This window comes from Pseudomonas sp. COW5 (assembly GCF_026240005.1).
Classification (GTDB): Bacteria; Pseudomonadota; Gammaproteobacteria; order Pseudomonadales; family Pseudomonadaceae; genus Aquipseudomonas; species Aquipseudomonas kribbensis.
Window position 1 is genome coordinate 4,627,053 of the sequence record NZ_JAPHVP010000001.1, and the last position, 112,464, is coordinate 4,739,516.

Genomic DNA, 112,464 nt, shown 5'->3' on the forward strand with positions numbered 1-112,464 from the left:
GCGATCACGGCAGCGGCAATCCGCGCATCGAGATAGGCCTGCGGGATCGGCCAGAACAGCGACGACGCGGATTTGAAACCCAGTGCGGCAAAGCAGATTGCGACGAAGGCAAAAATCGGCCCGCCAGTGGTGGACATGAACATCCCCGCAGCGGCGATCAACAGCGCCGTGGCGACCCACGCCTGCTGGTGTTTCCATTTCGCCGAGAACGAGGCGAACGCGTACATGCCGATGATCGACAGCAGCCACGGAATCGAGTTGAACAGGCCGACCTGGAAGTCGCTCATCTCGCCCATCTTCTTGATGATGCTCGGCAGCCAGAACGTCGCGGCGTAGATCGTCAATTGGATGAAGAAGTAGATCAGGCAGAACAGGATGATCTGGCGATCCTTGAGCAGTTTGCCCAGCGACGGCCGGATCGGGGTCGCGGCTTCGCGGGCCTTCTGTTCGTCGTCGATGGCTTTGACCAGCGCATCCTGCTCGGCGCGGGTCAGCCATTTGGCGTCGTGGGGTTTGGCGTCGAGCCAGAACCAGACGAACACGCACAGGCCGACCGAGAACATCCCTTCAATGAAATACATCCACTGCCAGCCGTGCAGACCGAGCCCTTCGATCTGCAACAACAGGCCGGACAACGGACCGGAAATCAGCGAGGCCACGGCCGAACCGCTGAGGAAAATCGCAATCGCCTTACCGCGCTCGGCCCCCGGCAACCAGCGGGTGAAGTAGTAGATCACCCCGGGAAAGAACCCGGCCTCGGCCACGCCGAGCAGGAAACGCAGGATGTAAAAGTGAGTTTCGTTCTGGATGAACGCCATGCCGGCGGCCACCAGGCCCCAGGTGAGCATGATGCGGGTCAGCCAGATTCGCGCGCCGACCTTTTGCAGCAACATGTTGGAGGGGACTTCGAACAGCGCGTAACCGATGAAGAACAGCCCGGCACCGAACCCATAGGCAGCGGCACCGATGCCGAGATCATGTTCCATGTGGGTGCGGACGAAGCCGATGTTCACCCGGTCAATGTAATTGACGATGAACATGATGACGAACAGCGGCAGGACGTGGCGTTTGACTTTGGCAATGGCGGAGGACAGCACCGAATCGGCGCCCTCGTTCATCCCGGCAATGGATGATTTCACTTGGTTTTCTCCCACTCGTTATTTTTATGCGGGGTGTGGCTGGGTGCTGCGTGGTTGATAGACATCATACAACTTGATTTTTTTGTCCTACAAGTGGGGGCGCTCAATCAAATTTATCTACGGTGAAGGGTTTTTATGCTTTTCTGGATTTTAAATGCCGTATTTGTTGGGCTTTAAAGGATTATTACGGGTCGAGGTGCAGAGTGCCAGGCCAGCGAATGTGCAGTGCTGGCGTGAAGCTAGTGAAAGTTTTCTAGCGAAAATCACTTGTTGTCATACAAGTTGAACGCCTGAATTCATAGGAGCTCATACAAGTCATCGCCTGCAGTGCTACGATCGGCTTGCCCCGATCACCGGATCCGACCATGCAAGAAGACCTCGACGCTCCCGCCCGTAAACGCGCGCACAACCTGGCCCACGATCTGGTGGAAAAACTCACCCAGAGCATCCTGCTCGGCCAGATGTTGCCCGGTGACAAGTTGCCTTCGGAAAACTCGATCGTTCAGGAGCACGGCGTCAGCCGCACCGTGGTACGCGAGGCGATTTCCAAGTTGCAGGCGTCGGGTTTGGTGGAGACGCGGCACGGCATCGGCACGTTCGTGATCGAGCGCGCGCCGGAGCAGGGGCTGCGGTTGAATGTTGACACCGCACTGGGCGTGCGCAGCATTCTCGAATTGCGCATGGGCCTCGAGACGCAAGCGGCGGCACTGGCCGCGCAACGTCGCAGCGAACAACAACTGGTGCAGATGCGTCAGGCGCTGGACGACTATCAGCGTCTATTGGCCAACAACGACAGTTGCGTCGAAGCCGACCGGCGCTTTCACTTGCTGATTGCCGAAGCCACCGGCAACGTCTGCTTCACCGAAATCATGCAGCACCTGGGCAGCGCGATGATTCCGCGCACCCGGGTCAATGCGGCCGAGCGCGGGGCGGTGGATTTGAGCAAGCTAGGGCAATTGGCGAATCTTGAGCATGAGGCGATTTTCAACGCGATCAGACGCCAGGATCCGGAAGCGGCGCGGGCAGCGATGTGGCTGCACCTGAGTAACAGCCGCGACCGGTTTTCGGCGGGCGGCGCCTGACGCTGCGACTCAAGCCTCGATGGCCCGGATCACCGCCGGCCGCTCCAGATTCAACGCCAGCACGCTGATCAACACCACCGCCGAACCCGCCAGCACCAGCAGTGTCGGTCGTTCGCCCAGGCCCACCGAAGCAATCCCCATCGCGGTCGGCGGAATCAGGTACAGCGTCATCGTCGCCCGGCTCAGGTCCACATGCTTGAGCACGAACGCCCACGCCAGATAGGCGAGGGCGCTGGGAAACACCCCCAGAGAGAGCACCGCCCATTGCACCCGCAGCGGCGCACTGGCCACGCTGTCGGCCAGCCCCGGCAAGTAGATCAACAGCAACAGCGTGCCGGACCACACCGTGTAGCAAACCAGCGTCAGCCCGTCATAGCGTCGGGCTTGGTGTTTTTGCAGGGCGAAGTAAACGCTCCACGAAACGGCGGCCAGCAAAATCAGCAAACCATGAACGTCGATGCTGCCGAGGCCGCGATCGCCGCTGACCACAATCACCACGCCGACGAATCCCGTCAGCACACAACCCCAGCGCCAGACGCTGACCCGATCCTTGAACAGAAACCGCGCCAGCAGCGTGCTGAACAGCGGCGTCGATTGCGCCAGCACACTCGACGCGCCGGCGCTGACGCTTTGCTGGCCGATGTTCAGCACGACGTGATGCAGGCTGACGGCAAAAAAGCCCAACGAAAACAACAGCGGCAAGTCTTGCAGGCGCGGCAGGTGAATGCCCTTGAAGCCTGCAATCACGGCCATGAACAGCGACGCCAACAGAAACCGCAGCAACGCCAGATGACCCGGATCGTAGGCTTGCAGGCCGATGTGAATGCCGGTCGGCGAATAGGCCCAGCAGCCGACGACGAAGGCCATGGCCAAGAGGATTTTCAAAGGTGAAGTGGAAGGCATGAGCAAGGCACCGAGAGGGTTGATGCGCCGAGTATCCGGGCGGCCAATCATTCGCCACAACTGACTTATACTGCGCGAACCGTTCACTCAGAGTGATGATTATGGAGCTGGCGCAAATCCGCATGTTCAAGACCGTGGCCGAGGTCGGCAGCATCGCCAAAGCCGCTGAAAAGCTGTTTTGCGTGCCGTCGAACATCACGGCGCGGATCAAGTCCCTGGAGGCGGAACTGGGGGTGGCGCTGTTTCTGCGAGAAGGGCGCGGGCTGCGGATCAGTCCTGCCGGGCAGACCTTTCTGGCTTACGCGGAGAAGATTCTGGCGCTGACAGCTGAAGCTAAAAGGGCGGTCGATCCCGCCGCCGAACCGTCCGGGCCGTTGCGCATCGGCGCCATCGAGTCTTCGGCCACCGGGCGTCTGCCACGCCTGCTGGCGAAATTTCACAAGCGCTATCCGAACGTGGCACTGGAACTGACCACCGGCACCTGGAGCCAGTTGCTCGACGATACGGTCAATCATCGTCTGGACGGAGCGATTGTCGCGGTGGACGTCGAACGTTCGCAGCTCAAGCGCACGCCGATGTATCGCGAAGAATTGCTGCTGATCGCTTCAACCTCGTTCGGACCGATACGCGGCATCGACGACTTGCAGGACAAGACCGTGTTCATGTGGCCGCAGGGCTGTCCGTATCGCGCCGCGCTGGAGCACTGGCTGTTGCGTCAGGGTCTGGCGTTGCCGATTGTCAGCCTGGCCAGTTACGGGGCGATTGTCGGTTGCGTGAGTGCCGGCGCTGGCGTGGCGCTGGTGCCCAAAGGTGTGTTCGAGCAGTACGCCAAAGGCGCCGGGTGTTCGGGATTCGAATTCCCGGAACTGACGGCCATCGACAACTTGTTCTACTGGCATGAAAACGCCGGGGTACACCCGGCGCGTGAGGCGTTTGTGGCGATGCTGCGCGAGGAGTTTGCCTGAGCCGGATCAGATCCCGCTCACGTCACGCATCAACAAGCCGAAGCGCAGATCCACCGCATCCGGAATCGGCAGGTACACGGTGTGCCCGTCCCCCGGCGCCACGTCGATAGCCTCGCCCTTTAGGCTCTGCAATTCGTGCAGATCAAAATGGAAGTTGCCCTTGGGCGTCATCAGTTCCAGATGATCGCCCAGGGCAAAGCGGTTCTTCACTTTGACTTCGGCCAGACGATCCCGGCGTTCGCCGGTCAGCTCGCCAACGAATTGCTGACGTTCCGACACCGAACTGCCGTTCTGATAGTTCTGGTATTCGTCATGCACGTGACGGCGCAGGAAACCTTCGGTGTAGCCGCGCTGGGCGAGGGATTCCAGATCGGTCATCAGGCTGCGGTCGAATTCGCGGCCGGCCACCGCATCGTCGATGGCCCGGCGGTAGACTTGGGTGGTGCGGGCGCAATAGAAGTGGGATTTGGTCCGGCCTTCGATTTTCAGCGAGTGCACGCCCATGCGGGTCAGGCGCTCGACGTGCTGCACCGCGCGCAGGTCCTTGGCGTTCATGATGTAGGTGCCGTGCTCGTCTTCGAAGGCCGGCATCATCTCGCCGGGACGGTTGGCTTCCTGCAACAGGAACACCTGATCGGTAGGGGCGCCGAGGCCGAGGGTCGGCTGTGGTTCGAAGGTCTGCACGATTTCGCCGAGCTGGTTTTCGGTGGCTTCCTGCGCTGAATATTTCCAGCGGCAGGCGTTGGTGCAGGTGCCCTGATTGGCGTCGCGTCTGTTCATGTAGCCGGAGAGCAGGCAGCGACCGGAGTAGGCCATGCACAGCGCGCCGTGGACGAACACTTCCAGTTCCATGCCCGGCACCTGCTCGCGGATTTCGCCGATTTCTTCCAGTGACAATTCACGGGACAGGATGATCCGGCTCAGCCCCTGTTGCTGCCAGAACTCGACGCTCGCCCAGTTCACCGTGTTGGCCTGCACCGACAGGTGAATCGGCATCTGTGGAAAGTGCCGGCGCACCAGCATGATCAGGCCGGGGTCGGACATGATCAGCGCGTCCGGTGCCATGTCGATCACCGGCGCCAGATCCTTGAGGAAGGTCTTGAGCTTGGCGTTGTGCGGCGCGATGTTGACCACCACGTAGAAACGCTTGCCCTGGGCCTGGGCTTCACGAATGCCGAGGGCGAGGTTGGCGTGGTCGAACTCGTTGTTGCGCACCCGCAGGCTGTATCGCGGCTGGCCGGCGTAGACCGCATCGGCGCCGTAGGCAAAGGCGTAGCGCATGTTTTTCAGGGTGCCGGCAGGGGCGAGCAGTTCCGGGGTGAAGGAGGGCGTCATGGCGGTGTCGGTCGCAAAAGCGCGGGAGGGTAAACGAGGCGCGGCGAGGGTTTATTGATCTGGATCTATGCTCCATGAACAAAGATGGCACTCGCGCGGGCGTGGGCTGACTAAGTTGGGCGGGTGCGCGTGGCGCCTGACTGACATGGACCGGACATGAACCAAAAGAGTCTGCAATTCAAATCCCTCACCGTGCTGTTGCTGCTGGTGACGGTGGCCTTTATCTGGATCCTGCTGCCGTTCTACGGTGCGGTGTTCTGGGCGGTGATTCTCGGCATTGTATTCGCGCCGATGCAGCGCCGGTTGCAGCAGAAGTTCGGCTGGCAACGCAACCTGACTTCACTGTGCACCCTGAGTGTCTGCGTGGTGATCGCGATTCTGCCGGTGATCGTCATCAGCGTGCTGCTGGTGCAGGAAGGGGCGACGCTCTACGACAACATCGAAAGCGGCAAGCTTGATATCGGCGCGTATCTGGCGCAGTTCAAGCACAGCCTGCCGCCGTACTTTCAGCACCTGCTCGACCGTTTCGGCATGGGCGAACTCAATGCCGTGCGCGAGAAGATCGTCAAGGCGGCGATGCAAGGCAGTCAGGTGCTGGCGACCCAGGCGTTCAGTTTCGGCCAGGGCACCTTCGATTTCGTGGTGAGTTTTTTCATCATGCTGTACTTGCTGTTCTTCTTTCTGCGCGATGGCGCCGAACTGGCGCGCAAGGTGCGCACGGCGGTGCCGCTGGAGGAGCACCACAAGCGGCGCTTGCAACTGAAATTCAATCGGGTGGTGCGCGCCACGGTCAAAGGCAACCTGCTGGTGGCCATTACGCAAGGCGCGCTGGGCGGGGCGATTTTCTGGTTTCTCGACATACCCAGTGCGTTGCTCTGGGCGGTGTTGATGGCGTTTCTGTCGCTGTTGCCGGCGGTGGGAGCCGGGATTGTCTGGGCACCGGTGGCGGTTTACTTCCTGCTCAGCGGGATGATCTGGCAGGGCGTGGTGTTGGGGCTGTTCGGCGTCTTTGTGATCGGCCTGGTGGATAACGTGCTGCGTCCGGTGCTGGTGGGCAAGGACACGCGCATGCCGGATTACATGATCCTGATTTCGACGCTGGGCGGGATGGCGGTGTTCGGTCTCAACGGTTTCGTGATCGGGCCGCTGATCGCTGCATTGTTCATGTCGAGCTGGGCGCTGTTCGTCGAAACCAGACCGAAAGTGCAGCTGCCTTAAGCCTTGAACGGGCCGTTGATCAGCTGTTGCGACAGCGCCTGGGCGGCTGGCAAAGAGGTGAGCGGGCCGCTGACCGGCTCGCCGTCGCGCACCAGATACCAGCAGGCGAGCAGTCCCATTTCTCTGAGCGATGCGGGAACCGCGCTGCCGACAACGGACATGATTTGAACCTGAGCCATGAGAAGTACCTCCATCAATCTATGGAGCTACCTTAGGGACTTGGCCGTTTCAGGGACAATCAACGCTTTCGATAGTGGACATTGATGCCGTTGAGGGCCGGGTCAATCGACCACTTGATCGAGCATGTGCACGATCTCGTGCTCGTTGAGCAAGCCCTTGCGCACCAGGTTTTCCGCCAGCAGCGACACAAACTTCGCCGTGCGGTGGCCTTCCAGGTGCTTGAGCTCGGTCAAGGCGTTGTACACCTTGCTCGATGTGCATAAACCGACGATGCGGTGCGGATTCTGTGTTGGCATTCCAGTCGTCCTTGTTTTTATCAACCTGTTGTATGCGGACGGATTCAGATTGCGGTTCCGTCATGACAAATCGATGACCGTTTTGTGTTTCGGCCCGACGGTCGAGTCCATCATGCCGACTTTAACGGGTGAAACTGTCCCCACAGCGACCTTGGCGAGATTTTTTCAGACGTTGGCCGACGGACGGTTGGCTTTCCCGAGGCCAATAAAAAGCCCCGCTGTAAAAGCGGGGCTCTGTCTGTGTGCTTACCAGCGACCACCGTAGTAGTGCGGGTGGCCGTAATAACCACGGGGCGGACCGTAGTAGACCGGGCCTGGAACATAAACCGGTTGTTGTACGTAAACCGGGGCCGGCTGGTAGTAGACCGGTGGTGGCGGTTGTTGCACGTACACCGGCGCCGGTTGAGCGTAAACAGGCTGTTGAACATACACCGGACGATCCTGGTTGATGAGCGCCGAGCCGATGATGGCCGAGCCGACGATCGCACCAAATACCGCCGGACCCTGCCAGCCACCGCCGTGGGCTTCTGCCTGACCCGTGATCGCGAATGCACCAATCAACAAGGCCACGATGGGGAGTTTACGAATCATGATTAATCCTCGGTTCTTCGACCCGGCGTCTAGGCCTGCAACAGGCTCGGGATAGCGCGGGGATACTTCTAAGACAGCAACATTTGGAAAAACAGCACGGCGGCTGGGTAAATTTTGTGTAAGGTCTGTACCGGCTTGCTTACCGGGTTTCAGGCAACGGCTGTGATGCCCGGAACAGACCGCCTTATGATCGTTCAGAACCCGATGGTCTGGCTAATCCCGTCCATCCGAAAGTGCATTCGAAGGAGCCTCCCATGCAGATGAACCCCAACAAAGACACCCAATTGTGCATGTCCCTGTCTGGGCGTCCCGGGAATTTCGGTCTGCGTTTTCATAACCATTTGTACGAACAGCTGGGCCTGAATTTCTACTACAAGGCCTTCAGTAGCCAGGATCTGCCGGGTGCCGTCGGCGGGATCCGCGCGCTGGGCATCCGCGGTTGCGGGGTGTCGATGCCGTTCAAGGAGGCCAGCATTGCCCTGGTCGACGAGCTGGATGCGTCGGCAGCGGCGATCCAGTCGATCAACACCATCGTCAACACCAATGGTCATCTCAAGGCCTACAACACCGACTACATCGCCATCGCCCAGTTGCTGGAAACCCACGCGGTACCGAAAGACTCGACTTTCGCCTTGCGCGGCAGCGGCGGGATGGCCAAGGCTGTGGCCAGCGCCTTGCGCGATGGAGGTTACAAGAATGGTCTGATCGTCGCCCGCAACGAGCGCGCCGGCCGTGCGCTGGCCGATTCCCTGGGCTATCGCTGGCAGGCGGATCTGGGCGACGAGCGCCCGCAGATGCTGATCAACGTGACGCCGGTCGGCATGGACGGTGGTGCGGAAGCGGGGCAGCTGGCGTTTGAAGTGGATGTGATCAAGTCTGCCGACACCGTGTTCGATGTGGTGGCGATCCCCTCGGAAACCCCGCTGATCGTGCGCGGTCGCGCTGAAGGCAAAAAAGTCATCACCGGGCTGGAAGTGATCGCGATCCAGGCGCTGGAGCAGTTTGTGCTGTATACCGGTGTGCGGCCGACGGTTGAGCAGTTTGACGCAGCGGTGGCGTTTGCCCGCAGTTGATTGATCTCGGTGTCGGGGTTGGTCATTGCCTATACTGCCGGTTCAGCAGGCACAGACTTGCCCTACGACAAAAACCGAGGTTTGCATGCACCCGCCCATTCTCAACTTGAATGATGTCGAACTCGAACCGTTGCCCGAAACCCTGGCCCCCGAAGGCGAAACCGCCGGGCGTTATCAGCAGCGGTTCGCCCGAATCGGCCAGCAACTGGGCGCGCAGAAGCTCGGTTATCGGCTGTATGCGCTGCCGCCGGGCATGCGCGGCAGTCCGTTTCACAGTCATCGGGTCAATGAAGAGATGTTCTACGTGGTGGCCGGGGAAGGGGAGGTGCGTCTGGGGGCCGAGCGTTTCCCGATCCGCGCCGGCGACGTGATCGCCTGCCCGCCGGGCGGCCCGGAAAAAGCGCATCAAATCATCAACACCAGCTCGCAGGAGCTGCGCTATCTGGCGGTCAGCACCCAGCAGCAACCGGACATCTGCGAGTACCCGGACTCGAACAAATACGCGGTGATGGATAACTTCAGCATCGATGCCGAGGGCAATGCCTCGGGATTCGTCGCGGTGGCGCGGCAGTCGGACGGGGTGGATTACTGGGACGGCGAGTAACGCCGCCCCATTACGCTTATTCGAGGCGGGCCAGACGCTCTTCCAGCGCTGCAATCCGCGCTTCCAGTTCTTCGATGCGCTCCACTGACACACCGCTGGCAGCGCCGCGATCACTCGGATTCTGTCGCGCCGCGATAATCGCTTCGATGTCCGCCGGATCGCCCAGTGCATGGGTGTAGCGGTCTTCGCGCTGGCCGGCCTGACGCGGAATCAGCACCGCCAGATCCCGGGCGATCAGGCGTTCCAGTTGATGCACCACTTGTTCGGCATCTTCGAATTCATGCATGCGACCGCTGCGGGTCAGCAGTTCGTTGACGGTCTGCGGGCCACGCAGGAACATCAGCCCGGTCAGAATCATTTGTGCCGGCACCAGCTCCAGCGCTTTGTCGACCTTGTGCTCCCAGCGGTCGGCGCGACTGCCCATCACCAGCTTGGCGAAACCGCGACCTTCGAGGGCGCGCAGGCTCTGGCCGACCTGGCCCTGGGTCAGGTTCATCACCGGTTCCCGGCTGGTTTTCTGATTGCAGGCCAGCACCAGCGCGTTGAGGGTCAGCGGATAGGTTTCCGGACTGGTGGCCTGTTTCTCGATCAGCGAACCCAGAATGCGGATTTCCGTGGCGTTGAGCCGTGGTTCGTTGACGTGGGTTTCAAGTTCTGTGGACATCGCGCGTTCCCTCTGCAGTCGAAGGCGCCTAGCCTAATCCTTGCTGGATAAAAGACAAGTCGCGCGGCCCGCGAGCATGGCTATAATCGCCCCACGATTCACCCAGCCACCACGTGAGACTGCCATGACCATTTCCCTGTACGCCGCATCCGTCCCGGTTTTCCAACAAATGCTCAACGCCCTGAGCGATGTGCTGAAAAAGGCCGAAGCCCACGCCACCGCGAAAAACATCGACCCGAACGCCTTCCTGCAAGCGCGTTTGTACCCGGACATGTTCCCGCTGGTGCGTCAGGTGCAGATCGCCGTGGACTTCGCCAAAGGCGTTTCCTCGCGTCTGGCCGAAGTCGAAATCCCGAAATACGACGACACCGAAACCACCTTCGCCGAGCTGCAAGCGCTGATCGCCAAGGTTCTGGCCTTCATCGGCGAGATCAAGCCTGAGCAAATCAACGGCAAGGAAGGCATCGAGATCGTGACCCGTCCGGGCACCCCGAAAGAGAAGCGCTTCAGCGGCCAGGCTTACCTGCTGAGCTACGGTCTGCCGCAGTTCTTCTTCCACGTGACTACTGCTTACGACCTGCTGCGTCACAACGGCGTTGAAATCGGCAAGCGCGATTACATGGGCGCGTTCTAAACACGACGCATAAAAAAGCCCGCCAAGGTTTGCGCCTTGGCGGGCTTTTTGTTGCGCTCGGTTTTTACGCCGGACGCTGGGCTTTTTGTTCTTCGCCCAGGCACGCGGCGGCAGTGAACAGCACGTCGGTGGAGGAGTTCAGCGCCGTCTCGGCCGAATCCTGCAGTACGCCGATGATGAAGCCGACCGCCACCACCTGCATGGCGATTTCGCTCGGGATGCCGAACAGGCTGCACGCCAGCGGGATCAGCAGCAGCGAACCACCGGCCACACCCGAGGCACCGCACGCGCAGATCGCCGCGACGACGCTGAGCAGGATGGCGGTCGGGATGTCGACGGCGATACCCAAGGTGTGCACGGCCGCGAGGGTCAGCACGGTGATGGTGATCGACGCGCCGGCCATGTTGATGGTCGCGCCGAGCGGAATCGAGACTGAATAGGTGTCTTCGTGCAGGCCCAGACGCTTGCTCAGCTCCAGGTTGACCGGAATGTTCGCCGCCGAGCTGCGGGTGAAGAACGCGGTGATGCCGCTTTCACGCAGGCATTTCAACGTCAGCGGGTACGGGTTGCGGCGCAGCTTCCAGAACACGATCAGCGGGTTCATCACCAGCGCCACGAACAGCATGCAGCCGAGCAGCACCGCCAGCAGATGCGCGTAACCGACCAGTGCACCAAAACCAGAGGTCGCCAGGGTCGAAGCCACCAGGCCGAAAATCCCCAGCGGCGCGAAGCGGATCACCACGCGCACGATCAGGGTCACGCCGTTGGACAGGTCGCTGACTACTTCACGGGTGGTGTCGCCTGCGTGGCGGATGGCTACGCCCATGCCGATGGCCCAGGCCAGAATGCCGATGAAGTTGGCGTTCATCAGCGCAGTGATCGGGTTTTCTACCACGCTCAGCAGCAGGCTTTGCAGTACTTCACCGATACCGCCCGGCGCGCTCACGGCAATGTTATCGGTGGACAGCACCAGATGCGACGGGAACATCGTGCTGGCAATCACCGCGACCACGGCAGCGGCGAAAGTGCCCAGCAGGTAAAGGAACAGAATCGGCCGGATATGGGTTTCCTGGCCGTGCTTGTGGTTGGCGATCGAGGCCATGACCAGCACGAACACCAGAATCGGTGCCACGGCTTTCAGCGCCGAGACGAACACCTTGCCGATGAAGGCGGTGCCTTTGGCCGCTTCCGGCGCGAACAGCGCGAGGGCGATGCCGGCAATCAGGCCGATCAGGATCTGCGTGACCAGGCTGAGGCTTTTCAGGCGTTGCAATAGAGAAGGGGATGAAGCGGTCATAACGGCATCTCTGCTTTTTATAGGGTGCAAGGTTGCGTGATCCGGGCGATGAATCGGGGGCAGGCCACAGATACGAACCGAAAGGAATGACGCGACAGCCACGCCGTTAAACGGGCGGCTGAACAGGGTGTACGTTTTTCAGGGCGCGGACTTTATCACAGCGTAGGCCTTATCCTTCAGGCCTGTGACGATCTGCCACCGAAACGTTCGGCAACATAGACAGGTTTGTGCAAGTCACTCGGGAAACACTCTGTTAAGATTGCGCATCCTTATTTTCAAGTTCTGCCGGCGGGCCTTCGGGTCAACGCTGGTGTCGTCGTTTTGCTGGAGTTCCTCATGCTGTTGCCCATCCTTCTGTTGTCTGCCGCCGGATTCACGGTGCTGACCACGGAGTTCGTCATCGTCGGCCTGTTGCCGGCGATTGCCCGCGACCTGGAAGTCACCATCCCGCAAGCCGGGTTGCTGGTGACTCTATTCGCTTTCACCGTGGCCATGTTCGGTCCTTTCTTGACCGCATATTTCGCCCGATTCGAACGGCGCAAACTGTTCATCACCATCCTGATCATGTTCGGTCTGGCCAACACCGTGGCGGCTTTGGCGCCGAACATCTGGGTCATGGCTATTGCGCGGTTGATCCCGGCACTGGGGTTGCCGGTGTTTTGGGCGCTGGCCAGTGAAACGGCCGTGGACATCGTCGGCCCGGACTTCGCCGGTCGCGCCATTGCCAAGATCGGCTTCGGCATCGTCTGCGCCACGGTATTCGGGATCCCGGTGGGCACGCTGATTTCCGACGCATTCGGCTGGCGCAGCGCGTTCGCCATTCTGGCGGTGATCGCGTTCGCTAAGGCCTTGCTGTTGTTTGTCTACCTGCCGAAAACCAGCCTGCACCAGCATCAGGTCAGCTTCGCTTCGCAGTTCAAGATCCTGCGCAGCCCGCTGATGCTCGGCCATGTATTGCTGTCGATCCTGGTGTTCAGCGGCATGTTCACCGCCTACACCTATCTGGCGGACATTCTCGAGCGTCTGGCCGGCTTCAATGGCACCGTGGTCGGTTGGTGCCTGATGGGCTTTGGCGCAGTCGGCCTGATCGGCAACTCGCTGGGCGGTCGCGCGGTGGATCGCCATCCGCTGATGGCCTCGGTGATGTTCTGCGCGTTCATGATCCCCGGGATGGTGGCGCTGGTGCCGAACATCAATTCGTCGCTGGGTCTGGCGGCGGCCATGGGCATCTGGGGCGTGACCCAGGCGGCGCTGTTTCTGGTCAGCCATGTGCGTTTGATGAAGGCTGCGCCTGAAGCGCCGGCCTTCGCCGCGTCGCTGAACATTGCCGGGGCAAACCTAGGGATCGGTCTGGGCGCGATCATTGGCGGTCGAGTGATCGACAGCGCCGGTCTGGGCTTCGTAGGCTTCGCGGCCGCCGCGTTCATCCTGCTGTCGATTTTCCTCGCCATGGTGTTGATGGTGCTCAAGCCGCGCGAAGTCTGCGCACAGGCTTAAAACTCGGTAAACAGCTCGCGTCGGGCACCTTCGGTAATCGCTTTGATGCCGGGGTGCTTGACCTTGCGCTCCACTGAAATCGCGTAAAACGACTCGCTCACCGCATCAGTCTGACCGATCAACTCAACGCCGTACTGGCGCTTCACCTCATCGGCAATCACGCTCGGCCCGATGAAGATCCCGCTCCCGGATTGGCCGAACGCCTGCATCAGGGCGCTGTCATCGAACTCCCCGACAATCCTCGGCTGAATCTGCTGCTCGGCAAACCAGCGCTGCAAACGGCTGCGCACCACGGTCTCCGCGCCGGGAATCAGCAGCGGCGCGCCGTGCAGACTGCGGGGAAAATCCTGACCGTATTGCGCTGCCAGTTCGGCGGTGGCGAAAAAACTGATCCCGCATTCCCCGAGTTTCTGGCTATAGCCCTTAATGTCCAAGTGCGACGGCATCGGGCTGTCGGAGATCACCAGGTCCAGGCGCTGGATGGCCAGGTCCGCTAGTAATCGCTCGAGTTTGTCTTCGCGGCAGGTGATGCGCAGCGGTTCGCTCAATTCCATGGTCGGTGCGATCAGGCGATAGACGATGGATTTGGGCACAACGTCCGCCACACCGACACGGAACAGGATCTGCTGTTCGTTGGGCTGGGCGCGCAGCATCAGTTCCAGTTCGCCGCCGAGCTGGAACATCTGCTCGGCGTAGGGCAGGGCCTGGCGCCCGGCTTCGGTGAGTTCAAGTTGCCGGCCGACCCGTTGAAACAACTCGATGCCGTAGGTCTGTTCCAGCAGGGAAATCTGCCCGCTGATGGTCTGCGGCGTGAGGTTCAGTTGCTCGCAGGCGCGCACGATGCTGCCGGTCTTCGCTACAACCCAGAAGTAATGCAGTTGTCGGTAATTGAGCATGGGTTTGGTCCGTCAAATACAGTTCGTATAAATCGAAGTATAGCCGCTAAAAATACGAATTTTCCTGAAGTGTTTGTCTCCCTAGAATGCCCAGCCATCGACGGGCGGTCTGTGACCCTGTCTGTTCATTCGAAGGAAGCCTTATGAAATACACGATCCCGGCACTTATGTTTACGTCTTTACTGCTTATGGCGGGTTGCGACCAGGCCGAAAAAAGCGCCCAGCAATTGATGGGCAAGGCGGCCGAGAGCGCCAAGCAGGCGATCGACGACACGCACAAAGCCGCCGAGCAGGCGCTCAGCGAAGCCACTGGCGGCCTGATCGAGAAAAAAGAAGCCCCGGAAAAAGATGCGGAAAAATCCGAATCTTCCTCCAAGACCATCTAAATCGTCTTACAAGAGTCAGGACTGACCCATGGAATACCTGTTAGAACTCGCTTCCAGCCCGACGGCCTGGATTGCCTTGGCCACACTGGTGGTGATGGAAATCGTGCTCGGCATCGATAACCTGATCTTCATCTCGATCCTGACCAACAAGCTGCCCGAGCAGTATCGGCAGAAGGCTCGCCGCCTCGGTATCGGCATGGCGCTGATCATGCGTCTGGCGCTGTTGAGCACCATCGCCTTCATCGTGCAGTTGACCGAACCGGTCATCGAGATCCTGGGCCAGGCGTTCTCCTGGAAGGACATGATCCTGATCGCCGGTGGCCTGTTCCTGGTGTGGAAGGCGACGACCGAGATACATCACAGCATGGACCCGGTGCCGGACGATCCGAAGTCGGCGACCTCGACAGTAACCCTGGGCTTTGCCGCCGCCATCGGGCAGATCCTGATGCTGGACATGGTGTTCTCGATCGACAGCATTATTACTGCAGTCGGCATGACCGAACACTTGCCGATCATGGTGATCGCGGTGGTGGTTTCGGTACTGGTGATGCTGTTTGCGGCTGACCCGCTGGCCAAGTTCATCAACGACAACCCGTCGGTGGTGATGCTGGCCCTGGGCTTCCTGATCATGATCGGCATGACGCTGATCGCCGAAGGTTTCGGCGCCCACGTACCGAAAGGTTATGTGTATGCCGCCATGGCGTTCTCGGCTGCGATTGAGGTGTTGAACATGATGTCTCGTCGCGCCAAGCAGAAGAAGCTGGCTGCCCAGGCGTAACCGCTGGAAAAGCGAAGGCCGCGTCACTCGCAAGAGTCACGCGGCCTTTTTCGTTTGAATCGACTGAAAGACGTCAGTGCGCGGTGGCGTGACGGGCGCTGTGTTTTTCGATCTTCTTGATCGGTGCAGGTTGCACAGGTTGGTGATGGCGCCGGGAAATCCGCAGCACGCCCCACAACATGGCGGCGGCCACGGCCAGCCAGCCGGCAATCAACATCACAATGGTCATGGTCAGGCTCATCGGTGCCTCCTCTTTGCCCTGCGTCGGGCGCTCACTCTTTTGCTGTCTTTCGAGTGACAGTCTAGTCGCTGGCGTGTTTCAGGCTATTGACCAAAGGTCGGTGGTGACCAATCACTTCGCTCTATGCAGCCGATGCATCTGCCCCTTTGGGCTATACCGCAGCGTTGCGCCGTCCTATGATCCTCGACCAAGCCGGAACACGATGACCGGTAACTGATCAAGAGAGTGACGATGGTGCAGCTATTTTCCCGGATTCGCATGGCACTGCTGGTGGCCGGTTGCGTGACAGCTTTGGTGGGGTGTGCGGGCAGTGTGGCGCCGGAAGTCCAGCGCCTGCCGGAGCGCGTTGAGCTCAGCGGCACCTTCTATCGCGGCGAAGCCAATCAGAGCGGGCCGCAGGTGTTGGCCAGTCTGCTGTCGCAGCAAGGCATCGTGATCACCCCGGGCCTGCTGGAAAAACCTCTGCACCTGCCGGGCGCCGAGGACAAGCTTCAGCAGAACATGCAGAACCTGGCCCGTGAATACGGCATGGTCGTGTACCCGGTAGATGCCCGTTTGCCAGCGCTGCTGACTCAGGTAGCGGCAGGTTACCCGGTGATGGTGCGCTTCAGCGAAGGATCGGCGTTCTGGGCCGAGCCGCGGTACGCGATCCTTTCCGGTTATGACCGCAAGAAGCAGAAGGTTCTGCTGCGCGCGGGGATGAATCGTCGTGAGCTGATGAGTTTCAGTTCATTCGAGTCGGCGCTCGAAAAATCGGGTGGCTGGGCGGTATTGATTCAGAAGCCTTCGCAGCTCCCGGCAGCGGTCGATCGCCAGCGCTGGCTGAAAGCGGCTGATGAGCTGGCGCAGGCCGGCCAGGAGCGTGAAGCTGCGCAAGCGCGCAAAGCGTTGGCGGGGCAGTGAGGTTCCGTCCGTCTCCTGACGGGCACCCTGGCGCGCAGCTACGCTCTTAAGGGTAACGCCCGGTTTTTTCGGGTGATTACCCGGACGAGAGGTGCGTATGAGTACCGATTCGAGCTTCGACGACCATAAACCGGACAGCGTGCCGACCACGCCGGAGCCGGACGTTAATCCAGTGCTGGATCCGGACAGTCCACTACGCGATCCATTGGCTCGCCCGGCCGTGGTGACTCCGGAACATCACCGCGACCCCAGTGCCGGCGACGGCGTTCCCGATGATGACCAGATGCCGCTGCCCAACGATTGAACCGGCAGACGAAAAAAAGCCCCGAATGTTCGGGGCTTTTTCTTGTGTCGCGATTTACTTCGAAGCTTCGACCACGCCGCTCTGGCGACCCTTGAGGTTTTTCTCGGCCTTGTATTGCTGGGCCACCGCCGGAACGTTGGTGCTCCGGCCGGTTTCCATCCAGCTGCGGATGCGACTGGCATCGGCGAAGTGGGTGTACTTGCCGAATGCATCGAGAATCACCAGGGCGACCGGGCGATTGCTCATCCGGGTCACCAGCACCAGACAATGCCCGGCCGGATTGGTGAAGCCGGTCTTGGTGATCTTGATGTCCCAGTCGGCCTTGTTCACCAGGTGGTCGGTATTACGGAAACCCAGGGTGTAGTTGGGTTTGCGGAACGAGACGGTTTTTTCCTTGGTGGTGGTGAGTTCGGTCAGGATCGGATGCTTTTGCGCAGCCATCAGCAACTTGCTCAGGTCGCGCGCGGTGGAAACGTTGCGCTCCGACAGGCCGGTCGGTTCCACAAAGTGGGTGCTGGTCATGCCCAGCGCCTTGGCCTTGGCGTTCATCGCCGCGATGAAGGCTGCATATCCGCCCGGATAGTGATGGGCGAGACTGGCGGCGGCGCGGTTTTCCGAGGACATCAAAGCGATCAGCAGCATCTCCCGGCGCGGCAGTTCACTGCGCAGTTTGACCCGGGAAAACACGCCTTTCATTTCCGGGGTGTGGCTGATGTCGACGTCAATCCATTCGTCCATGTTCTGGTGGGCTTCAACCACGACCAGGCCGGTCATCAACTTGCTGACGGAAGCGATCGGCACGATCACGTCCGGATTGCTGGAGTAGATGACTTTGTTGGTCTGCAGATCCATCAGCAGGGCGCTGCCGGAGGCAATCTTCAACTGTGAAGCGTCTCGTGGGGCAGCGGTGGTTTCGGCGGCGTTGACCGTTGGCGTGAGGAGCGTGCCTGAAAATGCAAAAACCAGGCTCAGGATGGACAGACGAATATTCACGCGGGCGAACTCATGAAGGTTGGAAATGCCGTTTTTTGTAACGGACTGTGTCGTAAAACGACGCATTCTAGGAGTATGGCTGAAGATCTGTCGATGGTTGTTTGAGGGGCATGAAAAAGTCGTGAAAAGCCCTGTAAAAATAGGGGTTTCCGGCGAACGGTAAAGGTTTTTTCGAGGATACGAAAAACCCCGCACAAGGCGGGGTTCTTCTGGAGCGGAAAAAGCGCTTTAAGCGTGCAGGGTTTCTGCCGCGTAGAGGGTGTTTTCCAGCAGGCAGGCACGGGTCATCGGGCCGACGCCGCCCGGTACTGGTGTGATCCAGCCGGCACGGGGCAGGGCGGTTTCGTACACGACGTCACCGACCAGTTTGCCGTCGTCCTGACGGTTGATGCCGACGTCGATCACGATCGCGCCTTCCTTGATCCACTCGCCCTTGACCAGGCCCGGCTTGCCGGCGGCAACCACCACCAGATCGGCGCGGCCGACGTGGCCGGCCAGGTCCTTGGTGAAGCGGTGGGTCACGGTCACGGTGCAGCCGGCCAGCAGCAGCTCCATGGCCATCGGACGACCGACGATGTTGGAAGCGCCGACGACCACTGCATCCATTCCGTACAGATCGACACCGGTGCTTTCCAGCAGGGTCATGATGCCTTTCGGCGTGCACGGACGCAGCAGCGGAATGCGCTGGGCCAGGCGACCGACGTTATAAGGATGGAAACCGTCGACGTCCTTGTCCGGGCGGATGCGTTCCAGCAGTTTGGACGCGTCCAGGTGCTCAGGCAGAGGAAGTTGAAGCAGAACGCCGTCGATTGCCGGGTCGTCGTTCAGTCGATCGATCAGATCGGTCAGTGCTTCCTGAGTGGTTTCGGAAGGCAGGTCGTAGGCTTGGGAGAGGAAGCCGACCTCTTCACAGTCTTTACGCTTGTGCGAGACATAAACCTGAGAGGCAGGATCGCTGCCGACCAGGATCACCGCGAGGCCGGGAGTGCGCAAGCCTTGCTCGCGACGTTCGGCTACCCGTTGGGCGATCTGCTGGCGCAGGCTGGCGGCGATTGATTTGCCGTCGATTAGTTGTGCAGTCATTGCGCGTGATTAACCATCGAGAGGGGAAAAAAAGAGAACGCATTCTCGCATGTCAAACGGTGAGGGCAAAGGCGCTTGGTCAGCAAATTCCCCTAAGCCCTTTAATTAAATGAATTTTTTTCAAAAAGGATTTGACGACCTGCAGGTCGCTCTATACTATTCGTCGCACTTGTCGGGCACAGCCTAGCACTGGTTAAGAAGGTCGAGCGAAATCAAGGTTTTGCGAGACTGGAAAGCACTTAGTTTGTAGTCCTCCAAGGGTACAGCTAACAAGGCGCCCGTAGCTCAGCTGGATAGAGCATCCGCCTTCTAAGCGGATGGTCGCAGGTTCGAGTCCTGCCGGGTGCGCCATTAGGCAGCTTTGGCACAAGTAACGCGATATGGTGGGCGTAGCTCAGTTGGTAGAGCACGGGATTGTGACTCCCGTTGTCGTGGGTTCGATCCCCATCGTCCACCCCATATTTCGAAAGGCGCCAGACTTAACAGTCTGGCGCCTTTTTTGTTTTACGGTTTCGGTTTTTCGGCGACTGCCGGTTTCGGGTCGCAGGGCAGGGTGCTTCGTCGTATCAATGTTACTCGATGATGCTGCGCTGCCCGCCGTCCTTGCTTGCGAGGTCGGCTGTCAGGGAGATGATTCAATCGCCTCTATATATAGAAGAGGTTGGTGCAGGGCCCTGGCTTGATTGGCTGTATTTGCTAACAGGGCGAGGCGCAACCGTTTGTCCCCGCCCTCAATTTGCCTGCTGTTTTTTTACCCGTTTTCAGTAGGGTGACTTCTTGAGTTTGACCTACTAGAATGCTTGCCCTTGATTCTTGGGTCGGAAACGGCCGGCTAACGTCTGTGCAACGAGGAATATCCATGCAAGTTTCTGTTGAAAATACTACTGCTCTTGAGCGCCGCATGAGCATCACCGTGCCGGCTGAGCGCATCGAGACTCAGGTCAACAAGCGTCTGCAGCAGACTGCCCAGAAGGCCAAGATTGCTGGCTTCCGTCCAGGCAAAGTGCCTATGAGCGAAATCAAGCGCCGTTTTGGTGCTGATGCGCGCCAGGAAGCGATCGGCGACGTGATCCAGTCCTCTTTCTACGAAGCTGTGGTTGAGCAGAAGCTGAACCCGGCCGGTTCGCCGTCGATCGAGCCTAAGTCGCTCGAAGCTGGCAAGGACCTGGAATACGTAGCCGTATTCGAAGTGTTCCCTGAGTTCACCGTTGCCGGTTTCGAAGGCATCACCGTCGAGCGTCTGAGCGCTGAAGTGGCTGACGCCGATCTGGACAAGATGCTGGACATCCTGCGCAAGCAGAACACCCGTTTCGAAGTGGCCGATCGCGCTGCCCAGAACGAAGACCAGCTGAACATCGATTTCGTTGGCAAGGTTGACGGCGAAGTGTTCGCCGGCGGTTCCGCCAAGGGTACTCAGCTGGTGCTGGGTTCCGGCCGCATGATCCCTGGCTTCGAAGAAGGCCTGGTTGGCGCCAAAGCGGGTGAAGAGCGCGTTCTGAACCTGACCTTCCCTGAGGACTATCAGAACCTGGACCTGGCTGGCAAAACCGCCGAGTTCACCGTGACCGTCAACACCGTTTCCGAGCCAAAACTGCCTGAGCTGAACGAAGAATTCTTCGCCCAGTTCGGCATCAAGGAAAGCGGCATCGACGGTTTCCGCACCGAAGTTCGCAAGAACATGGAGCGTGAACTGCGTCAGGCGATCAAATCCAAGGTCAAGAATCAGGTAATGGACGGTCTGCTGGCCACCAACCCGATCGAAGTGCCAAAGGCTCTGCTGTCCAACGAAGTTGACCGTCTGCGCGTGCAGGCTGTTCAGCAGTTCGGCGGCAACATCAAGCCTGACCAACTGCCGGCCGAGCTGTTCGAAGAACAAGCCAAGCGCCGCGTTGTCCTGGGTCTGATCGTGGCTGAAGTGGTCAAGCAATTCGACCTGAAGCCAGACGAAGCCCGCGTTCGCGAAATGATTCAGGAAATGGCTTCGGCTTACCAAGAGCCTGAGCAGGTCGTGTCCTGGTACTACAAGAACGAGCAGCAACTGAACGAAGTCCGTTCGGTTGTGCTGGAAGAACAAGTTGTGGATACTGTTCTGCAGAAAGCTAGCGTGACCGACAAATCGGTCTCTTACGAAGAAGCGGTCAAGCCGGTAGAAGCTCCAAAAGCCGACTGATTGTTTCTGCGTTAGAAGCACACACCATAAGCCAGCCTTCGAGCTGGCTTATGCGTATTCAAGACATGACTATTTGGGAGTGACTGCAGAGCATGTTCCGTAATTCCTATATTCAGCAGAACTCTGATATCCAGGCCGCCGGCGGCCTGGTCCCGATGGTTGTCGAGCAATCTGCTCGTGGCGAGCGCGCCTATGACATCTACTCGCGTCTTCTCAAGGAGCGAGTGATCTTTCTGGTGGGTCCGGTAGAGGACTACATGGCCAACCTGATCTGCGCGCAATTGCTGTTCCTTGAAGCGGAAAACCCGGACAAGGACATCCATCTTTACATCAACTCCCCGGGCGGCTCGGTCACTGCAGGCATGTCGATCTACGACACCATGCAGTTCATCAAGCCAAACGTGTCGACCACCTGCATCGGTCAGGCCTGCAGCATGGGTGCATTCCTGCTGACCGCAGGTGCACCGGGCAAGCGTTATTGCCTGCCGAACTCGCGAGTGATGATTCACCAGCCACTGGGCGGTTTCCAGGGCCAGGCGTCGGATATCGAAATCCACGCCAAGGAAATCCTCTTCATCCGTGAGCGTCTGAACACGCTGATGGCCAAGCACAGCGGTCGCACTCTGGAAGAAATCGAGCGCGATACCAACCGCGACAACTTCATGAGTGCAGAAGCTGCGAAGGAATATGGCTTGATCGACGAAGTGATCAACCAGCGTCCAGCTTAAAATAAGCAGCTCAAAACAGGCCTGATCGGCTGGTCCGATCAGTGGCGGGCTTGAAAAAGCCCGCAATAGCCTTCATCTTGTGTTGCAAGCCTATCGGATTTGGATCGAACGAATGACTGACACCCGCAACGGCGAGGACAACGGCAAGCTGCTCTATTGCTCCTTCTGTGGCAAAAGCCAGCATGAAGTGCGCAAATTGATTGCCGGCCCCTCGGTCTTTATCTGCGACGAGTGCGTCGACCTGTGCAACGACATCATCCGCGAGGAGGTGCAGGAAGCACAGGCCGAAAGCAGCGCGCATAAATTGCCTTCGCCTAAAGAAATCAGCGGCATCCTTGACCAGTACGTCATTGGTCAGGAGCGTGCGAAGAAGGTTCTCGCGGTAGCGGTGTACAACCACTACAAGCGTCTGAACCAGCGTGACAAAAAGGCTGACGACGTCGAACTCGGCAAGAGCAACATCCTGCTGATCGGCCCGACAGGCTCCGGTAAAACCCTGCTGGCCGAAACCCTGGCCCGCTTGCTGAACGTTCCGTTCACAATCGCCGACGCAACCACCCTCACCGAGGCGGGTTACGTGGGTGAAGACGTCGAGAACATCATTCAGAAGCTGCTGCAGAAGTGCGATTACGACGTGGAAAAGGCCCAGATGGGCATTGTCTACATCGATGAAATCGACAAGATTTCGCGCAAGTCCGACAACCCGTCGATCACCCGTGACGTTTCCGGTGAAGGCGTGCAGCAGGCCTTGCTCAAGTTGATCGAAGGCACGGTCGCTTCCGTTCCGCCGCAAGGTGGCCGCAAGCATCCGCAGCAGGAATTCCTGCAGGTCGACACCCGTAACATCCTGTTCATCTGCGGTGGTGCGTTCTCCGGTCTGGAGAAAGTGATTCAGAACCGTTCCACCAAGGGTGGCATCGGTTTCAACGCAGAAGTGCGCAGCAAGGAAGAAGGCAAGAAAGTCGGTGAATCCCTGCGTGAAGTCGAGCCTGACGATCTGGTCAAGTTCGGTCTGATCCCGGAATTCGTCGGTCGTCTGCCGGTCCTCGCGACGCTGGACGAGCTGGATGAGGCTGCATTGATGCAGATTCTCACCGAGCCGAAAAATGCCCTGACCAAACAGTACGCCAAGCTGTTCGAGATGGAAGGCGTGGATCTGGAATTCCGTTCCGACGCGCTGAAATCGGTCGCCAAACGTGCCCTGGAGCGTAAAACCGGTGCCCGTGGCCTGCGTTCGATTCTCGAAGGTGTGCTGCTCGACACGATGTATGAAATCCCCTCGCAGTCCGAGGTGAGCAAAGTCGTGATCGATGAAAGCGTGATCGAAGGCAAGTCCAAGCCACTGTATATCTACGAAAACAGTGAGCCGACGGCCAAGGCAGCGCCGGACGCGTAAGTGTCCACCCTGCCGGAACAAAGAAGGGGCCTTCGGGCCTCTTTTTTTTTATGTCGTTTTTTACATCCGCTTTGCGCTTGTTTTTTTTCAAGGCAGCCCCCATCTTGGTTTCAAGCTTAATTCCATCTGATTACGGCCATATGGCCGCCGTAGAGGCGAAATCATGAAGACCACCATCGAATTGCCTCTCCTGCCATTGCGTGATGTCGTTGTGTATCCGCACATGGTTATCCCGCTGTTCGTGGGGCGCGAGAAATCCATCGAAGCCCTCGAGGCCGCGATGACGGGCGACAAGCAGATCCTGCTGCTGGCCCAGAGAAACCCGGCTGACGACGATCCTGGCGAAGACGCTCTGTATCGCGTCGGTACCATTGCCACCGTTCTGCAACTGCTCAAGCTGCCTGACGGCACCGTCAAGGTTCTGGTCGAAGGCGAGCAGCGGGGTACTGTCGAACGTTTCAGCGAGGTCGATGGCCACTGCCGTGCCGAAGTCTCCCTGATCGACGAAGTCGACGCCGCCGAGCGCGAGTCCGAAGTCTTCGTGCGCACGCTGCTGTCGCAGTTCGAACAATATGTTCAGTTGGGCAAGAAAGTCCCGGCTGAAGTCCTGTCGTCGCTCAACAGCATCGATGAGCCGGGCCGTCTGGTCGACACCATGGCCGCGCACATGGCGCTGAAGATCGAGCAGAAGCAGGAAATCCTCGAAATCATCGACCTGGCTGCCCGGGTCGAGCACGTTCTGGCTCTGCTGGACGCCGAAATCGACCTGCTGCAGGTCGAAAAGCGCATCCGCGGCCGCGTCAAAAAGCAAATGGAGCGCAGTCAGCGCGAGTACTACCTGAATGAGCAGATGAAGGCCATTCAGAAGGAGCTCGGCGACAGCGACGAAGGCCACAACGAAATCGAAGACCTGAAAAAGCGCATCGACGCTGCCGGTCTGCCGAAAGACGCACTGGCCAAGGCCACCGCCGAGCTGAACAAGCTCAAGCAGATGTCGCCGATGTCGGCCGAAGCCACCGTCGTGCGTTCCTACATCGACTGGCTGGTGCAGGTGCCGTGGAAGGCCCAGAGCAAGGTGCGTCTGGATCTGGCCCGTGCCGAAGACATTCTCGACGCCGATCACTACGGCCTGGAAGAGGTCAAGGAACGCATCCTTGAGTACCTCGCCGTGCAGAAGCGCGTGAAGAAGATTCGTGGCCCGGTGTTGTGCCTGGTCGGTCCTCCGGGCGTGGGTAAAACCTCGCTGGCGGAGTCGATTGCCCACGCCACCAACCGTAAATTCGTGCGCATGGCCCTCGGTGGCGTGCGTGACGAAGCGGAAATCCGTGGTCACCGTCGGACTTACATCGGTTCGATGCCAGGAAGATTGATTCAAAAGATGACAAAGGTGGGCGTCCGCAACCCGCTGTTCCTGCTCGATGAAATCGACAAGATGGGCAGCGACATGCGTGGCGATCCGGCGTCGGCGTTGCTGGAAGTGCTCGATCCGGAGCAGAACCACAACTTCAACGATCACTATCTGGAAGTCGATTACGACCTGTCGGATGTGATGTTCCTCTGCACCTCGAACTCGATGAACATTCCGCCGGCGCTGCTGGACCGGATGGAAGTGATCCGTCTGCCGGGCTACACCGAAGACGAAAAGATCAACATCGCCGTCAAGTACCTGTCGCCAAAGCAGATTGCCGCCAACGGCCTGAAGAAAGGCGAGCTGGAGTTCGACGAAGAAGCGATCCGCGACATCATCCGTTACTACACCCGCGAAGCCGGTGTGCGTGGCCTCGAGCGGCAAATTGCCAAGGTCTGCCGCAAGGCAGTCAAAGAGCATGCGCTGGAAAAACGTTTCTCGGTGAAAGTGACAGCTGATCTGCTGGAGCACTTCCTTGGCGTGCGCAAATTCCGCTACGGTCTCGCCGAGCAGCAGGATCAGATCGGTCAGGTGACCGGCCTGGCCTGGACTCAGGTCGGTGGTGAATTGCTCACCATCGAAGCGGCCGTCGTGCCGGGCAAAGGCCAACTGATCAAGACCGGTTCGCTGGGCGACGTAATGGTCGAATCGATCACTGCGGCCCTGACCGTTGTGCGCAGCCGTGCCAAGAGCCTGGGCATTCCCCTGGACTTCCACGAGAAGCGCGACACCCATATTCACATGCCGGAAGGTGCTACGCCGAAAGACGGTCCGAGTGCCGGTGTAGGCATGTGCACCGCGCTGGTGTCGGCTTTGACGGGTATTCCTGTGCGCGCCGATGTCGCCATGACCGGCGAGATCACCCTGCGTGGTCAAGTCCTTGCCATTGGTGGCCTGAAGGAAAAACTCCTCGCCGCACACCGTGGTGGAATCAAGGTCGTGATTATTCCGGAAGAGAACGTGCGTGATCTGAAGGAGATTCCTGACAATATCAAGCAGGATCTGCAGATTAAACCGGTTAAATGGATTGACGAGGTCCTGCAAATTGCGCTGCAATACGCGCCGGAGCCCTTGCCGGATGTGGCTCCGGAGATTGTCGCGAAGGATGAAAAACGCGAGTCCGATTCCAAGGAAAGAATTAGCACGCATTAATACGTCTTTGGCTGGGGGGCTTGTTGACAGTTTTTTAGAGCCCTTGTTATAAAGCGGCTCTTAAGTGTCTGTAGGCCATTCAGCACTCGTTTTTGCTTTCACCAAAAAACTTAGAATCATCTCAAAATAGATATAAGGGGACTTAGAGTGAACAAGTCGGAACTGATTGATGCTATCGCTGCATCCGCTGATATCCCGAAAGCTGCTGCTGGCCGTGCGCTGGACGCTGTAATCGAATCCGTCACTGGCGCTCTGAAGGCTGGCGACTCCGTAGTTCTGGTAGGTTTCGGTACTTTCTCGGTAACCGATCGTCCAGCTCGCATCGGTCGTAACCCACAGACCGGCAAGACTCTGGAAATCGCGGCAGCCAAGAAGCCAGGTTTCAAAGCCGGTAAAGCCCTGAAAGAAGCCGTCAACTAAGTTTGATTCAGGTTTTTACCCATCCGGGTCGGGGTCATGCCTGACTTGGCAGCGGAGCGGTAGAGTAGGCAGTCTGGAATAATTGCCTGCTACACCGGGATCGAGGGTTCGAGCCCTGTCCGCTCCGCCAGTTACGAGAAGGCGCATCCTCGGATGCGCCTTTCTTCTATCCGGATTCTACCCACGCTCCACGGTTGCCTAATTTTTGAAGTTCAACCGTTTCTGGGGGACGCATGCTGCAGAATATCAGGGACAATTCACAAGGCTGGATTGCCAAGACCATTATCGGGGTCATCGTTGCACTGATGGCCCTGACCGGTTTCGATGCCATTTTCAAGGCCACGACTCACACCAACGAGGCGGCCAAGGTCAATGGTGAAGAAATCAGCCAGAACGAGCTGAGCCAGGCCGTTGACATGCAACGCCGTCAGCTGATGCAACAGCTGGGCAAGGACTTCGATGCTTCCTTGCTCGACGAAAAAATGCTGCGCGAATCGGCCCTCAAGGGTCTGATCGATCGCAAGCTGCTGCTGCAAGGCGCAGAAAAATCGAAGTTCGCCTTCTCCGACGCGGCGCTGGATCAGGTGATCCTGCAAACGCCTGAATTCCAGGTTGATGGCAAGTTCAGCTCCGACCGTTTCGACCAGGTGATCCGTCAGCTGGGCTACAGCCGTATGCAATTCCGCCAGATGCTGGCTCAGGAAATGCTGATCGGTCAGCTGCGCGCTGGCGTAGCCGGCAGCGGTTTCGTGACTGACGCTCAAGTGCTGGCCTTCGCCCGTCTGGAAAAGCAGACCCGTGATTTCGCCTCGCTGAACATCAAGGCTGACCCGGCCGCCGTGAAGCTGACCGACGATGAGGTCAAGGCTTACTACGACGAGCACGCCAAGGAATTCATGACCCCGGATCAGGTGGTCATCGATTACCTCGAGCTGAAGAAGGCTTCGTTCTTCGATCAGGTCGCAGTCAAGGACGAAGACCTGCAGGCGGCGTATCAGAAAGAGATCGCCAACCTGTCGGAACAGCGTCGTGCGGCGCACATTCTGATCGAAGTGAACGACAAGACCACCGAGGCCCAGGCCAAGGTGAAGATCGAAGAGGTCCAGGCACGTCTGGCCAAGGGCGAGAAGTTCGAAGCGCTGGCCAAGGAGTTCTCGCAGGATCCGGGCTCGGCCAACAACGGCGGTGACCTGGGTTATGCCGGTCCTGGCGTCTACGACCCGGCCTTCGAGAAAGCCCTGTATTCGTTGAACAAGGATCAAGTGTCCGAGCCGGTTCGCACCGATTTCGGTTTCCACCTGATCAAGCTGCTGGGCGTCGAAGCGCCGGAAGTGCCGACCTTCGCCAGCCTGAAAGACAAGCTGACCCACGAGCTGAAAGCCCAGCAGGTCGAGCAGCGTTTCGTCGAGGCGACCAAGCAGCTGGAAGACTCCTCGTTCGAAGCGTCTGACCTGGCGCAGCCGGCACAGGATCTGAAACTGACCGTGCACACCTCCAAGCCGTTCGGCCGTGAGGGTGGCGAAGGTGTTGCGGCCAACCGCGCCGTGGTCACTGCCGCGTTCAGCAACGAAGTGCTGGATGATGGTGCCAACAGCACCGCCATCGAGCTGGATCCGGATACCGTGATCGTGTTGCGTGCCAAGGAACACCTCAAGCCTGCGCAACTGCCGCTGGAAGCCGTGGCCACCGCCATTCGCACCCAGTTGGCTAAAGAGCACGCCAGCGCGGCTGCCAAGACCAAGGCGGAGCAGCTGATCGCTGGTCTGCGTGACGGCAAGACCCCGCTGGACAAGGCCATCGACGGTCAGAGCTGGAAAGTCACCCAGGCCGCCACCCGTGCTCAGGAAGGTGTTGATCCAGCGGTGCTGCAAGCGCTGTTCCGCATGCCGAAACCGGCAGGCAAGGACAAGCCGACTTTCAGCAGCGTGACATTGCCTGATGGCAGCCTGACCATCGTGCGCCTGAACGCTGTGAACGAAGCCGCTGCGCCAACCGATGAAGAGAAAGCGCAATACCGTCGCTTCCTCGCTTCGCGTGAAGGCCAGCAGGACTTCGCGGCGTACCGCAAGCAGCTGGAAAGCGAAGCGGACATCAAGCGTTTCTGATGCCTGACTGAGCGATAAAAGAAGCCCCGGATGAAAGTCCGGGGCTTTTTTTTGTCCGCTATTCAGCGCGTGGGAATCCATGTTGTCGGGCATTTACGGTCGCCCAGAGGGTCAGAATCAAAAAGCCCGCAACGATCCAGGGAAAGGCACTGACGCCCGGATTCGCCAGCAACAGGCCACCCGCCAGTCCGCCACCGGCAATGCCGACATTCCACAGGGTCACCAGCATCGATTGTGCGGTGTCGGCGGCGTCCTTCGCGGTTTTCGCCGAGGCCGTCTGCAGCAATGAAGGCATTGCGCCGAAGGCCAGTCCCCATACCGCCGTGGCGGCGTAGACCACGCCGGGTATTTCCCGCCACAGGGCCAGAGCAATCGCGGAAAGCATGAACAATGCGGTGCCGATCAGTACCAGCTCCCGCAGCCAGCGATCAATCAGGCTGCCGACGATCCACAGGCTCAACACTGACGCCAGGCCGAACACCAGTAACACGCGATCGATTTCGGCACCGAGCCCGGAGGGTTCGAGGAACGGCGCGATGTAGGTGTACAGAAGGTTGTGAGCGACCACGTAGGACAGCGTCACGAACAGCACGGATCGCACGCCCGGCAGGGTAAACACCTGACGCAGTGGCAAGCGTTTTCCGGCGCGCTCACCGGCAAAGTCCGGTACCTGCCAGCGTACCCAGATCACCAGCAGCACGGTCATTGCGCTCATGATCGCGAAGCTCAGCCGCCAACCGACCACAGTTCCCAGCAGCGTGCCCGCCGGTATGCCCAACGAAAGCGCGAGAGGGGCGCCGAGCATGGCCACGGTGATGGCGCGGCCCTGCAGATGCGGGGCCACCATGCGGCTCGCATACCCTGCCAGCAACGCCCAGAGCAACCCGGCAAACACGCCGGCAATAAAGCGTGCAATCAATGTCAGCCAGTACCACTCCGACATCGCGGTAATGCTGTTGGCGATGGCAAAACCGCCAATGGCCGATAACAGCAGTGGTCGGCGACGCCAGCCTCGGGTGGCGATGGTCAGCGGAATGGCCGCCAGCATCGATCCGATGGCGTACAGCGTGACCAGTTGCCCGATCAGTGCCTGAGAGACGTCGAGACTCGCGCTCATCTGCGGTAACAGGCCAGCGGGCATGGCTTCGGTCAGCACGGTAATGAATCCGGCGGTGGCCAGTGCGAGCAGGGCACCCAACGGTAATCGCTCTGCAGGTTCGACCGGGTTGGCAAGCGTTGCAGAAGTGAGTTGTGCATCGTTCATGAGCCAGCATCCATTTTGCCGAGGGAGATGAAGGCCACAGGGTAGGGCGCTGCACATTCGGGAAAAACAGGTTAGGGTTCCGAACATCTCGGACAGGAATGTCGTGAATCAGAGGGGAAGAATGGACAGTCTGGGCAGTATTTCGGTGTTCGTGCAGGTGGCGGAAACCCGCAGTTTTACCGAGGCGGGCCGCTTGCAAGGCGTGTCATCTTCGGCGGTGGGCAAGAGCATCGCGCGGCTGGAGGCGCGGCTTGGGGTCAGGTTGTTCCATCGCACCACCCGCAGCATCACGCTCACCAGTGAAGGCGCGCTGTTTCTCGAACGCTGCCGCAAGATTCTCGCCGAGGTCGAGGCGGCTGAATTCGAGTTGTGCGATGCCGCATCGGCGCCTCACGGCAAGTTACGGGTCAGCTTACCCCAGGTACATGAACTGGTGATGCCGGTCATGAATGAATTCATGGCGCTGTACCCGCAGATCGAGCTGGATCTGGACCTCACCGATCGCATGGTCGATGTCGTCGAGGAAGGCTTCGATGCCGTCATCCGCACAGGAAAACCTCGGGATTCGCGACTCATGGCCCGGCCCTTGGGGAAATTTCACATGGTGCTGGTGGCCAGCCCCGGGTATTTGCGCGAACACGGTGTGCCGCTGATCCCCACCGATCTGGCGCAGCACGCTTGCTTGCGCCATACGTTTCACGCCACGGGCAAACTGGAACCCTGGCCGCTGAAGCGCGAGGAGGGCGTTCCCGAGCCGGGCTTGCCGACACGTCTGGTCAGCACATCAATTGAAGCGGTCAGCCATGCGGCACTGGCTGGCCTGGGCATCGCCTGCCTGCCGGACTTCATGACTCATGAGGCGCAAAGGCAGGGGCGCCTGCAGCGAGTGCTGGATGAGCATCTGGAGCATGTCGGACAGTTCTGGGTGCTATGGCCATCAAGTCGCCATGCAACCGCCAAATTGCGGGTGTTCATTGATCATTTGTCGGCGCGACTTTTTCCGGTCGCCGAGGGTCAGTAGAGTTGTAACTGTTTTAAGACACTAATCCGTACGCCGCGGGGCAGCGATCTGTTGCACAATACGCCCCGGACCGTTTTCCTCAGGATGTTTAATGTTGAATTCTATTCCCGTGCGTTTTTTCGGGTTGGCGTTGTTGCTGACCGCCGCTGCCGGCTGCTCCAAGGACAAGCCTATCTACGAGCATGAGAACTTCGACGACTCCGGCACCTTTTCGCGCAACTATCCGGTCACCGATGCCGCCAGCTGCGAAGCGGCGCGCCGTGCGTTGCTCAGCCAGGGCTACATCATTACCAGCAGCGACCCGAAACTGGTCAGCGGGCACAAGAGCTTCCAGCAGACCGGTGAAACCCACATGGAGATCAGCTTCAACGTGGTGTGCACCGATGACGGCAGCTCCGCGCACCACGCGACCGTGTTCGCCAACGCCCTTCAGGACCGCTACGCACTGAAGAAGACCAACAACTCGGCCAGCCTCGGGGTTGGCGTGTTGGGCTCGGTGTCGATGCCGATCGGCTCCTCTGACGACTCGATGGTCAAGGTGGCCAGCGAAACCGTGTCCTCGCAGAAGTTCTACGAGCGCTTCTTCACCCTGGTCGAGCTGTTCCTGCCGGCCGAAGCGAAGAAAGCCGCCCACATCACCGAGAAACCGAAGGCCGATCTGGGCGTACCGGAACCCAAGGCTGCGCCGGCCGCGCTGGCCCCGACGCCAGCGGCCGAGCCGGCTCCAGCGCCGGCCGCCGAACCTGCCGCGACCCCGGCGCCTGCCCCTGCAGAGGCTAGTCCGGTCAGTTCGGAAACGGTCGTTCCACCTGCCGAGGCGGCGCCGATCACCCCGGCCCCGGGTTCGGAGCTGGTTCCGACATCAGCGCCGGCACCGGAAGTCATCACGCCACCGGCCAATCCGACTGACTTGCCGCCGCCATCAGAGCCGATCCCGGCGATGCCAAGCGGGCATTGACCGGTTGCGGGAGCGATGCAACGTCGCTCCCGCTTCGTTTCCTGTGTGAGCTGAAATGTCGGTTCACACCTTCTGAAAAAATCCCCGCGATAAATCCCTGACCGCCTGCTACGTTTATTTCATGAAGGCCGTGTTTCATTTTTCCTTCATACGGGCACTTTATGCTCGAGGCACTGGTCATTTGCTCCAGGCCATTTCAGCAAAGCAGTGAGGGGGATTACACGATGGATGACTATCAAGAAGAACTGCTTGAATTCCAGGCTTACGAACTGGATTCGCCGGAGCCTGCGGAAGACGCCACCGAGCTCTGAGACTTCAGCCCGTCTTGCGGTGACTGCGGCGAAACTCGCCCGGTGTCTGGCCGTTCCAGCGCTTGAAGGCGCGCTGGAAAGCTTCGGCCGAGGCAAAACCCAGCAGGTAGGCGATTTCGCCGAACGCCAGTTCAGTGTCGCGGATGTAGGTCATCGCCAGATCGCGGCGGGTGTCGTTGAGGATCGCGCGAAACTGCGTGCCTTCTTCGGCCAGTTTGCGCCGTAACGTCCAGGTTGGCAGCTTCAGGCGTGCCGCCACTTCTTCCAGGTCGGGTTCCCGGCCGCCATTGAGCAACGGCCCGAGCAATTGCGTGATGCGTTCACGCAGACTGCGGGTTCGCGTCAGTTGTTCCAGTTCCCGTTCACACAGTTGCAGCAGATGTTTCCAGGTGCTGGGGCAATGCTCCGGGTTGCGTGCGGCCAGGCTGGCGAGGCTCAGGCGCAATTGATTGTGTTCGGCGCCGAACTGGATCGGGCACTCGCCGAGCACGGCGTAGGCGTCGCGGTAGTCCGGGGTGTCGAACTCGATTTCGATTCGTTCCGCGCGCAGCGGTTCGGGGCTGACGCCGGACAACTGATGCAGCCACCCGGCGATGATCGAATCCACCACAAAGCGGTTGTAAGCGTTGTACGGGCTGATCGAGTAGAACCGCAGCCACGCGCCGCTGGCGTCTTCGTGGAAACTCGACTGGCCACGATAATTGGAGCCGTACAACGGCTCGAAGCGCGTCAGGCAGCGGGCGGCCTCGCGCACGGTCGGCGCCTGCGCCGCGGTGACGCCGGCCAATCCCGCCTGGCTCAGACGACTGAGCTGGCCCATGCGCAAACCCAGTGCCGGATCGCCGGTCAACTGAATTGCACCATGACCCAGGCGCATGTAGCGCGGGATCGACAGGCGTGCGCCGGCCTCGGCCAGTCTTGCCGCGTCGAGGCCGTATTGCTCGAGCAACGGCTGCGGATCGGCGTCATGGCTGCGCACGGCATCGGCGAGGCTATGGACGAAGCCCACTGACAGATCCCCGAGACGCATCGGCAGCGGCTTCATGGCCTACAACCAGAGATTGAGCAAACGCGCGCCACGGGCCTCACCGTCGGCGAACTGCTGGCCATTGCTGCTGAGGAAGCTCTGCCCGGAACTCGGCTTGTCCCAGAACTGCCCGCGCAGGAACACGCTCATGCCGGCAATCGCCCGGCTGCCCGGTGGTTGTGCCGTGAGGGTCAGGCGATGCCAGGCCTGGCCTTCGCTGACCTCTCCCGGTTTGAGGCTGACCGAGTCCGGCACGTTCAAGCCCCTGTAACCCTGCCAGGGCTGATCCCACACGCCATGCCCGATGACGAACGCAGGCACTGCTATCAGTTGCGCACCTTGCTCGTCGAGCTTGCGGTAGTTGTCCGGATACCAGCTGTCGTTGCCGATCAGCACGCCGAGGCGTCCGGCGGGGGTGTCGACCACATTGATCTGTGAAGCCTCGCCAGTGCCGGCGGCTTGATCCTGATCGAAGATCGGGTGCATCTGCCGTTGCGGCTGGCCGAGCGGGGCGCCGTCACGTCCGAACACCACGCTGGTGTTGTACAGCGCGCCGCTGCCGGCCTTGAGTCGGCCGTCGATGATGTTCGGCTCGGGCAGCACGATTGAGCCGGCCACCAGAGTGATATGGAATTCCCTGGCCAGCCCGCCGAACAGTAACTGATAGTCCTTGGCCATGTCTCGGGATTTCATCCGCAGGTGGGCGTCATCCAGACGGCTGCTACCCCTGGCGGTGAGCCAGGCGCGAGCGAACTGCAACGGGTTGCTGGCGGCCAGCCAGTTCATCGCCTCTTCGAGGGTGGGGGCCTGGTACAACTCGTCTTTCTCGCCGCTGATCATCAGCCAGGTACCGACATGCTCGGGCAGCACCACGATGGTTTTGTCATTGAGCAGACCCTGATCCTGCGCCTGTTGCAGATAGGCCGCGAGTTTGCGGTGCAGGCGCTCGGAGCTTTGGTAGTCGGTGGGGAACAGTTCCGGCTGAATCCCCAGCAGGTTGCCACGGTCGGCGCGGGTGCCCTGGTCGACCGCCAGTTTGATCCGCAGGTCCGACAGGTAATGACCGGCCGGGCGGTCAGCCGCCCACATGGCGTAGAAGGTGAGCGCGGCGACCAGCGCCATGGAAAAGGTCAGGTACAGAAGTTTGCGCATGAAATCCAACAACAGCCGGGTACAGAGTGTGGGACTAGGGTAGGGCCCATGCCTGCGCTTGCCAAGGGGCGCTGCACATTTGGATCAATAACTTGTCAGTTACGGTCATTGAGTGACAGCGATGCGACTCTTAGGCTGTCGAACATGACTGACGGGGGACGCAGAGCTCCCGCATTTTCCGTGATCGCTCGCTGTGGAGTTACCGATGACCGCCACTTACCCGCACCTGCTGGCCCCGCTGGACCTGGGATTCACCACGTTGCGCAACCGCACCCTGATGGGCTCGATGCACACCGGCCTGGAAGAGAAACCGGGTGGTTTCGAGCGGATGGCGGCGTACTTCGCCGAACGCGCCCGTGGCGGCGTCGGCCTGATGGTGACCGGCGGTATCGGCCCGAACGACGAGGGCGGCGTGTACTCCGGTGCCGCCAAGCTGACCACCGAGGAAGAAGCCCTCAAGCACCGCATCGTCACCCGTGCGGTGCATGAAGCGGGGGGCAAGATCTGCATGCAGATCCTCCACGCCGGCCGTTATGCCTATAGCCCGAAACAGGTCGCCCCGAGCGCAATCCAGGCGCCGATCAACCCGTTCAAGCCCAAAGAGCTGGACGAAGAAGGCATCGAGAAACAGATCAGCGATTTCGTCACCTGCTCGGTACTGGCCCAGACCGCCGAGTACGACGGCGTGGAAATCATGGGTTCCGAAGGCTACTTCATCAACCAGTTCCTCGCGGCCCACACCAACCACCGTACCGACCGTTGGGGCGGCAGCTACGAAAACCGCATGCGCCTGCCGGTGGAAATCGTTCGCCGCGTGCGTGAAGCGGTTGGCCCGAACTTCATCATCATCTTCCGTCTGTCGATGCTCGATCTGGTGGAAGGCGGCAGCACCTGGGAAGAAATCGTCACCCTGGCCAAAGCCATCGAGCAGGCCGGTGCGACCATCATCAACACCGGCATCGGCTGGCACGAAGCACGGATTCCGACCATCGCCACCAAAGTGCCGCGTGCGGCGTTCAGCAAGGTCACGGCCAAGCTGCGCGGTTCGGTGAGCATTCCGCTGATCACCACCAACCGTATCAACACCCCGGAAGTCGCCGAGCAGATCCTGGCCGAAGGCGACGCCGACATGGTCTCGATGGCGCGGCCGTTCCTCGCCGACCCGGATTTCGTCAACAAGGCTGCCGAAGGCCGCGCCGACGAAATCAACACCTGCATCGGCTGCAACCAGGCCTGCCTCGATCACACCTTCGGCGGCAAGCTCACTAGCTGCCTGGTCAACCCGCGTGCCTGCCACGAGACCGAACTCAACTACCTGCCGGTCAAGCAAATCAAGAAGATCGCTGTGGTCGGTGCCGGCCCTGCCGGTCTGTCCGCTGCCACCGTGGCTGCCGAGCGCGGGCATCAGGTGACGCTGTTCGATTCCGCCAGTGAGATCGGCGGCCAGTTCAACGTCGCCAAGCGTGTGCCGGGCAAGGAAGAGTTCTACGAAACCCTGCGTTACTTCAAACGCAAACTGCAGACCACCAACGTCGAGGTGTGCCTGAACACCCGCGTCGATGTGGCAAAACTGGTGGAGGGCGGTTACGACGAAGTCATTCTGGCCACCGGCATTGCACCGAGAGTGCCGGCGATTCCGGGTGTCGAGAACGCCAAGGTGCTGAGCTACCTGGATGTGCTGCTCGAGCGCAAACCGGTGGGCAAGCGTGTGGCCGTGATCGGCGCCGGCGGTATCGGTTTCGACGTGTCGGAGTTCCTCGTCCATGAAGGCGTGGCCACCAGCCAGGACCGTGCTGCGTTCTGGAAAGAGTGGGGCATCGACACCAATCTGGAAGCCCGTGGTGGCGTGGCCGGGATCAAGGCTGCACCGCACGCACCGGCCCGTGACGTGTTCCTGCTGCAACGCAAGAAATCCAAGGTCGGCGACGGCCTGGGCAAGACCACCGGCTGGATTCACCGCACCGGTCTGAAGAACAAGCAGGTGCAGATGCTCAACAGCGTCGAATACCTGAAGATCGACGACGAAGGCCTGCACATCCGCATCGGCGAAACCGGCGAGCCGCAAGTGCTGCCGGTGGACAACATCGTCATCTGCGCCGGCCAGGATCCGCTGCGTGAGCTGCACGACGGTCTGGTGGCTGCCGGGCAGAACGTGCACCTGATCGGTGGCGCCGATGTGGCGGCCGAGCTGGATGCCAAGCGTGCGATCAATCAGGGTTCGCGTCTGGCCGCCGAACTCTGATCCACCCTAGAATGCCGGCTCTTTTTACAGAGCCGGCCTTCATGTTTCTGCCTCCCACCGACTGGCTGGCCCCAGCCCCCCTCGAACCCCTTCATCTGGACTGGCTCAGTGCCGCCGGCATTGAAGTGGCTATCCTGCGCCTCGACCGGATCGACCCGCTGATCAGCGGCAACAAGTGGTTCAAACTCGTCGAACACCTGAAAGCCGCCGACCGTGCGGGTGCCAAAGGCATCATCAGCCTGGGTGGCGCGCACTCCAATCATCTGCATGCACTGGCCGCGGCGGGCAAACGCCTGGGATTCACAACGGTCGGGATGTTGCGCGGACATCCGCAGGACACGCCGACGGTGAGGGATCTGCAGGATTTCGGCATGCAGTTGCACTGGCTCGGTTATGGCGGTTATCGGGCACGGCATGAACCGGGATTCTGGCAGCCGTGGCTGGCGCAGTACCCGACGCTGCATCCGGTGCCCGAAGGTGGCGGCGGGTTGCCCGGTGCGCAGGGTTGCGCATCACTGAAGGATCAAGTGAGTAATCAACTCGGCAAGCTCGGCTGGGACAACCATGACGGCTGGTGGCTGGCCTGTGGCACCGGCACCACTCTTGCGGGACTGGTGCTGGCAGAGGCGGGTGGACACCCGGTGTACGGCGCAATGGCCGTGCCCGATGATCACGGCGTCGCGGCCAATGTCGAGACGATTGTCGGTGATATCGGCGGCTACGAGCTGATCGATGCCAGCCGTGGCGGCTTCGCCAAAGTCGATGCGCCGTTGCTTGAATTCATCGCGCAGACCGAGCGGGCAAGCGGCGTTCCCCTCGAACCGCTGTACACCGGCAAGGCCTTGCTCGCGCTCAAACAACACATCGAGGCGGGCTGTTTCAAGAGCGGTACGCGCTTGATCTTCATCCACACCGGCGGCTTGCAGGGCCGGCGTGGATTCTACGGTCAACCCTGATTGCGCTTGGGCATCATCCGCAGCAGCGTGTTATCGCCCACCACGTAATGGTGATACAGCCCGGCCAGCGCATGCAGGCCGATCAGCCAGTAGCCGATGTTGCCGATCAGTACGTGCCAGTGTTCAACCTGCTTGGCGAAGGCTTTGTCCTCGTGCACCAGCAACGGCAGGTCGAAACCGTAGAACATCACTTGATGCCCCTCGGCACTGGTGATCAGCCAGCCCAGGATCGGCATGGCGATCATGAACAGGTACAGCACCCAGTGCATCAGCCGGGCCAGTGCGGTCTGCCACTGCGGTGAGGCAGGGAAGATCTTCGGCGCCGGGCCGATGCTGCGTGCCACCAGGCGAAACCACACCAGCACGAACACGGTCAGGCCGAGCATGTAATGCACTTCGCGGATCAGCGAGCGGCCGCCACTGCCCTTGGGAAAGATGCCTCGCAATTCCATGCTGGCATACACCAGCACCAACAACACCAGCATCAACCAGTGCAACAGGACTGACACGGTGCTGTAGCGTGATTCGGAACTTGTCCACGGCATACGGTATTTCCTCACGGATCAGGGTCGAAACGTGCCGTTCTTGAGCGACGGCATGCTTTAACTGTAATCCGCTTTGGCCGATTTGCGCGCGTCTAAAAACTCTTTCATTGCGCGAAATCAGGGGTTTGCCCATAAAAAAACGCCAGTGTCTGCCCGACACTGGCGTTTTTGTTTGCTGCAGGTCGCGTTATCAGCTGCTTTGCGGCATCTCACCCTTGGCCAGACGCTTGTTGATGTCGGCGATTACTTCCGGCAGGTCGGTGATGGTGTCGATCATGTAGTGCGGACGCGAGCCTTCGAACAGGGCGTGGATACGCTTGCGTTCACTGGCCAGGGCGTCGCTGCCCAGTGCGCGGTAGCCTTCGTAATCCAGACCCAGCGCGTTGCCGGAGCAGATCAGCGCCACGGTCCACATCCCGGCGCGACGACCTTCGAGAATCCCCGGTACGGTGTCGTCGATCTTCACGCAGGCGGCGACATCGTCGATGCCCAGTGCAATCACGTTGGCCAGGGCCTGGGCCGGCCATGGGCGGCCGTTCGGCACTTCGTCGGTGGCCACCACGTGGTCGGCGATGTAGCCGTTGGTGGCGGCCAGTGCCACGACCTTGTCCATCACTTGCTTCGGATAACCGGAGCAGGAACCGATCTTGATCCCTTGCTGGCGCAGGTTGGCGATGGTCTCCAGTGCGCCGGGAATCAGCGCCGAGTGCTCGGCGATTTTCTCGATCTGCAGCGGCATGAAGCGGTTGTAGATCGCGGTCACGTCATCGTCGGTCGGGGTGCGGCCGAACGCCTTGCGATAACGCTCGGCAACCTGCGGCTGATCGCACAGGGTGCGGATGTGATCCCACTTGCCCATGCCCATCGGGCCACGGGCTTCTTCGATGGAAACCTGGACATCGAATTCGGCGAAGGCTTCGACGAAGATCTGGGTCGGTGCGAAGGAGCCGAAATCGACCACGGTGCCGGCCCAGTCGAGGATGGCGGCTTGCAGTTGGGTTGGGTTGTTGTAGTTCATGCTGGTCAGAATCCTGTGGTGGCAATGCAATTCAAATAAAGGAGCGGGCCGGGTGAATCAGATGTCGAGCACTTCCATTTCGCGCAGCACTTCACCCACCGCCGCGACGGCTTCGCGCATCTGCGCCGGGGTGACGTGGCCGATACAGCCGACGCGGAAAGTCTCGACCTGGGTCAGCTTGCCGGGGTAGAGGATGTAACCCTTGGCCTTGACCCGTTCGTAGAAGTCCTTGAACTGGTAGCGCGGATCTTTCGGTGCATGGAAGGTCGCGATGATCGGCGCCTGAATCGCGGCAGGCAGGAAGCTGCGCAGGCCGAGTTTGCCCATCTCTTCCATCAGCGCCTGGCAGTTGGCGGCGTAGCGCGCATGCCGCGCCGGCAGGCCGCCTTCTTCGTTGTATTGCAGCAGGGCTTCGTGCAGCGCCGCGACCACGTGGGTCGGCGGGGTGAAGCGCCATTGGCCGGTCTTTTTCATGTAGCTGTGCTGGTCGAACAGGTCCATCGCCAGCGAATGCGAGTTACCGGCGGCTGCGGCCAAGGACTCTTTGTGCGCAAACACGAAGCCCATGCCCGGTACGCCTTCGAGGCATTTGCCGGAGGCGGCGATCAGCGCATCGAACGGGACTTGCTGTGCATCCACCGGCAGCGCGCCGAAGGAGCTCATGGCGTCGATGATCAGGCGTTTGCCGTGCTGTTCGACGACCTGGGCGATTTCCGGCAGCGGGTTAAGGATGCCGGTGCTGGTTTCGCAGTGGATCAGCGCGACGTGGGTGATGTCGCTGTCGGCGCGCAGCAGGCGGTCGACGTCGGCGGCGGTGGTCGGCTCGTCTTCAGCGGTTTCAAAGGTGCTGAACGAGCGGCCGAGCACTTCGCAGATTTTCGCCAGACGTTTGCCATAGGCGCCGTTGATCAGCACCAGCACCTTGCCGTCGCGAGGGACGAGGGTGCCGATGGCAGCTTCGACGGCGAAGGTGCCGCTGCCCTGCAAAGGCACGCAGTGGTGGCTGTCGGCGCCGTTGATGATGGCCAGCAGTTGCTCACAGAGGCTGGCGGTCAATTGATTGAAGCGGTCATCCCATGAACCCCAGTCGACCATCATCGCCTGACGGGTGCGGGCCGAGGTAGTCAACGGGCCGGGAGTGAGCAGGATGGGTGCGGCAGTACTCATTCGTGTGTCCTCGCGATAGCGCTGTGGGATGAAGCTACGGGGCATACGTTGCAATTCGGCGGATCATCAATCAAATTGTTTGTTGTTATGCCAGCCATCAGTGAGGGTTATTCATGAACCTGTTCCAGCTCCGCGCCTTCGACGCCGTGGCCCGGGAAGGCAGCTTCACCCGTGCCGCCGCGCGGTTGTTCATCAGCCAGCCGGCGGTTACCGGGCACATCAAGGCGCTGGAGGAGCACTACCAGATCACCCTGTTGCGACGAACGGCGCGCCGGGTCGAGTTGACGGAGGAGGGCATCAAACTGGCGGCGATCACCCGGGCGATGTTCGGCATGGCCGAAGAGGCCCAGGCGTTGCTCGAAGCCAATCGGCAGTTGCTGACCGGACGCCTGGAGGTCGCGGCGGACGGCCCGCACATGGTCATGCCGATGCTCGCCAGCCTGCGGGCGCGCTATCCGGGAATTACCGTGAACCTGCGTTTGGGCAACGCTCAGGAAACCCTGGCGGCGTTGTTGTCCGAGCACGCGGACGTGGCGGTGCTGACCGAAGTCGAGCCGCGCAAGGGCCTGCACCTGCAAGCCCTGAGCGAATCGCGGATCTGCGCACTGGTGCCGGCCGGGCATCCCTGGGCGACACGCAGCGGCGAAGTCAGGCTCAAGGAGCTGGATCAGGTGATCATGGTGTTGCGCGAACCGAGTTCGATTACCCGGCGCACCTTCGATCAGGCCTGTGCGCAGGCGTCGGTCAGTCCACGGGTGTTGCTGGAACTGGACAGTCGTGAGGCGGTGACGGAAGCGGTGGCGGCTGAGTTGGGAGTTGGCGTGGTGTCATCGGTGGAGGTCAGCCATGACCCCCGTGTCGTCGCGATCCCCATCGCGGGAGAAGGGCTGGTGAACCGGCACATGATCGGTTGCGTGGAGCGGCGGCGCGAATTGCGGCTTATTCAGGCGTTTTTCGGTTTGGCGCCGGTCTGAACAAGACTCTCGCGCACCATCTCGAGAAACGTCGCCACCACCCGCCGCGAACTCTGCTCCCGCAGGCACACCAGTGTCTCGGTCAACCGCCGGGTGCAATCGGTGATCGGCAGGGCGCAGACCCGTGAGTCCGCACCAAACTCCGCCGCCGACACCACGCCCACGCCAATCCCGACCACCACCGCTTCCCGCGCGGCTTCCCGGCCTTCGACCTGGATCGCCGGGCGGATGCGGAAACCGGCGCGGGCCATTTCCTCTTCCAGGGTCTGGCGGGTTACCGAGCCGTGTTCGCGCAATACCAGCGGCGTGTCATCGAGGTCGGCCAGGCAGATCGATTCGCGCTCGGCCCACGGATGATGACGCGACACGAACGCCACCATCGGATCGTTGCGCAATGGCACGCACAGCAGGCGTTCATCGCTGACATCGCGCCCGAGCAATGCCAGATCGGCCTGATAGTTGAACAGGCGGAACAGCGACTCATCGGTATTGCCGGTTTCGATCTTTACGCTGATCCCCGGATAGCGCTCGCAGAACCGGGCGATCTGCGGCAGCACGTGCACCGGCGCGTCCACCGCCAGAATCAGGCTGCCGGTCTGCAGGGCCTGAGATTCCTGCAACAACTCCTGGGCTTCGGCCTCGACCACGAACAGGCGCTGGGTGATTGCCAACAAGCGTTCGCCCAGATCCGTCAGGCGCACCGAGCGTTTGTTGCGGTGGAACAGGAGCACACCGAAGCGTTCTTCGAGTTTGCGCACCTGGTCGGAAATCGCCGGTTGCGTCAGATAAAGCCGCTCGGCGGCCTTGGTGAAGCTTCCGTGCACGGCCACGGCGTGAAAGGCTTTGAGCTGGGCGTGGGAAACCGACATCGCTGATTCCTCATTGGCAGATGGCGTTCAGTAACAAGCTGAGCTTATGTGTGAAATACGATAAATCGATTTTATTTATTAAACAGTAATTGCTTTGATCCGCTCACGCCAACGCTGACTGCCCGGTCGGGCAGCGACGCTGGCCATGAGCCTGTGCGTGCAACAGCAGGACTCATCTGACCGGTATCGCCGAAGGGACGGGGTGATATCGCAGTGCTCAACAATAAAAAACACAGGCGTTTACTTAACGATTCTGCCGGCACACTCACACCCTGAGGTCAGAACCACAATGAACAAGCACATCGGCACCATTGCGCGTTGGCGCATGCAGATCTTCGCTGTCACCTGGCTCGCTTACGCCGCGTTCTATTTCACCCGCAAAGCTTTTTCGGTGGCCAAACTGGGCATCGCCGAAGACCCCACCTTCATGCTCGACAAAATGGCCATGGCCAACCTCGACGCGATTTATCTGGCGGCCTACGCCATCGGCCAGTTCACCTGGGGCATGCTCGCCGACCGCTTCGGCCCACGGGTCGTGGTGCTTGGCGGCTTGCTGATTTCCGCCGCTGCGGCATTAGTGATGGGCAGTTTCGCGACCCTCCCAATCTTCGCCACCTGCATGCTGATTCAAGGGCTGGCGCAGTCCACCGGCTGGTCGGGGCTGTGCAAGAACCTCGGCAGTTTCTTCCCCGCCGAACAGCGCGGGCGAGTGCTCGGGTTGTGGAGTTCCTGCTACGCGTTTGGCGGCCTGGTGGCGTCGCCGTTCGCCGGTTGGTGGGCTTACACGCTGATCGGTTCGTGGCACGCGGCGTTCATTTCCAGTGCGGTGGTGGTGGCCGTGGTGGCGCTGTTGTTCTTCATCTTTCAGCGCAACAAACCGGAAGATGTCGGCCTGCCTGCCGTGGAGCCGGAACCGGTCATCAGTGCCGAAGAAGCCGAAGCCAACAGCAAACTCAGCGTCTGGGAACCGCTCAAGGAAATCCTGCGCAACCGTACGGTGCTGGTGCTGGGTCTGGCGTACTTTCTGCTGAAGCCGGCGCGTTACGCGATTCTGTTGTGGGGCCCGGTGATCGTCTTTGAACAGATGCCCACGGTCGGCAAGGTCGGGGCGGCGATCATTCCGACTGCGTTCGAACTGGCCGGGCTGCTCGGGCCGATCATGATCGGCATGGCCTCGGACAAACTGTTCGGTGCCCGTCGCATGCCGGCCTGCGTCCTGAGCCTGCTGGCGCTGACCGTGACCCTCGCGCTGTTCATGGGCGCCTTGCACACCGGCAGCGTGATGCTGGTAGTCGCGCTGTTGTTCGTGATGGGCCTGACCCTGTATGGCCCGGATTCAATGATCAGCGGTGCAGCCGCCATCGATTTCGGCAAGGCCAAGGCTGGCGCCACGGCGGCGGGATTCGTCAACGGCTGCGGCTCGGTGGGTGCGGTGCTCGGTGGTTTGCTGCCGGGGTATTTCGATTCGGTGACGGTGTTCATCGTGTTCGCCGGTTGCGCGCTGTTCTCGGCGCTGGTGCTGATACCACACTGGAACAGCCGCCCGGTCGGCGTCATGGAACCCCGTGCCTCGGTGCCCAATCGGGCGCTGACCATCAAACCCCTGCGTAACTGAAAAACCTGCCTCGCGGCCTGCTGCGGCATTCGCGGCAGGCTGTGCCGTGGCCGACTGACTGGAGAATGTTCATGAGACCGTTTTGGCTGGAGCAGGCCTTGCAGCTCGATTCGTCCGAGCCGTGCCCGCCGCTGCAAGGCGAAGTGCGCACCGACGTTTGCATCGTCGGTGGTGGATACACCGGGTTGTGGACGGCGATCATGCTCAAGCAACAGAACCCCGAACTCGATGTGTTGCTGATCGAGGCCGACATCTGCGGCGCCGGCGCCAGTGGGCGCAACGGCGGTTGTGCGCTGTCGTGGTCGGCGAAGTATTTCACCCTCGAGCGGCTGTTCGGTGTCGAAGAGGCGGTACGGCTGGTCAAGGAGTCCGAGCGCAGCATTCACGCCATCGGCGAGTTCTGCGAGCAGTACGGCGTCGATGCCGATTACCGCCTCGACGGCACGCTTTACACCGCCACCAACCGCGCGCAATGCGGCTCGACCGATGCGGTGATTGCCGCGCTCGAGCGCAACGGCATCAACTCGTTCACCCAGCGTCCCGTTGCCGACGTGCAGCGAATGGCCGGTTCCGACAAGCATCTGGAAGGCTGGTTTTCGCCTGCGGCCGCCAGTGTGCAGCCGGGCAAACTGGTGCGCGGGCTGCGGCGAGTCGCGCTGCAACTCGGCGTCAGGATCCATGAAAACACCGCGATGACCGGGCTTGAGGAGGGCCGTCCGGCGCGCATTCAGACGGCCAGTGGCAGCGTGGTCGCCGACCGTGTGGTGCTGGCGATGAATGCCTGGATGGCCCGGGCTTTTCCGCAGTTCGAACGCAGTGTGGCGATCGTTTCCAGCGACATGCTGATCACCGAACCGCGCCCGGAACTGTTGCAGGAAATCGGCCTGACCAGCGGCGTGACCGTACTCGATTCGCGGATCTTCGTGCACTACTACCACAACACCCCGGACGGCCGGATCATGCTCGGCAAGGGCGGCAACACCTTCGCTTATGGCGGGCGGATGCTGCCGGTATTCGACCAGCCATCGCCATACGCCGGGTTGCTCAAGCGCAGCCTCGACGATTTCTTCCCGGCCTTTGCCGATGTGAAAGTCGACGCAACGTGGAACGGCCCGTCGGATCGCTCGGTCACCGGCCTGCCGTTTTTCGGCCAGATGAGTGCCAGCGGCAATGTGTTCTATGGTTTCGGTTATTCCGGCAGTGGTGTCGGGCCGTGCCACATGGGCGGGCAGATTCTCGCCTCGCTGGTGCAAGGCCTCGACAACCCGTGGACGCGTTCGCCGCTGGTCAACGGACCGCTGGGGTATTTTCCGCCGGAGCCGATCCGTTATCTCGGCTCGCTGATGGTGCGCAACGCCATTCGCCGCAAGGAGCGCGCCGAGGATCACGGGCGGCGACCACGGCATCTCGATGTGCGCCTGGCGAAATTCGCTGCCGCTGCCGGCAAGGCCGACAAGGGTTGAACATCAGGACGAAGGCGGGGCGCGGTTGAGCAGCCAGTCGAGCAGCAGACCGTTATCGGACGGTTCCGGGGTTTTGCGTGCCGGGCGAGGCTGGCTGACGTCCAGGCACAGGATCGGCCGATCCGGGTCACTGTCGAGAAAACTCACCCACACTTCGCTGCCGGCGCGGGGCAGCGCTTCCCTGTTGATCCGGCTACCGCTGCCGACCACGGCAATCGTCAGCCACAAGCCGTCAACGTCGGCATTCTGTGTCAGCGCGGGCCATAACCGCACGGCGAGTCGACCCAGATCATCCAGCTGCGCAGGTTGCCCGGGCGAGCCCAGCACTTGCGCCGGGTGATAACCCGGAATGTTCGGACGTGGCTGTCGCAGCGGCGGGCGAAACTCGGTTGACCAGGGCTGTGCAGTGAAATCGTTGTGATAACGACGGGGCGTGGACATCGGATCGAGAATCGACGGCTGTTGACCCTGATGGCGCAACTCGGTGATCAGCCACTGGTCGTTGAATGCGCCCACCGGATGATCCGTGACCTGCAACAAACGGCCGCTGAGCAGCTGCAGGCAATCACTGCGCCCCTCAATGCAACGGTACTGGCAGCGCTGGCGTTCCAGCTGGCGGCGGCTGCGTTGATCGGCGTAGCGTTGACCGGTCGACGGAAGTCCTCGCAGGGGCATGACGCCTGTCACCGCGTGATTGGCCGCTTCATCATCGTTGCCGGGCTGCCCGCGTTCGCGGACGGTGGGCGACGCCTGCGCAGTGACGGGGTCGTGACGCAGGAACAGCGTACTGAGGGTGGGAGCATGTGCCTCGTTCTCCGGGCTGAAGGGCACGGGTATCGGGGGCTGGGGCAGGCTCAGGCTGTCATCGGCAAACACCACGACATGGCCTTCCGGCCCGTGCTCGAAGTGATAGTGGATGCCGTCTTCTTCACACAATCGATGCAGCAGCGCCAGGTCCGACTCGTCGTACTGGATGCAGAACGGGCGCGGCGGGTAGTACCCCACCGTCAGATCGAAGCGGAAGCCGTGCGCGGGCAGGCGATGTTCTGTCAGCAAGCGTTCGAGAATGTCCGGCACGCTCAATCGGGTGAACACCCGGCGTCTGGGCTGTTGCTCCAGTTTCTGCAGGTCTGGCACCAGCACCAACTGGTAACCGATCCGGTGGGCGCCGCGGTGTTCACAACCGGCGCTGTGAAGGGTGCCGTGGAGGCCATGATCTTCACTCAACTGCAGGAACGCCGGGCGATGCAACAGACTGGCGGGGGCCAGGGCCGGCGCCAGGCCAATGACTTCAATCTCGAATCGGTAGGGTCGGTTCAACGCTTCGTGGCCGCTGAAGCGCAATACCGGCAGGCACAGGCCACCGTCGGTGAGTGTCAGCGTGAAGGGACTTTCCTTGTCATTGAGCATTCGCACGGGCTCTGTCGGGTAATACGGGCCACAGAGGGTACGAAACCGCAGTGCTAAATGGTCATGACAAAGCGGTTTTTCAGAATCGCCCTACAAGGTGTGTAGAAGATGTCGACACGTGACGGAATTTTTGGTCGATTGCCGACTTTAGGCCGTATAAACTTGGCGCCACGCGTCGGCCAATAGATGTCTCGGCGCCACAGATCAAGAGAGTGAGTAATGGGCGCACAGTGGAAGGTTAAACACAAAGAGGCGGCAGCCAACGCCAAGGGCAAGATCTTCGGCAAACTGGTGAAAGAAATCACCATCGCTGCCCGCAACGGTGCCGATACCGCCACCAACGCACACCTGCGTCTGGTGGTCGAACAGGCCAAGAAAGCCTCGATGCCCAAGGAAACCCTGGATCGCGCGATCAAGAAAGGCGCGGGCCTGCTGGGCGAGACCGTTCAGTACCATCGCGTGACTTACGAAGGTTTCGCTCCGCACCAGGTTCCGTTGATCGTCGAGTGCGTCACCGACAACATCAACCGCACCGTGGCGGAAATCCGCGTGGCGTTCCGCAAGGGCCAACTGGGCGCTTCCGGTTCTGTAGCGTGGGACTTCAACCACGTCGGCATGATCGAAGCCTCGCCGGACTCCCCGGATGCCGATCCGGAAATGGCCGCGATCGAAGCCGGTGCCCAGGATTTCGAGCCGGGCGAAGAGGGTGCGACCCTGTTCCTGACCGATCCGACCGACCTCGACGCCGTGCAGAAAGCCCTGCCGGAGCAAGGTTTCACCGTGCTGTCGGCCAAGCTGGGCTATCAGCCGAAGAACCCGGTCAGCGGCCTGAGCGACGAGCAGATGGCAGAAGTCGAAGCGTTCCTCGAAGGCCTCGACAACCACGACGACGTGCAGGAAATGTTCGTCGGCCTGGCCGGCTGATCCGCTGCGTCATAAATGCTGCCATCGCGAGCCTGGCTCGCGATGGCGGTGTAGCGTTTACAACGCTTCCAGCTGTTGCACGACCTCGTTGAAACCCGGTCGCGCCAGCACATCCGGCTGACAGCAGCGCTGTTCCAGCGCCTCCAGTCGCACACGCCGATCCGCACTCAGCCCCGAGTCGATTCGCGCCAGCAATTCCCCCAGCAAAATCCCGAACGCTCGCACTTCGATGCGTTGCAGCGCGCGGGTTTCCGGGTTGTCGGTGGTGGCATGGAACGATGCCGCGCCAAAATCCCCCAGCAGACAGTCGCCCTGATCGTTCAACAAGATGTTGTGCCCATAAAGGTCACCATGGGTGATGCCTTGTTCATGCAGGTGTTCGGCGACCGACGCAATCCCTTTGGCGATGCGCAAGGCGACATCGGCACTGAACCGGCAGTCATCGGTGTAGATATCCCGCGAACAGGAGGCCAGGCTCGGCAACGCGGCGAGGTTGCGATAGCTCGGGTCGATCAGTTGCATCACCAGCCCTTGCTGGCCATCGGGGTGATTGCCGATGCGCCCCTCGACCCGGATCAGGTTCGGGTGCAGCCCGGCGGTGATGCAGGCGTTCATCTCGTGCAACGGTGAGCCGTCGCTGGTCATCTCGCCCTTGTAGAGCTTTACCGCCACCGAACGCTCAGGCTGGCCGACCGGCTGCCACGACGCACGGGAAATGACCCCGGACGCGCCTTCGCCCAGCCGCTGTTCGAGACGCAGGCTCGACCAGTCGATCAACGGCGTGGCTTCCAGCGCGGCGGCATCGGCCTCGGTTTCCAGCGGATTGCCGGCGTAGGCCAGCCAGGTCAGGCTCGGCAGGGTCAGCAGCCACTGCGGCAGTTCCGTCAACTGGTTGGCGGCGATGCGGATCAGCTCCAGGCGATGGCACTGGCTCAAGGATGGCGGCAACGCACTCAGACGATTACCGGCGAGCATGAGTTTTTGCAGGAGCGGGCGCTCGCCCAGTTCGGCGGGCAGGGTTTCGATGAGGTTGTCGGTCAGGATCAGCCAGCGCAGCTTCGGTGGCAGGGCGGTGCCGGACACCCGGACGATCCCGTTGGCCTTGAAGCCGATCATGCTCAGGGCCTGGCACTGACCGAGGCACTCGGGCAACTCGGTGAACCGGTTGTCGGAACAGAACAGCACCCGCAGACGGGACAAACGATGCAAATCGTCCGGCAGGCTGCTCAGTTTGTTGCCGCTGAGGTTAAGTATCTCCAGCGTGTCGGCCAGGTCGAAGATCTCTTGTGGGAACTCGGTCAAGCCTTCGACCAGGTCCAGCCGGGTGATGCCCGACAGTTCGCCGGCGCGCAATTGAGCAAGGGTGTGCATGTAAATAAGGTCGCTATCGAGAGGGCGCCGTGACGCCGGGAATGGCCGGCATGATAACGGTAAATCAGGCCGGTTCGCGCACTTCCGCCAATTGCCCCAGCCGGCTGCGGGTGCGGGCCAGGTCGATGGTGTTGCCGGCGAGGCTTTCATGCAGAGGCTGGCGCCCGAGCAGCGTCAGGTGTTTGTCCTGGTCGTAGAGCACGTCGATCAGGTTGATGAAGCGCTGCTGGACGGCGATCGAGCATTCGTCCAGCTCCGGCAGTTCATCGATGATCCAGTGGTCGAAGCGCCGGCACAATTCCAGATAATCCATCACGGCCGTGGGCTGTTCGCACAGGTCATTGAAGGTGAAACCGACGCGGCGACCTTCGCACAGACGCGCCTGCAAGACCCGGTTGCCAACCGTTATCGGTTGCGGCGCGGCCTCCCGTGGCGGTAAATCCAGCGCCAGCCGTTGTGCCGGTGTGGCCGGCCAGACGTAATGGCCCTGAGTGAACAACTGATGCGCGTGATTGCGCGCCTGGCTGCGGTAATCGTGGGGGCCGCCGACCTCCATGACCTGCATGCGCGCGTTGATCAGGTCGATCACCGGTTTGAACCGCGCGTGATACAGCGGATTGGGCAACAGGCCTTCCGGCGGATAGTTGGAGGTCACCAGCAACAAGATCCCACGCTGGAACAAGGCCTTGTACAACCGGGTGATGAGCATCGCGTCGCCGATGTCATGCACATGGAATTCGTCGAAGCACAGTACCCGGCAGTCCTGCAGCAGTTCGTCGAGCGTGGCAGCGAGGGCGTCTTGCTGCTCGCGATGCCGGAACATGCCCTGATGCAGGCGGGCGAAGAATTCATGGAAGTGCAGGCGTTGTTTCTGCTGGATCGGCAAGGCTTGAAAAAAACCGTCGAGCAACCAGCTCTTGCCGCGCCCGACGGCACCGTAGAGATAAAGACTGGGCGGGGTTTGCGCCGAAGGGCCGAACAACAGGCCGGCTTGCTGTGCCATACAGTCGATCACCCGCTGCTGGCTGTGGCTGAGGGTATAACCCTGGCCATGGGCCTTGAGCCGGAAGTAATCGCGGATTGACTGGGCGCTGGCGCAATGGCTAGCACTGGCCAGGTTTCGCTGGCCGAACAAACGGCGCAACCCTGAAAGGCGCTGGGACAGACGCGAACGTTCGGGCGGTCGGGCGGGCACGGTGAGGTCACTCCGTCATCGTCGGGCCGGCTCCCCCCGAGCGCGGCGGCGTAGTGTAACCAGATGGGTAGTTTGCCTTCCACTGCGCTTTATCGGCCAACGGCCTTTCTGGACAGTAATCTGCGGCGCGTACAGGTTTTTTCAGTGCCATGGGGTAACGGATCGACAACTTTTCGAAACATATCCCGCACGTTCAGTGGATCCAATCGACTGGCGCAATCGGCGTCCGTTGCTAACCTGAAACACTGTAACGACACAGGTGCTGTCGCCGACAAGGAACGGGCAGTGAATGCAGGGATGGTCTGGGCATTGCTGGGCGGGCTCGCAATACCGGTGCAGGCGGCCGACCTGCAGGTCGAAGTGCGGGTCGACGTACAGCGCGGTTGCCAGTTGATCGGTCAGCAGCGCGGAGCCGGTATCGAGCAACTGGGCGTGCTCGACTTCGGCAGCACTGCGCGCCTTGACGACCCGGCCGGGCCACTCGGGGCGGCGCTGTTGAATGCGCGATTGCCGCGTCTGGAGTGCAATCCCGACACGCCGTATCAACTGCGCGTCGATGGCGGGCTGCATGGCGGGACCGGAGAAGTGCGCTACATGACGGGGGAGGCGGGTGGCAAAGCCATTCCTTACCGTTTGTATCAGGACGCCGCACGGCGGGTGCCGCTGGTTGTGGACGTGCCGGTCAGCGGGCGGGTGCCCGACAGTGGTTCGGTGGACCTGCCGCTGTACGGCCGGATCGAGCGGATGGCCGAGGTGCCGAGAGCCGGTCGGTATTCGGATCTGGTCAAGGTGACGGTGACCTGGTGATCGACCGGGAGCGTGTGCGGCAGGAGCGTTCAATGACGAACGCGGTCAGGGATCGGAAGGAGTAGGGATGCAATGACAGGCAAGCACTGGCTGGTCATCACCGCAGGCGCATTGCTGTTGCTCACCGAAGATGCCCGGGCGGCCATCAACGGGCAGATTCACGCCCGTCTGACCCTGATCGCCGGATGCGAAGTGACCAATACATCCACCCCCGCCAGCCCGGTGGGCGATTTCGGCAAACTCGATTTCGGCCAGCAGGGCCCGACCTGGAACGCCCCCATCAAGGCCAGCCTGGCCAATGACAGCAGCGGCAGGCTCAACGTGGCCTGCAACCCTTCGGTGACCGGTTTCACCGTGAGCATCGACGGCGGCACTCATGGTGACGGCAATACCCGTCGCCTGAGCAATGGTCGCCAGACCATTCCCTATCAGCTGTTTCTCGATGCCTCGGGCAGTCAGAGCTACAGCATCGGCCAACAACACAATTTCGCTGTCACCAGCGGCGCGCAAATACCCATCCCGGTATTTGGCTCGGTGGTGGCGAACACCCGTGCGGTACCGGCCGGTGTCTATACCGACACCCTGACGGTGACGCTCGATTGGTAAACCGTAGAGGAAGGACACCATGGGTACGATTGCATCAAGGATAGGTTTGTCGTTGCTCGGCATGACGCTGGCCACCAGCGTCAACGCCGCTACCACGGTCACCGGTCAGATCACTTCCAGCCTGATCCTGATCAGCAGTTGCCAGGTCAACGGTTCCGGCGGTTCCACAGGCCTGAACTTCGGTGCCTTGAACTTCGGCACCGCCAACAGCCTGTTTACCACCGCGACCGGCCAGGTGCTGGGCGGCGGTGGCGGGGCGTTGTCGATTCTCTGCTCGGCCGGCACCACGCCGTCGGTCAAGGTGCGGGCCGGTGCCCATGACGGGTTGTCGCCCGGTGGAACCCGTGCGCTTTACGACGGTGTTGCCAACTACGTGCCCTACGACCTGTACACCGATGCCGGGCACTCGCAACTGCTGGCCATCGACGGCGTGATCAACCTCGCCGCCAGTACCGGCGTGGCGCAGACCGTGAACCTCTACGGTCAGGCGGTGGGCAAGGCCGGCCTGCCGGCGGGCACTTACACCGACACGATTTCCGTTGAACTGACGTTCTAGTGCCATGAACCGGCATGGCTGTGCGGCGCTGCTTCTGTTGTGCGCGGGGGCTGTGCCGTTGCCGCTGGCGGCGGTGACCAGCCAGAGCTTTCAGGTCAGCGCGACGATCACACCGGGCTGCCTGGTGGTGGGAGGCGTGTCGAACTATGGCGGACTGAATTTCGGTTCGAGTTCGGCCCTGGCCACCGGCACGGTGCAAGTGGCATTGACCGGCGGCGTGCAGTTGCAATGCACGCCGGGGGTGACGCTGAACATGACGGTCGATGGCGGCCAGTACAACAGCGGCGGGCGCCGCATGCAGATCAGTGGCGGCAGCGCGAAGGTGGCGTATGCGTTGTTTCGCGATGCGGCCTACAGCCAGAGTCTGGGCATCGGACAGAGCGTGGCGGTGGCTTATAGCGACGCAAATAACATCAGCCTGCCGATCTACGGTCAGGTGCAATTGCCGGGCAATCAGCCTGGGGGGACGTACAGCGACGTGTTGCAGGTGCAGCTGTCGTGGTGATGAATGGCACAAGGAGCGGGTTTATGGGGGTTGTCTCGTCGCGGCTGTTGCGGGCGGGTTGCACAATGCTGGTGTTGGCTTCACTCGGCGCGATCAAGGCGCAGGCGGCCAGTTCGGTGCTGATCTGGCCCATCGATCCGGTGCTCGAAGCCGATCAGCAGGCCAGCGCGTTATGGCTGGAAAATCGTGGCAGTGAAACCGCGAATCTGCAGATCCGCGTGTTTGGCTGGAGTCAGAACGGCTTCCAGGAGCAATACCAGAACCAGCGTGACGTGATCGGCAGTCCGCCTGTGGCGAAGATCGAGCCGGGGCAGAAACAACTGGTGCGCCTGACCCGGACCAAAGACGTGCCGCCCGGCCAGGAACTGGCCTACCGGATCATCATCGACGAAATTCCCTCGGCGCAGCCACCTGTCGCCGATGCAGGAAAGACGGCTGCGGCGATCCGCTTCCAGATGCGCTATTCGGTGCCCCTGTTTGCTTACGGTGCCGGCCTGTGGAGCAAGGAAGACACGACCCGGCAGCGTGATCCCAAGGGCATCGGCCTGCCGCAATTGAGCTGGCGCACGGTCTCGGTCGACGGCAAACCCTATGTGGAAGTGCGCAACCAGGGCGCGGTGCATGCGCGGTTGACCGATGTCGCGCTCAAGCAGGGCGGGCAGAGCAAGCCGTTGGCGGAGGGGCTGTTGGGTTATGTGTTGCCCGGCGCGGTCATGCGCTGGCCGGCGCCGGGATCAACCACGGGAGAACTGGCGGGCCGGATCAATGGCGCGGCACAGGTGCAGAGCATCGCGCCGGCGAAGTAAGGATTTCGGCCTGCGGGCCGGGTAGTGCGGGGCCGCCGGGCAAGCGATTGGCCGGCGGGCAGCAGCGGTTTCAGGAGGAACCAGTCCATTGACGGACGAAGCACGCTAATGAGTCCGGGATGGACTCGCCGTATTCAGCGTCCGTTGTGGCTTGTCACCGGCGCGTGTTGCCTGATGTTCATTCATCCATCCGGGGCCGGCGAACTGCCGCCGCCTCCCAGCGGCATGGAGGCCGTCAGCGATGCACAGTTGTTTCTGGAACTGGTGGTCAACCAGATGAATACCGGTCGCGTAGTGGCGGTGGAGCAGCGCGGCGGGCGGCTGTTCCTGCCGGCCAGCGTGTTGCGCGACACCGGCATGAAACTGCCCGAGAGTGCCGCTACCGAAGTCGATCTCGACGGTCTGCCGGGGCTGCACAGCGACTACGACAGTGTCGGCCAGCGATTGCTGCTCGATGTGCCGCCGGACTGGCTGCCGGAGCAGTTCATCGGCAATCGTCAGGTCTATCCACGTACCCCGGCGCTGAGCAGTTTCGGCGCGTTGTTCAACTATGACCTGTACCTCAACGACACCGACGACGCGGGGACTTATCTGGCGGCGTGGAACGAGGTGCGGGTGTTCGACAGCTGGGGCACGCTGTCCAACACCGGGCAGTACCGGCGCACCTTGTCGGGGGATTCGGTCAGCACGCTGAACAATGGCTATCTGCGCTACGACACCACGTGGCGTTACTCCGACGACGAGCGGATGCTGACCTACGAGGCGGGGGACGTGGTTAGCGGCGCCTTGCCGTGGAGCAGTTCGGTGCGTCTGGGGGGCGTACAGTTCTCCCGGGATTTTGCGGTGCGCCCGGATCTGGTGACTTATCCGCTGCCGCAGTTCGCCGGTGAAGCGGCGGTGCCGTCCTCGGTGGATCTGTTCATCAACGGCTACAAGTCCAGCAGCACCGATTTGCAACCGGGCCCGTACACCTTGACCAATATTCCGTTCATCAACGGTGCGGGCGAAGCTGTGGTGGTGACCACTGATGCACTGGGTCGGCAGGTATCGACCACCGTGCCGTTCTATGTCACCAGCAGCTTGTTGCAGAAGGGCTTGAGCGATTTCTCGATCAGCGCCGGTACACTGCGCCGGGATTACGGGCTGAAGGATTTCAGCTACGGGCCGGGGGTGACATCGGGCAGCCTGCGTTATGGCATCAGCGACAGCTTCACGCTGGAAAGCCACGTTGAAGCAGCCGACTCACTGACCCTTGGCGGCCTCGGTGGCAATCTGCGGCTGGGCAATTTCGGGGTGCTCAACAGCGCGATCAGCCAGAGTCGTTTCGACGGTGAGGGCGGTCAGCAATACAGTCTCGGTTATCAATACAGCGCCCAGCGTTTCAGCTTCTCCTGGCAACGGTTGCAACGGCGTGACCAGTACGCCGACCTCACGGTGGTCGACAGTCCTTACACCAGCCTCAGCAAGCGCAGCGAACAGGCGACCCTGAGCCTCAACCTTGAGCGTTGGGGCAGTCTGGGTGTCGGTTATTTCGATATCCGGGCGGCGGACGATTCCCGCACGCGGCTGCTCAACCTGAGCTGGAGCAAGCCGTTGTGGCGCAACAGCAGTTTCTACCTGTCGGCCAACCGCGAAATCGGCGACGCCAACTGGGCGGTGCAGGCGCAACTGGTGATCCCCTTTGACCTGCGCGGCAGCCTCGCCATCAGCAGCGAACGCAGCAAGACCGGGCAGACTCAACAACGCGTCAACTACAGCCGAGCCGTACCGCCCGAGGGCGGGGTGGGCTTCAACCTCGGTTATGCCAACGGCGACGGCCCTGATTATCGTCAGGCTGACGTGACGTGGCGACTGCAATCGGTGCAATTGCAGGCCGGTGTCTACGGCACTTCGGACGCCGAAACCCGCTGGGCCGATGCCAGCGGTTCGCTGGTGTGGATGGATCACCAAGTGTTCGCGGCCAATCGCATCGACGATGCATTTGTGGTGGTCAGCACCGACGGTTACGCGGATGTGCCGGTGCGTTATGAGAACCAGCAGGTCGGCCAGACCGACCGCAACGGCCATTTGCTGGTGCCATGGAGCAGCGCCTACTACCGTGGCAAATATGAAATCGATCCTTTGAACCTGCCGGCCAACGTGCGCAGCCCGAATGTCGAACAGCGCATTGCCGTGCGCCGTGGCAGTGGCTATCTGCTGGAGTTTCCACTGAGCCGGGTGATTGCCGCGAGCATCGTGCTGGTGGATTCGCAGCAGCAGGAATTACCGCTGGGCAGCGGTGTGCTCCATGAGGAGAGTGGCACGCGCACGGTGGTGGGCTGGGACGGGCTGGTCTATCTGGAAAACCTGCAGGCGCAGAATTCGCTGCGGGTGACGCTGGCCGATGGCAAGACCTGTCAGGCGCAGTTCAACGTTGACCTGCAACAGGATCAGATCCCGCTGATCGGGCCGCTGGTGTGTCAATGACGTGGGTACGGCTCTGTCTGTGGCTGGCACTGATGCTGCCGGGGGCGGCACAGGCGCTGTGTTCGGTGGTCACCACCACGCCGGCGGCGTTCGGCACGATCAGTTCGATTGCGGTTCGCACCACGTCGCAACCCAGTTCCACACTCAACGGAGGTCTGAGCTGCACGGGCTCGCTCTTGTCACTGTTGGCCAACAATGACCATTTCTGGGCCACGGTGACTTCGACTCAAAGCGGTCTGCTCGGGCCAACCGGTGATGTCATCGGCTACACGATCTACGCCAACAACAGCACCAGTTACCCGCTGACCCGAGGCACGGCCTACGACTTCGCCCGCAACGGTATTATCGATGCGCTGGGATTGCTGGGCGGCACTGTGCCGAAAACCGTGCCGCTGTACTTCGGCACCACGATTGGCAGCAATGTGGCAGCCGGGGTGTACACCGAAACCCTGAGCATTTTCTGGAACTGGAATTACTGTTCGGGCATTGGGGTCGGCGGACTCTGCCTGGGCCGCGACATCAACAGCGGCACCACGACCCTGACGGTCAACCTGACCGTGTCCAACGATTGCACTATCACCGCGCCGAACATCGCTTTCGGCAGCGCACCGGTGATCAGCGCGTTTACCCCGGTGACCGGGCAGACCATCAATCTGGCGTGCACCAAGGGAAGTGCCTACACCGTGGGTCTGGGCGACGGGCAGAACGCGATCAGTGTCGGTGGCCGACGGCGAATGATTTCCGGCAGTAACTATCTGGCCTATGACATTTTCAAAAGCGCCGGCACCACCCGCTGGGGTAGTGTCGGCGCAGCACGTCGAGCCAGCACCGATGCCGAGGTCAATCCCGGCAATGGCCTGGGCACCGGCAGCCAGATCTTCAACTACAACGCGAAGATCTACACCGACCAGACCACGCCGCCCGCCGGTACCTATCTGGACAATGTGGTGCTGGATGTCGGCTTCTGAACCGGTCAGAAGCGCTCGGTGCGCTGGAGCAACGGCGCCGCCGGGGTATCGGTCGGGCTGACCATGGCGTAGTTGTAACCGTCGCCGGACCAATACTCGGCCTGCAGATCCCCATCGCGACGGCTACCCCGTGGCAGGAAGGTGTTTTTCGGCCCCGGCGGGCGCACGTAGAAACTGACCTTGTGCCCGTTTTGATCCTCATACATGACCATCGCTGCCGGGCCTTCATCGGTACTCAGCAAGCGGCCGCTGACCGGTTGAAACCCGGCCGCCGTCAGGTCCGGCAGACGGTTGGCCTGCGTGAAGTAGCGGTCGAGCCAACGCTGCATGTCACCTGCGCCGCTGACCTTGTAGTCCGCCGGCAGAATCCCTTGCTGAGCGATCAGACGGTACGCCTGCAGGGCATCGCTCATCGGCGCTATCGAGCGCACGAGGGTCATTTCCCGGGCCTGCCAGCCACTGACACCGCCGAGGCTGACCGCTATCAGCAACACGGCCGCGCTGGCCCAGCGTCGGTGTGATCGATGCTTGAGCCGCTGGCGGATCAACGCCGGGTCCAGATCCGGGTTGGCCGGTTGTTGCAACGCGCCACCGAGGGCCGCGCGCAGGTGCTGGGCATCCTGTTGCCAGGCGCGGATCAACGCGGCGTCTTCCGGGTGGCTGGCCAGCCAGTTTTCCAGCACACGCCGGTCGGCGTCGCTGAGCTGGTGGTCGATGTAGGCGTGCAAGTCACGCTCGCTGGGGGGCAGGCTGATCATTTGAGTATCCGCAAGGAAGGGCTGCTGATTTCGCCGTCGCTGAGCTGGCGCAAAGCCTGGCGGGCGCGGGACAGGCGCGACATCACGGTGCCGGTGGGGACGTCGAGAATCTCGGCGACCTCCTTATAGGTCAAGCCTTCCACCGACACCATCAGCAGCAGGGCGCGCTGTTCGGTGGGCAGGCGATCGAAGGCTTGCAGGGTCGATCGGGCAATGACGGTGCGTTCCACCGAGGGCTCGACGTCATCACGACCGGTGAAAAATTCGAGCATCTGGGCGTAGCGCCGGGAACGCCGGTGCGCATCGAGGAACTGGCGATACAGGATCGAAAACAGCCACGCGCGCAGATCGCCCTCGGCGCGCTTGTCACCCCAACTGGAGAGGGCACGTTCAAGGCTGGCCTGGACCAGGTCGTCGGCGCTGCTGCTGTTACGCGTCAACGACACGGCAAAGCGCCGCAATCTGGGAATGATTTCTCTCAGTTGTTCGTCGAATTCGCTCATGAAGTTCTGCTAGTCACTACGCTGTGGACTAGGAAGACGCCCGGCATTCGAGGTTATTCCACGTTCGGAAAAATAAATACCGGGCCGTGGAATAAATCCGGATGGCGTGCGTCTTGCTGATTCTTCCTACTTGTGGCCGATGGCCCTGGAGTCATTCATGGTTGATCGCAGCTCACCGCCCGGCGGGCCACAACGCCCGCCTCTAAGTGCCGCGAGCCTGGTGTTGCGTCTCGGCGGTATCGCCGTCGTGGTCGCAGCCGTGGCCGGGGCGTTTGCCTACGTTCACGGCAACTTTGACCCACAACGACTGACGCCCAAGGCGTTGGTCGATGTGCTGGAAAAGAACAACGGCGTGCATCCCGGGTTTCGTCGCAATCACGCCAAGGGTGTTTGCGTCATCGGCCATTTCGAAAGCAGTGGCGAGGCGCGCCCTTACTCTGTCGCGCAAGTGTTCAATGAGCCACGTACTCCGGTAGTCGGGCGATTCGCGCTGCCGGCGGGTAATCCTTATGCACCGGACAGCGCCGTACCGATTCGCAGCCTGGCGCTGCGTTTCACCCAGGCCAACGGCCAGCAATGGCGCACCGGGATGAACAGCATGCCGGTGTTCCCGGTGGGCACCCCGGAAGCGTTCTATCAGTTGCAGCAAGCGCAATCGCCGGATCCGGCGACCGGCAAACCCGATCCGGCCAAGGTCCCGGCATTTTTTGCTGCCCACCCGGAAGCCGTGCCGTTCCTGACCTGGGTGAAGACGGCCAAACCTTCGGCCAGCTACGTGACCGAGACTTACAACAGTATCAACGCGTTTTATCTGGTTGATGCCAGCGGAAAGAAGCAGGCCGTGCGCTGGAGCATGGCGCCATTGGCGCAGGATGCAGCGGGCGCTACGGCTCCGGAAGGTAGCGACTTTCTCGAAAAGGACTTGGTGCAACGTCTGGCCGAGGGGGCGCTGCGCTTTCAGTTGAACATCACGCTGGCCAACGCTGACGATCCGGTGAACGATGCGAGCAAGACTTGGCCTGCCGGTCGCAAAGTACTGAACGCCGGCACCCTTGTGCTGGAAAAGACCCAGCCGCAACTCAGCGGCGAATGCCGCGATATCAACTACGACCCACTGGTCCTGCCTGCCGGGATTGAAGGTTCCGACGACCCGTTGCTCGCCGCTCGTTCAGCCGGCTACGCCGATTCCTACCTGCGTCGCACCAGCGAAGTCAGTCAATTGCCCACTGGCAAACAGGAGGCACGCCCATGAGAACGCCACCGACGCATTTCAATCCGCTGGCGCGGCTGCTGCACTGGCTGATGGCAGTCATGATCATTGCCATGTTGTTCATCGGTGCCGGCATGGTCACTTCGGTGTCGGCGCGGCATGAATGGCTGATCAACCTGCACAAGCCGCTGGGTATCGCGATCCTGTTGCTGGTGATCGTGCGCATTCTGGTGCGACTGGGCACGCGTCAGCCGCCGCTGCCGGAGGATCTGCCGGGCTGGCAGGTGATGGCGGCCAAGGCGTCGCACCTGTTGCTGTACGCATTGATGCTGGTGTTGCCGCTGCTGGGCTGGGCGATGATCAGTGCTGCGGGCGATCCGGTGATGCTTGGCCATTCGTTGCAATTGCCGTCGATTCTGCCGGCTGATGCCCAGGTGTTTGCGCTGTTGCGCAAGGCGCACGGTTATCTGGCCTATCTGCTGTTTCTGACTGTGTTGCTGCACCTGGCGGCGGCGCTGTTCCATGGTTGGGTTCGCCGCGACGAGGTGCTCGACAGCATGCTGCGGGGACGCAATCGCGGTTGATAGTGTGTCAGTCCGACGTGGCGAGGGCGCAATCAGCCTCGCCACGTTTCTGTGTGGCCAGTGTGCGCCACCAATAAAGCAACGCGACCATGTTGATTCCGGCACCCAGCCAGCAGACACCCGTCCATCCTGCCCAGGCGTACATGGCCGTCGAGGCGATGGAGCCCAGGGCGCTGCCAATCGAGTAAAACAGCATGTAGCCGGCGGTCAGTCGGCTCTGTGCCTCTGGGCGGACGCTGTAAATCATGCTCTGGCTGGTGACATGCACAGCCTGCAAACCCAGATCCAGGGTGATCACGCCGAGCAACAGTGCCCACAATGAGGACTCGGTGAATGCAATCGGCAGCCACGAACCGAGCATCAGCAGCAAGGACAGGCCGCTGACCCATTGCCCGAATCCGCGATCCGCCAAGTGTCCGGCTCTTGCGGCGGCCAATGCCCCAGCCGCGCCGGCCAGACCGAACAATCCGATTTCGCTGTGGGAAAGTGAAAGCGGCGGGGCGGCCAACGGCAAAACCATCGGCGTCCACAGGACCATGGCACTGGCGAAGGTCAGCAGGGCCAGAATCGCCCGTTGCCGCAGCACTGGCTCCTCTCGAAACAGGCTGAATACCGAGGTAATCAAAGCAGCGTAGGAGGTTGCCGGTTGCGGGCTCTCGTCCTTGGGCAGCACACGAAACAGCAGCATTGCCATGACCAGCGTCAGCCCCGCCGACAACAGATAAATCGCCCGCCAACCGGCCAGATCCGCCATCCCGCCAGCCACGGTGCGTGCGAGCAAGATGCCGACCACGATGCCGCTGGTGATCACGCCGACGACACGACCGCGTTGCGCCGGGATGGCCATTGTGGCGGCATAGGCCACCAGCACTTGAGTGACGACGGCGAGCAGGCCGGTCAGGGTCATGCCGATCAGCAGCCAGGTGCTGTTCGTTGCCAGTGCGATTATCAGTAATGCTGAGGCCGACAGCAGGGTTTGCGTGACAATCAAGCCTCGACGGTTGAGCAGATCGCCGAGCGGTACGAGCAAAACCAGCCCGACGGCATAGCCGACCTGGGTCAACGTGATGACGATGCCGATGCTCGCGGGCGACAGGTTGAAGGCGTCGGCCATGGCGTCCAGCAACGGTTGCGCGTAATACACGTTGCCCACGGCCAGGCCGCAGGCAATGGCGAACAGCAGTACGACGCCACTGCCGAGATTTTGCGCGTTCATGTCCTGATTCCTTTTCTGGTTTCAAATGGAAACTGGAGTGACGGTAGATAATCTGGTTTTGTTTTGCAACCTGATTGGTTGAAAGTGCAGCGCAAAAAAAAGATCGCAGACAGGGCTGCGATCTTTCATGTGGCGAAAAACAGGGGGGGATCAGCGCAAGGTGTCGACCATGTCGGCGATGGTGGTCAACACGTCTTTGCCCAATTGCTTCGAGCGCTGGCCCGACCAGCCGGTGAGCGGGTTCGGCGCATCGTCGTGATCCTTGAACGGCATCTCCAGCGTCAGCGACAGGCAGTCGAATTTCTGACCGACGCTGTTGCAGGCCAGGGTCATGTTGGCCTGACCCGGTTCGTCGCGGTTGTAGCCGTACTTGGTCTGGAAGTCTTTGGTGGTGTGTTTCAGATGGCTGCGGAAGTGCTCCTCGAGTTTCTCGATCCGTGGCGTATAGCCCGGATTGCCTTCGCAACCGGCGGTGAATACGTGGGGAATTTCTTCGTCGCCATGTACGTCGAGGAACAGATCGACGCCGTACTTTTCCATCTGCTGCTGTACGAAAAGGACTTCCGGGCTGACTTCCTGACTGGCGTTCTGCCAGGCGCGGTTCAGGTCCTGACCCATGGCGTTGGTGCGCAAGTGGCCGTGGAAGGCACCGTCCGGGTTCATGTTCGGTACCAGGTACAGATCGGCACTTTCCAACAGTTTGTTCAGCACTGGATCGTTGTGATGTTCCAGACGCTCGATCACGCCTTCCATGAACCACTCGGCCATGTGCTCGCCCGGGTGCTGCTGGGCGATGATCCAGATCTTGCGTCGGCCTTCGGCGCCGGTGCCTTTGCGCAGCAACTGGATGTCGCGGCCTTCGACGCTTTTGCCAGTGGCCAACAGTTCGGTGCCGGCCTTGGTCAGCGCTTGCTCGATCAGCCAGTCATGGCGACCGCGGCTGTAAGGTTCGAAGTAGGCGAACCAGGCGTGGGTCTGCTCGGCTTCAAGGCAGAAGCGCAGGCTGTCGCCTTCGAATTGGGTTGGAATGCGGAACCAGTTGACGTGGTCGTAGGAAGCGACGGCCTGATAGCCGGTCCAGGCTTTGTTGTAGGAAGACTGGCTGGCGTTGACCAGGCGGAACCAGTGTTCCTGATGAACATGCAGGCCGCTGGCCTTGAAATGGAACCACTGGAAATGGGCGCTGCGGGTATCTGGCCGAATTGCCAGAACCGGGTTGAGCGGGTTGCTGATGTCGATGACTTGGATGTTGCCGCTGTCGAAGTTGGCGCTGATGTCGAACGAAGATTTGGCCACGGTCATAATCGGTTCCTGAATATGATTTTTATGGCGGCTACTTTACACGCAAGACAGGGGTGAAACCGAGGGAAATTGCGGGGTGTGGCGGGGGGCGTCTTCCATGACGCGGGTGCAGCTTAGTAGCTGTGCGATTGATTCTCAAGTGCTAATTGGCATTACTTTTCCCCAATGCGGACGGGGTTCCCTTGCCAAGCGATATTCTTTTGATATTATCCGCGCCACCGAATTTGCAGCACCCAAAGACTTCATTAGCCTGAAGCCAAAAGCCAGAAAACTGGCAAAAAAAAGACCCGGCAAAAAGCCGGGTCAAAAACCGTGATTAGCCTGATGAGGAGATAGTCCAGAAGACCGACCTAAGGTCTCTGGTCCATCGACTGATCTCGCGACCAGTTGCTTGCAATAATAATCATTATCATTTGCAAGTCAAACGTTTTTATCTGCGCGATTGGAAAATTCTTTCCTGTCCGTCTTCAGCGAACACCGCCATCGAGCGAGTGATCGACCATCGCCCGTGCCATGTCCACCATGTGCACGACCGAAAACGCCAGATCCCGACTGACGCCTTGCAAGCCGTCTGCAGCCTTGAACGCAGTGGCCGCTGCACATCGCAGCAAATCCGAGGCGTGGACCAGAGATTCTTCGCCACTCAAATTGCTGTTCACGCCGAAAAAACGTTCTTCCACTTCCTGTTCTGACACAGCCGGTTTCAAGTAATAGTCCAGTGCCCGCTGTGCGGCAGCGCAACCCTGTGGAGACTTGAAAGTGGTATCCATTTGAAGGTCGGGCAGGTCGTTGCTGGTGATATTCATGGTGAAAGGTCACTCCTTGGTCGATTCAAATCCGTGACTCAAGAATAGTACCTAGAGTATTTGTGACCAGAATTTAAATACTACAATATGTGTTTTGCCGGCCGAAGGCGGGCACGTATGGTGCCGCACATGGATAAATGGATTGAGTTGGTCAAGGCCAAAATGAGTGAACTCAACGTCACTCAAGTCGAGCTCGGCGAGCGCGTCGGTATGTCTCAGGGCGGTATCGGCCATTGGCTGAACAAACGCCGTGAGCCCGGCATCACGCAGATGAACCGCGTGCTGAAAGCGCTGGGCATGGAGTATCTCGAAGTCGCGGTGGTGATCCGCGAACCGCAAGTCGACAAGGACGACGAAATGCCGCTGGCGCAGAAGTACAACCCTTACTTCCGCTACCCGGTCAGCGATTGGAAGACGCCCATCGAGGCCCGTGAAGCCCAACCGGCCTATTCGAGCGGCAAGGACAAGCGACGTTTCGAACTGACGGATTACCACGCCCGTGGCCCGGCGTTCTGGCTCACAGTGGTGGGCAACTCGATGACTGCGCCTACCGGGCAGAGCATCGGCGAGGGGATGATGATCCTGGTGGACCCGGCGCTGGAAGCCGAGCCCGGCAAACTGGTGATCGCCCAGTGGCCGGACAGCGACGAGGCGATTTTCCGCAAGCTGATCGAAGAGGGCGGCCAGCGTTACCTGGTACCGCTCAATCCGACCTGGCCGAAGGCCTTGTTTACCGACGAGTGCCGAATTATCGGTGTCGTGGTTCAGGCATCGGCCAAGTACTAGTCAGATCGATCCTCGCCAGGCGTAGGATCGATCCACCTCTCAAGCTTCTTCCAACTCGACCAGTGCGCTGCCTTCGCTGACCATTTCGCCTTCCTGGCAGTACAGAGCCTTGATCACGCCAGCATGGGGCGCGCGAATGCTGTGTTCCATCTTCATCGCTTCCAGCACCACCAGTTGTGCACCGGCTTCAACCGATTGTCCGGTCTCAACCAGCACGCGCACGATGCTGCCGTTCATCGGTGCAGTCAGACCGCCCTGATGACTGTGACTGGCTTCGACAGCGCTGATCGGGTCGTACGCTTCAATACGCCGCAATTCGCCGTCCCATTGCAGATACAGAACCTCTCCACGACGAATCGCACGCAACTGACGACGCAATCCATCGTGCTCGATCACCAGTTGCTCGCCGATCAGTTTTGCACTGCCGCCAGCACCGAGCGTCAACGCCCGATCCTGCCCCTCGCAGCTCAAATGTAGAGTGATTTCTCGTGGCAGACCTGCGCGCATACCACTGTGAATTGCCCAAGGCGAAGCCGGATCATCCACCCGAGCCGTCCCCGGCAAGCTCTGCGCAAAAGCCTGCGCCGCCGCATCCCAAAACTCATCGCTCAGCGCAGCAGGCGCTGGCAGCAACTGCTCCTGATAGCGCGGAATGAACCCGGTATCCAGCTCCGCCGCCGCAAACGCCGGATGACCGATAATCCGCCGCAGGAAGTTGATGTTGGTCTTCAACCCACCAATCGCGAACTCATCGAGCATGCTCAGCAGCCGCAAACGCGCCTGCTCACGATCCTCGCCCCAGGCAATCAGCTTGCCGAGCATCGGGTCGTAGAAAGGCGAAACCTCATCGCCTTCCTCAACGCCCGCGTCTACGCGCCGTCCCGGCCCTGCTGCGGATTCGCGATACAGCTCCAGACGCCCGGTGGCCGGCAAAAAGTCATTCGACGGATCTTCCGCATACAACCGCACTTCAATCGCATGCCCGTTCAGTGGCACCTGATCCTGAGTGATCGGCAACGCCTCACCACGGGCGACGCGAATCTGCCACGCCACCAAATCAAGCCCGGTAATGGCCTCGGTGACCGGGTGCTCGACCTGCAACCGCGTGTTCATCTCCATGAAGAAAAACTCGCCGCGCGCGTCCAGCAGAAACTCCACCGTACCGGCACCGACATAACCGATGGCCTGCGCCGAACGCACTGCCGCTTCGCCCATGGCCCGGCGTAATTCCTGACTCAGACCCGGCGCCGGAGCTTCTTCGACCACTTTCTGGTGCCGACGCTGAATCGAGCAGTCGCGCTCATTCAGATACAGGCAATTACCATGCTGATCGGCGAACACCTGGATTTCCACGTGACGCGGCTTGAGCAGGTATTTCTCCACCAGCATCCGCGAATCGCCGAACGACGACTGCGCTTCACGCTGGGCCGAGGCTAACGCTTCAGCCAATTGACTGACGTCTTCAACGACCTTCATGCCTTTACCGCCACCGCCGGCAGTGGCCTTCAGCAGCACCGGATAGCCGATACGCTCGCAAGCATCGCGGAAGGTGTCCAGATCCTGGGCCTCACCGTGATAGCCCGGCACCAGCGGCACACCGGCAGTTTCCATCAACGCTTTTGCGGCGGATTTGCTGCCCATCGCGTCGATGGCCGAGGCGGGCGGGCCGAGGAAAATCAGGCCGGCGGCTTCGATGGCGCGGGCAAAACCGGCGTTCTCTGACAGAAAACCATAACCCGGATGAATCGCCTGCGCGCCGCTGGCCTTGGCCGCCGCGATCAGTTTGTCGATCTGCAGATAACTGTCAGCCGCTTTGCTGCCGCCCAGATCGACGCGGATATCCGCTTCACGGCTGTGCCGCGCTTCGCGGTCGGTGGCGCTGTGCACGGCGACGGTGGTCAGGCCCAGCGCCTTGGCGGTGCGCATAACCCGGCAAGCGATTTCGCCACGGTTGGCCACCAGCAGGGTGGTGAGAACAGGTGCGCTCATCAACGCGGCTCCTTGGTGGTGGTTGCGGCTTGCCAGCTCGGTGGACGTTTCTGTAGAAAGGCCCGCAGACCTTCCTGGCCTTCCGGGCTGACGCGGATGCGGGCGATGGCGTTTTCGGTATAGCGGCGCAGGGCTGGAGTCAGCGCGCCGTTGCCGACCTCACGCAGCAGATCCTTGCTGGCGCGCATGGCGGCGGGGCTGTTGAGCAGCAGGTTGTCGATCCATTGCTCGACTTTCTGTTCAAGCTCGGTCGCTGGATAACTCTCGGACAACAAACCGATTTCCCGCGCCCGCTGCCCGCCGAAGCGTTCGGCCGTCAGCGCATAACGCCGCGCCGCGCGCTCGCCGATGGCTTGCACCACGAACGGACTGATCACCGCCGGCGCCAGGCCAATGCGCACTTCCGACAGACAGAACTGCGCGTCATCGGCGCCAATCGCCATGTCGCAGCAACTGATCAGACCCAGCGCGCCGCCGAACGCCGCGCCTTGCACCACGGCCACGGTCGGGATTTTCAGTTTGGCGAGGTTGTACATCAGCTCCGCCAGTTCCCGGGCGTCGTCCAGGTTGGTGTGGTAATCGAGTTCGGCCGATTGCTGCATCCAGGCCAGGTCCGCGCCGGCGCTGAAGTGTTTGCCGCGTCCGCGTACCAGCAGGAAGCGCAGGCTGGCGTCGCTGGCGACCTTGTCCAGCGCCAGGATCAGTTCGCGGATCATCTCGGCGTTGAACGCGTTGTTCTTTTCTTCGCGGCTGAGCCACAGGGTTGCGAAACCCCGTGGATCGCTCTGCAATTCGAGGGTGTTGAAATCGCTCATGAGGTTCTCCCGATCACATCCGGAACACGCCGAAGCGGCTCGGTTCGATAGGCGCGTTCAACGACGCGGACAAGGCCAGGGCCAGTACATCGCGGGTCTGCGCCGGGTCGATGACGCCGTCGTCCCACAGTCGCGCGCTGGAATAGTAGGGGTGACCCTGCTCTTCGTACTGGTCGAGAATCGGTTGCTTGATCTCGCTTTCCTGCTCGGCGCTGAACGCCTGGCCGCTGCGTTCGGCCTGCTCGCGCTTGACCTGGACCAGCACGCCGGCCGCCTGTTCGGCGCCCATCACGCCGATCCGCGCGTTCGGCCACATCCACAGGAAACGCGGATCGTAGGCCCGCCCGCACATGCCGTAGTTACCGGCGCCAAAGCTGCCGCCGATGATCACGGTGAATTTCGGCACCTTGGCGCACGCCACGGCGGTCACCAGTTTCGCGCCGTGTTTGGCGATGCCGCCGGCCTCGTATTTCTGGCCGACCATGAAGCCTGTGATGTTCTGCAGGAACAGCAACGGGATGCCGCGTTGGCAGGCCAGTTCGATGAAGTGCGCGCCTTTCTGCGCGGCTTCGGCGAACAGGATGCCGTTGTTGGCGAGGATCGCGATCGGGTAGCCGTGCAGATGGGCGAAGCCGCACACCAACGTGGTGCCGAACAAGGCTTTGAATTCATCGAACACCGAACCGTCGACCAGTCGCGCAATCACTTCGCGTACATCGAACGGCTGCTTGGCGTCCGCCGACACCACACCGTACAACTCGTCGCTGGCGTACAGCGGCGCAATCGGCGTGCGCTGCTGCAATTCGCCGAGCTTGCGCCAGTTGAGGTTGGCAACGCTGCGGCGGGCGAGGGCGAGAGCGTGCTCGTCGCTTTCGGCGTAGTGGTCGGCGACCCCGGAAGTCTTGCAATGCACATCGGCCCCGCCGAGGTCTTCGGCGCTGACCACTTCACCGGTCGCAGCTTTCACCAAGGGCGGGCCGGCGAGGAAAATCGTCGCCTGATTGCGCACCATGATTGCTTCGTCGGCCATCGCCGGCACATACGCGCCGCCCGCAGTGCACGAGCCCATGACCACAGCGATCTGCGGGATGCCCATGGCACTCATGTTGGCCTGGTTGAAGAAGATCCGCCCGAAGTGCTCGCGATCCGGGAACACTTCGTCCTGACGCGGCAGGTTGGCGCCACCGGAGTCCACCAGATAGATGCACGGCAGGCGGTTTTGCTGGGCGATGGTCTGGGCGCGCAGGTGTTTCTTCACGGTCAGTGGATAGTACGAGCCGCCTTTCACGGTCGCGTCGTTGGCGACGATCATGCATTCGATGCCTTCCACGCGACCGATCCCGGCAATCACGCCAGCGGCCGGCACGTCCTCGCCATAAACGGCGTGGGCGGCCAACTGGCTGATTTCCAGAAACGGCGAGCCCGGGTCGAGCAAGCGGTTGATCCGCTCACGCGGCAGCAGTTTGCCCCGCGAGGTGTGCCGTTCCTGAGCTTTCGCGCCACCGCCCTGTGCCACTTGGGCGAGCAGGGTGTGCAGGGCGTCGACCTGTTCGAGCATCGCCGCGCTGTTGGCAGCGAACTCCGCTGAACGGGGGTTGAGCTGGGTATGCAGGATAGCCATGGACAGCTCCGTTTAGCGGGTTTCGTTGAACAGTTCGCGACCGATCAGCATGCGACGGATCTCACTGGTGCCGGCGCCGATTTCGTACAGCTTGGCGTCACGCAGCAGACGGCCGGCCGGGAATTCGTTGATGTAACCGTTGCCGCCAAGAATCTGGATCGCATCCAGAGCCATTTGCGTGGCGCGTTCGGCGGTGTAGAGGATCACGCCGGCGGCGTCCTTGCGGGTGGTTTCGTTGCGCTCGCAGGCCTGGGCCACGGCGTAGAGGTAGGCACGGCTGGCGTTGAGCTGGGTGTACATGTCGGCGACTTTGCCCTGGATCAGCTGGAATTCGCCGATGCTCTGGCCGAACTGTTTGCGGTCGTGGATGTACGGCACGATCAGGTCCATGCACGACTGCATGATCCCGGTCGGGCCACCGGACAGCACGACGCGCTCGTAATCGAGGCCGCTCATCAGCACTTTCACGCCGCCGTTGAGCGCGCCGAGGATGTTTTCCTCCGGCACTTCGACGTCATCGAAGAACAGCTCGCAGGTATTGGAACCGCGCATGCCGAGCTTGTCGAACTTGTTGCTGCGGCTGAAGCCTTTCCAGTCGCGCTCGACGATGAACGCGGTGATGCCGTGGGGGCCTTTTTCCAGGTCGGTCTTGGCGTAGATCACGTAGGTGTTGGCGTCGGGGCCGTTGGTGATCCACGTCTTGCTGCCGTTGAGTACAAAACGGTCGCCGCGTTTATCGGCGCGCAGTTTCATCGAGACCACGTCGGAACCGGCGTTCGGCTCGCTCATCGCCAGAGCACCGACGTGTTCGCCGCTGATCAGCTTCGGCAGGTATTTGGATTTCTGTTCGTGGTTGCCGTTGCGGTTGATCTGGTTCACGCAGAGGTTGGAGTGGGCGCCGTAGGACAACGCCACGGAAGCCGAGCCACGGCTGATTTCTTCCATCGCCACGACGTGCGCCAGGTAACCCAGGCCAGCACCGCCGTACTCTTCCGGAACGGTGATACCGAGCAGGCCCATGTCACCGAACTTGCGCCACAGATCGGCCGGGAACAGGTTGTCGCTGTCGATCTGCGCGGCACGCGGGGCGATCTCTTTGGCGACAAAGGACTGAACCTGATCGCGCAGCATGTCGATGGTTTCGCCGAGGGCAAAGTTCAGGGATGGGTAGCTCATGGGTCACCTTTTGGCTTTTTTGTAGGGCGGGGAGGGCGGCGGTTTGGCTCTCACCTTTACGTTAACGTAAGCCTGTGACGAATGGCTGTCAATCACCCTTTACGTTAACGTCAACTTGAGCGAGAGTAGGGCCAGTTCTGAACGGTCGGAGCTGATATGGCTCCGGTCCAACACCCACTAATAAAGACAATAGGGGTCGTCATGGATCAACCCAGTGCAAACCCGCAGCGCAGCTATACCCGTGGTTCCCAGGACAAAGCCTTGCTGGCGATGACCATCGGGCAGAAGTTCGACGAGACCGTCGCGCAGTACCCGGACGGCGAGGCGCTGGTGGTGCGCCATCAACAGCTGCGTTACACCTGGCGGCAACTGGCCGACGCGGTGGACGTGCATGCCAGAGCCCTGCTGGCGTTGGGTTTGCAGGCCGGCGACCGGCTCGGCATCTGGGCACCGAACTGCGCGCAGTGGTGCATCACGCAGTTCGCCACCGCGAAGATCGGTGTGATCCTGGTCAACATCAACCCGGCCTACCGCAGCTCCGAACTGGAATACGTGCTTAAGCAGTCCGGTTGCCAATGGCTGGTCTGTGCCGGTGCCTTCAAATCTTCGAACTACCACGGCATGCTGCAAGGCTTGCTCCCGGAACTGGCCGAGCAATCCATCGGCGAACTGCGCAGCGAGCGCTTGCCGGAACTGCGCGGGTTGATCAGCCTCGATCCGCAGCCGCCTTCGGGTTTTCTCCCGTGGTCGCAACTGGCAGATCTGGCCGCCAGTGTCTCTCCAGAACAATTGCGTGAACGCAGCGACAGCCTGCACTTCGATCAACCGGTCAACATCCAGTACACCTCCGGCACCACCGGTTTCCCCAAGGGCGCGACCCTCAGTCACTACAACATCCTCAACAACGGTTACATGGTCGGCGAAAGCCTCGGCCTGACCGCCGCCGATCGCCTGGTGATCCCGGTGCCGCTGTATCACTGCTTCGGCATGGTCATGGGCAACCTCGGCTGTATCACCCACGGCAGCACCATGATTTATCCCAACGATGCCTTCGATCCGCTGCTGACCCTGAACACCGTCGCTGAAGAAAAGGCCACAGGGCTGTACGGCGTACCAACCATGTTCATCGCCATGCTCGATCAGCCGCAACGTGCCGAGTTCGACCTGTCGACCCTGCGCACCGGCATCATGGCCGGCGCCACCTGCCCGATCGAGGTGATGCGCCGGGTCATCAGCGAAATGCACATGAGCGAAGTGCAGATCGCCTACGGCATGACCGAAACCAGCCCCGTGTCCCTGCAGACCGGGCCATCCGACGAACTGGAACTGCGCGTCACCACCGTCGGTCGCACCCAGCCACAACTCGAAAGCAAAATCATCGACGAGGCTGGCAACCCGGTGCCACGCGGCACCATCGGCGAACTGTGCACCCGTGGCTACAGCGTGATGCTCGGCTACTGGAACAACCCGCAGGCCACCGCCGAAGCCATCGACGCGGCAGGCTGGATGCACACCGGCGACCTGGCGAGCATGAACGACGAGGGTTACGTGTGCATCGCCGGCCGCAACAAGGACATGATCATCCGTGGCGGCGAGAACATTTACCCGCGCGAACTGGAAGAGTTCTTCTTCACCCACCCGGCGGTGGCGGACGTGCAGGTGATCGGCATTCCATGCTCACGCTACGGCGAAGAAATCGTCGCCTGGATCAAATTCCATCCCGGCCACAGCGCCACCGAACAAGAGCTGCAAGCGTGGTGCAAGGAGCGCATCGCCCACTTCAAGACACCACGTCATTTCAAATTCGTCGAAGAGTTTCCGATGACGGTGACGGGCAAGATCCAGAAATTCCGGATGCGCGAGATCAGTATCGAGGAGTTGCGCAGTAACGAGGGCTGACACAGTTTCAACGTTCTATATCGATCAGAGCCTTCGAAGCCAGGGCGCGGACCCTGGCTTCGAAAGCGGCGCTTATTGCTTTACCTCTACATTTCCCAACGCCTGATTCACCGCCAACTCACCCAACATCACCACTTGCGCAATGCCCAGCAGAGTCTTGCGGTTCGGCCCTTCCAGCATCCCGGCGAAATCACCGAGCATGACCGTGGCTGACGCGAGGGACTCGCAGGCGTTGGCCAGCAAGGACTCCGTGTCGGTTTGTGGGTTGACCATGAACATGTCGTTTGGGGTGTAGGGCGTGGCCATGATCCGGGCTGCCGGGGTCAGGTAATAGTCGAGGGCGCGTTCGGCCGCGTCGTGGAGTTTTCTTGAATCGGGAAATTCGTAGGGGGACACCGGGTCTTCTAACGGTGGAATGACGGTCTGAGACATCAGCTGGAACTCCGAAAAAGAGTCGCTTGAGGATTTTTATAGACGGCTGCCTGGCAGTGAGGGGACAAGCCCCTCACCGAGGCGGCAACTACCGCGAGACGTGATGGTTATCCAGCACACGATTGACCAGCAGCTCACTCAGCATGATGACCTGCTGCAGTATCTGCATCGCCTTGCGCTGCGACGGATCGACGGTGTCGCCGATATCACGGGCCATGTCACTGGCCGACGACAGCGTTTCGCACGCTTCGACCAACAGCGTTTCGTCATCCACCGTTGGATTGACCAGATAGATCCTGCCCGGCTTGCGCGATGGCTTGGACGTCTTCTGCGCCCCAGGATCGAGGTAATGATTGATCGCCCGCTCGGTTGCCGATTTTATGTTTTCGGCTTCGAGTGCGGCGTCGTAGGGGATTGAATCGGTTTCTGGTGGGTTTGGTGTGGCTTTGAACATACGTGTAACTCCTATCGCAGACTTCAAGGAGCCATCACCCACGCTACCAAACGATGGGTGGCGGCCATACGCGGGTTGGTAGACCGGCTGCAATAGGAACCCGGCGCTCACGAATGAGCCCCACGCATGACCACCATAAAACAGAGCCCCAAAAAGGGACTGCATACGGTGTTGCCATACAGCTATTACAGACGGGCTACCAAACCCGATCACTGTTTTTCAGTGACAGGGAAACGATATAGCCCACCCCATAGCCGCGTAAGCCGGCGGATTCTGGCGTACGCGTAGGCAACGACGCAAGGTGTTGTAGCCCTTATGGCGTAACGGTTCGTGTACTTTAAACGCCCATGCAGCGCTGTGTTTACACACAGCGAAAGCCGTGAACCCTCCGTGTTTTTGTTGGGGTTACTTGTATGTGGGGAAGCTGGATGTTGAGGCACAAGATCAATTGCCTCACTGAGATCTTGCCGAGTGAGCGCTTGCAGGAAGATCGAGATAGGGGAGAGGAGATCCGTCGCGGACAATTTCAGAACGCCAGACAGCACAAAGGGGAGCCGAAGCTCCCCTTTAATTTTGTCGTCGCGTGCTCTTTTTTATTATTGAGGGTCGGTCTGTTGTTGTTTTTGGCAACCGTGGCCCTTTACCGCTGTTTTTGGCGACCCCCATCCGGGGTCAAGAGCAAACGTATTTTTTTGAGCGCTGATCTGCTTTCTCGTCTAGCGATCCAACCGATTCGGGAGCTACCTGAAGGTAGTTTTATTGTTCTCTGCCCGGTTGCGGGTCATTCCGAGGAACACCCTGAAAAGCACACCTTCTCCAAAAAAATCTGTTAGCTGCGTCTCTGCCGTGTTGTTTTTGTTATGTCAGAGTCGGTACGTCTTATTTTTATTGGTTTGCTGCTTTTTATTCTTGTTATGCCATAGAGATAGCAGAAGCCGTGCCAACTTTTCAAAACCCTTGTAAATCAATGGTTTGAGATTTCTGAAGGATTTTTCCTTCAGTCAAAACCAGACAATTTGTTTCCGTGTTACTCGCTTGTGCCCACGTTTCGCGCTCGGCGGTAACACCATCCCCTCACTGTGCGCTACGGGCCTTGGCCACGCGCGAACCGCTCGGGCGACCCAGTACCGCGCTGATCTGCTGGCCGGCGGCAATCAAGGCGTCGAGGTCGATCCCGGTCTCGATGCCCAGGCCGTTGAGCAGGTACACCACGTCTTCGGTGGCGACGTTACCGCTGGCGCCCTTGGCGTACGGGCAGCCGCCGAGGCCGGCGATGGAGCTGTCGAACACCGCGATGCCTTCCAGCAGACTGGCGTAGATATTGGCCATGGCCTGGCCGTAGGTGTCGTGGAAGTGGCCGGCGAGTTTCTCTCGGGGCACCTGTTTCGAGACCACTTCGAACAGCCGGCGGGTGGCGCCCGCAGTGCCGGTGCCGATGGTGTCACCCAGCGACACTTCGTAGCAGCCCATCGCATACAGCTCGCGGGCGACCATGGCCACTTGTTCCGGGGCGACCTCGCCTTCATAAGGGCAACCCAGCACGCAGGAAACGTAACCGCGCACGGTAACGCCGTGCTGTTTCGCCGATTCCATGATCGGCGCGAACCGCGCCAGGCTTTCGCTGATCGAGCAATTGATGTTGCGCTGCGAGAACGCTTCCGACGCAGCAGCAAACACCGCGACTTCCTTGACCCCCGCCGCCAACGCATCTTCAAAGCCGCGCAGATTCGGCGCCAGTGCGCCGTAGGTCACGCCGGGCTTGCGCTGGATCTGCGCGAACACCTCGGCGGAGCCGGCCATCTGCGGCACCCACTTGGGTGAAACGAAACTGCCGACTTCTATATAGCCGAGGCCAGCGGCGCTCAGCGCGTCGACCAGTTGCACCTTGTCGGCAACGCTGATGGGCTGGGCTTCGTTCTGCAGGCCGTCACGGGGGCCGACTTCGATCAGGCGTACTTGGGAGGGGAGGGACATGGCGTTGACCTGCTCTTTTGAATTCCTGCGGAGACCTTGTGGGAGCGGGCTTGCTCGCGAAAGCGGAGTGTCAGCTGACAAATATGTTTCTGAAACACCGCTTTCGCGAGCAAGCCCGCTCCCACATTGGGATTTATTTGGATTACTGAACTGATTGCTGACTCTTGAGCGTCTGCTCCAGCGCCTGCACGCAGCGTTCTTCGGCGGTGTCGAGTTCCAGCTTCATCTGTTCGATGTCCAGCAGTTGCTGTTCAAGCTGTTCCCGGCGCTCGCTGATTTTCGCCAGCATGCTGTTGAGTTGTTTGGTGTTACCGCTGGAGGGGTCGTAGAGCTCGATCAGCTCGCGGCACTCGGCCAGGGAAAAACCGATGCGCTTGCCCCGCAGGATCAGCTTCAGGCTGACCTTGTCGCGTGGCGAATAGATGCGTTCCTGGCCTCGGCGCTCGGGGCTGAGCAGGCCTTGTTCTTCATAGAAGCGGATCGCCCGGGTGGTGATGTCCAGCTCGCGGGCGAGGTCGGAAATGCTGTAGGTCTGGCTGCTCATGAAAGCGCTCGAAATAAGGTCTTGGCGCTAAGCTAATGGCAGGTTGACGTTTACGTCAAGTAGCGGGCGCCTGCAGCTTGTCGAGCTTCTTCTCGTGCGCCGTCACTTGCTGGCACAGCTCGATCATCTGCTCGCGCATCCAGCGGTTGGCCGGGTCCTGGTCGGTGCTTTCGTGCCAGTACAAATGGGTTTCCACCGGCGGCACATCGTTGACCGGCAGATTGAACGCATGCAGGTCATGGCGACGGGCGAAACGTTCCGGCACAGTCATCACCATATCGGTCTGCTGCAACACCTGGGACGCCATCAGATAGTGCTGCGAGCGCAGGGCGATCTTGCGCTGGATGCCCATTTTACCCAGCGCCAGATCGACATGGCCCAAGCCACTGCGACGGCTGGAAATATGAATGTGGGTCAGCGACAGGTAATCGTCGAGGGTGAATTTTTCCTTGGTCGCCAGTGGATGACCCTTGCGCATCGCGCAGACGTAACGGTCTTCCATCAGCTTGACGTGGCGCACCTGCGGGTCGGTGTTGAGCGGTGCATCCACGGCGAAATCGAGGCGCCCGGCGGCCAGTTCCTTGGTGGTTTCTCGGCGTTTGGACAGGAAGCTTTCGATGATCACCGTCGGCGCCAGGCGACGCAGACGCTGGAACAGTGGCGGCAGAATCACTGCTTCGGTCAGGTCGGTCATGCTGATGCGGTAGGTCTTGACCGCTTGCGAAGGGTTGAAGATGCGGCTTTCCTGAACCGACACCCGCAGCAGCGACAGCGCGTTGCGCACCGGGCCGATGATGTTCTGCGCCATGGGCGTCGGCACCATACCCTGAGCCGTACGTACGAAGAGCGGGTCGTTGAAGGTCTCGCGCAACCGCGCCAGGGCGTTGGACACCGCCGGCTGGGTGATGCCGACAATCTGCCCGGCGCGGGTCAGGTTGGCTTCGGTGTAGATCGCGTCGAAGACGATGAAAAGGTTGAGGTCGACCTTGCTCAGATTCATTACGCGGCTCTCTTTTTATAGGTGGATGGCGCGGGTCAGGGCGGCCAGGAAAATCAACCAATCATATATCGGTGATGAATGTTTATACACGCCGAGAATAGGCTAGGTAAATTATCAGCGCTGTTCTAGCATCGATTGCATGACCTAAACAACCTCTGCCACAGAAGGTAATTGCTCATGGATTTCGCTTATTCGCCCAAGGTTCAGGAACTGCGTGAGCGCGTGACCGCGTTCATGGACACTTACGTTTACCCGGCCGAAGCCGTGTTCGAACGGCAGGTTGCCGAGGGCGACCGCTGGCAGCCGACCGCAATCATGGAAGAGCTCAAGGCCAAGGCCAAGGCAGAAGGGTTGTGGAATTTGTTTCTGCCTGAGTCGGAACTCGGCGCCGGCCTGACCAACCTCGAGTACGCGCCGCTGGCGGAAATCATGGGCCGTTCGCTGCTGGGCCCCGAGCCGTTCAACTGCTCGGCGCCGGACACCGGCAACATGGAAGTGCTGGTGCGTTATGCCAACGAAGAACAGAAACAGCGCTGGCTTGAGCCGCTGCTGCGCGGCGAGATCCGCTCGGCATTCGCCATGACCGAGCCGGACGTTGCTTCCTCCGACGCCACCAACATGGCCGCCCGCGCCGTGCGCGATGGCGACGAGTGGGTCATCAACGGCAAGAAATGGTGGACCTCCGGCGCATGCGATCCGCGCTGCAAGATCCTGATCTTCATGGGCCTGAGCAACCCCGACGCCCCGCGCCACGCCCAGCACTCGATGATCCTGGTGCCTGTCGATACCCCCGGCGTGAAGATCGTCCGCCCGCTGCCGGTGTTCGGTTACGACGACGCGCCTCACGGCCACGCCGAAGTGCTGTTCGACAACGTGCGAGTGCCGTACGAAAACGTCCTGCTCGGTGAAGGACGCGGCTTCGAAATTGCTCAAGGTCGCCTTGGCCCAGGCCGGATTCACCACTGCATGCGTTCGATCGGCATGGCCGAGCGGGCACTGGAACTGATGTGCAAACGCTCGGTGAGCCGCACCGCGTTCGGCAAACCGCTGGCACGTCTGGGCGGTAACGTCGACAAGATCGCCGACTCGCGCATGGAAATCGACATGGCGCGTCTGCTGACCCTGAAAGCGGCGTACATGATGGACACCGTGGGCAACAAGGTCGCCAAGAGCGAGATCGCGCAGATCAAGGTCGTCGCGCCAAACGTCGCGTTGCGGGTGATCGACCGGGCGATCCAGATTCATGGCGGGGCAGGGGTGTCGAACGATTTCCCGCTGGCCTACATGTACGCCATGCAACGCACCCTGCGCCTGGCCGACGGCCCGGACGAAGTGCACCGCGCGGCGATCGGCAAGTTCGAGATCGGCAAGTATGTGCCGAAGGAAATGCTGCGTAGCGAGCGCTGATTCAGCACCTGTTCGGTCCCACGCAAAACGTGGGATCGGACAGCGTCAGCTCAGTAAACCCAAACCTCAACCCGCCGATTCTTGATCCGCCCTTCATCCCCGCTGTTGGTCGCCACCGGCATCAGTGCGCCAAACCCGCGCACCTCGCGCAACACCACGCCGCTCTTCACCAGTTCCCGGCGTACCGCCATCGCCCGCAGCTTCGACAGCAGATCCGCCCGGGCCGGGTCGTCCTTGGCGTCGCCGAATCCCACGAGTGTTACCGCGCGGTCGGTCTTGTCGTGGTGCTTTATATAGTCGAACACCCGGGCCAGATCCTGGCGGGCCTTGTTGTCGAGGCTGGCACTGCCTTCTTCGAACCGGAAATTCACGGTCAGACGCTGGGCATGCCGGCTGAGGGATTGATAACCCTCGGGCATCAGCGCATTCGGCGTGACCGAGATGGCGTGCACGCTCTGGGCGATAAATCCGTTGGCCGCAACAATCGCTTGGCCCTGGCGGCTTTGCGCAAAGTCCACCAAGGCTGCGGCCCATGGATTTTGATTATCGGGTGGCAAATAGAAGAACAGCCGACGGGACAGTGGATAGTCTTCGGTGGCGATCAAACTCGCCAGCGGAAGCATCGCCAGGGATTGCCCGTCGACAATCGCCACGGCTTTGGCCTGGCGCACATAGGGCAGGCCGATGAAACCAATGCCCTGCGGATCGGCGCTGACTGCATCGGACAATTGCTCGCTGGACTCGAAACGTTTCGCCGAACTGTTAAGAGTTTTCCCACGACGACTGAGGACAAGTTCCTTGAACGTGTCGTAGGTCCCGGACTGATCATCCCGCGCATACAGATGAATCGTCCCACCCTTGCCGCCGAGTTCTTCCCACGTCTTGGCCTCGCCGCTGAAGATCCGCGCCAGTTGTTCGGTGTTCAGTTGATTCAGCGGATTGTCGGGGTGAAGGATGATCGCCAGGCCATCGATGGCGATGACCTGCTCGGCGCCTGGACTTTTCAGATCGCCAAGCGAAACAAGGCTGGCGAGCTCGCTGTCCTTGATCGGACGGGAAGAGGCAGCGAGATCGGCACTGTTGTTTTTGAGCGCGGTGAAACCGGTGCTGGAACCATGGGCGGCGATTTCCACCACGACCCGTTTACCTTGAGCCGTGAGACCTACGACCCGTTGCTCGTTAGCGGTGTCCGGCGTTTCGCTATGGACTTTCAAAAGTCCCTGCTCTTTGAGCAGGCCTTCCACCAGCGCCGGGCCGAGGGCTGCGCCGATGGTGTTGGAACCCTGGATGCGCAGGACCGGGCCGTTCTCGGGAATGGGCAATGCCGCGGCCGAAACCTGCAGCCAGGCACTCAGGAGAAAGACGAACAGAACGCGCAGGGTCATGCCGGCACCGAATGCAGCCAAGGGGATTGCCGGGGAGATTAAGTCAGGGACGTTTCTGAAAGATGACAGTGCTCAGGCTGTGGGAGCGAACTCCCACAGCGATGTGCGGCGATTTTGCTATCAGCTCAATTCCAGCCAGATCGGCGCATGATCCGAAGGCTTTTCCATCCCGCGCAGTTCATAGTCGACACCGGCGGCTTTCACCCGTGGCAGCAAGCCGTGGGACGCCAGGATCACGTCGATCCGCAGACCGCGCTTCGGCTCGTCTTCAAAGCCACGGCTGCGGTAGTCGAACCAGCTGAAGGTGTCAGTAACATCCGGGTTCAGGTGACGGAAGCTGTCGGTCAGGCCCCAGTTTTTCAGGCGGGCCATCCACTCGCGTTCCTCCGGCAAGAAGCTGCATTTGCCGGTTTTCAGCCAGCGCTTCATGTTGTCCGGGCCGATGCCGATGTCGCAGTCTTCCGGGGAAATGTTCACGTCGCCCATCACCACCAGCGGCTGTTCGTTGTTGAACTGGCTTTCCAGCAGCGCTTGCAGATCGCTGTAGAAGCGCTGCTTGGCCGGGAACTTGGTTGGGTGGTCACGGCTTTCGCCCTGTGGGAAATAGCCGTTCATGATCGTCACCGGCACGCCGTTGGCGTCGGCGAAAGTGCCCCAGATAAAGCGCCGCTGCGCGTCTTCTTCATCGGTGGCGAAGCCTTTGTGCACGGCAATCGGCTCCTGGCGCGAGAGCAGGGCAACGCCGTAATGGCCTTTCTGGCCGTGGAAATACACGTGATAACCCAGGGCCCGCACTTCTTCCAGCGGGAACTGGTCGTCGTGGACCTTGGTTTCCTGCAGGCCGATGACGTCCGGCTGATGCTTTTCGATCAGCGCCGCCAGCTGATGCGGGCGGGCCCGCAGTCCGTTGATGTTGAAGGAAACGATCTTCATGGTCGGCAGTCCTGGCAAAAGGGCGATGCTAGCTGACATGTAGGATCTGGGCCAGCGTGGCGGTAGTCCATATGCGCTGCTAATGTCTTTCGGGTGTGGGAACGATCCCTTCAGCCCAAGGCTCGTATAACAAGAACGGGGCCTGTTGAGTCCCGTCCAGGGAGAATCACCGTCATGCCTGAAACCTCGACCGCCATCGCCGACATCCACATGCTCGACCGCGGCTATTCCCGTGAAGCGCGATCCTTGCTGTATCAGGCTTACCGTCATGAGCCGACCTTCGCTTATCTGTTCGAGGCCGAACGTCCGGGTTACGAACAACGGGTGCGTGCCACGGTGCGGGAGCTGGTCAAACAGCATTTCCTTCAGGATCTGCCGGCCATCGGTCTGTTGGTCAATGATCGGTTGATCGGCATCGCCCTGATCGCGCCGCCGCAACGGCGTCTGGGCGTTACCGAGAGTTGGGCCTGGCGTTTGCGCATGGTGCTGAGCACCGGTTTCCGCTGCACCCGGCGTTATCTGGAGTATCACGCCGCCGTTGAAGCCTGCGTGCCGACCGACTCGGTGCACATGCTGCCGTTGCTGGGCGTGCATCCACAATTTCAGGGCAAACACTTCGGTGAGCAGCTGCTGCAAGCGGTGCATAACTGGTGTGCGGTGGATGAAAGCTCCCAGGGCGTGATCCTCGATACCGGCAACCCGCGTTACCTGGAATTTTACAAACGTCAGGGTTATGAGGAGATCGGCGAAGTCGCCGTCGGCCCGGTACGTGAGCACGTGTTTTTCCACGCCAATCCACAGGTGTTACAAACTGCAACGGCATAACCATCGAACTTTTTCAGAAAAGTCTGGTTCTATCACGCTCCCAAGCACGTGATAGCATCCGCCCCTATGAAGTTTCCAGGAAGATTTACCAGTGGCGTGCTCATGCTGTTAACCAGCTGCGCGGCGCTGGCGCAAAGTGAATTGGATGTGCGGGTCAAACCGTCCAACGATGAACTCAAGGCCAATATAGAAGGCTATATCGGCAGCCTCGGCGATCGGGACGAAGAAGCCTTGCAGCGCTTCAGTCGCGGTGCCGAAGAGCAGGCGCGCAAGGCCGCCCAGGCTTTGGGCTACTACCAGCCGCAGATCGACAGCGAAGTGAAGGGCGGTGAAAAGCCGCGTCTGGTGCTGAAAATCGATCCTGGCGAGCCGATTCGCCTGCGCAATGTCACCGTGCGGGTTGACGGACCCGCTGCCGCCCTCAAATCCTTTCGTGTACCGAAAAGCGACGTGCTCAAGCCTGGCGCGGTGCTCAACCATGGCCGCTACGAAGACGCCAAGCGCCTGATCCAGAATCAGGCCTCACGCTTCGGTTTCTTCAGTGGCCATTTCACCAGTCAGAAACTGATGGTCGATCCCCGCGCCGGGGTGGCCGATGTCGAATTGATTTATGAGAGTGGCCCGCGTTATGCGCTGGGCAAGGTCAGTTTCGAAGGCGACACGCCGTTCGACGAAGACCTGCTGCAACGCATGGTGCCGTTCAAGCCGGGCGAGCCTTACGACTCCGAGCTGATTGCCGAACTCAATCGCGACCTGCAATCGAGCGGTTACTTCGAAGGCGTGCGGGTCGACGCGGCGCCGACCGCCGCCAAGGACGACGTGATCCCCGTTGCGGTCAAACTCGACACGCGCAAGCCGCGCACCATGGGCCTGGGCCTCGGTTATTCCACCGACGTCGGCCCGCGAATCAAGGCCAACTGGACTCGCCATTGGGTCAACCCGCAAGGCGACAGTTACGGCTGGGAAGCCGAACTCTCGGCGCCACGGCAGAACGTCGGCCTGTTCTATGACATTCCGCTGGATCCGCCGCTGACCGACAAACTGCGTTGGGCCGGCGGTTATCAGTACGAAGACATCGACGGCTCCGACACCCTGAGCAAACTGCTGACCTTCGGCCCGGAATGGCACAGCAAGTTGCCCAGCGGCTGGCAACGGGTGATCTCGCTGAAATGGCAGCGCGAGGAATACCAGCTCGGAGACGATTCGGGTCTGAGTACCTTGCTGATGCCCGGCATCAGTTACTCCTACCTGAAAAGTGACAATCGCATCGACCCGCACAACGGCTATCGCCTGACCTTCGAAAGCAAGGTGGCGAAAGAAGGCCTCGGCTCGGACAACAACTTGTTGTACGGCACGGCGCTGATCAAAGGCCTGACCACGGTGTTCGATAACCACCGATTCCTCGGACGTGTCCAGGTCGGTGGCAGTGCCACCAACGGTTACAGCTCGGTGCCGCCGTCGCTGCGGTTCTTCGCCGGTGGCGACCAGAGTGTGCGCGGTTACGACTATCAGAGCCTGTCCCCGGAAAACTCCAAAGGCGACCGCATCGGCGGGCGCTACATGGTGGCCGGCAGCGTCGAGTACCAATACTCGATCGCCGAAAAATGGCGGGTCGCGACCTTCGTCGACCAGGGCAACTCCTTCAACAAACTCGAACTGCCGAACCTCAAGACCGGGGTCGGTATCGGTGTGCGCTGGGTTTCGCCGGTGGGGCCGATCCGCCTCGACCTGGCCCATGCGCTGGACGACGATGGCGGCATCCGGCTGCACTTTTCCATGGGGCCTGAGCTGTGAAGCGTGGTTTGAAAATTTCGGCGCTGGCGCTGTTGTCGCTGGTGCTGTTGATTGTATTGAGCATTGCCGCTGTGCTCGGCACCCAGGCTGGCAGCCGTTGGGTGCTAGGGATGGTTCCGGGTTTGAGTGTCGATAACTTCCAGGGTCGTCTCGGTGGGCAGTGGAGCGCCGATCATCTGTTGTGGCAGCAGGACAGCAGTCGCGTCGAACTCAACAAGCCGATCTTCGAATGGTCGCCGCTGTGCCTGACACGCATGACGCTGTGCATCGAACAGCTCAAGGCCGATCAGGTCATTCTGCAATTCCCGCCCGGCGAAGAAACCACCGACAGCGGCCCGATCAAACTGCCGGACCTGCAATTGCCGGTGGCCATCGAACTGGGTGACGTGCAAGTCGGCAGCCTGCTGTTCAACGGAAGCGAACAGCTTAAAGGCCTGCAACTGGCGGCGCACTGGACTGCCAAGGGCATGCAGATCGACAGCGTGAAACTGCAACGCGACGATCTGAGCCTGAACCTCTCCGGCCTGTTGCAGCCCACCGGTAACTGGCCGTTGAACATTACCGGTGATCTGACCCTGCCGTCACCGGGCGCCGGCCCGTGGACGCTGGCGCTCAAAGTCGACGGTGATCTGCTCAAGACCCTGAACCTGCACGCCGACAGCCGGGGCTACCTCGACGGCCAGTTGAGCGGCGAGTTGCAACCGCTTGCGGAAAACCTGCCGGCCAAGGTGCGCATCACTTCGGAGGCGTTCAAGCCGAGCGCCGATCTGCCGGACACTTTGCAACTCAATCAACTGGTATTGACCGGCGAAGGCGACCTGAAAAATGGTTACCAATTGCTCGGCAATGCGACGTTGCCTGCGGATAAAGGCCCGGTGGCGCTGTTGCTCAAGGGCAAGGTCGATGCCAAGGGCGCACAGATCGCCGGCCTCGACCTGACCGCCAATGACAAACAAAGCCTCAAACTCACCGGTAATGTCGACTGGAGCAAAGGCCTCAGCGCCCAGGCCAACATCAACTGGCAGGATTTCCCGTGGCATCGGCTCTATTCCGAGATCGACGAACCGCAAGTCGCCTTGCGCACGTTCAACGGCGAAGTCTCCTACACCGACGGCCAATACCTCGGCAATTTCGCCGCCGCGCTGGATGGCCCTGCGGGGGCGTTCAGTCTGAGCAGCCCGTTCAGCGGCAATCTCAAACAGATCTTCCTGCCGCAATTCAAGCTCGAAGCGGGACAGGGCAAGGCCGAAGGGCACGTGAACGTGCAGTTTGCCGACGGCATTGCCTGGGATACGGCGCTGGAGTTGTCTGCACTCAACCCGGCCTACTGGATGGCGGAGCTGCCGGGCACACTGGCCGGGCCGCTGAAAAGCACGGGCGAGATGAAGAATGAACGCCTGAGCCTCAACGCCGACCTCGATCTCAAAGGCAAACTGCGCGGGCAACCGGCGGTGCTGCAGGCCAAGGCTGACGGCGCCGGTGAACAGTGGAATCTGAATGCCCTGCAAATCCGCCTCGGCGACAACAGCATCAACGGCAAGGGCAGCCTGCAACAGAAGCTCGCCGGGCAGATCGATATCAAGCTGCCGCGTCTGGCCCAGCTCTGGCCGCAGTTGCGCGGACAGGTCAACGGTCGGGTCGATGTCGCCGGCACCCTGAAAGCCCCGCAAGGCAAGCTCGACCTGCAAGGCTCGCAGCTGGTGTTCCAGGACAATCGCCTGCAAAGCCTCAACCTCGACGCCACCCTCGACAGCGCGCAGCGGGCGAAAATCGATCTGAAGGGCAGCGGCATCCAGGCGGGCGACACGAACCTGGGTGTGCTGACTGTCAGCGCTCAGGGCGATATCAAAAATCAGAAACTCAATCTCGACCTGCTCGGTCCGAAGCTGAAACTCGCACTGGGGCTGGACGGCAATCTGGACAAAGGCAACTGGCGCGGGCGTCTGGCCAGCGGCGACATTCAGGCCGGCGGTCAGGACTGGAAACTGCAAAACCCGGCCAAGCTTGAACGTCTGGCCGACGGCAAGATCAACTTCGGCGCCCATTGCTGGATGTCCGGCAATGCCAGCCTGTGCGGCGAAGATCAGCGCTTGATGCCGGAGCCGAAGCTGCGTTACCACCTCAAGCAATTCCCGATCGAAAGCCTGGCGCAGTGGCTGCCCAAGGATTTCGCCTGGCAGGGCAAGCTCAATGCCGACCTGCAGTTGGACCTGCCGGCCAGCGGTCCGAACGGCCAGATCAGCGTCGATGCCAGCGGCGGCACCTTGCGCATGAAGGAAAAGGACCAGTGGCTGGACTTCCCGTACCAGACCCTCAAGCTCACCAGCAAACTCACGCCGAAGCGCATCGACACTGATCTCAATTTCGTCGGTGGCAAACTCGGTGAACTGATGGTGCAGGCGCAGCTCAATCCGCTGCCGAAGAACAAACCGCTGAACGGCTCGTTCCGTCTCAGCGGGCTGGATCTGTCGGTGGCCCGGCCGTTTGTGCCGATGGTCGAGAAACTCACCGGACGCCTGAATGGCAGCGGCACGATTTCCGGCGGGCTGCTCGCGCCGCTGGTCAACGGCACCGTGCAACTCAGTGACGGCGAAGTGTCTGGCCCGGAACTGCCGTTGCAGTTGCAGGATCTGCGACTGCAAGCGGTGATCGCCGGCGAATCGGTGCGCCTGGACGGCGGCTGGAAAAGCGGCAAGACCGGGCAGGGCAGCCTCAGCGGCAACGTCGCCTGGGGTCAGGCGCTGATGGTGGATCTGGCGCTCAAGGGTACGCAACTGCCGGTCACCGTCGAACCCTACGCCAAGCTTGAAGTGGCGCCGGACCTGAAGATTTCCATGGCCGGCGACGAGCTGGCGATTGCCGGCAAGGTGCTGGTGCCCCGAGGCGAAATCACCGTGCGCGAGTTGCCGCCATCCACGGTGAAAGTCTCCGATGACACGATCATCGTCGGCGCGCAAACGGAGGAGGGCAAACCACCGATGGCCATGAAGATGGACATCGACGTGGTGGTCGGCGAGGACAAACTGAGTTTCGCTGGATTCGGCCTGACCGCCAATTTGCAAGGCCATGTGCACATCGGCGACAACATGGACACCCGTGGCGAGCTGTGGCTCAACGACGGTCGTTACCGCGCCTACGGCCAGCGCCTGACGGTGCGCCGGGCGCGCCTGTTGTTTGCCGGGCCGATCGATCAGCCGTATCTGGATATCGAAGCGATCCGCCAGACCGACGACGTGATTGCCGGCATCCGCCTGAGCGGCAGCGCCGAGCAACCGACCACGCAGATCTTCTCCGAGCCCGCGATGAGCCAGGAGCAGGCGTTGTCCTATCTGGTGCTGGGGCGTCCACTGAGCAGCAACGGCGAAGACAACAACATGCTCGCGCAAGCGGCGCTGGGTCTGGGCCTGATGGGCAGTTCCGGGGTGACCAGCAACCTGGCCAAAGATCTGGGCATCCAGGATTTCCAGCTCGACACCCAGGGCAGCGGCAACACCACCAGCGTGGTGGCCAGCGGCAATATCTCCGAGAAGCTCAGCCTGCGTTACGGCGTCGGCGTGTTCGAACCGGCCAACACCATTGCCTTGCGCTACAAGCTGAGCAAAAAGGTCTACCTCGAAGCCGCCAGCGGCGTGGCCAGTTCGCTGGACATTTTCTACAAGCGGGACTTCTAGGCCTCGCTCCCACAGAGCCGGATCGTGTCACCACGATCCGGCTTTTTTTCGGATGTATTAGACTGACCTCAGCTTGAAGGCTGCAAAGTGCGGCTGCCCGAAACGCCCCGGGGGCGCCTATGGTCCGTTTGAGTATGGTCTTGCTCGGCAACGACTTTGTCCGCAAGCGCTGGTCTGCACTGGCGCTGACCGGCGTTGTCTGGGGCGCGGCCGGTGTGGCCATCTTCATCGATGCGCTGGACGGCGTTCTGTATTTCCCGCTGCATGTGTTCGGTTATTTGTTGTTGCTCGAAGCCCTGATCATTCTGCTGGTGCCGGCTCCGCAATCCGGCACTGCTGCGGCGTTGCGCAGGGCGCGGGGGCTGGCTTTTCTGCTGTTGGGGCTGCTGATTGTCGACCGGCAACATGCTGCCGGCCTGATTCTCGCGGTGCTGTTCGGTGCGGCTTTTCTGCTCGACGGCGGGTTTCGCCTGGCGGCTGCCGTGGTGGTGCGCTTCGTCGGTTGGCAAATGTCACTGCTGGCAGGGCTGTTCGAGATCGGCTTCGCGCTGTTCATCCTTGAACCGTACCCGACGCTTTACAAGGGGACGGTGCCGTTCTGCATTGGCATGAGCATTTTTCTCTCGGGCTGCGCCTTGTTGCAGCAGGCCTTGCGGTTCAGGAACGGGCATTCGCCGGTGACGACTTCCCCGGTGTACGCCCCGGCAAACGGTGACGCGCTGGTGATCCATGTCTGGACGCCCAGCGGTACGGTTGACGACACCCTGGTGCGCAATCGGTTGCTCAACCGATATATCGCGGCGGTCGATATCAACGGCGTCATTTCCGCCGGCCACGCGGCACTGGAATGTGGGCCGGACCTCTATATCAGCCATTACCCGCTGGACGACATTGATCGTTCGGCGGGGGATTTTGTGCGGTTGCTGCGGGCCACGCCGAACAACGATGTTCCCGGCAGGTTTCTGCAGGACTATGCGAGCGAAGTCGCCGACTGGTGCCCGTCGTCGGTGCAGGTCAGTTTCGTGCATTACGACGCAGCGCGGCTTCGGGCGTTTTGGGCGGATTATCGGCAGAACACCACCTACAACCTCACCAGCCGCAATTGCTCGAGTGCCGTTGCACACAGCCTTGAGGCTGCCCTTGAAGGCGCGATGAACCGCGGCCATTCGAGCATGCTGGATTTTGCCCGGGTCATCATCAGCCCGGAATTCTGGGTCGCGGCCCAGGTGCGCAAACGCGCCGAAGCCATGGCCTGGACGCCGGGGTTGCTGCTTGATTACGTGTGGGCGCTGCATGCTGCCATCGAGCCGACGCCGCCAGGCTGGCACAGCATTTATGCGGTAGCCAAACGCGCCTGTGGTTATGCGGCAACGGCTTTGCGTGGGCGGGAAGTCCATCCACTTCACCCGCCACCGATGAATCATCCCTCCGACAAATCCTGACTGGCTCTACTCCGAGTCGCTGCCATCGCGAGCAGGCTCGCTCCCACATGCATGAGATCACTGTGGGAGCGAGCCTGCTCGCGATGGCGTCTGCACGGTCAACAGAAAAACCCAGTCCGCTGGTCAACTAATTACAAAGCAACCTAACTATTACGTTGACATTCGCTGCCTAGGCAGTAACATCTCGACATACATTCACTGCCTAGGCAGTTATTAGGTGCGCACATGAAGCATTTCACCCCGGACGAATTCAAGCATTGCCATCTCGGCCTGTTGCTCGGCCGTGCAGCCTTGCTCAAGGACAGGATCATCGACACCCATATGGAACCCCACGGCATCACCGCCGCGCAGTTCAAGGTGTTGATCATCATGGCCCAGTACGGCGTCGACACCCCGGCCGAGCTGTGCCGGCACCTGTCGCTGGACAGCGGTTCGATGACCCGCATGCTCGACCGTCTGGAGCAGAAAGACTTCCTGGTGCGCCAGCGCAGCGAAGGCGATCGCCGTCAGGTGCAGTTGAAGCTCACCGGCCAAGGTCAGGCGCTGGCCGATCGTCTGCCGCACATCGGTGCCGACGCCATGAACGAGTTGGCCGGCGGCATTACTCCGGACGAGTTGAAAACCCTGGAATACATCCTCAAGAAAATTTTGCTGGCGGCCGGTGACCCCATCACCATCCAGCGGTTAGGTGAACACAATGAGCGGTAAAACCTTGCGCAGCAGCCTGACACTGGTGCTGTCGGCGATGATCCTCGCCGGTTGCGCCAACTACAGTGGCCTCGATACCCATGGCAAAAACCTTGATGCGAAAGACCTCAAGGTCGGCCAATCCCTCAACGGCGTGACACTGTCCCCGGCCGCGTGGCCGAAGAGCGACTGGTGGACCAGCCTCGGCGATCCGCAGCTCGATGGTCTGATCCGCGAAGCCCTGCACGACAGCCCGGACATGCAGATCGCCGACGCCCGCGCCCATCAGGCCAGCGCCGCCGCGTATGCCGCCGATGCCGAGCGTTATCCGACCCTCGACGCCAGCGCCGGCATTACCCGTTCGCGTCTGGCCAAGGATCAGGACCCGCGAGGGCAGGGCGATGCCTACGCCACCGTGCGCAACATCAGTGCCGGTTTCAATTACAACTTCGACCTCTGGGGCGGTCAGCGTGACGCCTGGGAAGCCGCACTTGGTCAGGCTCGCGCGGCTGAGGTCGACCGTCAGGCTGCACAACTGACCCTCGCCGCCGACGTAGCCCGGGCCTACAGCGATCTGGGTCAGGCCCATATCGTTTATGACCTGGCCAACGAAGACCTCAAGCGCACCAAACAGATGCTCGACCTGAGCCAGCGTCGTTTGAGCTCGGGGATCGACAGCCAGTACCAGTTCCAACAGACCCAAAGTCTGGAAGCCAGCTCCGAAGCCAGCCTGATCGACGCCGAAAAGCGCCTGAACAGCGCGAAAATCGCCCTGGCCGTGTTGCTTGGCAAAGGCCCGGATCGCGGCAACGAAATCGCCCGGCCTAAAGTCCTGCAGGCCAGTGCCGTCGCTGTGCCCACGGTACTGCCGGCGGAATTGTTGGGCCGTCGCCCGGATCTGGTCGCCGCGCGCTGGCGCGTCGAGGCCGCGAGCAAGGACATCGACTCGGCCAAGACCCGTTTCTATCCCAACTTGAACCTGTCGGCCTCCGCTGGTGCCGAATCGTTATTGGGTGATGCGATGTTCGGTTCCGCCAGCCGCTTCTTCAACATCGCCCCGACCCTTTCGCTGCCGATCTTCGATGGTGGACGCCTGCGCGCCAACCTCGATGCTCGCGATGCCGATTACGACCTGGCCGTGGCGCAGTACAACAAAAGTCTGGTGAAAGCCCTGGGCGATGTCGGCGACACCATCAACCAGTTGCGTGACATCGGCCGGCAGATCGGCGCCCAGCAGCACGCGACCGAGATTGCCCAGGATTCTTACAACACCGTGGTCCAGCGTTACGGTTCCGGAATCGGCAACTACCTGGACGTGCTCAGCATCGAGCAGCAATTGCTGCAGGCCCAGCGTCAGCTGGCGACCCTGAATGCCGAGCAGATCGACCTGTCGATTCAACTGATGCAAGCGCTGGGAGGCGGCTTCCAGGGGCAGGCCCTGACTGCCAGCAACGCCAGCCCAGCCACCACGCACAACTAATTCAAGGTATTTGTCATGGCCACTGCCGAAAACACTCAAGCTCAAGACAACACCCCCGACACCGGCAATCCGCGCAAACGCAAAGTGATGCTGCTGGTGCTGGCCGTCGTGGTTGCCCTCGCCGGTGCCGGCGTCTGGGCGTATCACGAATTCATCGGTCGCTGGAACGAAAGCACCGACGACGCCTACGTCAACGGCAACGTCGTGGAAATCACCCCGCTGGTGACCGGCACCGTGGTCAGCATCGGCGCCGACGATGGCGATCTGGTCCACGAAGGTCAGGTACTGGTCAACTTCGACCCGAACGACGCCGAAGTCGGCCTGCAAAGTGCCCAGGCCAAACTGGCGCGCACCGTGCGTCAGGTTCGCGGCTTGTACAGCAACGTTGACGGCATGAAAGCCCAGGTCAACGCGCAACAGGCGAACGTGCAGAAAGCCCAGGACAACTACAACCGCCGGAAAAATCTCGCCGCCGGCGGCGCGATTTCCCAGGAAGAACTGTCCCACGCTCGCGATGACCTGACCTCGGCACAAAACGCCCTGGCCAACGCCCAGCAGCAACTGAAAACCACCAGCGCACTGGTGGATGACACCGTGGTTTCGTCGCACCCGGACGTGATGTCGGCCGCTGCCGACCTGCGTCAGGCCTACCTGACCAACGCTCGCAGCACCCTGATCGCACCGGTGACCGGTTACGTCGCCAAGCGCACCGTTCAACTCGGCCAGCGCGTGCAGCCGGGCACCGCGCTGATGGCGGTGATTCCGCTGGATCAGCTGTGGATCGACGCCAACTTCAAGGAAACCCAGCTGCGCGACATGCGCATCGGCCAACCGGTAGACATCGAATCCGACATCTACGGCAGCGACGTGAAATTCAGCGGCACCGTCGACAGCCTCGGCGCGGGTACCGGCAGCGCGTTCGCCCTGTTGCCGGCGCAGAACGCCACCGGTAACTGGATCAAGATCGTGCAGCGTGTACCGGTGCGGATTCACATCAACGCCGAAGAGCTGGCCAAGCATCCGCTGCGCGTCGGTCTGTCGACCAATGTCGAGGTCAACCTGCACGACCAGAGCGGCCCGGTTCTGGCGCAGCAACCGCCGCAACAGGCCTCGTTCAGCACCAGCGTCTACGACCGTCAACTGGGCGAAGCCGACGCGATGATCGCGCAACTGATCCACGACAACAGCGCGGCGGTCAGCAAGACCGCGCAACGCTGACCTCTTTCCCCCTGTGGGAGCGGGCTTGCTCGCGAATGCTGCCTGACATTCAACATAGATGTTGTCAGACACACCGCTTTCGCGAGCAAGCCCGCTCCCACAAAGGGCGGCTGCGTCTGTAACAGATGCGGCGCCAACCCGGCTTCATAGGATTCGCGATGAGCAATAACGCCTCTTTTTCGCCGCCCAGCCTGTTGCTCAGCACCATCGGCCTGTCGCTGGCGACCTTCATGCAAGTGCTCGACACCACCATCGCCAACGTGGCGCTGCCGACCATCTCCGGTAACCTCGGTGTGAGTTCGGAGCAGGGCACCTGGGTCATCACCTCGTTCGCCGTGAGCAACGCCATCGCGCTGCCGCTCACCGGCTGGTTGAGCCGGCGTTTCGGCGAGGTGAAGCTGTTCCTCTGGGCCACCATGCTGTTCGTGCTGGCCTCGTTCCTCTGCGGTATTTCCACCTCGATGCCCGAGCTGATCGGTTTCCGGGTCCTGCAAGGGCTGGTGGCCGGGCCGTTGTATCCGATGACCCAGACGCTGCTGATCGCGGTCTATCCGCCCGCCAGGCGAGGGATGGCCCTCGCGTTACTGGCGATGGTCACGGTGGTGGCGCCGATTGCCGGCCCGATCCTCGGCGGCTGGATCACCGACAGTTACAGCTGGCCGTGGATTTTCTTTATCAACGTGCCGATTGGCGTGTTTGCGGTGATGGTGGTGCGTTCGCAACTGGCGAAACGTCCGGTGGTCACCAGTCGTCAGCCGATGGACTACGTCGGGTTGATTACGCTGATTATCGGCGTCGGTGCGTTGCAGGTGATCCTCGACAAGGGCAATGACCTGGACTGGTTCGAGTCGAACTTCATCATCATCGGCGCGGCGATTTCGGTGATTGCCCTGGCGGTGTTCGTGATCTGGGAAATGACCGACCAGCATCCGGTGGTCAATCTGCGCCTGTTCGCCCACCGCAACTTCCGCATCGGCACGCTGGTGCTGGTGTTGGGTTACGCCGGGTTCTTCGGCATCAACCTGATCCTGCCGCAATGGTTGCAGACCCAGATGGGTTACACCGCGACATGGGCCGGGCTGGCGGTGGCGCCGATCGGCATTCTGCCGGTGGTACTTTCACCGTTTGTCGGCAAGTACGCGCACAAGTTCGACCTGCGCCTGCTGGCCGGGCTGGCGTTCCTGGCGATCGGCCTGAGCTGCTTCATGCGTGCCGAGTTCACCAACGAGGTGGACTTCCAGCACATCGCGCTGGTGCAACTGTTCATGGGCATTGGCGTGGCGCTGTTCTTCATGCCGACCCTGAGCATCCTGATGTCGGACCTGCCGCCAAGCCAGATTGCCGATGGCGCTGGTCTTGCGACGTTCCTGCGGACACTGGGCGGCAGCTTTGCGGCATCGTTGACCACCTGGATCTGGATTCGCCGGGCGGATCAGCATCATGCGTACATGAGTGAAAGCATCAGCACCTATGAGCCGGCGACCCGTGAGGCGTTGAATCAGTTGGGCGGGGCGGGTAATCCGGCTTATGCGCAGCTGGATCATGTGCTGACCAGTCAGGCGTACATGCTTTCGACCGTGGATTACTTCACGCTGTTGGGGTGGGGGTTCATGGGGTTGATATTGATTGTTTGGCTGGCCAAGCCGCCGTTTGCTGCGAAGGCAGGCCCGGCTGCTTCCGGGCATTAAGATCAAGAGCTTTCCCTCACCCTAACCCTCTCCCGGAGGGAGAGGGGACTGACCGAGGTGGATGTGCGGGTTACACCGACCTGAGATGTCGAGTCGAACTCAGGGCTTGAAGGATCTAGCTTGCGAGCTCGAGTCGAACTCAGGTTTGAACAGCATGAAGATCGGCTCCCTTTCCCCCTCGCCCCTTGGGGGAGAGGGCGGGGGGTGAGGGGGTGGCGATCTTCAGCCGTGCGGCAAAGCCAGCGGCGGCGCGAAGTCAAACGGCGCCAAAGCAAACCCGTTCTCATCCACCTGCAACGCCCAGCCCTGACGATCCCAATCCCCCAGCACAATCCGTTTCGCCGCCTGATCGCCGATCTGCAACTTGTGGATGGCCGGGCGATGGGTATGCCCGTGAATCAGGGTTTTCACCCCGTATTCCTGCATGATCCGCGGGATTTCCTCCGGCGTGACATCGACGATGTCATTGGCCTTCATCCGCGTCTGCGCCCGGCTCTCACTGCGCAGCTTGCGCGCCAGTTTATGCCGGGTGCTCAACGGCAGATGCCGCAGGATGAACAGGGTGACCGGATTGCGCAGGTAGCGACGCAGTTTCATATAGGCTTCGTCGCGGGTGCAGAGGCTGTCGCCGTGCATCAGCAGCACCGGCTCGCCTGCGAGCTGCACGACACTCGGATCCTTCAACAGCGTGCAGCCGGCTACCTTGCAGAAAGCCTTGCCGAGCAGAAAGTCGCGATTGCCGTGCATCAGAAATATGGCCGTGCCGCTGTCGCTGAGTTCGCGCAGGGCCTGGCAGATGGAACGCTGGAAAGGGGTCATGGCATCGTCGCCGATCCACGCCTCGAAAAAGTCGCCCAGAATGTACAGCGCACTCGCCGAGCGGGCGCGTCCGGCGAGCAAATCCAGAAACGCCCGGGTGATGTCCGGGCGCTCCTCTTCCAGATGCAAGTCTGAAATCAGCAATATCACGCTTCGATGATCTCGGCTTTCTCGATGATCACGTCGTCGCTAGGTACGTCCTGGTGGCCAGCCTTGGAGCCGGTCGAGACTTTCTTGATGCTGTCGACCACTTCAGTACCGGCGGTCACTTTACCGAATACGGCGTAGCCCCAGCCTTGAACGTTCTTGCCGCTGTGGTTCAGGAAGCTGTTGTCGGCCACGTTGATGAAGAACTGCGCGGAAGCCGAATGCGGCTCCATGGTGCGGGCCATGGCGATGGTGTACTTGTCGTTGGAAAGACCGTTGTCGGCTTCGTTCTGGATGCTTGGACGCTTGTCTTTCTTTTCCTTCATGCCTGGCTCGAAACCGCCGCCCTGGATCATGAAGTTACCGATGACACGGTGGAAAACGGTGTTTTCGTAGTGACCGGCTTTGACGTACTCGATGAAGTTGGCCACGGTGATCGGGGCTTTTTCAGCGTTCAGTTCGATGACGATGTCACCGTGGTTGGTGGTCAGTTTGACTTGAGTCATGGTCAGTACTCTTTATAAGGAATTCGTGGTCTTGGAGCCTCACGCCCCGCAACCGGTTCAGCCTGCTTAGGCCAAGGTGCGCAGTTTAGCGTGACAGGCGCGAATTTCGAGGCTGTTTTTCAATTGCCGGCGATTAAATGCGCGCCTTTATAAGAGTGTGCTCTGTCAGGCCCTTGACAGCATCGGCTATGATAGCGGCTTTGTTTTGTCTGGCCCCCTTTGCGGCCGCGCACATGTAAGTCAAGGATCCTATGAGCAAGCCCACTGTCGACCCTACCTCGAATGCCAAGTCCGGCCCTGCCGTGCCGGTCAATTTCCTGCGGCCGATCATCCAGGCAGACCTGGACTCGGGCAAGCACACCCAGATCGTCACCCGTTTCCCGCCTGAGCCCAACGGCTACCTGCACATCGGTCACGCCAAGTCGATCTGCGTGAACTTCGGCCTGGCCCAGGAGTTCGGCGGCGTCACGCACCTGCGTTTCGACGACACCAACCCGGCCAAGGAAGACCAGGAATACATCGACGCGATCGAAAGCGACGTCAAATGGCTGGGCTTCGAATGGTCCGGCGAAGTGCGCTACGCCTCGCAATACTTCGACCAGTTGCACGACTGGGCCGTCGAGCTGATCAAGGCCGGCAAGGCCTACGTCGACGACCTGACGCCTGAACAGGCCAAGGAATACCGCGGCAGCCTGACCGAGCCGGGCAAGAACAGCCCGTTCCGCGACCGTTCGGTGGAAGAGAACCTGGACTGGTTCGCCCGCATGCGCGCCGGTGAGTTCCCGGACGGTGCCCGCGTGCTGCGCGCCAAGATCGACATGGCCTCGCCGAACATGAACCTGCGCGACCCGATCATGTACCGCATCCGCCACGCTCATCACCATCAGACCGGTGACAAGTGGTGCATCTACCCGAACTACGACTTCACCCACGGTCAGTCGGACGCCATCGAAGGCATCACCCACTCGATCTGCACCCTGGAGTTCGAGAGCCATCGTCCGCTGTACGAGTGGTTCCTCGACGCACTGCCGGTACCGGCGCACCCGCGTCAGTACGAATTCAGCCGTCTGAACCTGAACTACACCATCACCAGCAAGCGCAAGCTCAAGCAACTGGTCGATGAAAAACACGTCAACGGCTGGGACGATCCGCGCATGTCCACGCTGTCGGGCTTCCGCCGCCGTGGCTACACCCCGGCGTCGATCCGCAGCTTCTGCGACATGATCGGCACCAACCGTTCTGACGGCGTGGTCGACTTCGGCATGCTCGAGTTCAGCATCCGTCAGGACCTGGACGCCAACGCTCCGCGCGCCATGTGCGTGCTGCGTCCGTTGAAAGTCGTGATCACCAACTACCCGGAAGACCAGGTCGAAAACCTCGAACTGCCGCGTCATCCGCAGAAAGAAGAACTCGGCGTGCGCCAACTGCCGTTCGCCCGTGAAATCTACATCGACCGCGATGACTTCATGGAAGAACCGCCAAAAGGCTACAAGCGCCTGGAGCCGAACGGCGAAGTGCGTCTGCGCGGCAGCTACGTGATCCGTGCCGACGAAGCGATCAAGGACGCCGACGGCAACATCGTCGAGCTGCGTTGCTCCTACGATCCGGACACCCTGGGCAAGAACCCTGAAGGCCGCAAGGTCAAGGGCGTGATCCACTGGGTGCCGGCCGCTGCCAGCGTCGAGTGCGAAGTGCGTCTGTATGATCGCCTGTTCCGTTCTCCGAACCCGGAGAAGGCCGAAGACAGCGCGAGTTTCCTGGACAACATCAACCCTGACTCACTGCAAGTGCTGACCGGTTGTCGTGCTGAACCCTCGCTGGGCAATGCACAGCCGGAAGACCGTTTCCAGTTCGAGCGCGAAGGCTACTTCGTTGCGGATATCAAGGACTCGAAACCAGGTCAGCCGGTATTCAACCGTACCGTGACCCTGCGTGATTCGTGGGGCCAGTGATCAAGTCTTAAGGAACCATCGTGCTTTCGATCTACAACACGCTCACCAAGAGCAAAGAAGTCTTCAAGCCGCTGGATGGCAACAAGGTGCGCATGTACGTCTGCGGGATGACCGTGTACGACTACTGCCACCTGGGCCACGGCCGCAGCATGGTCGCGTTCGACCTGGTGACCCGCTGGTTGCGGTTCAGCGGTTATGACCTGACCTACGTGCGCAACATCACCGACATCGACGATAAGATCATCAACCGGGCCAACGAGAACGGCGAGTCGTTCGAAGCGTTGACCGAGCGCATGATCGCCGCGATGCACGAAGACGAAGCGCGTCTGAACATCAAGAAGCCGGACATGGAACCGCGCGCCACGGATCACATCCCTGGCATGCACGCGATGATCCAGACCCTGATCGACAAGGGTTTCGCCTACGCCCCGGGCAATGGCGACGTGTACTACCGCGTCGGCAAGTTCATGGGCTACGGCAAGCTCTCGCGCAAGAAGATCGAAGACCTGCGCATCGGTGCGCGGATCGAGGTCGACGAAGCCAAGGAAGATCCGCTGGACTTCGTGCTGTGGAAAGGCGTCAAGCCGGGCGAGCCGAGCTGGGAATCGCCGTGGGGCGCCGGGCGTCCGGGCTGGCACATCGAGTGCTCGGTGATGTCCACCTGCTGCCTGGGCGAGACCTTCGATATTCATGGCGGCGGCAGCGACCTGGAGTTCCCGCACCACGAAAACGAAATCGCCCAGAGCGAAGCGGCCACCGGCAAGACCTACGCCAACGCGTGGATGCATTGCGGCATGATCCGTATCAATGGCGAGAAGATGTCCAAGTCCTTGAACAACTTCTTCACCATTCGCGACGTGCTCGACAAGTACCACCCGGAAGTCGTGCGTTACCTGCTGGTGTCGAGCCACTACCGCAGCGCGATCAACTACTCGGAAGACAACCTCAAGGACGCCAAGGGCGCACTGGAGCGTTTCTACCACGCGTTGAAAGGTCTGCCGATCGTTGCTCCGGCTGGCGGCGAAGCGTTCGTCGAGCGTTTCACCACGGTGATGAACGACGACTTCGGCACGCCGGAAGCCTGTGCGGTGCTGTTCGAGATGGTGCGTGAGATCAACCGTCTGCGCGAGAGCGATCTCGATGCGGCGGCCGGTCTGGCGGCGCGCCTGAAAGAACTGGCCAGCGTGTTGGGTGTGTTGCAGCTCGAAGCCGATGACTTCCTGCAGGCCGGCGCCGAAGGGCGTGTCGATGCAGCTGAGGTCGAAGCGCTGATCGCTGCGCGTCTGGCGGCTCGTGCCGGCAAGGACTGGGCCGAATCCGACCGCATCCGCGACCAGCTCACCGCCATGGGCGTGGTGCTGGAAGACGGCAAGGGCGGCACGACCTGGCGTCTGGCTGACTGATCCGCTCGGCATGTTTGTTCCCACGCTCAGCCTGGGAACAAACGTAAGTGCTTTAAAAAACAAAACCCGCCAAGTGCGGGTTTTGTTTTTTGTGGCGGACCTTAACTCAAGAGCCCGGTGCTGACCGCGACGATCAGGAAAATCCCCAGCAATGCGCGGTAAATTACGAATGGCCAGGTGGAGAATTTCTCCAGAAACCGCATCAGGCCCCAGATCGCGAAAAACGCCGAGATGCTGGCAATCACCAGACCGAAAATCAGGTGCGCCCAGGCTTGCGCCGGCAGTTGCGCATGGAACAGCACCCACAACTCCTTCAACCCTGCCAGCGCGATGGCCGGCAGCCCGAGCAGGAAGGAGAAGCGTGCCGCTTCCTCACGTTTGAAGTTGAGGAACAGCGCCGCCGTCAGCGTCGAGCCGGAGCGCGAAACGCCGGGAATCAGCGCCCCGATCTGAGCAATGCCCACGATCAGCGCATCGCGCAGACGCATTTCGCCCACTGTGCGGCGATGGCGACAGGTGAGTTCGGCGATGGCCAGTAGCACCGCCATCACCACGCAGGAAATCCCGATCACCATCAAACCGCGCAACGGCGAGTTGCAGGCATTGAGCGTCGAGGACAGGGCGATGCCGGCAATACCGATGGGGATGGTCGCCAGCACGATGGCCACCGCGAGGATGAACCACTGATTGTTGAAATCCCGTTGTCGCACCGCCTCCAGGCTGCCGGTCGCGACCTGTCTCACATCGCGCCAGAAATAACTGACCACCGCCGCCAGTGCGGCCAGTTGCATCGCAGCGGAAAACGCCGAGCCGGGATCCGGCCAGCCGAGCAGGGCCGGAACGATGCGCATGTGGGCGGTGGAGGAAACGGGCAACAACTCGGTGATGCCTTGAATGACGCCGAGGATGCCGATTTGCAGGTAATCCAGCGAGGCGAAGCCGATATCAAGGCCGGTAGAACAGATGTTGGTCAAAGAACTTACCCTGTGAGGATCAGGAAGAGGGGGCGAAAACCTGAAACATTTCGTCACAGTCTAGCCGGTACGGTCAATGGGTGCAGTGAAGGGTTTTTTAGGGTGTTCGGGCTGACGCGTTCGCGAACGGCAGTCAGCCTTCAGCCTGGCGCAAGCGCTTATAAAGGGTATTGCGGCTCACCCCCAACCGTCGCGCCAGATGGGAAATATTGCCCCCGGCCGCCTGCAGTTCCCGATTCAACGCCTCACTGTCATTCAGATCGATCCCCAAAGGCTCTGGTGTTTCCAACGGCTCCATCTCCAGATCGACAAAAAAATCATCCGGCAGATGCTCAGGCCTTACCGGTTGCTCTTCGGCCATGGCCAGCGCGACCTGCATCACGCTGCTGACCTGACGCAGATTGCCGGGCCATGGGTGACGATCGAACAACTCCAGCACTTCGCTGCTCAATCCTGCCCATTGCGTCGGTTCGCGATGCTGTTCCCACAAACGTTTGAACAGCGCTTGCCTGTCACTGCGCTCGCGCAGCGGCGGCAACTCCAGGGTCAGGCCGCCGATGCGGTAGTACAGATCCTCGCGAAAGCGCCCCAGTTGCACCTGCTCGCGCAACGAGCGGTTGGTGGCGGAGATGATCCGCAGATCCACCGGGAACAACTCGCTGCTGCCCACCGGTTGCACGCAACGCTCCTGCAACACCCGCAGCAGGCGGGCCTGGGTCGGCAGCGGCATATCGCCGATTTCGTCGAGGAACAGCGTGCCTTTGTCGGCCTTGCGGATCAGGCCGATGCTGCCTTTCTGGTTGGCGCCGGTGAACGCGCCTTTCTCGTAGCCGAACAGCTCGGACTCCACCAGTTCGGCGGGGATCGCTGCGCAGTTCACGGCGATGAACGCCTGTTTGCTGCGAGAGCTGGCCTGATGCAGGGCTTTGACGAAGACTTCCTTGCCGACCCCGGTTTCTCCGTGAATCAACAGCGGAATGTCTTTTTCCAGCAGCCGCTCGGCCTGACGCACGGCTTTTTCCACGCGGCTGTCGCCGAAGTGCAGGGTGTTGAGGCTGATTGTCGTGGGTGGGACAGGTTTGGGTTCTGCGGCAAACACCCGTGCCTGAACCGGTGCCTGCTTGGGCCGTTTCAACAGGCACTGGAATCGATTGCGCCCCGACGTCTGCAAGGAAAACGGCAAACCGTCCGGCTGATTGAGCAATTCCAGCAACGACACCTTGAACAGGCTCTCGACACTCACCCGCGACAACCGCACGCCCAACAGATTGTCGGCCCGGCGGTTGGCCGACAGCACCTGACCGCTCTCATCGAAAATCAGCAAACCCGCCCATTGGCTGTCGAGGTTGTTCAACCCGGTGTTGAAGGTCAGTTGAAAATGCTGGCCGTGGAACAGGTTGAGGATCAGCCGGTTCTCCACGGTCTGGCTCATCATCTTGACCATGCCGAGGGTATGGGAGGGCGGCAGGTAGCTGTCGCTGGACACATCGAGCACGGCGATGACCTTGCGCTCGGCGTTGAAGATCGGCGCGGCGGAACCGGTCATGAAACGGTTGGCTTTGAGGAAATGCTCGTCGTGCTCGATGTGCACCGCCTGCTCGCAGGCTAGCGCCGTGCCGATGGCATTGGTGCCGCTGGCGTGTTCCATCCAGCTTGCCCCGGCCTGAAAGCCCCGCGCCAGATTTGGTTCGATAAAGCGCTGGGTGCCCCAGGATGTCAGCACCTGGCCCTGATTGTCGGCCAGCATGATCAGGCAATTGGAATTGCTCAGGATGTTCTCGTAGTACGGCAGCACTTCCTGATGGGTGGTCTGCACCAGCGAATGGTGACTGTCGAGCAGCTGCGCGATACCGGCGGCGGGCAACTGGTCGAACGCCGGTGCACTTTGATGCTTGAGACCGAAGGCGCGGCAACGGGACCAGGAGTCCTGGACGATGGCTTCGTGGGAAAGCGGCGGGGCAGGTGCGGACATGGCAGTCAGCCTCTGAAAGCAGCGTTTTTATTATTGTTATGAGGCCCGTCGGGACCTGAAAAGCATCGATAGAGTGTTGTTCACTATTGTTCATTGTCAATCGTTGAACTGTTCAAATGTGTTCAGCAATGAAGGTGTTTTGCCCGCGTTTTCGGTGATTTTCGCGGCGAATCAACGGCTTGGGATTTCTGGCACGAATGTCGCTCTGTTGCACACGTCGCTTGACTCCAATAATAAAAAGGCCGAGCCATGTCACTCACCCTGGAGCACGTCAGCCGTACCGTCGAGGGCCAGACCTGGATCGACGATGCGAGCCTGAAATTCGAACCCGGATCCTTCAACGTCCTGCTCGGGCGCACGCTGTCCGGCAAGACCAGTCTCATGCGCCTGATGGCCGGTCTGGACAAGCCCGACAGCGGCCGCATCCTGATGAACGGCGTCGACGTCACCCAGCGCCCGGTGCGTCTGCGCAACGTGTCGATGGTTTATCAGCAGTTCATCAACTACCCGACCATGACGGTGTTCGAAAACATCGCATCGCCGCTGCGTCAGGCCGGGATCTCCAACGAGCAGATCCAGAGCAAGGTGCAGGACACCGCGAAGATGCTGCGCATCGAGAAGTTTCTGAAGCGCTACCCACTCGAGCTGTCCGGTGGCCAGCAACAGCGCACCGCCATGGCCCGGGCGTTGGTGAAAGATGCGGAGCTGATCCTGTTCGATGAACCGCTGGTCAACCTCGACTACAAACTGCGCGAAGAGCTGCGCCAGGAAATGCGCGAGCTGTTCAAGGCGCGCCACACCATCGCCATCTACGCCACCACCGAACCCAACGAAGCGCTGGCACTGGGTGGCACCACCACCATTCTTCATGAAGGTCGGGTGATCCAGAGCGGTCCGTCGACCGAGGTCTATCACCAGCCGCAAACGGTGCTGGCGGCGGAATTGTTCTCCGAGCCACCGATCAACCTGATGCCGGGACGCATCGCCGGCAACGAAGTGAGTTTCGCCAACTTCGTGCACTTCCCGTTGAACGTCGACCTGCGCCCGGTGGGCGAGGGCGAGTTCCGTTTTGGCGTGCGTCCCAGCCATATCTCGCTGGTGCCGAGCAACGATGACGACCTCGAATTGGCCGTGACCGTCGAGGTGGCGGAGATCAGTGGTTCGGAAACCTTCCTACACGTGCGCAACGAGCATTTCCTGCTGGTGCTGCATCTGCCGGGTGTTCACGAATACGACGTCGATGCGCCGATCCGCATCTATATCCCGACCCATAAACTGTTTGTGTTCGATGCGCAGGGCCGTCTGGTGCAGGCGCCGGGCCGGCGTGTCGCGAGGGTTGCCTGATGGCCGAAATCCGTTTGCAGCACCTTGCCCACAGCTACAGCAAAACCCCGGGCGGACCGGAAGATTACGCGATCCGCGAAATGGACCACATCTGGCAGCAGGGCGGTGCCTATGCCTTGCTCGGGCCGTCGGGTTGCGGCAAGTCGACTTTGCTCAACATCATTTCCGGCCTGCTCAGCCCGTCTCAGGGTCATGTGTTGTTCGACGGCAAAGCGGTCAACGACCTGACCCCGGAGAAGCGAAACATCGCCCAGGTGTTCCAGTTCCCGGTGGTGTACGACACCATGACCGTGTTCGACAACCTGGCCTTCCCGTTGCGCAATCAGGGCCTGGCCGAGGCCAAAGTCCACAGCAAAGTGCAGGAAATCGCCGAAGTCCTCGACCTGCAAAACCTGCTGAGCAAAAAGGCGCGCAACCTCACCGCCGATGAAAAACAGAAAGTCTCCATGGGCCGTGGCCTGGTGCGCGACGACGTTTCGGCAATCCTCTTCGATGAGCCGCTGACGGTGATCGACCCGCATCTGAAGTGGAAACTGCGACGCAAGCTCAAGCAGATCCACGAGCAATTCAACATCACCATGGTCTACGTCACCCACGATCAGTTGGAGGCCTCGACCTTCGCCGACAAGATCGCGGTGATGTACGGCGGCCAGATCGTCCAGTTCGGCACCCCCCGGGAATTGTTCGAGCGCCCGAGCCACACCTTTGTCGGCTACTTCATCGGCAGCCCCGGAATGAACCTGATCGAGGTGCAGCCGCAACCGGGCGGGGTGGGTTTCAACTCGACCCATCTACCGCTTTCCGACGCCTTGCAGCGCCATATCGAACACGGCCAATGGAAAAATCTGAAAGTCGGCATCCGCCCCGAGTTCATTCATGTGTGGGACGAGCCGTTCGATGACGCGATGCAGGCGCGGGTCGTACACGTCGAAGACCTCGGCACCTACAAGATCATGACCCTGGATCTGGACGGCGCACCGCTGAAAGTGCGTCTGGCCGAAGACAAACCGGTGCCCCAGGGCACGGCGTACATCAGTTTTCCGGCGCAGTGGCTGATGGTCTATGCCGATGAATTCCTGCTCGAAGCCAGCGAAGAGGTGCAGCCATGAACAAGGTGCAGAACAACAAGGCCTGGTGGCTGGTGTTGCCGGTGTTCCTGCTGGTGGCCTTCAGTGCGGTGATTCCGATGATGACCGTGGTCAATTACTCGGTGCAGGACATTTTCGATCAGTCCAGCCGCTACTTCGTCGGCGCCGACTGGTACAAGCAGGTGCTGCTCGATCCACGTCTGCACGATTCGTTGCTGCGCCAGTTCATCTATTCGGCGTGCGTGCTGCTGATCGAAATTCCGCTGGGAATCGCCATTGCGCTGACCATGCCGACCAAGGGCCGCTGGTCATCGGTGGTGCTGATCGTGCTGGCCATTCCGCTGCTGATTCCATGGAACGTGGTCGGCACCATCTGGCAGATCTTCGGCCGCGCCGACATTGGCCTGATGGGATCGAGCCTTAATGCAATGGGCATCAGCTACAACTATGCGGCCAACACCATGGACGCCTGGGTCACGGTGCTGGTGATGGACGTGTGGCACTGGACTTCGCTGGTGGCGCTGCTGTGTTTCTCCGGGCTGCGGGCGATTCCCGATGTGTATTACCAGGCGGCGCGGATCGACCGGGCTTCGGCCTGGGCGGTGTTCCGCCACATTCAACTGCCCAAGCTGAAGAGCGTGCTGCTGATCGCGGTGATGCTGCGTTTCATGGACAGCTTCATGATCTACACCGAGCCCTTCGTGCTCACCGGCGGCGGGCCGGGCAATGCCACGACCTTCTTGAGTCAGACCCTGACCCAGATGGCCGTAGGCCAATTCGACCTGGGGCCGGCGGCAGCCTTTTCGCTGGTGTACTTCCTGATCATCCTGCTGGTGTCCTGGCTGTTCTATACCGCCATGACCCACAGCGATGCCAACCGCTGAGGCCCGGTCATGAGCAAAAGAAAGCTTGTTCCGCTGCTGCTCTACATCCTGTTCCTGCTGGTGCCGATCTACTGGCTGCTGAACATGTCGTTCAAGAGCAACACCGAAATCCTTGGCGGCCTGACGCTGTTTCCCCAGGATTTCACGTTGCACAACTACAAGGTGATCTTTACCGATCCAAGCTGGTACACCGGTTATCTCAACTCGCTGTATTACGTGAGCCTGAACACGGTGATTTCCCTGAGCGTGGCATTGCCGGCGGCTTACGCGTTTTCTCGTTACCGCTTTCTCGGTGACAAGCACCTGTTCTTCTGGCTGCTGACCAACCGCATGGCGCCGCCGGCCGTGTTTCTGCTGCCGTTCTTTCAGCTGTATTCGTCGATTGGGCTGTTCGACACCCACATTGCGGTGGCGCTGGCGCACTGTCTGTTCAACGTGCCGCTGGCGGTGTGGATTCTTGAAGGGTTCATGTCCGGCGTGCCCAAGGAAATCGATGAAACCGCCTACATCGACGGCTACAGCTTTCCCAAGTTCTTCGTGAAGATTTTCATCCCGCTGATCGGCTCCGGCATCGGTGTGACAGCGTTTTTCTGCTTCATGTTTTCCTGGGTCGAACTGCTGCTGGCGCGCACGCTGACGTCGGTGAACGCCAAGCCGATCGCGGCGGTGATGACGCGCACGGTGTCGGCGTCCGGTATCGACTGGGGCGTGCTGGCGGCGGCGGGGGTGCTGACCATCCTGCCGGGCATGCTGGTGATCTGGTTTGTTCGCAACCACGTGGCCAAGGGCTTTGCCCTGGGCCGGGTCTGAGGAACTGATGATGGAATGGATGAGCTGGACCGTCCCGACGGCGGCGTTTTTCATCGTGATTGGCTTGATCCTGGTGGGCATGACCACCTGGGAGCTGCGCTCGCCGAGCATCCTGCGGCGAGGGTTTCTGCCGATTGCCACCACCCGTGGCGATCGCTTGTTCATTGGTCTTCTCGGCAGCGCCTACCTGCACCTGCTGGTGATCGGCGTAACCGACTGGAGCATCTGGGTGGCGTCCGCGTTGTCCCTGGTGTGGCTGTTGGCTGTGATGCGTTGGGGCTAGTCGAATCGCTCGGCAATGTTGCTCCAGAACTTAAACAGGAGGTCTCTATGTTCGACAAAAACAATAAGCTGCGACATAGCATTTCATTGGCAGCCATGCTGGCACTCAGCGGTTTGAGCGCATCCGCCTGGGCCGATGCCTACGAGGACGCGGCAAAAAAATGGATCGGCAGCGAGTTCAAGCCGTCGACCCTGACACCCGAGCAGCAACTTGAAGAACTGAAGTGGTTCATCAAGGCCGCCGAGCCGTTTCGCGGGATGGACATCAAGGTCGTCTCGGAAACCCTGACCACCCACGAATATGAATCCAAGGTGCTGGCCAAGGCCTTCAGCGAAATCACCGGGATCAAGCTGACCCACGACCTGCTGCAGGAAGGCGACGTCGTGGAAAAAATGCAGACGGTGATGCAGTCGGACAAGAACATCTACGACGGCTGGGTCAACGACTCGGACCTGATCGGTACGCACTTTCGCTATGGCAAGACCGAGTCGATCACCGACCTGATGGCCAACGAAGGCAAGAACTTCACCTCGCCGACCCTCGACATCAAGGACTTCATCGGCATTTCCTTTACCACTGCGCCGGACGGCAAGATCTATCAATTGCCCGATCAGCAATTCGCCAACCTGTACTGGTTCCGCGCCGACTGGTTCGAACGCGCCGACCTGAAAGCCAGGTTCAAGGAAAAATACGGCTATGACCTCGGCGTGCCGGTGAACTGGTCGGCCTATGAAGACATCGCCAAATTCTTCAGCGAAGACGTCAAGGAAATCGACGGCAAGCGCATCTACGGGCACATGGACTACGGCAAGAAAGACCCGTCGTTGGGCTGGCGTTTCACCGATGCCTGGTTCTCCATGGCCGGTGGCGGCGACAAGGGCCTGCCCAACGGCTTGCCGGTGGACGAGTGGGGCATCCGCGTCGAGGATTGCCACCCGGTGGGATCCAGCGTGACCCGCGGCGGCGACACCAACGGCCCGGCCGCGGTGTTCGCCACGACCAAATATGTGGACTGGCTCAAGGCCTACGCGCCACCGGAAGCAGCGGGCATGACCTTCTCCGAGTCCGGCCCGGTGCCGTCCCAGGGCAACATTGCCCAGCAGATCTTCTGGTACACCGCGTTCACCGCCGACATGACCAAACCGGGCCTGCCCGTGGTCAACGCCGACGGCACGCCGAAATGGCGGATGGCGCCGTCGCCACGCGGACCGTACTGGGAAGAGGGCATGAAACTGGGTTATCAGGACGTGGGTTCCTGGACCTTCATGAAATCCACGCCTGAGAAACAGAAACTCGCGGCCTGGCTGTACGCGCAGTTCGTGACCTCGAAAACCGTGTCGCTGAAGAAAACCATCGTCGGCCTGACGCCGATCCGCGAGTCGGACATCAACTCGCAAGCCATGACCGACCTGGCACCGAAACTCGGTGGTCTGGTCGAGTTCTACCGCAGCCCGGCCCGGGTGCAATGGACGCCGACCGGCACCAACGTGCCGGACTACCCACGTCTGGCACAACTGTGGTGGAGCCACATCGCCGAAGCGGCCAGCGGCGACAAGACCCCGCAACAGGCGCTCGACGGCCTGGCCAAGGATCAGGACGCGATCATGACCCGTCTGGAACGCTCCAAGGCCCAGGCTACCTGTGCCCCGAAAATGAACCCCGAGCGCGATGCGCAATACTGGTTCGACCAACCGGGTGCACCGAAGCCGAAACTGGCCAACGAGAAACCGAAAGGCGAGACCGTGAGCTACAACGAACTGCTCAAGTCGTGGGAGGCGGCGCGCAAGTAAACGTTTTTGCGGGACGGAACGGCACCTTCGGGTGCCGTTTTTTTCAGCCCTCGATTTCACGTTTCACCGCCCGGCGCACGGTTTTGAGGATGGCGCTTTCGAAGGCGTTGTGCCCCGCATGCAGCAGTCGGCAGTGAATGTCCATGCGTTGCCTGAGCCAGCGTACGCTGGCCATGCCGAAGGTATCGCGGATGCCCTGGATCAGCAGGGTGTTGTCGTCGAGGGTCAGCTTCTGGTCCCTTGGCTGGAAGAAATAGCCTTGAAGGTGGTAATGCAATTCCAGACGGATGGCGAGCACCGCTTCCTGATCGACGAAGCTCTCCAGTGTGCCGGGGCAAACCGTCTGGCCCGTGCGGCGCAGAACAGCATTCAGCCATTCGATGGCGGCAACGCGCTGTTGCAACGGGCAGCCTTCACCGAGTATCCGGAAGATGTCCCTGGCGCGATGGCCTGACGCGGTTTGCGGCAGTTGTGCCGGCCCCTCATTGAGTGCCCGGTCGTACGCCCGGACATTGGCTGTAAAAGGTACGAAAACCGAAACCAGCGTGGTTTTCAGCAGGTGCTGCGGATAGCGCTGCTGGTACTGGATTGCCAGCCAACTGCCCCACGAAACGCCGAGCACACTGATCTTTTCGAAGCCGAAATGCTGGCGCAGAGCGTCGATGTCTTCGACACACAGGCCTGTGGTGTTGTCGCGCAATTCGCCGTAAGGCGTCGAGCGCCCGCAACCGCGCTGGTCAAACAGGATGATGTCGAAACGGCGCAGGTCGAAGAATTCCAGGTGATGGCGGCTGATTCGCCCGCCGGGGCCTCCATGCAGGAAAAACACCGGTTCGCCTCCGGTGATCCCATGCCGTTCCCAATAGAGTTGATGACCGTCGTCGGTCGGGTAAAAGCCTCTGCCTTGCAGGGAAAACGTCATGCGGTTGCGACCTTCAGGCGATAGAACTGGAACAGTTCCGTTTGTCCCGGACGTGCCGCGACGCTGGATTCCAGTTGCAGGTTGTGGGCGGAGGCGAGCCAGACGACAGGGATCAGCACCGGGGTGTGACCGAAAACGAGGAGGGTGCCGCCAGGTTTGACGCACCGGATCAGTGATTCGAATGCAGCCCGGGCTTCACGGCGGGTCAAGACCTCGGCGTTGAGGAAACGCAGGATCAGTACATCGCAGTGAATTCCGGCATCAAAGGCGTCGCTCGCATCGAGCAAACGAAACTCGACTGACGTCCTCCCATGAACTTGTCGGGCGTGTTCGATCATCGTGGCTGAGCGGTCACTCCCCAGGCACAGGCAGTCGGGCAGGGCGCGGGCGAGGTGTGCGATGAATTCGCCCGTCGAACAGGCCGGGTCGTAGATCAACGCGCCGGTTTCGGTGATTGCCTGAAGCAGCCCCGCGCACTGTTCGCGCAGGTGTTGTTCATCGTTGTTCAATTGTTCGGCCAGTGATTCGCTGCATTGCCAGAAATCAGCCGGACAGACCGCTTCCCGCCCAGCAGCGTCAACTATCGGAAACGGGAACAGAATCTCGCTGTCAGCCAGACGCAGTGCTCGTTCGAAGGTTTGCGCTTTCTGCTCGGCGGAGGCTGTCCGATAGCCGATCGACAAACCTTCATCCCCCCAGAGTGAGTGGAGAAGCGGACCCAGCAACATGCAGGGTTTGAGCACGCTGCTGGCCCGCCATCGAAAATGCCGGTCACGTTGCAGGCGCTTGCGGCCGACCCAGACCTCGCCATTTACCCGCAGGAAAAAAACATGATGCAGTCCGCTGCCTGGCGGTTCGAGGTAATGGCCGACGCCACCGTTCTCGTTCAGGTGTAGGTCCATGGAGCCGGCCAATGCCAGTTCCCGGGAGCGATCAAGTCGGTTCATGGGGCGGCTCTCTCCAGAGTACGACCCCGGGCCTGCGGGATGACAACGTTGCCGCTGGCGACCACGAAGAACCTCTCCAGTCCGGGAATCACCACGTTGAGCAGGGTTGTGCCGAGCCCGGTTTGCTGCAGGATCGAAGCACCCAGCGTACGGCCGTGGCTTTGCAGGTCTTGAGTCAGCCAGTGGAGTTGATCGTCCACGGACATGTCCTCACTGACGCGGGGCAGCGCCACTTCGTGTTGCGGGCAACGATGCAACAGCGTCTGCGGATCAAATTGCGCGCAGCGCAGCAGGCGCGGGAAGGGCTGCAGATTGCGCAGTGCATTGGTCAGGGTCTGGTGGTATTCGCGTTCGGCGGCACTCAGTTGCAATTGCACCAGTTCACTCAGTGCACGCCTTGCGGCGTGACGCGGGTCGAGTGAACAGCCACTGCCGTAAACCTGTGGATGAAGCCCCGGCTTCGTCGTGAAGGCCAGAAAGCTTCGTGCCTTGAATTCGCTGCTGATATCTGCCAGCACGATTTCTCCACCGATTTCCTGTTCGGCATCGATCCACAGGCGGCCGAGGTCGTCGCCGTCACCGAGGCGGGTAACCCTTCGCAGAGGCGGGTGGTTTTCGTAATAGAAATGGTTGAGCAGAAACAGCGACACGGCATCGCGCTCGATGCATTCGTTGGTGGCGTGCAGCATCGCTTCGCTGTAAGTGGCGCCAATGGCGGTGCCGCTGTTGCTGGCGTAGCGATGCACGGCGCGGCAGTCCGCAGTGCCCAGGGGCGAAGACTGGCGTGAGCCGTTTGGCGAAGTCAGCGCAACCGGATAGGAAAAGCGGTCATGCCACGGCGGACAGACGTAGGTCCTGCAGGGGATGCGCCCGTTTTGCTGACAGGTAAGCCTGTGCAGAAGCGAGTCATCGGCAAAGATCGGCGAGTCTTTGAAATAGTGCTCCGTCTCGTGGTGAACATCGGTCGCAAAGCGTTCATCCGTCCAATAATGTTCGAGGGCTTCATACAGCGCGCCCAGGTGTGCCTGGCCCGCATAACCCTTGCCGCCGCCACGGGCATGACGATTGTCGCTGCCGTGAAGACTCGCCTGAACGGCGACCACCTTGCTGCCGAGTGTGCGGGTTACCGGCGTGAGGCCGAGGCGTGAAAGCTCGGTCTGGATACGTCGCTCTGCCTGATCGGCCGTCAGCTCACGCTCGGCCATCCTTGTCTTGTCCATGAGTACTTTCCTGGAAAGCCCGCGAGGGCTCGCGGCCCTCGCGGGTCTTGTCACTCGGCGTTCAGTTCCGCCTGTTCCTCTTCGGTCAGTTGCAGTGCTTCGATCTGCTCGGCCGAAGGAGTTTCCTGTTCGTCGAGTTCATCGATCTGGTTGGCGTTCCAGCTGCCCATGTAGCCCATGAGGTTTCTCCTTGGTTGTCGTGTGGGTGTGCTGTTGCAAGCACGAGCCAAATCTAAGAGGGCAGTGACGAGGGGGTCAAAAATATCCAGACGTTTCCGTTCGCGGTTTTTACCCGCGCTGAAATACGTACTGATAAATCTTGAATAGACGCGTCAGGATCAACGCAAAGGCTTGTTTTAGAGGCGAGGGAGCTGCGTGCAAGAAGGCGAAGGAAACGATCAGGAACCCGTCGTCTACGAAGTTTTTCCCTGTCCTTGTCAGACGCTTCATCGTGAGACTGACGCAAAATCGCACTAAAGGATTTGCATGCAGGTATGGCGCACTTGTGCGGTGATTTTTCTGACGGAGATTGAGAAAACACCGCACAAATTGTTGGAAGGGTTTAGTGCCTTTCCGCAAAAACGGGGAACACCAGACTGAAAACCGTCATCGCCCCCGGACGGCTCTGCACCTGTGCGGTGCCCGAATGCAGGCTCATGATCGAGCGCACGATGGCCAGCCCCAGCCCGGTGCTGCCCTGCGAGCGGGTGCGGCTGCTGTCGACCCGGTAGAAACGGTCGAACAGATGTGGCAAGTGCTGCGCTTCGATACCCGCGCCGGGATTGCTCACCCGCAGCGCCACCTGTGTCGGTGACTGTTCAATGAACAGCGAAACGGTTTTGCCGGGCGGGCAGTGGCGCAGGGCATTGGACAGCAGGTTCGATATCGCCCGCTGGATCATCAAACGGTCGCCCGACACCCGGGCGCTGCCGACCACCTTCAGATGGATCTGCTTGTCCTGCGCCGACAGGGAAAACAGGTCGGCCACCCTGAACGCCTCATCTTCCAGTGCAATCGGTTCGAACGACGCGTGCGCCATCGGCTGACTGGCCTGGGCCAGAAACAGCATGTCCGAGACAATTCGCGCGACGCGCTCCAGTTCCTCAGTGCACGATACCAACACGTCCTTGTAGTCCTCGACCGAGCGCTCTCGCGAGAGCGTGACCTGCGCCTTGCCCATCAGGTTGTTGATCGGCGTACGCAGTTCGTGGGCCAGATCATCGGAGAACTGCGACAGTTGCTGCACGCCGCTGTCCAGGCGATCGAGCATGACGTTGATGCCCTGCGCCAGTTCACTCAGTTCCTGAGGCATGTTCACCACTGAAAGCCGGTGGTCGAGGTCCTGGGTGGTCACTCTCGCCGCCACCTTGCGAAACTCACGCAGCGGCGCCAGTCCGCGCTGCACCGCGCCCCAGGCGGTCAGGCCGATGAACACCAGCAGCAACGGCAAGGCCATCAGCGTCGAGCGCAAATAGGCGCTGAGCAGGGCCTGATCGTGGGCATTGTCCATCGACAACAGCACCGGCACGTTGCTGCCGTCCTTCAGGCGAATCAGCTTCGAGGCAGTAAGAAATTTCGCGCCTTCGGCATCGGCACTGTCGGTGTAAGTCAGTTGATCGGTCGTCGCCCGCACCGCTTTCAATTCAATCCGTGGGTCCGTCAATCCTGACCCGGACTTGAGCAGTGGCGAGCGCAAATTGCCCCGGTCATAAATCGTCAGCGTGAGGTTGTCATGCCCCATGACCTGATCGAGCAGAATGTGCGGTTTGCCGCTGACTTCATTGGCATCGACGTACAGCGACAGGCTGTGCTCGACCTGCGCCATCTTCTTTTCCAGGCTGTCACGGGACAACGCGTTCAGTTCATGGGTCAGGGCGAAATACGCGAGGATCGCCAGAAACACCACCAGCAGTGCACCGAGAATGCTGACGGTCAGGCCCAGTCGCAGCGACAGGCTGGCCGGCTTCATTCCCGTGCCTCCAGCACATAGCCGACGCCGCGCAGGGTGTGGATCAGCTTGCTGTCGAACGGGTCATCGATCTTCGCTCGCAAACGACGGATCGAGACCTCGACCACGTTGGTGTCGCAGTCGAAATTCATGTCCCACACCAGCGAGATGATCTGGGTGCGGGTCAGCACTTCGCCGGACTGGCGCATCAGCAGATGCAGCAGAGCGAATTCCTTGGTGGTCAGGTCGATGCGCTGCGTGCCGCGAAATGCCCGGTGACGGCCCGGATCGAGTTCCAGATCTGCGACCCTGAGTACCTGCGGCACCGGGATGTTTTCGCTGCGACGCATCAGGGTACGTACTCGCGCCAGCAGTTCCGGAAACTCGAACGGTTTGACCAGATAGTCGTCGGCGCCCAGATCCAGCCCCCGGATCTTGTCCGCCAGGCGACCGCGTGCGGTGAGCATCATCACCCGGGTGGAGTGAGTACGACGCAGCTGTTCAAGCACGCTCCAGCCGTCAAGTTCCGGCAGATTCACATCCAGAATGATCAGGTCATAAACCTGTTGTTGCGCCAGATGCAATCCATCGGCGCCATTAACGGCGTGGTCAACGATATAACCACTTTCGGTCAGTCCCTGATGCAAGTATTCGGCAGCTTTAAGCTCGTCCTCGACGACAAGGATTCGCATGATCTTTCACCACTTTTATTCAATGGATATTTAATTAAGGTGGCCAGGAAAGTTGTTGTTTTTGTAAGGTCTTCCGGACGGTTTCTGTTACTGGATGGCGTGCAAGGTAAAGGCTGTAGTGGCTACAGAGTCAACGTGTAAGCCCTTTAAACCGGCTGTCCGCGACAGCCTGTCGCAGCAACAGAACGTTTTTTTCATGACTTCGAATTCGGCAAGTACTGTTCGGCAGATAACTAACCAGTATTTGTTTCCATGTGTTGCTACAGCGCCATTCGAATCCGGAATCCTAGAGCAAAACAACTTCGATGAACGGTTGATAACGGATTTGTAATTTTCCAGTCACCTTGTCGATAAGTTCAAAACCCTACCGTGGCGCAATCAAAGATTCTTGATTAAAGGAAGTCTTCCATTGCCCGGTTTAATAGAACGGACGGCGCGCTCACGCCTGAAAAAAACCGCCAGCGGCCTCTTGTTGCTGGCCTGTACAGGTCTTGCCAGTGCATCGACCCTGACCCTGGATCAGGCCC

At 60.7% G+C, this 112,464-nt stretch carries 104 protein-coding genes and 2 tRNA genes (2 of these 106 running past the window's edge); 58 read left to right on the forward strand and 48 right to left on the reverse strand.

Annotated features, from left to right (window positions below; translation table 11 throughout):
- On the reverse strand, nt 1-1,139 hold the 5' portion of the coding sequence (locus OQ248_RS21105) for an MFS transporter (protein WP_265813875.1). 208 nt of this gene lie to the left of the window's left edge; only the first 1,139 of its 1,347 coding nucleotides appear in the window; the start codon lies at nt 1,137-1,139; its stop codon lies beyond the left edge, outside the window.
- A 365-nt stretch (nt 1,140-1,504) separates the two neighbouring features.
- Here OQ248_RS21105 and OQ248_RS21110 point away from each other — a divergent pair, with 365 nt between their 5' ends.
- On the forward strand, nt 1,505-2,221 hold the full coding sequence (locus OQ248_RS21110) for a FadR/GntR family transcriptional regulator (protein WP_119427992.1): 717 nt from the start codon (nt 1,505-1,507) through the stop codon (nt 2,219-2,221).
- Nucleotides 2,222-2,230: 9 nt separating this feature from the next.
- Here the strand turns inward: OQ248_RS21110 and OQ248_RS21115 are convergent, their stop codons facing one another.
- Nucleotides 2,231-3,124, reverse strand: a complete 894-nt coding sequence (locus OQ248_RS21115) for a DMT family transporter (protein WP_265813876.1) — start codon at nt 3,122-3,124, stop codon at nt 2,231-2,233.
- A gap of 101 nt (nt 3,125-3,225) precedes the next feature.
- Between OQ248_RS21115 and OQ248_RS21120 the strand changes: the two genes are divergently transcribed.
- A complete protein-coding gene (locus OQ248_RS21120) occupies nt 3,226-4,089 on the forward strand; it encodes a LysR substrate-binding domain-containing protein (protein ID WP_265813877.1) in 864 nt (287 codons plus the stop codon).
- 6 nt (nt 4,090-4,095) lie between these two features.
- Here OQ248_RS21120 and yegQ read toward each other — a convergent pair whose 3' ends face one another.
- Nucleotides 4,096-5,424 (reverse strand): tRNA 5-hydroxyuridine modification protein YegQ, encoded by a 1,329-nt coding sequence (yegQ, locus tag OQ248_RS21125; RefSeq protein WP_265813878.1) that lies wholly within the window; start codon nt 5,422-5,424, stop codon nt 4,096-4,098.
- A gap of 156 nt (nt 5,425-5,580) precedes the next feature.
- Between yegQ and OQ248_RS21130 the strand changes: the two genes are divergently transcribed.
- A complete protein-coding gene (locus OQ248_RS21130) occupies nt 5,581-6,642 on the forward strand; it encodes an AI-2E family transporter (protein ID WP_265813879.1) in 1,062 nt (353 codons plus the stop codon).
- Here the strand turns inward: OQ248_RS21130 and OQ248_RS21135 are convergent.
- From OQ248_RS21135 to OQ248_RS21145, 3 genes are all read right to left on the reverse strand, one after another.
- Nucleotides 6,639-6,821 carry a hypothetical protein gene (locus OQ248_RS21135; RefSeq protein ID WP_265813880.1) on the reverse strand — a complete coding sequence of 61 codons (183 nt, stop codon included), beginning with the start codon at nt 6,819-6,821 and terminating at the stop codon, nt 6,639-6,641. The two genes, OQ248_RS21130 and OQ248_RS21135, sit on opposite strands and share 4 nt — an antisense overlap.
- Nucleotides 6,822-6,923: 102 nt before the next feature.
- Complete coding sequence (locus OQ248_RS21140) at nt 6,924-7,118, reverse strand: hypothetical protein (protein WP_085712486.1); 195 nt, start codon at nt 7,116-7,118, stop codon at nt 6,924-6,926.
- 246 nt (nt 7,119-7,364) lie between these two features.
- On the reverse strand, nt 7,365-7,709 hold the full coding sequence (locus OQ248_RS21145; protein WP_025108898.1) for a hypothetical protein: 345 nt from the start codon (nt 7,707-7,709) through the stop codon (nt 7,365-7,367).
- 254 nt (nt 7,710-7,963) lie between these two features.
- Between OQ248_RS21145 and OQ248_RS21150 the strand changes: the two genes are divergently transcribed.
- Together OQ248_RS21150 and OQ248_RS21155 are read left to right on the forward strand one after the other, a co-directional pair.
- Nucleotides 7,964-8,782 (forward strand): shikimate 5-dehydrogenase, encoded by an 819-nt coding sequence (locus tag OQ248_RS21150; RefSeq protein ID WP_265813882.1) that lies wholly within the window; start codon nt 7,964-7,966, stop codon nt 8,780-8,782.
- Nucleotides 8,783-8,867: 85 nt separating this feature from the next.
- Nucleotides 8,868-9,386 carry a cupin domain-containing protein gene (locus OQ248_RS21155; RefSeq protein WP_265813883.1) on the forward strand — a complete coding sequence of 173 codons (519 nt, stop codon included), beginning with the start codon at nt 8,868-8,870 and terminating at the stop codon, nt 9,384-9,386.
- Nucleotides 9,387-9,402: 16 nt separating this feature from the next.
- On the opposite strand, the gene OQ248_RS21160 is transcribed toward OQ248_RS21155, so the two are convergent.
- Nucleotides 9,403-10,050 (reverse strand): DUF480 domain-containing protein, encoded by a 648-nt coding sequence (locus OQ248_RS21160; protein ID WP_265813884.1) that lies wholly within the window; start codon nt 10,048-10,050, stop codon nt 9,403-9,405.
- Nucleotides 10,051-10,174: 124 nt separating this feature from the next.
- Between OQ248_RS21160 and OQ248_RS21165 the strand changes: the two genes are divergently transcribed.
- Nucleotides 10,175-10,684: a DUF1993 domain-containing protein gene (locus OQ248_RS21165; protein WP_065259353.1), complete on the forward strand. Its 510-nt coding sequence runs from the start codon at nt 10,175-10,177 to the stop codon at nt 10,682-10,684.
- Between the two features lie 64 nt (nt 10,685-10,748).
- Here the strand turns inward: OQ248_RS21165 and sstT are convergent, their stop codons facing one another.
- Nucleotides 10,749-11,981: a serine/threonine transporter SstT gene (sstT, locus tag OQ248_RS21170; RefSeq protein WP_265813885.1), complete on the reverse strand. Its 1,233-nt coding sequence runs from the start codon at nt 11,979-11,981 to the stop codon at nt 10,749-10,751.
- A gap of 336 nt (nt 11,982-12,317) precedes the next feature.
- Here sstT and OQ248_RS21175 point away from each other — a divergent pair, with 336 nt between their 5' ends.
- Complete coding sequence (locus OQ248_RS21175; protein ID WP_119428001.1) at nt 12,318-13,478, forward strand: MFS transporter; 1,161 nt, start codon at nt 12,318-12,320, stop codon at nt 13,476-13,478.
- On the opposite strand, the gene nhaR is transcribed toward OQ248_RS21175, so the two are convergent.
- A complete protein-coding gene (nhaR, locus tag OQ248_RS21180; RefSeq protein WP_248741115.1) occupies nt 13,475-14,374 on the reverse strand; it encodes a transcriptional activator NhaR in 900 nt (299 codons plus the stop codon). The genes OQ248_RS21175 and nhaR overlap by 4 nt on opposite strands.
- Before the next feature lie 143 nt (nt 14,375-14,517).
- On the opposite strand from nhaR, the gene OQ248_RS21185 reads away from it, so the two are divergent.
- Together OQ248_RS21185 and OQ248_RS21190 are read left to right on the forward strand one after the other, a co-directional pair.
- Complete coding sequence (locus tag OQ248_RS21185) at nt 14,518-14,760, forward strand: hypothetical protein (RefSeq protein ID WP_114884147.1); 243 nt, start codon at nt 14,518-14,520, stop codon at nt 14,758-14,760.
- 28 nt (nt 14,761-14,788) lie between these two features.
- Nucleotides 14,789-15,538, forward strand: coding sequence for a TerC family protein (locus OQ248_RS21190; RefSeq protein ID WP_085712478.1), 750 nt, complete (start codon nt 14,789-14,791; stop codon nt 15,536-15,538).
- A gap of 73 nt (nt 15,539-15,611) precedes the next feature.
- On the opposite strand, the gene OQ248_RS21195 is transcribed toward OQ248_RS21190, so the two are convergent.
- Nucleotides 15,612-15,779, reverse strand: a complete 168-nt coding sequence (locus tag OQ248_RS21195; RefSeq protein ID WP_265813887.1) for a hypothetical protein — start codon at nt 15,777-15,779, stop codon at nt 15,612-15,614.
- Between the two features lie 231 nt (nt 15,780-16,010).
- Here OQ248_RS21195 and OQ248_RS21200 point away from each other — a divergent pair, with 231 nt between their 5' ends.
- A complete protein-coding gene (locus OQ248_RS21200) occupies nt 16,011-16,682 on the forward strand; it encodes a peptidase C39 family protein (protein ID WP_265813888.1) in 672 nt (223 codons plus the stop codon).
- Nucleotides 16,683-16,779: 97 nt separating this feature from the next.
- Nucleotides 16,780-16,986 (forward strand): hypothetical protein, encoded by a 207-nt coding sequence (locus OQ248_RS21205; protein WP_265813889.1) that lies wholly within the window; start codon nt 16,780-16,782, stop codon nt 16,984-16,986.
- A gap of 54 nt (nt 16,987-17,040) precedes the next feature.
- Here OQ248_RS21205 and pbpG read toward each other — a convergent pair whose 3' ends face one another.
- Complete coding sequence (gene pbpG / locus OQ248_RS21210) at nt 17,041-17,979, reverse strand: D-alanyl-D-alanine endopeptidase (protein WP_119428003.1); 939 nt, start codon at nt 17,977-17,979, stop codon at nt 17,041-17,043.
- A 228-nt stretch (nt 17,980-18,207) separates the two neighbouring features.
- On the reverse strand, nt 18,208-19,062 hold the full coding sequence (gene folD, locus OQ248_RS21215; RefSeq protein WP_085712473.1) for a bifunctional methylenetetrahydrofolate dehydrogenase/methenyltetrahydrofolate cyclohydrolase FolD: 855 nt from the start codon (nt 19,060-19,062) through the stop codon (nt 18,208-18,210).
- 274 nt (nt 19,063-19,336) lie between these two features.
- On the opposite strand from folD, the gene OQ248_RS21220 reads away from it, so the two are divergent.
- The 8 genes from OQ248_RS21220 to OQ248_RS21255 all read left to right on the forward strand — a co-directional run bounded on the left by OQ248_RS21220 (nt 19,337) and on the right by OQ248_RS21255 (nt 28,441).
- Nucleotides 19,337-19,413 (forward strand) — tRNA-Arg (locus tag OQ248_RS21220).
- Nucleotides 19,414-19,445: 32 nt separating this feature from the next.
- Nucleotides 19,446-19,521 (forward strand) — tRNA-His (locus OQ248_RS21225).
- A gap of 400 nt (nt 19,522-19,921) precedes the next feature.
- Entirely contained in the window at nt 19,922-21,232 is a 1,311-nt protein-coding gene (tig, locus tag OQ248_RS21230; RefSeq protein WP_085712472.1) for a trigger factor, read from the forward strand.
- 92 nt (nt 21,233-21,324) lie between these two features.
- Complete coding sequence (clpP, locus tag OQ248_RS21235; RefSeq protein WP_053161532.1) at nt 21,325-21,960, forward strand: ATP-dependent Clp endopeptidase proteolytic subunit ClpP; 636 nt, start codon at nt 21,325-21,327, stop codon at nt 21,958-21,960.
- Between the two features lie 112 nt (nt 21,961-22,072).
- Nucleotides 22,073-23,356 carry an ATP-dependent Clp protease ATP-binding subunit ClpX gene (gene clpX / locus OQ248_RS21240; RefSeq protein ID WP_016775335.1) on the forward strand — a complete coding sequence of 428 codons (1,284 nt, stop codon included), beginning with the start codon at nt 22,073-22,075 and terminating at the stop codon, nt 23,354-23,356.
- A 163-nt stretch (nt 23,357-23,519) separates the two neighbouring features.
- A complete protein-coding gene (gene lon / locus OQ248_RS21245) occupies nt 23,520-25,916 on the forward strand; it encodes an endopeptidase La (protein WP_085712471.1) in 2,397 nt (798 codons plus the stop codon).
- 147 nt (nt 25,917-26,063) lie between these two features.
- Nucleotides 26,064-26,336 carry an HU family DNA-binding protein gene (locus OQ248_RS21250; RefSeq protein WP_002552737.1) on the forward strand — a complete coding sequence of 91 codons (273 nt, stop codon included), beginning with the start codon at nt 26,064-26,066 and terminating at the stop codon, nt 26,334-26,336.
- A 233-nt stretch (nt 26,337-26,569) separates the two neighbouring features.
- The gene (locus tag OQ248_RS21255; RefSeq protein WP_265813891.1) at nt 26,570-28,441 is read left to right on the forward strand and encodes a SurA N-terminal domain-containing protein; all 1,872 of its coding nucleotides are present in this window, start codon (nt 26,570-26,572) and stop codon (nt 28,439-28,441) included.
- Between the two features lie 58 nt (nt 28,442-28,499).
- On the opposite strand, the gene OQ248_RS21260 is transcribed toward OQ248_RS21255, so the two are convergent.
- A complete protein-coding gene (locus tag OQ248_RS21260; RefSeq protein WP_265813892.1) occupies nt 28,500-29,705 on the reverse strand; it encodes an MFS transporter in 1,206 nt (401 codons plus the stop codon).
- Between the two features lie 121 nt (nt 29,706-29,826).
- Between OQ248_RS21260 and OQ248_RS21265 the strand changes: the two genes are divergently transcribed.
- From OQ248_RS21265 to OQ248_RS21275, 3 genes are all read left to right on the forward strand, one after another.
- Entirely contained in the window at nt 29,827-30,726 is a 900-nt protein-coding gene (locus OQ248_RS21265; protein WP_265813894.1) for a LysR family transcriptional regulator, read from the forward strand.
- Between the two features lie 91 nt (nt 30,727-30,817).
- On the forward strand, nt 30,818-31,684 hold the full coding sequence (locus tag OQ248_RS21270; RefSeq protein WP_265813895.1) for a DUF2242 domain-containing protein: 867 nt from the start codon (nt 30,818-30,820) through the stop codon (nt 31,682-31,684).
- 161 nt (nt 31,685-31,845) lie between these two features.
- Entirely contained in the window at nt 31,846-31,995 is a 150-nt protein-coding gene (locus OQ248_RS21275) for a hypothetical protein (protein ID WP_170929600.1), read from the forward strand.
- Between the two features lie 4 nt (nt 31,996-31,999).
- Here OQ248_RS21275 and OQ248_RS21280 read toward each other — a convergent pair whose 3' ends face one another.
- A complete protein-coding gene (locus tag OQ248_RS21280) occupies nt 32,000-33,040 on the reverse strand; it encodes an AraC family transcriptional regulator (RefSeq protein ID WP_265813897.1) in 1,041 nt (346 codons plus the stop codon).
- Nucleotides 33,041-33,043: 3 nt separating this feature from the next.
- On the reverse strand, nt 33,044-34,174 hold the full coding sequence (locus OQ248_RS21285) for a carbon-nitrogen hydrolase family protein (protein WP_265813898.1): 1,131 nt from the start codon (nt 34,172-34,174) through the stop codon (nt 33,044-33,046).
- Nucleotides 34,175-34,379: 205 nt separating this feature from the next.
- On the opposite strand from OQ248_RS21285, the gene OQ248_RS21290 reads away from it, so the two are divergent.
- Nucleotides 34,380-36,416, forward strand: a complete 2,037-nt coding sequence (locus OQ248_RS21290; RefSeq protein ID WP_265813899.1) for an NADPH-dependent 2,4-dienoyl-CoA reductase — start codon at nt 34,380-34,382, stop codon at nt 36,414-36,416.
- A gap of 41 nt (nt 36,417-36,457) precedes the next feature.
- Nucleotides 36,458-37,372, forward strand: coding sequence for a pyridoxal-phosphate dependent enzyme (locus OQ248_RS21295; protein ID WP_265813900.1), 915 nt, complete (start codon nt 36,458-36,460; stop codon nt 37,370-37,372).
- On the opposite strand, the gene OQ248_RS21300 is transcribed toward OQ248_RS21295, so the two are convergent.
- The 3 genes from OQ248_RS21300 to OQ248_RS21310 all read right to left on the reverse strand — a co-directional run bounded on the left by OQ248_RS21300 (nt 37,363) and on the right by OQ248_RS21310 (nt 40,102).
- Complete coding sequence (locus OQ248_RS21300) at nt 37,363-37,917, reverse strand: cytochrome b (RefSeq protein WP_265813901.1); 555 nt, start codon at nt 37,915-37,917, stop codon at nt 37,363-37,365. The genes OQ248_RS21295 and OQ248_RS21300 overlap by 10 nt on opposite strands.
- 190 nt (nt 37,918-38,107) lie before the next feature.
- The gene (phnX, locus tag OQ248_RS21305) at nt 38,108-38,935 is read right to left on the reverse strand and encodes a phosphonoacetaldehyde hydrolase (protein WP_114884124.1); all 828 of its coding nucleotides are present in this window, start codon (nt 38,933-38,935) and stop codon (nt 38,108-38,110) included.
- Nucleotides 38,936-38,992: 57 nt separating this feature from the next.
- Nucleotides 38,993-40,102, reverse strand: a complete 1,110-nt coding sequence (locus OQ248_RS21310; RefSeq protein ID WP_265813902.1) for a 2-aminoethylphosphonate--pyruvate transaminase — start codon at nt 40,100-40,102, stop codon at nt 38,993-38,995.
- 113 nt (nt 40,103-40,215) lie between these two features.
- Here OQ248_RS21310 and OQ248_RS21315 point away from each other — a divergent pair, with 113 nt between their 5' ends.
- Nucleotides 40,216-41,076 carry a LysR substrate-binding domain-containing protein gene (locus OQ248_RS21315; RefSeq protein WP_265813903.1) on the forward strand — a complete coding sequence of 287 codons (861 nt, stop codon included), beginning with the start codon at nt 40,216-40,218 and terminating at the stop codon, nt 41,074-41,076.
- Here OQ248_RS21315 and OQ248_RS21320 read toward each other — a convergent pair.
- Nucleotides 41,046-41,945, reverse strand: a complete 900-nt coding sequence (locus OQ248_RS21320; RefSeq protein WP_265813904.1) for a LysR family transcriptional regulator — start codon at nt 41,943-41,945, stop codon at nt 41,046-41,048. The two genes, OQ248_RS21315 and OQ248_RS21320, sit on opposite strands and share 31 nt — an antisense overlap.
- 289 nt (nt 41,946-42,234) lie before the next feature.
- Here OQ248_RS21320 and OQ248_RS21325 point away from each other — a divergent pair, with 289 nt between their 5' ends.
- On the forward strand, nt 42,235-43,560 hold the full coding sequence (locus OQ248_RS21325; protein ID WP_265813905.1) for an MFS transporter: 1,326 nt from the start codon (nt 42,235-42,237) through the stop codon (nt 43,558-43,560).
- A gap of 65 nt (nt 43,561-43,625) precedes the next feature.
- Nucleotides 43,626-45,023 (forward strand): FAD-dependent oxidoreductase, encoded by a 1,398-nt coding sequence (locus tag OQ248_RS21330; protein ID WP_265813906.1) that lies wholly within the window; start codon nt 43,626-43,628, stop codon nt 45,021-45,023.
- A gap of 3 nt (nt 45,024-45,026) precedes the next feature.
- Here OQ248_RS21330 and tssI read toward each other — a convergent pair whose 3' ends face one another.
- Nucleotides 45,027-46,433 carry a type VI secretion system tip protein TssI/VgrG gene (tssI, locus tag OQ248_RS21335; protein ID WP_265813907.1) on the reverse strand — a complete coding sequence of 469 codons (1,407 nt, stop codon included), beginning with the start codon at nt 46,431-46,433 and terminating at the stop codon, nt 45,027-45,029.
- Nucleotides 46,434-46,652: 219 nt separating this feature from the next.
- On the opposite strand from tssI, the gene OQ248_RS21340 reads away from it, so the two are divergent.
- Nucleotides 46,653-47,357: a YebC/PmpR family DNA-binding transcriptional regulator gene (locus OQ248_RS21340; RefSeq protein WP_265813908.1), complete on the forward strand. Its 705-nt coding sequence runs from the start codon at nt 46,653-46,655 to the stop codon at nt 47,355-47,357.
- A gap of 57 nt (nt 47,358-47,414) precedes the next feature.
- On the opposite strand, the gene OQ248_RS21345 is transcribed toward OQ248_RS21340, so the two are convergent.
- A complete protein-coding gene (locus tag OQ248_RS21345; protein ID WP_265813909.1) occupies nt 47,415-48,728 on the reverse strand; it encodes a leucine-rich repeat-containing protein kinase family protein in 1,314 nt (437 codons plus the stop codon).
- A gap of 64 nt (nt 48,729-48,792) precedes the next feature.
- Complete coding sequence (zapE, locus tag OQ248_RS21350; RefSeq protein ID WP_265813910.1) at nt 48,793-49,923, reverse strand: cell division protein ZapE; 1,131 nt, start codon at nt 49,921-49,923, stop codon at nt 48,793-48,795.
- Nucleotides 49,924-50,220: 297 nt separating this feature from the next.
- Here zapE and OQ248_RS21355 point away from each other — a divergent pair, with 297 nt between their 5' ends.
- The 7 genes from OQ248_RS21355 (at nt 50,221) to OQ248_RS21385 (ending at nt 56,637) form a co-directional block, all read left to right on the forward strand.
- The gene (locus OQ248_RS21355) at nt 50,221-50,730 is read left to right on the forward strand and encodes a spore coat U domain-containing protein (protein ID WP_265815122.1); all 510 of its coding nucleotides are present in this window, start codon (nt 50,221-50,223) and stop codon (nt 50,728-50,730) included.
- 72 nt (nt 50,731-50,802) lie between these two features.
- On the forward strand, nt 50,803-51,336 hold the full coding sequence (locus OQ248_RS21360; RefSeq protein WP_265813911.1) for a spore coat U domain-containing protein: 534 nt from the start codon (nt 50,803-50,805) through the stop codon (nt 51,334-51,336).
- A 19-nt stretch (nt 51,337-51,355) separates the two neighbouring features.
- On the forward strand, nt 51,356-51,892 hold the full coding sequence (locus tag OQ248_RS21365; RefSeq protein WP_265813912.1) for a spore coat protein U domain-containing protein: 537 nt from the start codon (nt 51,356-51,358) through the stop codon (nt 51,890-51,892).
- A gap of 4 nt (nt 51,893-51,896) precedes the next feature.
- Nucleotides 51,897-52,397 (forward strand): spore coat U domain-containing protein, encoded by a 501-nt coding sequence (locus OQ248_RS21370; RefSeq protein WP_265813914.1) that lies wholly within the window; start codon nt 51,897-51,899, stop codon nt 52,395-52,397.
- 23 nt (nt 52,398-52,420) lie between these two features.
- Nucleotides 52,421-53,203: a molecular chaperone gene (locus OQ248_RS21375; RefSeq protein WP_265813915.1), complete on the forward strand. Its 783-nt coding sequence runs from the start codon at nt 52,421-52,423 to the stop codon at nt 53,201-53,203.
- A gap of 108 nt (nt 53,204-53,311) precedes the next feature.
- On the forward strand, nt 53,312-55,669 hold the full coding sequence (locus OQ248_RS21380; protein WP_265813916.1) for a fimbria/pilus outer membrane usher protein: 2,358 nt from the start codon (nt 53,312-53,314) through the stop codon (nt 55,667-55,669).
- On the forward strand, nt 55,666-56,637 hold the full coding sequence (locus OQ248_RS21385) for a spore coat U domain-containing protein (protein WP_265813917.1): 972 nt from the start codon (nt 55,666-55,668) through the stop codon (nt 56,635-56,637). Before OQ248_RS21380 ends, OQ248_RS21385 begins: the two co-directional genes overlap by 4 nt.
- 5 nt (nt 56,638-56,642) lie before the next feature.
- Here the strand turns inward: OQ248_RS21385 and OQ248_RS21390 are convergent, their stop codons facing one another.
- Both OQ248_RS21390 and OQ248_RS21395 read right to left on the reverse strand, forming a co-directional pair.
- The gene (locus OQ248_RS21390) at nt 56,643-57,395 is read right to left on the reverse strand and encodes an anti-sigma factor (protein WP_265813918.1); all 753 of its coding nucleotides are present in this window, start codon (nt 57,393-57,395) and stop codon (nt 56,643-56,645) included.
- Nucleotides 57,392-57,898, reverse strand: a complete 507-nt coding sequence (locus tag OQ248_RS21395; RefSeq protein ID WP_265813919.1) for a sigma-70 family RNA polymerase sigma factor — start codon at nt 57,896-57,898, stop codon at nt 57,392-57,394. The genes OQ248_RS21390 and OQ248_RS21395 overlap by 4 nt, the downstream gene beginning before the upstream one ends.
- A gap of 157 nt (nt 57,899-58,055) precedes the next feature.
- Between OQ248_RS21395 and OQ248_RS21400 the strand changes: the two genes are divergently transcribed.
- Together OQ248_RS21400 and OQ248_RS21405 are read left to right on the forward strand one after the other, a co-directional pair.
- Nucleotides 58,056-59,150 (forward strand): catalase family peroxidase, encoded by a 1,095-nt coding sequence (locus tag OQ248_RS21400; RefSeq protein WP_265813920.1) that lies wholly within the window; start codon nt 58,056-58,058, stop codon nt 59,148-59,150.
- Complete coding sequence (locus tag OQ248_RS21405; protein WP_265813921.1) at nt 59,147-59,692, forward strand: cytochrome b; 546 nt, start codon at nt 59,147-59,149, stop codon at nt 59,690-59,692. The genes OQ248_RS21400 and OQ248_RS21405 overlap by 4 nt, the downstream gene beginning before the upstream one ends.
- 7 nt (nt 59,693-59,699) lie before the next feature.
- Here OQ248_RS21405 and OQ248_RS21410 read toward each other — a convergent pair whose 3' ends face one another.
- Nucleotides 59,700-60,908 carry an MFS transporter gene (locus OQ248_RS21410; RefSeq protein ID WP_265813922.1) on the reverse strand — a complete coding sequence of 403 codons (1,209 nt, stop codon included), beginning with the start codon at nt 60,906-60,908 and terminating at the stop codon, nt 59,700-59,702.
- A gap of 150 nt (nt 60,909-61,058) precedes the next feature.
- The gene (locus OQ248_RS21415; protein ID WP_265813923.1) at nt 61,059-62,210 is read right to left on the reverse strand and encodes a M14-type cytosolic carboxypeptidase; all 1,152 of its coding nucleotides are present in this window, start codon (nt 62,208-62,210) and stop codon (nt 61,059-61,061) included.
- A gap of 97 nt (nt 62,211-62,307) precedes the next feature.
- Between OQ248_RS21415 and OQ248_RS21420 the strand changes: the two genes are divergently transcribed.
- Complete coding sequence (locus OQ248_RS21420) at nt 62,308-62,526, forward strand: hypothetical protein (protein ID WP_114884084.1); 219 nt, start codon at nt 62,308-62,310, stop codon at nt 62,524-62,526.
- A gap of 151 nt (nt 62,527-62,677) precedes the next feature.
- On the opposite strand, the gene OQ248_RS21425 is transcribed toward OQ248_RS21420, so the two are convergent.
- Nucleotides 62,678-63,016 (reverse strand): DUF3077 domain-containing protein, encoded by a 339-nt coding sequence (locus tag OQ248_RS21425; RefSeq protein WP_114884082.1) that lies wholly within the window; start codon nt 63,014-63,016, stop codon nt 62,678-62,680.
- Nucleotides 63,017-63,145: 129 nt separating this feature from the next.
- On the opposite strand from OQ248_RS21425, the gene OQ248_RS21430 reads away from it, so the two are divergent.
- Nucleotides 63,146-63,802, forward strand: a complete 657-nt coding sequence (locus tag OQ248_RS21430; protein WP_265813925.1) for a LexA family transcriptional regulator — start codon at nt 63,146-63,148, stop codon at nt 63,800-63,802.
- Between the two features lie 39 nt (nt 63,803-63,841).
- On the opposite strand, the gene OQ248_RS21435 is transcribed toward OQ248_RS21430, so the two are convergent.
- From OQ248_RS21435 to OQ248_RS21450, 4 genes are read right to left on the reverse strand one after another with little or no spacing between them, the layout of a single operon-like run.
- Entirely contained in the window at nt 63,842-65,791 is a 1,950-nt protein-coding gene (locus OQ248_RS21435) for an acetyl/propionyl/methylcrotonyl-CoA carboxylase subunit alpha (RefSeq protein ID WP_265813926.1), read from the reverse strand.
- Nucleotides 65,791-66,606: a gamma-carboxygeranoyl-CoA hydratase gene (locus tag OQ248_RS21440; RefSeq protein WP_085712437.1), complete on the reverse strand. Its 816-nt coding sequence runs from the start codon at nt 66,604-66,606 to the stop codon at nt 65,791-65,793. Before OQ248_RS21440 ends, OQ248_RS21435 begins: the two co-directional genes overlap by 1 nt.
- 13 nt (nt 66,607-66,619) lie before the next feature.
- The gene (locus OQ248_RS21445) at nt 66,620-68,227 is read right to left on the reverse strand and encodes a carboxyl transferase domain-containing protein (protein WP_265813928.1); all 1,608 of its coding nucleotides are present in this window, start codon (nt 68,225-68,227) and stop codon (nt 66,620-66,622) included.
- Between the two features lie 12 nt (nt 68,228-68,239).
- Nucleotides 68,240-69,403 carry an isovaleryl-CoA dehydrogenase gene (locus tag OQ248_RS21450; RefSeq protein ID WP_265813930.1) on the reverse strand — a complete coding sequence of 388 codons (1,164 nt, stop codon included), beginning with the start codon at nt 69,401-69,403 and terminating at the stop codon, nt 68,240-68,242.
- 201 nt (nt 69,404-69,604) lie between these two features.
- On the opposite strand from OQ248_RS21450, the gene OQ248_RS21455 reads away from it, so the two are divergent.
- Entirely contained in the window at nt 69,605-71,302 is a 1,698-nt protein-coding gene (locus OQ248_RS21455) for an AMP-binding protein (protein WP_265813931.1), read from the forward strand.
- A 72-nt stretch (nt 71,303-71,374) separates the two neighbouring features.
- Here the strand turns inward: OQ248_RS21455 and OQ248_RS21460 are convergent, their stop codons facing one another.
- The 5 genes from OQ248_RS21460 to OQ248_RS21480 form a co-directional block, all read right to left on the reverse strand.
- The gene (locus tag OQ248_RS21460) at nt 71,375-71,734 is read right to left on the reverse strand and encodes a DUF6124 family protein (protein ID WP_265813932.1); all 360 of its coding nucleotides are present in this window, start codon (nt 71,732-71,734) and stop codon (nt 71,375-71,377) included.
- An 88-nt stretch (nt 71,735-71,822) separates the two neighbouring features.
- Complete coding sequence (locus tag OQ248_RS21465) at nt 71,823-72,188, reverse strand: DUF6124 family protein (protein WP_265813933.1); 366 nt, start codon at nt 72,186-72,188, stop codon at nt 71,823-71,825.
- A 1,074-nt stretch (nt 72,189-73,262) separates the two neighbouring features.
- Complete coding sequence (locus tag OQ248_RS21470; RefSeq protein WP_265813934.1) at nt 73,263-74,162, reverse strand: hydroxymethylglutaryl-CoA lyase; 900 nt, start codon at nt 74,160-74,162, stop codon at nt 73,263-73,265.
- Nucleotides 74,163-74,304: 142 nt separating this feature from the next.
- Nucleotides 74,305-74,706, reverse strand: a complete 402-nt coding sequence (locus tag OQ248_RS21475; RefSeq protein ID WP_085690041.1) for a MerR family DNA-binding transcriptional regulator — start codon at nt 74,704-74,706, stop codon at nt 74,305-74,307.
- 55 nt (nt 74,707-74,761) lie between these two features.
- Nucleotides 74,762-75,706, reverse strand: a complete 945-nt coding sequence (locus OQ248_RS21480; protein ID WP_011334997.1) for a LysR family transcriptional regulator — start codon at nt 75,704-75,706, stop codon at nt 74,762-74,764.
- Between the two features lie 177 nt (nt 75,707-75,883).
- On the opposite strand from OQ248_RS21480, the gene OQ248_RS21485 reads away from it, so the two are divergent.
- Complete coding sequence (locus OQ248_RS21485; RefSeq protein ID WP_041075051.1) at nt 75,884-77,113, forward strand: acyl-CoA dehydrogenase; 1,230 nt, start codon at nt 75,884-75,886, stop codon at nt 77,111-77,113.
- 50 nt (nt 77,114-77,163) lie between these two features.
- Here the strand turns inward: OQ248_RS21485 and OQ248_RS21490 are convergent, their stop codons facing one another.
- Together OQ248_RS21490 and xthA are read right to left on the reverse strand one after the other, a co-directional pair.
- The gene (locus OQ248_RS21490; RefSeq protein ID WP_265815123.1) at nt 77,164-78,498 is read right to left on the reverse strand and encodes a phosphate ABC transporter substrate-binding/OmpA family protein; all 1,335 of its coding nucleotides are present in this window, start codon (nt 78,496-78,498) and stop codon (nt 77,164-77,166) included.
- Nucleotides 78,499-78,618: 120 nt separating this feature from the next.
- A complete protein-coding gene (gene xthA, locus OQ248_RS21495; protein ID WP_096822294.1) occupies nt 78,619-79,431 on the reverse strand; it encodes an exodeoxyribonuclease III in 813 nt (270 codons plus the stop codon).
- Between the two features lie 174 nt (nt 79,432-79,605).
- On the opposite strand from xthA, the gene OQ248_RS21500 reads away from it, so the two are divergent.
- The 8 genes from OQ248_RS21500 to OQ248_RS21535 all read left to right on the forward strand — a co-directional run bounded on the left by OQ248_RS21500 (nt 79,606) and on the right by OQ248_RS21535 (nt 92,236).
- Nucleotides 79,606-80,256, forward strand: a complete 651-nt coding sequence (locus tag OQ248_RS21500) for a GNAT family N-acetyltransferase (protein ID WP_085712429.1) — start codon at nt 79,606-79,608, stop codon at nt 80,254-80,256.
- 66 nt (nt 80,257-80,322) lie between these two features.
- Nucleotides 80,323-82,050 carry an autotransporter assembly complex family protein gene (locus OQ248_RS21505; protein ID WP_119428995.1) on the forward strand — a complete coding sequence of 576 codons (1,728 nt, stop codon included), beginning with the start codon at nt 80,323-80,325 and terminating at the stop codon, nt 82,048-82,050.
- Entirely contained in the window at nt 82,047-85,721 is a 3,675-nt protein-coding gene (locus tag OQ248_RS21510) for a translocation/assembly module TamB domain-containing protein (protein WP_265813935.1), read from the forward strand. The genes OQ248_RS21505 and OQ248_RS21510 overlap by 4 nt, the downstream gene beginning before the upstream one ends.
- A gap of 119 nt (nt 85,722-85,840) precedes the next feature.
- On the forward strand, nt 85,841-87,163 hold the full coding sequence (locus OQ248_RS21515; RefSeq protein WP_265813936.1) for a hypothetical protein: 1,323 nt from the start codon (nt 85,841-85,843) through the stop codon (nt 87,161-87,163).
- A 225-nt stretch (nt 87,164-87,388) separates the two neighbouring features.
- The gene (locus tag OQ248_RS21520; protein ID WP_085712425.1) at nt 87,389-87,871 is read left to right on the forward strand and encodes a MarR family transcriptional regulator; all 483 of its coding nucleotides are present in this window, start codon (nt 87,389-87,391) and stop codon (nt 87,869-87,871) included.
- Complete coding sequence (locus OQ248_RS21525; RefSeq protein ID WP_265813937.1) at nt 87,861-89,330, forward strand: efflux transporter outer membrane subunit; 1,470 nt, start codon at nt 87,861-87,863, stop codon at nt 89,328-89,330. The genes OQ248_RS21520 and OQ248_RS21525 overlap by 11 nt, the downstream gene beginning before the upstream one ends.
- 15 nt (nt 89,331-89,345) lie before the next feature.
- Entirely contained in the window at nt 89,346-90,548 is a 1,203-nt protein-coding gene (locus OQ248_RS21530; RefSeq protein ID WP_085712423.1) for an efflux RND transporter periplasmic adaptor subunit, read from the forward strand.
- A gap of 158 nt (nt 90,549-90,706) precedes the next feature.
- Nucleotides 90,707-92,236 (forward strand): DHA2 family efflux MFS transporter permease subunit, encoded by a 1,530-nt coding sequence (locus tag OQ248_RS21535; protein ID WP_085712422.1) that lies wholly within the window; start codon nt 90,707-90,709, stop codon nt 92,234-92,236.
- Nucleotides 92,237-92,458: 222 nt separating this feature from the next.
- On the opposite strand, the gene lpxH is transcribed toward OQ248_RS21535, so the two are convergent.
- Together lpxH and OQ248_RS21545 are read right to left on the reverse strand one after the other, a co-directional pair.
- Complete coding sequence (gene lpxH / locus OQ248_RS21540; RefSeq protein WP_265813938.1) at nt 92,459-93,205, reverse strand: UDP-2,3-diacylglucosamine diphosphatase; 747 nt, start codon at nt 93,203-93,205, stop codon at nt 92,459-92,461.
- Nucleotides 93,202-93,708 carry a peptidylprolyl isomerase gene (locus tag OQ248_RS21545; RefSeq protein ID WP_085712420.1) on the reverse strand — a complete coding sequence of 169 codons (507 nt, stop codon included), beginning with the start codon at nt 93,706-93,708 and terminating at the stop codon, nt 93,202-93,204. The genes lpxH and OQ248_RS21545 overlap by 4 nt, the downstream gene beginning before the upstream one ends.
- Before the next feature lie 251 nt (nt 93,709-93,959).
- On the opposite strand from OQ248_RS21545, the gene OQ248_RS21550 reads away from it, so the two are divergent.
- Together OQ248_RS21550 and cysS are read left to right on the forward strand one after the other, a co-directional pair.
- A complete protein-coding gene (locus tag OQ248_RS21550) occupies nt 93,960-95,660 on the forward strand; it encodes a glutamine--tRNA ligase/YqeY domain fusion protein (RefSeq protein WP_085712419.1) in 1,701 nt (566 codons plus the stop codon).
- 20 nt (nt 95,661-95,680) lie between these two features.
- Nucleotides 95,681-97,063, forward strand: a complete 1,383-nt coding sequence (gene cysS, locus OQ248_RS21555) for a cysteine--tRNA ligase (protein ID WP_265813939.1) — start codon at nt 95,681-95,683, stop codon at nt 97,061-97,063.
- A gap of 101 nt (nt 97,064-97,164) precedes the next feature.
- Here the strand turns inward: cysS and OQ248_RS21560 are convergent, their stop codons facing one another.
- Nucleotides 97,165-98,037, reverse strand: coding sequence for an undecaprenyl-diphosphate phosphatase (locus OQ248_RS21560; RefSeq protein ID WP_248741001.1), 873 nt, complete (start codon nt 98,035-98,037; stop codon nt 97,165-97,167).
- A gap of 133 nt (nt 98,038-98,170) precedes the next feature.
- A complete protein-coding gene (locus OQ248_RS21565; RefSeq protein ID WP_265813940.1) occupies nt 98,171-100,009 on the reverse strand; it encodes a sigma-54-dependent Fis family transcriptional regulator in 1,839 nt (612 codons plus the stop codon).
- A gap of 249 nt (nt 100,010-100,258) precedes the next feature.
- Here OQ248_RS21565 and OQ248_RS21570 point away from each other — a divergent pair, with 249 nt between their 5' ends.
- Genes OQ248_RS21570 through OQ248_RS21595 form a run of 6 tightly spaced genes read left to right on the forward strand, consistent with a single transcriptional unit; the run spans nt 100,259 to nt 106,208 of the window.
- Nucleotides 100,259-101,353: an ABC transporter ATP-binding protein gene (locus OQ248_RS21570; protein ID WP_265813941.1), complete on the forward strand. Its 1,095-nt coding sequence runs from the start codon at nt 100,259-100,261 to the stop codon at nt 101,351-101,353.
- Nucleotides 101,353-102,462, forward strand: coding sequence for an ABC transporter ATP-binding protein (locus tag OQ248_RS21575; RefSeq protein ID WP_265813942.1), 1,110 nt, complete (start codon nt 101,353-101,355; stop codon nt 102,460-102,462). The genes OQ248_RS21570 and OQ248_RS21575 overlap by 1 nt, the downstream gene beginning before the upstream one ends.
- A complete protein-coding gene (locus OQ248_RS21580; RefSeq protein ID WP_085712412.1) occupies nt 102,459-103,325 on the forward strand; it encodes a sugar ABC transporter permease in 867 nt (288 codons plus the stop codon). The genes OQ248_RS21575 and OQ248_RS21580 overlap by 4 nt, the downstream gene beginning before the upstream one ends.
- 9 nt (nt 103,326-103,334) lie before the next feature.
- Nucleotides 103,335-104,135, forward strand: a complete 801-nt coding sequence (locus tag OQ248_RS21585; protein WP_248743197.1) for a carbohydrate ABC transporter permease — start codon at nt 103,335-103,337, stop codon at nt 104,133-104,135.
- Between the two features lie 10 nt (nt 104,136-104,145).
- Nucleotides 104,146-104,418: a DUF2160 domain-containing protein gene (locus tag OQ248_RS21590; RefSeq protein ID WP_039767461.1), complete on the forward strand. Its 273-nt coding sequence runs from the start codon at nt 104,146-104,148 to the stop codon at nt 104,416-104,418.
- Between the two features lie 47 nt (nt 104,419-104,465).
- Nucleotides 104,466-106,208, forward strand: a complete 1,743-nt coding sequence (locus OQ248_RS21595; RefSeq protein WP_265813943.1) for an ABC transporter substrate-binding protein — start codon at nt 104,466-104,468, stop codon at nt 106,206-106,208.
- Between the two features lie 43 nt (nt 106,209-106,251).
- Here OQ248_RS21595 and OQ248_RS21600 read toward each other — a convergent pair whose 3' ends face one another.
- The 6 genes from OQ248_RS21600 to OQ248_RS21625 all read right to left on the reverse strand — a co-directional run bounded on the left by OQ248_RS21600 (nt 106,252) and on the right by OQ248_RS21625 (nt 111,937).
- Nucleotides 106,252-107,130: an alpha/beta fold hydrolase gene (locus tag OQ248_RS21600; protein WP_265813944.1), complete on the reverse strand. Its 879-nt coding sequence runs from the start codon at nt 107,128-107,130 to the stop codon at nt 106,252-106,254.
- The gene (locus tag OQ248_RS21605) at nt 107,127-108,077 is read right to left on the reverse strand and encodes a class I SAM-dependent methyltransferase (RefSeq protein WP_265813945.1); all 951 of its coding nucleotides are present in this window, start codon (nt 108,075-108,077) and stop codon (nt 107,127-107,129) included. Before OQ248_RS21605 ends, OQ248_RS21600 begins: the two co-directional genes overlap by 4 nt.
- Nucleotides 108,074-109,297 carry a YcaO-like family protein gene (locus OQ248_RS21610; RefSeq protein WP_265813946.1) on the reverse strand — a complete coding sequence of 408 codons (1,224 nt, stop codon included), beginning with the start codon at nt 109,295-109,297 and terminating at the stop codon, nt 108,074-108,076. Before OQ248_RS21610 ends, OQ248_RS21605 begins: the two co-directional genes overlap by 4 nt.
- A 50-nt stretch (nt 109,298-109,347) precedes the next feature.
- The gene (locus OQ248_RS21615; RefSeq protein ID WP_256576931.1) at nt 109,348-109,476 is read right to left on the reverse strand and encodes a hypothetical protein; all 129 of its coding nucleotides are present in this window, start codon (nt 109,474-109,476) and stop codon (nt 109,348-109,350) included.
- A 383-nt stretch (nt 109,477-109,859) separates the two neighbouring features.
- On the reverse strand, nt 109,860-111,266 hold the full coding sequence (locus OQ248_RS21620) for a heavy metal sensor histidine kinase (RefSeq protein WP_265813948.1): 1,407 nt from the start codon (nt 111,264-111,266) through the stop codon (nt 109,860-109,862).
- Entirely contained in the window at nt 111,263-111,937 is a 675-nt protein-coding gene (locus tag OQ248_RS21625) for a heavy metal response regulator transcription factor (RefSeq protein ID WP_260520087.1), read from the reverse strand. Before OQ248_RS21625 ends, OQ248_RS21620 begins: the two co-directional genes overlap by 4 nt.
- A gap of 409 nt (nt 111,938-112,346) precedes the next feature.
- Between OQ248_RS21625 and OQ248_RS21630 the strand changes: the two genes are divergently transcribed.
- A protein-coding gene (locus OQ248_RS21630) for a TolC family protein (RefSeq protein ID WP_265813949.1) crosses the window boundary here: on the forward strand, nt 112,347-112,464 show its 5' portion. The gene runs 1,130 nt beyond the window's last position; only the first 118 of its 1,248 coding nucleotides appear in the window; the start codon lies at nt 112,347-112,349; its stop codon lies beyond the right edge, outside the window.

Excerpts from the sequence above, each read along its gene's own strand:
- OQ248_RS21110 (WP_119427992.1), top strand. The coding sequence starts at position 1,505 with ATGCAAGAAGACCTCGACGCTCCCGCCCGTAAACGCGCGCACAACCTG.
- OQ248_RS21115 (WP_265813876.1), bottom strand. The coding sequence starts at position 3,124 with ATGCCTTCCACTTCACCTTTGAAAATCCTCTTGGCCATGGCCTTCGTC.
- OQ248_RS21120 (WP_265813877.1), top strand. The coding sequence starts at position 3,226 with ATGGAGCTGGCGCAAATCCGCATGTTCAAGACCGTGGCCGAGGTCGGC.
- yegQ (WP_265813878.1), bottom strand. The coding sequence starts at position 5,424 with ATGACGCCCTCCTTCACCCCGGAACTGCTCGCCCCTGCCGGCACCCTG.
- OQ248_RS21130 (WP_265813879.1), top strand. The coding sequence starts at position 5,581 with ATGAACCAAAAGAGTCTGCAATTCAAATCCCTCACCGTGCTGTTGCTG.
- OQ248_RS21135 (WP_265813880.1), bottom strand. The coding sequence starts at position 6,821 with ATGGCTCAGGTTCAAATCATGTCCGTTGTCGGCAGCGCGGTTCCCGCA.
- OQ248_RS21140 (WP_085712486.1), bottom strand. The coding sequence starts at position 7,118 with ATGCCAACACAGAATCCGCACCGCATCGTCGGTTTATGCACATCGAGC.
- OQ248_RS21145 (WP_025108898.1), bottom strand. The coding sequence starts at position 7,709 with ATGATTCGTAAACTCCCCATCGTGGCCTTGTTGATTGGTGCATTCGCG.
- OQ248_RS21150 (WP_265813882.1), top strand. The coding sequence starts at position 7,964 with ATGCAGATGAACCCCAACAAAGACACCCAATTGTGCATGTCCCTGTCT.
- OQ248_RS21155 (WP_265813883.1), top strand. The coding sequence starts at position 8,868 with ATGCACCCGCCCATTCTCAACTTGAATGATGTCGAACTCGAACCGTTG.
- OQ248_RS21160 (WP_265813884.1), bottom strand. The coding sequence starts at position 10,050 with ATGTCCACAGAACTTGAAACCCACGTCAACGAACCACGGCTCAACGCC.
- OQ248_RS21165 (WP_065259353.1), top strand. The coding sequence starts at position 10,175 with ATGACCATTTCCCTGTACGCCGCATCCGTCCCGGTTTTCCAACAAATG.
- sstT (WP_265813885.1), bottom strand. The coding sequence starts at position 11,981 with ATGACCGCTTCATCCCCTTCTCTATTGCAACGCCTGAAAAGCCTCAGC.
- OQ248_RS21175 (WP_119428001.1), top strand. The coding sequence starts at position 12,318 with ATGCTGTTGCCCATCCTTCTGTTGTCTGCCGCCGGATTCACGGTGCTG.
- nhaR (WP_248741115.1), bottom strand. The coding sequence starts at position 14,374 with ATGCTCAATTACCGACAACTGCATTACTTCTGGGTTGTAGCGAAGACC.
- OQ248_RS21185 (WP_114884147.1), top strand. The coding sequence starts at position 14,518 with ATGAAATACACGATCCCGGCACTTATGTTTACGTCTTTACTGCTTATG.
- OQ248_RS21190 (WP_085712478.1), top strand. The coding sequence starts at position 14,789 with ATGGAATACCTGTTAGAACTCGCTTCCAGCCCGACGGCCTGGATTGCC.
- OQ248_RS21195 (WP_265813887.1), bottom strand. The coding sequence starts at position 15,779 with ATGAGCCTGACCATGACCATTGTGATGTTGATTGCCGGCTGGCTGGCC.
- OQ248_RS21200 (WP_265813888.1), top strand. The coding sequence starts at position 16,011 with ATGGTGCAGCTATTTTCCCGGATTCGCATGGCACTGCTGGTGGCCGGT.
- OQ248_RS21205 (WP_265813889.1), top strand. The coding sequence starts at position 16,780 with ATGAGTACCGATTCGAGCTTCGACGACCATAAACCGGACAGCGTGCCG.
- folD (WP_085712473.1), bottom strand. The coding sequence starts at position 19,062 with ATGACTGCACAACTAATCGACGGCAAATCAATCGCCGCCAGCCTGCGC.
- tig (WP_085712472.1), top strand. The coding sequence starts at position 19,922 with ATGCAAGTTTCTGTTGAAAATACTACTGCTCTTGAGCGCCGCATGAGC.
- clpP (WP_053161532.1), top strand. The coding sequence starts at position 21,325 with ATGTTCCGTAATTCCTATATTCAGCAGAACTCTGATATCCAGGCCGCC.
- clpX (WP_016775335.1), top strand. The coding sequence starts at position 22,073 with ATGACTGACACCCGCAACGGCGAGGACAACGGCAAGCTGCTCTATTGC.
- lon (WP_085712471.1), top strand. The coding sequence starts at position 23,520 with ATGAAGACCACCATCGAATTGCCTCTCCTGCCATTGCGTGATGTCGTT.
- OQ248_RS21255 (WP_265813891.1), top strand. The coding sequence starts at position 26,570 with ATGCTGCAGAATATCAGGGACAATTCACAAGGCTGGATTGCCAAGACC.
- OQ248_RS21260 (WP_265813892.1), bottom strand. The coding sequence starts at position 29,705 with ATGAACGATGCACAACTCACTTCTGCAACGCTTGCCAACCCGGTCGAA.
- OQ248_RS21265 (WP_265813894.1), top strand. The coding sequence starts at position 29,827 with ATGGACAGTCTGGGCAGTATTTCGGTGTTCGTGCAGGTGGCGGAAACC.
- OQ248_RS21270 (WP_265813895.1), top strand. The coding sequence starts at position 30,818 with ATGTTGAATTCTATTCCCGTGCGTTTTTTCGGGTTGGCGTTGTTGCTG.
- OQ248_RS21275 (WP_170929600.1), top strand. The coding sequence starts at position 31,846 with ATGCTCGAGGCACTGGTCATTTGCTCCAGGCCATTTCAGCAAAGCAGT.
- OQ248_RS21280 (WP_265813897.1), bottom strand. The coding sequence starts at position 33,040 with ATGAAGCCGCTGCCGATGCGTCTCGGGGATCTGTCAGTGGGCTTCGTC.
- OQ248_RS21285 (WP_265813898.1), bottom strand. The coding sequence starts at position 34,174 with ATGCGCAAACTTCTGTACCTGACCTTTTCCATGGCGCTGGTCGCCGCG.
- OQ248_RS21290 (WP_265813899.1), top strand. The coding sequence starts at position 34,380 with ATGACCGCCACTTACCCGCACCTGCTGGCCCCGCTGGACCTGGGATTC.
- OQ248_RS21295 (WP_265813900.1), top strand. The coding sequence starts at position 36,458 with ATGTTTCTGCCTCCCACCGACTGGCTGGCCCCAGCCCCCCTCGAACCC.
- OQ248_RS21300 (WP_265813901.1), bottom strand. The coding sequence starts at position 37,917 with ATGCCGTGGACAAGTTCCGAATCACGCTACAGCACCGTGTCAGTCCTG.
- phnX (WP_114884124.1), bottom strand. The coding sequence starts at position 38,935 with ATGAACTACAACAACCCAACCCAACTGCAAGCCGCCATCCTCGACTGG.
- OQ248_RS21310 (WP_265813902.1), bottom strand. The coding sequence starts at position 40,102 with ATGAGTACTGCCGCACCCATCCTGCTCACTCCCGGCCCGTTGACTACC.
- OQ248_RS21315 (WP_265813903.1), top strand. The coding sequence starts at position 40,216 with ATGAACCTGTTCCAGCTCCGCGCCTTCGACGCCGTGGCCCGGGAAGGC.
- OQ248_RS21320 (WP_265813904.1), bottom strand. The coding sequence starts at position 41,945 with ATGTCGGTTTCCCACGCCCAGCTCAAAGCCTTTCACGCCGTGGCCGTG.
- OQ248_RS21325 (WP_265813905.1), top strand. The coding sequence starts at position 42,235 with ATGAACAAGCACATCGGCACCATTGCGCGTTGGCGCATGCAGATCTTC.
- OQ248_RS21330 (WP_265813906.1), top strand. The coding sequence starts at position 43,626 with ATGTTCATGAGACCGTTTTGGCTGGAGCAGGCCTTGCAGCTCGATTCG.
- tssI (WP_265813907.1), bottom strand. The coding sequence starts at position 46,433 with ATGCTCAATGACAAGGAAAGTCCCTTCACGCTGACACTCACCGACGGT.
- OQ248_RS21340 (WP_265813908.1), top strand. The coding sequence starts at position 46,653 with ATGGGCGCACAGTGGAAGGTTAAACACAAAGAGGCGGCAGCCAACGCC.
- OQ248_RS21345 (WP_265813909.1), bottom strand. The coding sequence starts at position 48,728 with ATGCACACCCTTGCTCAATTGCGCGCCGGCGAACTGTCGGGCATCACC.
- OQ248_RS21355 (WP_265815122.1), top strand. The coding sequence starts at position 50,221 with ATGGTCTGGGCATTGCTGGGCGGGCTCGCAATACCGGTGCAGGCGGCC.
- OQ248_RS21360 (WP_265813911.1), top strand. The coding sequence starts at position 50,803 with ATGACAGGCAAGCACTGGCTGGTCATCACCGCAGGCGCATTGCTGTTG.
- OQ248_RS21365 (WP_265813912.1), top strand. The coding sequence starts at position 51,356 with ATGGGTACGATTGCATCAAGGATAGGTTTGTCGTTGCTCGGCATGACG.
- OQ248_RS21370 (WP_265813914.1), top strand. The coding sequence starts at position 51,897 with ATGAACCGGCATGGCTGTGCGGCGCTGCTTCTGTTGTGCGCGGGGGCT.
- OQ248_RS21375 (WP_265813915.1), top strand. The coding sequence starts at position 52,421 with ATGGGGGTTGTCTCGTCGCGGCTGTTGCGGGCGGGTTGCACAATGCTG.
- OQ248_RS21380 (WP_265813916.1), top strand. The coding sequence starts at position 53,312 with ATGAGTCCGGGATGGACTCGCCGTATTCAGCGTCCGTTGTGGCTTGTC.
- OQ248_RS21385 (WP_265813917.1), top strand. The coding sequence starts at position 55,666 with ATGACGTGGGTACGGCTCTGTCTGTGGCTGGCACTGATGCTGCCGGGG.
- OQ248_RS21390 (WP_265813918.1), bottom strand. The coding sequence starts at position 57,395 with ATGATCAGCCTGCCCCCCAGCGAGCGTGACTTGCACGCCTACATCGAC.
- OQ248_RS21395 (WP_265813919.1), bottom strand. The coding sequence starts at position 57,898 with ATGAGCGAATTCGACGAACAACTGAGAGAAATCATTCCCAGATTGCGG.
- OQ248_RS21400 (WP_265813920.1), top strand. The coding sequence starts at position 58,056 with ATGGTTGATCGCAGCTCACCGCCCGGCGGGCCACAACGCCCGCCTCTA.
- OQ248_RS21405 (WP_265813921.1), top strand. The coding sequence starts at position 59,147 with ATGAGAACGCCACCGACGCATTTCAATCCGCTGGCGCGGCTGCTGCAC.
- OQ248_RS21410 (WP_265813922.1), bottom strand. The coding sequence starts at position 60,908 with ATGAACGCGCAAAATCTCGGCAGTGGCGTCGTACTGCTGTTCGCCATT.
- OQ248_RS21415 (WP_265813923.1), bottom strand. The coding sequence starts at position 62,210 with ATGACCGTGGCCAAATCTTCGTTCGACATCAGCGCCAACTTCGACAGC.
- OQ248_RS21420 (WP_114884084.1), top strand. The coding sequence starts at position 62,308 with ATGACGCGGGTGCAGCTTAGTAGCTGTGCGATTGATTCTCAAGTGCTA.
- OQ248_RS21425 (WP_114884082.1), bottom strand. The coding sequence starts at position 63,016 with ATGAATATCACCAGCAACGACCTGCCCGACCTTCAAATGGATACCACT.
- OQ248_RS21430 (WP_265813925.1), top strand. The coding sequence starts at position 63,146 with ATGGATAAATGGATTGAGTTGGTCAAGGCCAAAATGAGTGAACTCAAC.
- OQ248_RS21435 (WP_265813926.1), bottom strand. The coding sequence starts at position 65,791 with ATGAGCGCACCTGTTCTCACCACCCTGCTGGTGGCCAACCGTGGCGAA.
- OQ248_RS21440 (WP_085712437.1), bottom strand. The coding sequence starts at position 66,606 with ATGAGCGATTTCAACACCCTCGAATTGCAGAGCGATCCACGGGGTTTC.
- OQ248_RS21445 (WP_265813928.1), bottom strand. The coding sequence starts at position 68,227 with ATGGCTATCCTGCATACCCAGCTCAACCCCCGTTCAGCGGAGTTCGCT.
- OQ248_RS21450 (WP_265813930.1), bottom strand. The coding sequence starts at position 69,403 with ATGAGCTACCCATCCCTGAACTTTGCCCTCGGCGAAACCATCGACATG.
- OQ248_RS21455 (WP_265813931.1), top strand. The coding sequence starts at position 69,605 with ATGGATCAACCCAGTGCAAACCCGCAGCGCAGCTATACCCGTGGTTCC.
- OQ248_RS21460 (WP_265813932.1), bottom strand. The coding sequence starts at position 71,734 with ATGTCTCAGACCGTCATTCCACCGTTAGAAGACCCGGTGTCCCCCTAC.
- OQ248_RS21465 (WP_265813933.1), bottom strand. The coding sequence starts at position 72,188 with ATGTTCAAAGCCACACCAAACCCACCAGAAACCGATTCAATCCCCTAC.
- OQ248_RS21470 (WP_265813934.1), bottom strand. The coding sequence starts at position 74,162 with ATGTCCCTCCCCTCCCAAGTACGCCTGATCGAAGTCGGCCCCCGTGAC.
- OQ248_RS21475 (WP_085690041.1), bottom strand. The coding sequence starts at position 74,706 with ATGAGCAGCCAGACCTACAGCATTTCCGACCTCGCCCGCGAGCTGGAC.
- OQ248_RS21480 (WP_011334997.1), bottom strand. The coding sequence starts at position 75,706 with ATGAATCTGAGCAAGGTCGACCTCAACCTTTTCATCGTCTTCGACGCG.
- OQ248_RS21485 (WP_041075051.1), top strand. The coding sequence starts at position 75,884 with ATGGATTTCGCTTATTCGCCCAAGGTTCAGGAACTGCGTGAGCGCGTG.
- OQ248_RS21490 (WP_265815123.1), bottom strand. The coding sequence starts at position 78,498 with ATGACCCTGCGCGTTCTGTTCGTCTTTCTCCTGAGTGCCTGGCTGCAG.
- xthA (WP_096822294.1), bottom strand. The coding sequence starts at position 79,431 with ATGAAGATCGTTTCCTTCAACATCAACGGACTGCGGGCCCGCCCGCAT.
- OQ248_RS21500 (WP_085712429.1), top strand. The coding sequence starts at position 79,606 with ATGCCTGAAACCTCGACCGCCATCGCCGACATCCACATGCTCGACCGC.
- OQ248_RS21505 (WP_119428995.1), top strand. The coding sequence starts at position 80,323 with ATGAAGTTTCCAGGAAGATTTACCAGTGGCGTGCTCATGCTGTTAACC.
- OQ248_RS21515 (WP_265813936.1), top strand. The coding sequence starts at position 85,841 with ATGGTCCGTTTGAGTATGGTCTTGCTCGGCAACGACTTTGTCCGCAAG.
- OQ248_RS21520 (WP_085712425.1), top strand. The coding sequence starts at position 87,389 with ATGAAGCATTTCACCCCGGACGAATTCAAGCATTGCCATCTCGGCCTG.
- OQ248_RS21525 (WP_265813937.1), top strand. The coding sequence starts at position 87,861 with ATGAGCGGTAAAACCTTGCGCAGCAGCCTGACACTGGTGCTGTCGGCG.
- OQ248_RS21530 (WP_085712423.1), top strand. The coding sequence starts at position 89,346 with ATGGCCACTGCCGAAAACACTCAAGCTCAAGACAACACCCCCGACACC.
- OQ248_RS21535 (WP_085712422.1), top strand. The coding sequence starts at position 90,707 with ATGAGCAATAACGCCTCTTTTTCGCCGCCCAGCCTGTTGCTCAGCACC.
- OQ248_RS21545 (WP_085712420.1), bottom strand. The coding sequence starts at position 93,708 with ATGACTCAAGTCAAACTGACCACCAACCACGGTGACATCGTCATCGAA.
- OQ248_RS21550 (WP_085712419.1), top strand. The coding sequence starts at position 93,960 with ATGAGCAAGCCCACTGTCGACCCTACCTCGAATGCCAAGTCCGGCCCT.
- OQ248_RS21565 (WP_265813940.1), bottom strand. The coding sequence starts at position 100,009 with ATGTCCGCACCTGCCCCGCCGCTTTCCCACGAAGCCATCGTCCAGGAC.
- OQ248_RS21570 (WP_265813941.1), top strand. The coding sequence starts at position 100,259 with ATGTCACTCACCCTGGAGCACGTCAGCCGTACCGTCGAGGGCCAGACC.
- OQ248_RS21575 (WP_265813942.1), top strand. The coding sequence starts at position 101,353 with ATGGCCGAAATCCGTTTGCAGCACCTTGCCCACAGCTACAGCAAAACC.
- OQ248_RS21580 (WP_085712412.1), top strand. The coding sequence starts at position 102,459 with ATGAACAAGGTGCAGAACAACAAGGCCTGGTGGCTGGTGTTGCCGGTG.
- OQ248_RS21585 (WP_248743197.1), top strand. The coding sequence starts at position 103,335 with ATGAGCAAAAGAAAGCTTGTTCCGCTGCTGCTCTACATCCTGTTCCTG.
- OQ248_RS21590 (WP_039767461.1), top strand. The coding sequence starts at position 104,146 with ATGGAATGGATGAGCTGGACCGTCCCGACGGCGGCGTTTTTCATCGTG.
- OQ248_RS21595 (WP_265813943.1), top strand. The coding sequence starts at position 104,466 with ATGTTCGACAAAAACAATAAGCTGCGACATAGCATTTCATTGGCAGCC.
- OQ248_RS21600 (WP_265813944.1), bottom strand. The coding sequence starts at position 107,130 with ATGACGTTTTCCCTGCAAGGCAGAGGCTTTTACCCGACCGACGACGGT.
- OQ248_RS21605 (WP_265813945.1), bottom strand. The coding sequence starts at position 108,077 with ATGAACCGACTTGATCGCTCCCGGGAACTGGCATTGGCCGGCTCCATG.
- OQ248_RS21610 (WP_265813946.1), bottom strand. The coding sequence starts at position 109,297 with ATGGACAAGACAAGGATGGCCGAGCGTGAGCTGACGGCCGATCAGGCA.
- OQ248_RS21615 (WP_256576931.1), bottom strand. The coding sequence starts at position 109,476 with ATGGGCTACATGGGCAGCTGGAACGCCAACCAGATCGATGAACTCGAC.
- OQ248_RS21620 (WP_265813948.1), bottom strand. The coding sequence starts at position 111,266 with ATGAAGCCGGCCAGCCTGTCGCTGCGACTGGGCCTGACCGTCAGCATT.
- OQ248_RS21625 (WP_260520087.1), bottom strand. The coding sequence starts at position 111,937 with ATGCGAATCCTTGTCGTCGAGGACGAGCTTAAAGCTGCCGAATACTTG.